This window comes from Streptomyces sp. NPDC001480, assembly GCF_042894725.1.
Lineage (GTDB): Bacteria > Actinomycetota > Actinomycetes > Streptomycetales > Streptomycetaceae > Streptomyces.
In genome coordinates this window covers 1-111349 of sequence record NZ_JBIAVX010000009.1, presented here as the reverse complement: position 1 = coordinate 111349, position 111349 = coordinate 1, and the positions used below count along the sequence as shown (strand labels likewise).

107 protein-coding genes and 13 pseudogenes (1 of these 120 cut by a window edge) are annotated in these 111349 nt (G+C 69.6%); 57 read left to right on the top strand and 63 right to left on the bottom strand.

What is annotated here, in order from left to right; all coding sequences use genetic code 11:
- On the bottom strand, positions 1-180 hold the start of the coding sequence (locus ACFY01_RS23130; protein ID WP_390737616.1) for a serpin family protein. 975 nt of this gene lie to the left of the window's left edge; the window shows 180 of its 1155 coding nt (coding positions 1-180); it begins with the start codon at positions 178-180; its stop codon lies beyond the left edge, outside the window.
- A 301-nt stretch (positions 181-481) separates the two neighbouring features.
- Between ACFY01_RS23130 and ACFY01_RS23125 the strand changes: the two are divergent.
- Positions 482-893, top strand: a pseudogene (locus tag ACFY01_RS23125) (site-specific integrase); the annotation flags it as partial.
- 8 nt (positions 894-901) lie between these two features.
- Here the strand turns inward: ACFY01_RS23125 and ACFY01_RS23120 are convergent.
- Positions 902-2122 carry an MFS transporter gene (locus ACFY01_RS23120; protein WP_390737615.1) on the bottom strand — a complete coding sequence of 407 codons (1221 nt, stop codon included), beginning with the start codon at positions 2120-2122 and terminating at the stop codon, positions 902-904.
- A 100-nt stretch (positions 2123-2222) separates the two neighbouring features.
- Between ACFY01_RS23120 and ACFY01_RS23115 the strand changes: the two genes are divergently transcribed.
- Positions 2223-3308 (top strand): DUF5937 family protein, encoded by a 1086-nt coding sequence (locus tag ACFY01_RS23115; RefSeq protein WP_390737614.1) that lies wholly within the window; start codon positions 2223-2225, stop codon positions 3306-3308.
- A gap of 122 nt (positions 3309-3430) precedes the next feature.
- Here the strand turns inward: ACFY01_RS23115 and ACFY01_RS23110 are convergent.
- From ACFY01_RS23110 to ACFY01_RS23095, 4 pseudogenes are all read right to left on the bottom strand, one after another.
- Positions 3431-4510 (bottom strand): annotated as a pseudogene (locus tag ACFY01_RS23110) (transposase); the annotation flags it as partial.
- A pseudogene (locus ACFY01_RS23105) lies at positions 4495-4834 on the bottom strand (MFS transporter); the annotation flags it as partial. The pseudogenes ACFY01_RS23110 and ACFY01_RS23105, both read right to left, overlap by 16 nt.
- Positions 4835-4877: 43 nt before the next feature.
- Positions 4878-5717: pseudogene (locus ACFY01_RS23100) on the bottom strand (FAD-dependent oxidoreductase); the annotation flags it as partial.
- 43 nt (positions 5718-5760) lie between these two features.
- Positions 5761-6009, bottom strand: a pseudogene (locus tag ACFY01_RS23095) (transposase); the annotation flags it as partial.
- 279 nt (positions 6010-6288) lie between these two features.
- On the opposite strand from ACFY01_RS23095, the gene ACFY01_RS23090 reads away from it, so the two are divergent.
- On the top strand, positions 6289-6555 hold the full coding sequence (locus ACFY01_RS23090; RefSeq protein WP_390737613.1) for a hypothetical protein: 267 nt from the start codon (positions 6289-6291) through the stop codon (positions 6553-6555).
- Positions 6556-6571: 16 nt separating this feature from the next.
- Here ACFY01_RS23090 and ACFY01_RS23085 read toward each other — a convergent pair whose 3' ends face one another.
- Positions 6572-7144 (bottom strand): TniQ family protein, encoded by a 573-nt coding sequence (locus ACFY01_RS23085; protein ID WP_390737612.1) that lies wholly within the window; start codon positions 7142-7144, stop codon positions 6572-6574.
- Positions 7145-7399: 255 nt separating this feature from the next.
- On the opposite strand from ACFY01_RS23085, the gene ACFY01_RS23080 reads away from it, so the two are divergent.
- Complete coding sequence (locus tag ACFY01_RS23080; RefSeq protein WP_390737611.1) at positions 7400-8512, top strand: catalase family protein; 1113 nt, start codon at positions 7400-7402, stop codon at positions 8510-8512.
- 709 nt (positions 8513-9221) lie between these two features.
- Here the strand turns inward: ACFY01_RS23080 and ACFY01_RS23075 are convergent.
- Together ACFY01_RS23075 and ACFY01_RS23070 are read right to left on the bottom strand one after the other, a co-directional pair.
- Positions 9222-10274: an alcohol dehydrogenase catalytic domain-containing protein gene (locus ACFY01_RS23075; RefSeq protein WP_390737610.1), complete on the bottom strand. Its 1053-nt coding sequence runs from the start codon at positions 10272-10274 to the stop codon at positions 9222-9224.
- 14 nt (positions 10275-10288) lie between these two features.
- The gene (locus ACFY01_RS23070) at positions 10289-10447 is read right to left on the bottom strand and encodes a hypothetical protein (protein ID WP_390737609.1); all 159 of its coding nucleotides are present in this window, start codon (positions 10445-10447) and stop codon (positions 10289-10291) included.
- A gap of 227 nt (positions 10448-10674) precedes the next feature.
- Here ACFY01_RS23070 and ACFY01_RS23065 point away from each other — a divergent pair, with 227 nt between their 5' ends.
- Entirely contained in the window at positions 10675-11781 is a 1107-nt protein-coding gene (locus ACFY01_RS23065) for an IS630 family transposase (protein WP_390737608.1), read from the top strand.
- Between the two features lie 205 nt (positions 11782-11986).
- Here ACFY01_RS23065 and ACFY01_RS23060 read toward each other — a convergent pair whose 3' ends face one another.
- Both ACFY01_RS23060 and ACFY01_RS23055 read right to left on the bottom strand, forming a co-directional pair.
- Positions 11987-12967, bottom strand: coding sequence for a phage tail tip lysozyme (locus tag ACFY01_RS23060; RefSeq protein WP_390737607.1), 981 nt, complete (start codon positions 12965-12967; stop codon positions 11987-11989).
- A 549-nt stretch (positions 12968-13516) separates the two neighbouring features.
- On the bottom strand, positions 13517-15178 hold the full coding sequence (locus tag ACFY01_RS23055) for an alkaline phosphatase D family protein (RefSeq protein WP_390737606.1): 1662 nt from the start codon (positions 15176-15178) through the stop codon (positions 13517-13519).
- Between the two features lie 136 nt (positions 15179-15314).
- Here ACFY01_RS23055 and ppk2 point away from each other — a divergent pair, with 136 nt between their 5' ends.
- Positions 15315-16310, top strand: a complete 996-nt coding sequence (gene ppk2 / locus ACFY01_RS23050) for a polyphosphate kinase 2 (RefSeq protein ID WP_390737605.1) — start codon at positions 15315-15317, stop codon at positions 16308-16310.
- A gap of 38 nt (positions 16311-16348) precedes the next feature.
- Positions 16349-17311 carry a YihY/virulence factor BrkB family protein gene (locus ACFY01_RS23045; RefSeq protein ID WP_390737604.1) on the top strand — a complete coding sequence of 321 codons (963 nt, stop codon included), beginning with the start codon at positions 16349-16351 and terminating at the stop codon, positions 17309-17311.
- A 634-nt stretch (positions 17312-17945) separates the two neighbouring features.
- Here the strand turns inward: ACFY01_RS23045 and ACFY01_RS23040 are convergent.
- Entirely contained in the window at positions 17946-18782 is an 837-nt protein-coding gene (locus ACFY01_RS23040) for an enoyl-CoA hydratase/isomerase family protein (RefSeq protein WP_390737603.1), read from the bottom strand.
- A gap of 85 nt (positions 18783-18867) precedes the next feature.
- Positions 18868-19032 carry a hypothetical protein gene (locus tag ACFY01_RS23035; protein ID WP_390737602.1) on the bottom strand — a complete coding sequence of 55 codons (165 nt, stop codon included), beginning with the start codon at positions 19030-19032 and terminating at the stop codon, positions 18868-18870.
- 159 nt (positions 19033-19191) lie between these two features.
- On the opposite strand from ACFY01_RS23035, the pseudogene ACFY01_RS23030 reads away from it, so the two are divergent.
- Positions 19192-20013: pseudogene (locus ACFY01_RS23030) on the top strand (alpha/beta fold hydrolase); the annotation flags it as partial.
- 424 nt (positions 20014-20437) lie between these two features.
- On the opposite strand, the gene ACFY01_RS23025 reads toward ACFY01_RS23030, so the two are convergent.
- The 7 genes from ACFY01_RS23025 to ACFY01_RS22995 form a co-directional block, all read right to left on the bottom strand.
- Positions 20438-21061: an isochorismatase family cysteine hydrolase gene (locus ACFY01_RS23025; protein WP_390737601.1), complete on the bottom strand. Its 624-nt coding sequence runs from the start codon at positions 21059-21061 to the stop codon at positions 20438-20440.
- A 260-nt stretch (positions 21062-21321) separates the two neighbouring features.
- Positions 21322-21477 (bottom strand): DUF6131 family protein, encoded by a 156-nt coding sequence (locus ACFY01_RS23020; RefSeq protein ID WP_390737600.1) that lies wholly within the window; start codon positions 21475-21477, stop codon positions 21322-21324.
- An 86-nt stretch (positions 21478-21563) separates the two neighbouring features.
- Complete coding sequence (locus ACFY01_RS23015) at positions 21564-22172, bottom strand: alkaline shock response membrane anchor protein AmaP (RefSeq protein WP_390737599.1); 609 nt, start codon at positions 22170-22172, stop codon at positions 21564-21566.
- Between the two features lie 30 nt (positions 22173-22202).
- Entirely contained in the window at positions 22203-22889 is a 687-nt protein-coding gene (locus tag ACFY01_RS23010; RefSeq protein ID WP_390737598.1) for a DUF6286 domain-containing protein, read from the bottom strand.
- A 52-nt stretch (positions 22890-22941) separates the two neighbouring features.
- Positions 22942-23346, bottom strand: a complete 405-nt coding sequence (locus ACFY01_RS23005) for an Asp23/Gls24 family envelope stress response protein (RefSeq protein WP_390737597.1) — start codon at positions 23344-23346, stop codon at positions 22942-22944.
- Complete coding sequence (locus ACFY01_RS23000; RefSeq protein WP_390737596.1) at positions 23343-23513, bottom strand: hypothetical protein; 171 nt, start codon at positions 23511-23513, stop codon at positions 23343-23345. The genes ACFY01_RS23005 and ACFY01_RS23000 overlap by 4 nt, the downstream gene beginning before the upstream one ends.
- 73 nt (positions 23514-23586) lie before the next feature.
- Complete coding sequence (locus tag ACFY01_RS22995; RefSeq protein WP_390737595.1) at positions 23587-24072, bottom strand: Asp23/Gls24 family envelope stress response protein; 486 nt, start codon at positions 24070-24072, stop codon at positions 23587-23589.
- Between the two features lie 155 nt (positions 24073-24227).
- On the opposite strand from ACFY01_RS22995, the gene ACFY01_RS22990 reads away from it, so the two are divergent.
- The 8 genes from ACFY01_RS22990 (at position 24228) to ACFY01_RS22955 (ending at position 31494) form a co-directional block, all read left to right on the top strand.
- Entirely contained in the window at positions 24228-24818 is a 591-nt protein-coding gene (locus tag ACFY01_RS22990; RefSeq protein WP_390737594.1) for an RNA polymerase sigma factor, read from the top strand.
- A gap of 218 nt (positions 24819-25036) precedes the next feature.
- The gene (locus ACFY01_RS22985) at positions 25037-25468 is read left to right on the top strand and encodes a hypothetical protein (protein ID WP_390737593.1); all 432 of its coding nucleotides are present in this window, start codon (positions 25037-25039) and stop codon (positions 25466-25468) included.
- Positions 25465-25842: a hypothetical protein gene (locus ACFY01_RS22980; protein ID WP_390737592.1), complete on the top strand. Its 378-nt coding sequence runs from the start codon at positions 25465-25467 to the stop codon at positions 25840-25842. The genes ACFY01_RS22985 and ACFY01_RS22980 overlap by 4 nt, the downstream gene beginning before the upstream one ends.
- A gap of 76 nt (positions 25843-25918) precedes the next feature.
- On the top strand, positions 25919-26059 hold the full coding sequence (locus ACFY01_RS22975; RefSeq protein WP_390737591.1) for an oxidoreductase: 141 nt from the start codon (positions 25919-25921) through the stop codon (positions 26057-26059).
- A 467-nt stretch (positions 26060-26526) separates the two neighbouring features.
- Positions 26527-28224 carry an alpha-keto acid decarboxylase family protein gene (locus tag ACFY01_RS22970; protein ID WP_390737590.1) on the top strand — a complete coding sequence of 566 codons (1698 nt, stop codon included), beginning with the start codon at positions 26527-26529 and terminating at the stop codon, positions 28222-28224.
- A gap of 410 nt (positions 28225-28634) precedes the next feature.
- On the top strand, positions 28635-28862 hold the full coding sequence (locus ACFY01_RS22965; protein WP_390737589.1) for a ferredoxin: 228 nt from the start codon (positions 28635-28637) through the stop codon (positions 28860-28862).
- The gene (locus ACFY01_RS22960) at positions 28852-30246 is read left to right on the top strand and encodes an NAD(P)/FAD-dependent oxidoreductase (RefSeq protein ID WP_390737588.1); all 1395 of its coding nucleotides are present in this window, start codon (positions 28852-28854) and stop codon (positions 30244-30246) included. The genes ACFY01_RS22965 and ACFY01_RS22960 overlap by 11 nt, the downstream gene beginning before the upstream one ends.
- 39 nt (positions 30247-30285) lie before the next feature.
- A complete protein-coding gene (locus ACFY01_RS22955) occupies positions 30286-31494 on the top strand; it encodes a cytochrome P450 (protein WP_390737587.1) in 1209 nt (402 codons plus the stop codon).
- Positions 31495-31538: 44 nt separating this feature from the next.
- On the opposite strand, the gene ACFY01_RS22950 is transcribed toward ACFY01_RS22955, so the two are convergent.
- Entirely contained in the window at positions 31539-31733 is a 195-nt protein-coding gene (locus tag ACFY01_RS22950) for a hypothetical protein (RefSeq protein WP_390737586.1), read from the bottom strand.
- Positions 31734-31971: 238 nt separating this feature from the next.
- Entirely contained in the window at positions 31972-32178 is a 207-nt protein-coding gene (locus ACFY01_RS22945; protein ID WP_390737585.1) for a hypothetical protein, read from the bottom strand.
- A 191-nt stretch (positions 32179-32369) separates the two neighbouring features.
- Here ACFY01_RS22945 and ACFY01_RS22940 point away from each other — a divergent pair, with 191 nt between their 5' ends.
- Both ACFY01_RS22940 and ACFY01_RS22935 read left to right on the top strand, forming a co-directional pair.
- Positions 32370-32867, top strand: coding sequence for a DUF1003 domain-containing protein (locus tag ACFY01_RS22940; RefSeq protein WP_390737584.1), 498 nt, complete (start codon positions 32370-32372; stop codon positions 32865-32867).
- Between the two features lie 147 nt (positions 32868-33014).
- Entirely contained in the window at positions 33015-35528 is a 2514-nt protein-coding gene (locus ACFY01_RS22935; RefSeq protein ID WP_390737583.1) for a flippase-like domain-containing protein, read from the top strand.
- A 25-nt stretch (positions 35529-35553) separates the two neighbouring features.
- Here ACFY01_RS22935 and ACFY01_RS22930 read toward each other — a convergent pair.
- Positions 35554-35784 (bottom strand): annotated as a pseudogene (locus ACFY01_RS22930) (DUF664 domain-containing protein); the annotation flags it as partial.
- A 205-nt stretch (positions 35785-35989) separates the two neighbouring features.
- Here ACFY01_RS22930 and ACFY01_RS22925 point away from each other — a divergent pair.
- Positions 35990-36343 (top strand): LexA family protein, encoded by a 354-nt coding sequence (locus tag ACFY01_RS22925; protein WP_390737582.1) that lies wholly within the window; start codon positions 35990-35992, stop codon positions 36341-36343.
- Positions 36344-36523: 180 nt separating this feature from the next.
- Here the strand turns inward: ACFY01_RS22925 and ACFY01_RS22920 are convergent, their stop codons facing one another.
- Positions 36524-37189, bottom strand: coding sequence for a TetR/AcrR family transcriptional regulator (locus ACFY01_RS22920; protein ID WP_390737581.1), 666 nt, complete (start codon positions 37187-37189; stop codon positions 36524-36526).
- Between the two features lie 84 nt (positions 37190-37273).
- Here ACFY01_RS22920 and ACFY01_RS22915 point away from each other — a divergent pair, with 84 nt between their 5' ends.
- Complete coding sequence (locus ACFY01_RS22915; protein ID WP_390737580.1) at positions 37274-38011, top strand: SDR family NAD(P)-dependent oxidoreductase; 738 nt, start codon at positions 37274-37276, stop codon at positions 38009-38011.
- Positions 38012-38476: 465 nt separating this feature from the next.
- Here the strand turns inward: ACFY01_RS22915 and ACFY01_RS22910 are convergent, their stop codons facing one another.
- Positions 38477-39334 carry an alpha/beta hydrolase gene (locus ACFY01_RS22910; protein WP_390737579.1) on the bottom strand — a complete coding sequence of 286 codons (858 nt, stop codon included), beginning with the start codon at positions 39332-39334 and terminating at the stop codon, positions 38477-38479.
- 278 nt (positions 39335-39612) lie between these two features.
- On the opposite strand from ACFY01_RS22910, the pseudogene ACFY01_RS22905 reads away from it, so the two are divergent.
- Positions 39613-39735 (top strand): annotated as a pseudogene (locus ACFY01_RS22905) (IS630 family transposase); the annotation flags it as partial.
- 140 nt (positions 39736-39875) lie between these two features.
- Positions 39876-40562, top strand: a complete 687-nt coding sequence (locus ACFY01_RS22900) for an alpha/beta fold hydrolase (protein WP_390737578.1) — start codon at positions 39876-39878, stop codon at positions 40560-40562.
- Between the two features lie 161 nt (positions 40563-40723).
- On the opposite strand, the gene ACFY01_RS22895 is transcribed toward ACFY01_RS22900, so the two are convergent.
- Entirely contained in the window at positions 40724-42328 is a 1605-nt protein-coding gene (locus tag ACFY01_RS22895; protein WP_390737577.1) for a GMC family oxidoreductase, read from the bottom strand.
- A gap of 65 nt (positions 42329-42393) precedes the next feature.
- Positions 42394-43830, bottom strand: coding sequence for an aldehyde dehydrogenase (locus ACFY01_RS22890; protein ID WP_390737576.1), 1437 nt, complete (start codon positions 43828-43830; stop codon positions 42394-42396).
- A 436-nt stretch (positions 43831-44266) separates the two neighbouring features.
- Between ACFY01_RS22890 and ACFY01_RS22885 the strand changes: the two genes are divergently transcribed.
- Positions 44267-44884, top strand: a complete 618-nt coding sequence (locus tag ACFY01_RS22885; RefSeq protein WP_390737575.1) for a TetR/AcrR family transcriptional regulator — start codon at positions 44267-44269, stop codon at positions 44882-44884.
- Between the two features lie 176 nt (positions 44885-45060).
- Here the strand turns inward: ACFY01_RS22885 and ACFY01_RS22880 are convergent, their stop codons facing one another.
- A complete protein-coding gene (locus tag ACFY01_RS22880) occupies positions 45061-46023 on the bottom strand; it encodes an NAD(P)H-dependent flavin oxidoreductase (RefSeq protein ID WP_390737574.1) in 963 nt (320 codons plus the stop codon).
- Positions 46024-46404: 381 nt separating this feature from the next.
- Positions 46405-46872, bottom strand: coding sequence for a VOC family protein (locus ACFY01_RS22875; RefSeq protein WP_390737573.1), 468 nt, complete (start codon positions 46870-46872; stop codon positions 46405-46407).
- Positions 46873-47384: 512 nt separating this feature from the next.
- Between ACFY01_RS22875 and ACFY01_RS22870 the strand changes: the two genes are divergently transcribed.
- The 3 genes from ACFY01_RS22870 to ACFY01_RS22860 all read left to right on the top strand — a co-directional run bounded on the left by ACFY01_RS22870 (position 47385) and on the right by ACFY01_RS22860 (position 49113).
- Entirely contained in the window at positions 47385-47582 is a 198-nt protein-coding gene (locus ACFY01_RS22870) for a hypothetical protein (RefSeq protein ID WP_390737572.1), read from the top strand.
- Positions 47583-47649: 67 nt separating this feature from the next.
- Positions 47650-48633, top strand: coding sequence for a zinc-dependent alcohol dehydrogenase family protein (locus tag ACFY01_RS22865; protein WP_390737571.1), 984 nt, complete (start codon positions 47650-47652; stop codon positions 48631-48633).
- A gap of 108 nt (positions 48634-48741) precedes the next feature.
- A complete protein-coding gene (locus tag ACFY01_RS22860) occupies positions 48742-49113 on the top strand; it encodes an ankyrin repeat domain-containing protein (RefSeq protein WP_390737570.1) in 372 nt (123 codons plus the stop codon).
- Here ACFY01_RS22860 and ACFY01_RS22855 read toward each other — a convergent pair.
- Both ACFY01_RS22855 and ACFY01_RS22850 read right to left on the bottom strand, forming a co-directional pair.
- A pseudogene (locus ACFY01_RS22855) lies at positions 49083-49477 on the bottom strand (transposase); the annotation flags it as partial. The gene ACFY01_RS22860 and the pseudogene ACFY01_RS22855 overlap by 31 nt on opposite strands.
- Positions 49478-49962: 485 nt before the next feature.
- A complete protein-coding gene (locus ACFY01_RS22850) occupies positions 49963-50481 on the bottom strand; it encodes a winged helix-turn-helix transcriptional regulator (RefSeq protein ID WP_390737569.1) in 519 nt (172 codons plus the stop codon).
- A gap of 99 nt (positions 50482-50580) precedes the next feature.
- On the opposite strand from ACFY01_RS22850, the gene ACFY01_RS22845 reads away from it, so the two are divergent.
- The 3 genes from ACFY01_RS22845 to ACFY01_RS22835 all read left to right on the top strand — a co-directional run bounded on the left by ACFY01_RS22845 (position 50581) and on the right by ACFY01_RS22835 (position 52371).
- Positions 50581-51366: an SDR family oxidoreductase gene (locus ACFY01_RS22845; protein WP_390737568.1), complete on the top strand. Its 786-nt coding sequence runs from the start codon at positions 50581-50583 to the stop codon at positions 51364-51366.
- A 25-nt stretch (positions 51367-51391) separates the two neighbouring features.
- Complete coding sequence (locus ACFY01_RS22840; RefSeq protein WP_390737567.1) at positions 51392-51751, top strand: nuclear transport factor 2 family protein; 360 nt, start codon at positions 51392-51394, stop codon at positions 51749-51751.
- 494 nt (positions 51752-52245) lie between these two features.
- The gene (locus tag ACFY01_RS22835; protein WP_390737566.1) at positions 52246-52371 is read left to right on the top strand and encodes a hypothetical protein; all 126 of its coding nucleotides are present in this window, start codon (positions 52246-52248) and stop codon (positions 52369-52371) included.
- Between the two features lie 235 nt (positions 52372-52606).
- Here the strand turns inward: ACFY01_RS22835 and ACFY01_RS22830 are convergent.
- Positions 52607-53036: pseudogene (locus tag ACFY01_RS22830) on the bottom strand (hypothetical protein).
- A 301-nt stretch (positions 53037-53337) separates the two neighbouring features.
- Here ACFY01_RS22830 and ACFY01_RS22825 point away from each other — a divergent pair.
- A complete protein-coding gene (locus tag ACFY01_RS22825) occupies positions 53338-53790 on the top strand; it encodes an SRPBCC family protein (RefSeq protein WP_390737565.1) in 453 nt (150 codons plus the stop codon).
- A 737-nt stretch (positions 53791-54527) separates the two neighbouring features.
- Here the strand turns inward: ACFY01_RS22825 and ACFY01_RS22820 are convergent.
- The 4 genes from ACFY01_RS22820 to ACFY01_RS22805 form a co-directional block, all read right to left on the bottom strand.
- A complete protein-coding gene (locus ACFY01_RS22820; protein ID WP_390737564.1) occupies positions 54528-54944 on the bottom strand; it encodes a MarR family winged helix-turn-helix transcriptional regulator in 417 nt (138 codons plus the stop codon).
- A 521-nt stretch (positions 54945-55465) separates the two neighbouring features.
- The gene (locus tag ACFY01_RS22815; RefSeq protein ID WP_390737563.1) at positions 55466-57067 is read right to left on the bottom strand and encodes an FAD-dependent oxidoreductase; all 1602 of its coding nucleotides are present in this window, start codon (positions 57065-57067) and stop codon (positions 55466-55468) included.
- Positions 57064-57795, bottom strand: coding sequence for a methyltransferase domain-containing protein (locus ACFY01_RS22810; RefSeq protein ID WP_390737562.1), 732 nt, complete (start codon positions 57793-57795; stop codon positions 57064-57066). Before ACFY01_RS22810 ends, ACFY01_RS22815 begins: the two co-directional genes overlap by 4 nt.
- Positions 57792-59039 carry a lycopene cyclase family protein gene (locus ACFY01_RS22805; RefSeq protein WP_390737561.1) on the bottom strand — a complete coding sequence of 416 codons (1248 nt, stop codon included), beginning with the start codon at positions 59037-59039 and terminating at the stop codon, positions 57792-57794. Before ACFY01_RS22805 ends, ACFY01_RS22810 begins: the two co-directional genes overlap by 4 nt.
- Positions 59040-59713: 674 nt before the next feature.
- Between ACFY01_RS22805 and ACFY01_RS22800 the strand changes: the two genes are divergently transcribed.
- The 6 genes from ACFY01_RS22800 to ACFY01_RS22775 all read left to right on the top strand — a co-directional run bounded on the left by ACFY01_RS22800 (position 59714) and on the right by ACFY01_RS22775 (position 66551).
- Complete coding sequence (locus tag ACFY01_RS22800; protein WP_390737560.1) at positions 59714-60835, top strand: polyprenyl synthetase family protein; 1122 nt, start codon at positions 59714-59716, stop codon at positions 60833-60835.
- A complete protein-coding gene (gene crtI / locus ACFY01_RS22795) occupies positions 60832-62364 on the top strand; it encodes a phytoene desaturase family protein (protein ID WP_390737559.1) in 1533 nt (510 codons plus the stop codon). Before ACFY01_RS22800 ends, crtI begins: the two co-directional genes overlap by 4 nt.
- Positions 62361-63365 carry a phytoene/squalene synthase family protein gene (locus ACFY01_RS22790; RefSeq protein WP_390737558.1) on the top strand — a complete coding sequence of 335 codons (1005 nt, stop codon included), beginning with the start codon at positions 62361-62363 and terminating at the stop codon, positions 63363-63365. The genes crtI and ACFY01_RS22790 overlap by 4 nt, the downstream gene beginning before the upstream one ends.
- Positions 63362-64381 carry a DUF5914 domain-containing protein gene (locus ACFY01_RS22785; protein WP_390737557.1) on the top strand — a complete coding sequence of 340 codons (1020 nt, stop codon included), beginning with the start codon at positions 63362-63364 and terminating at the stop codon, positions 64379-64381. Before ACFY01_RS22790 ends, ACFY01_RS22785 begins: the two co-directional genes overlap by 4 nt.
- 489 nt (positions 64382-64870) lie before the next feature.
- Positions 64871-65809, top strand: a complete 939-nt coding sequence (locus ACFY01_RS22780; protein ID WP_390737556.1) for an endonuclease/exonuclease/phosphatase family protein — start codon at positions 64871-64873, stop codon at positions 65807-65809.
- Positions 65810-66053: 244 nt separating this feature from the next.
- Complete coding sequence (locus ACFY01_RS22775) at positions 66054-66551, top strand: DUF1877 family protein (RefSeq protein ID WP_390737555.1); 498 nt, start codon at positions 66054-66056, stop codon at positions 66549-66551.
- A gap of 60 nt (positions 66552-66611) precedes the next feature.
- Here the strand turns inward: ACFY01_RS22775 and ACFY01_RS22770 are convergent, their stop codons facing one another.
- Positions 66612-66929 carry a hypothetical protein gene (locus ACFY01_RS22770; RefSeq protein ID WP_390737554.1) on the bottom strand — a complete coding sequence of 106 codons (318 nt, stop codon included), beginning with the start codon at positions 66927-66929 and terminating at the stop codon, positions 66612-66614.
- A 528-nt stretch (positions 66930-67457) separates the two neighbouring features.
- Here ACFY01_RS22770 and ACFY01_RS22765 point away from each other — a divergent pair.
- Positions 67458-67832: an STAS domain-containing protein gene (locus ACFY01_RS22765; RefSeq protein ID WP_390737553.1), complete on the top strand. Its 375-nt coding sequence runs from the start codon at positions 67458-67460 to the stop codon at positions 67830-67832.
- A 142-nt stretch (positions 67833-67974) separates the two neighbouring features.
- On the opposite strand, the gene ACFY01_RS22760 is transcribed toward ACFY01_RS22765, so the two are convergent.
- The 5 genes from ACFY01_RS22760 to ACFY01_RS22740 all read right to left on the bottom strand — a co-directional run bounded on the left by ACFY01_RS22760 (position 67975) and on the right by ACFY01_RS22740 (position 73308).
- Positions 67975-68499: an SHOCT domain-containing protein gene (locus ACFY01_RS22760; RefSeq protein WP_390737552.1), complete on the bottom strand. Its 525-nt coding sequence runs from the start codon at positions 68497-68499 to the stop codon at positions 67975-67977.
- 1648 nt (positions 68500-70147) lie between these two features.
- Positions 70148-70627 carry a MarR family winged helix-turn-helix transcriptional regulator gene (locus ACFY01_RS22755; protein ID WP_390737551.1) on the bottom strand — a complete coding sequence of 160 codons (480 nt, stop codon included), beginning with the start codon at positions 70625-70627 and terminating at the stop codon, positions 70148-70150.
- 8 nt (positions 70628-70635) lie between these two features.
- On the bottom strand, positions 70636-71697 hold the full coding sequence (locus ACFY01_RS22750; protein WP_390737550.1) for an alkene reductase: 1062 nt from the start codon (positions 71695-71697) through the stop codon (positions 70636-70638).
- 76 nt (positions 71698-71773) lie between these two features.
- The gene (locus ACFY01_RS22745) at positions 71774-72679 is read right to left on the bottom strand and encodes an NADP-dependent oxidoreductase (RefSeq protein WP_390737549.1); all 906 of its coding nucleotides are present in this window, start codon (positions 72677-72679) and stop codon (positions 71774-71776) included.
- 230 nt (positions 72680-72909) lie between these two features.
- Positions 72910-73308, bottom strand: a complete 399-nt coding sequence (locus tag ACFY01_RS22740) for a hypothetical protein (protein WP_390737548.1) — start codon at positions 73306-73308, stop codon at positions 72910-72912.
- 78 nt (positions 73309-73386) lie between these two features.
- Between ACFY01_RS22740 and ACFY01_RS22735 the strand changes: the two genes are divergently transcribed.
- Both ACFY01_RS22735 and ACFY01_RS22730 read left to right on the top strand, forming a co-directional pair.
- Entirely contained in the window at positions 73387-73638 is a 252-nt protein-coding gene (locus ACFY01_RS22735) for a hypothetical protein (protein WP_390737547.1), read from the top strand.
- A gap of 527 nt (positions 73639-74165) precedes the next feature.
- The gene (locus ACFY01_RS22730; protein WP_390737546.1) at positions 74166-75440 is read left to right on the top strand and encodes an FG-GAP repeat protein; all 1275 of its coding nucleotides are present in this window, start codon (positions 74166-74168) and stop codon (positions 75438-75440) included.
- A gap of 216 nt (positions 75441-75656) precedes the next feature.
- Here the strand turns inward: ACFY01_RS22730 and ACFY01_RS22725 are convergent, their stop codons facing one another.
- Both ACFY01_RS22725 and ACFY01_RS22720 read right to left on the bottom strand, forming a co-directional pair.
- Complete coding sequence (locus tag ACFY01_RS22725) at positions 75657-75977, bottom strand: hypothetical protein (RefSeq protein WP_390737545.1); 321 nt, start codon at positions 75975-75977, stop codon at positions 75657-75659.
- Positions 75978-75994: 17 nt separating this feature from the next.
- Positions 75995-76126 carry a hypothetical protein gene (locus ACFY01_RS22720; protein WP_390737544.1) on the bottom strand — a complete coding sequence of 44 codons (132 nt, stop codon included), beginning with the start codon at positions 76124-76126 and terminating at the stop codon, positions 75995-75997.
- A gap of 234 nt (positions 76127-76360) precedes the next feature.
- On the opposite strand from ACFY01_RS22720, the gene ACFY01_RS22715 reads away from it, so the two are divergent.
- Positions 76361-76939: a hypothetical protein gene (locus ACFY01_RS22715; RefSeq protein ID WP_390737543.1), complete on the top strand. Its 579-nt coding sequence runs from the start codon at positions 76361-76363 to the stop codon at positions 76937-76939.
- A gap of 304 nt (positions 76940-77243) precedes the next feature.
- Here the strand turns inward: ACFY01_RS22715 and ACFY01_RS22710 are convergent, their stop codons facing one another.
- From ACFY01_RS22710 to ACFY01_RS22695, 4 genes are all read right to left on the bottom strand, one after another.
- Positions 77244-78053 carry a class I SAM-dependent methyltransferase gene (locus ACFY01_RS22710; RefSeq protein ID WP_390737542.1) on the bottom strand — a complete coding sequence of 270 codons (810 nt, stop codon included), beginning with the start codon at positions 78051-78053 and terminating at the stop codon, positions 77244-77246.
- Positions 78054-78438: 385 nt separating this feature from the next.
- Positions 78439-79251, bottom strand: a complete 813-nt coding sequence (locus ACFY01_RS22705; protein ID WP_390737541.1) for a hypothetical protein — start codon at positions 79249-79251, stop codon at positions 78439-78441.
- A 1312-nt stretch (positions 79252-80563) separates the two neighbouring features.
- Positions 80564-81514 (bottom strand): RimK family alpha-L-glutamate ligase, encoded by a 951-nt coding sequence (locus tag ACFY01_RS22700; protein WP_390737540.1) that lies wholly within the window; start codon positions 81512-81514, stop codon positions 80564-80566.
- Positions 81511-81762, bottom strand: coding sequence for a hypothetical protein (locus ACFY01_RS22695; RefSeq protein ID WP_390737539.1), 252 nt, complete (start codon positions 81760-81762; stop codon positions 81511-81513). The genes ACFY01_RS22700 and ACFY01_RS22695 overlap by 4 nt, the downstream gene beginning before the upstream one ends.
- A 700-nt stretch (positions 81763-82462) precedes the next feature.
- Here ACFY01_RS22695 and ACFY01_RS22690 point away from each other — a divergent pair.
- Complete coding sequence (locus ACFY01_RS22690) at positions 82463-83953, top strand: S8 family serine peptidase (protein WP_390737538.1); 1491 nt, start codon at positions 82463-82465, stop codon at positions 83951-83953.
- A gap of 498 nt (positions 83954-84451) precedes the next feature.
- On the opposite strand, the gene ACFY01_RS22685 is transcribed toward ACFY01_RS22690, so the two are convergent.
- From ACFY01_RS22685 to ACFY01_RS22675, 3 genes are all read right to left on the bottom strand, one after another.
- Positions 84452-84934, bottom strand: coding sequence for a transposase family protein (locus ACFY01_RS22685; RefSeq protein ID WP_390737537.1), 483 nt, complete (start codon positions 84932-84934; stop codon positions 84452-84454).
- A gap of 213 nt (positions 84935-85147) precedes the next feature.
- Positions 85148-85276 carry a DUF6207 family protein gene (locus ACFY01_RS22680; RefSeq protein WP_390737536.1) on the bottom strand — a complete coding sequence of 43 codons (129 nt, stop codon included), beginning with the start codon at positions 85274-85276 and terminating at the stop codon, positions 85148-85150.
- 496 nt (positions 85277-85772) lie between these two features.
- Positions 85773-86495, bottom strand: coding sequence for a TetR/AcrR family transcriptional regulator (locus ACFY01_RS22675; protein ID WP_390737535.1), 723 nt, complete (start codon positions 86493-86495; stop codon positions 85773-85775).
- A 120-nt stretch (positions 86496-86615) separates the two neighbouring features.
- Here ACFY01_RS22675 and ACFY01_RS22670 point away from each other — a divergent pair, with 120 nt between their 5' ends.
- The gene (locus tag ACFY01_RS22670; protein ID WP_390737534.1) at positions 86616-87587 is read left to right on the top strand and encodes an NAD(P)-dependent alcohol dehydrogenase; all 972 of its coding nucleotides are present in this window, start codon (positions 86616-86618) and stop codon (positions 87585-87587) included.
- Between the two features lie 327 nt (positions 87588-87914).
- Here the strand turns inward: ACFY01_RS22670 and ACFY01_RS22665 are convergent, their stop codons facing one another.
- Together ACFY01_RS22665 and ACFY01_RS22660 are read right to left on the bottom strand one after the other, a co-directional pair.
- Entirely contained in the window at positions 87915-88481 is a 567-nt protein-coding gene (locus ACFY01_RS22665; protein ID WP_390737533.1) for a hypothetical protein, read from the bottom strand.
- Complete coding sequence (locus ACFY01_RS22660; RefSeq protein WP_390737532.1) at positions 88439-89518, bottom strand: DUF2397 family protein; 1080 nt, start codon at positions 89516-89518, stop codon at positions 88439-88441. The genes ACFY01_RS22665 and ACFY01_RS22660 overlap by 43 nt, the downstream gene beginning before the upstream one ends.
- Positions 89519-90240: 722 nt before the next feature.
- Between ACFY01_RS22660 and ACFY01_RS22655 the strand changes: the two genes are divergently transcribed.
- Entirely contained in the window at positions 90241-90507 is a 267-nt protein-coding gene (locus ACFY01_RS22655; protein WP_390737926.1) for an STAS domain-containing protein, read from the top strand.
- Positions 90508-91028: 521 nt separating this feature from the next.
- On the opposite strand, the pseudogene ACFY01_RS22650 reads toward ACFY01_RS22655, so the two are convergent.
- Positions 91029-91262 (bottom strand): annotated as a pseudogene (locus ACFY01_RS22650) (WhiB family transcriptional regulator); the annotation flags it as partial.
- A gap of 525 nt (positions 91263-91787) precedes the next feature.
- On the opposite strand from ACFY01_RS22650, the gene ACFY01_RS22645 reads away from it, so the two are divergent.
- The 5 genes from ACFY01_RS22645 (at position 91788) to ACFY01_RS22625 (ending at position 95382) form a co-directional block, all read left to right on the top strand.
- The gene (locus tag ACFY01_RS22645) at positions 91788-92045 is read left to right on the top strand and encodes an integrase core domain-containing protein (protein WP_390737531.1); all 258 of its coding nucleotides are present in this window, start codon (positions 91788-91790) and stop codon (positions 92043-92045) included.
- A gap of 1092 nt (positions 92046-93137) precedes the next feature.
- Positions 93138-93623, top strand: coding sequence for a DoxX family membrane protein (locus ACFY01_RS22640; RefSeq protein ID WP_390737925.1), 486 nt, complete (start codon positions 93138-93140; stop codon positions 93621-93623).
- A gap of 181 nt (positions 93624-93804) precedes the next feature.
- A complete protein-coding gene (locus tag ACFY01_RS22635; protein WP_390737530.1) occupies positions 93805-93945 on the top strand; it encodes a hypothetical protein in 141 nt (46 codons plus the stop codon).
- A complete protein-coding gene (locus ACFY01_RS22630; protein ID WP_390737529.1) occupies positions 93945-94892 on the top strand; it encodes an anti-sigma factor RsbA family regulatory protein in 948 nt (315 codons plus the stop codon). Before ACFY01_RS22635 ends, ACFY01_RS22630 begins: the two co-directional genes overlap by 1 nt.
- A 337-nt stretch (positions 94893-95229) precedes the next feature.
- The gene (locus ACFY01_RS22625; RefSeq protein ID WP_390737946.1) at positions 95230-95382 is read left to right on the top strand and encodes a hypothetical protein; all 153 of its coding nucleotides are present in this window, start codon (positions 95230-95232) and stop codon (positions 95380-95382) included.
- 89 nt (positions 95383-95471) lie between these two features.
- On the opposite strand, the gene ACFY01_RS22620 is transcribed toward ACFY01_RS22625, so the two are convergent.
- The 3 genes from ACFY01_RS22620 to ACFY01_RS22610 form a co-directional block, all read right to left on the bottom strand.
- Positions 95472-95840 (bottom strand): STAS domain-containing protein, encoded by a 369-nt coding sequence (locus ACFY01_RS22620; protein WP_390737528.1) that lies wholly within the window; start codon positions 95838-95840, stop codon positions 95472-95474.
- A 5-nt stretch (positions 95841-95845) separates the two neighbouring features.
- Entirely contained in the window at positions 95846-97306 is a 1461-nt protein-coding gene (locus ACFY01_RS22615) for a PP2C family protein-serine/threonine phosphatase (RefSeq protein WP_390737527.1), read from the bottom strand.
- Between the two features lie 262 nt (positions 97307-97568).
- Positions 97569-97952 (bottom strand): hypothetical protein, encoded by a 384-nt coding sequence (locus tag ACFY01_RS22610; RefSeq protein WP_390737526.1) that lies wholly within the window; start codon positions 97950-97952, stop codon positions 97569-97571.
- A gap of 300 nt (positions 97953-98252) precedes the next feature.
- Here ACFY01_RS22610 and ACFY01_RS22605 point away from each other — a divergent pair, with 300 nt between their 5' ends.
- From ACFY01_RS22605 to ACFY01_RS22575, 7 genes and pseudogenes are all read left to right on the top strand, one after another.
- Positions 98253-99095, top strand: a complete 843-nt coding sequence (locus ACFY01_RS22605; RefSeq protein ID WP_390737525.1) for a CPBP family intramembrane glutamic endopeptidase — start codon at positions 98253-98255, stop codon at positions 99093-99095.
- The gene (locus ACFY01_RS22600; RefSeq protein WP_390737524.1) at positions 99092-100417 is read left to right on the top strand and encodes a sensor histidine kinase; all 1326 of its coding nucleotides are present in this window, start codon (positions 99092-99094) and stop codon (positions 100415-100417) included. The genes ACFY01_RS22605 and ACFY01_RS22600 overlap by 4 nt, the downstream gene beginning before the upstream one ends.
- Positions 100414-101094: a response regulator transcription factor gene (locus ACFY01_RS22595; RefSeq protein WP_161243327.1), complete on the top strand. Its 681-nt coding sequence runs from the start codon at positions 100414-100416 to the stop codon at positions 101092-101094. Before ACFY01_RS22600 ends, ACFY01_RS22595 begins: the two co-directional genes overlap by 4 nt.
- A gap of 155 nt (positions 101095-101249) precedes the next feature.
- Positions 101250-101540: pseudogene (locus ACFY01_RS22590) on the top strand (transposase family protein); the annotation flags it as partial.
- Between the two features lie 23 nt (positions 101541-101563).
- A pseudogene (locus tag ACFY01_RS22585) lies at positions 101564-101944 on the top strand (DUF5959 family protein); the annotation flags it as partial.
- A 96-nt stretch (positions 101945-102040) separates the two neighbouring features.
- The gene (locus ACFY01_RS22580; protein WP_390737924.1) at positions 102041-102172 is read left to right on the top strand and encodes a hypothetical protein; all 132 of its coding nucleotides are present in this window, start codon (positions 102041-102043) and stop codon (positions 102170-102172) included.
- A 316-nt stretch (positions 102173-102488) separates the two neighbouring features.
- Positions 102489-103934, top strand: coding sequence for an alpha/beta hydrolase (locus tag ACFY01_RS22575; protein WP_390737523.1), 1446 nt, complete (start codon positions 102489-102491; stop codon positions 103932-103934).
- A 115-nt stretch (positions 103935-104049) separates the two neighbouring features.
- On the opposite strand, the gene ACFY01_RS22570 is transcribed toward ACFY01_RS22575, so the two are convergent.
- From ACFY01_RS22570 to ACFY01_RS22550, 5 genes are all read right to left on the bottom strand, one after another.
- Positions 104050-104433 (bottom strand): phosphotransferase, encoded by a 384-nt coding sequence (locus ACFY01_RS22570; protein ID WP_390737522.1) that lies wholly within the window; start codon positions 104431-104433, stop codon positions 104050-104052.
- A gap of 154 nt (positions 104434-104587) precedes the next feature.
- Entirely contained in the window at positions 104588-105019 is a 432-nt protein-coding gene (locus tag ACFY01_RS22565) for an NUDIX domain-containing protein (RefSeq protein ID WP_390737521.1), read from the bottom strand.
- Between the two features lie 140 nt (positions 105020-105159).
- Positions 105160-106038: an NUDIX domain-containing protein gene (locus ACFY01_RS22560; protein WP_390737520.1), complete on the bottom strand. Its 879-nt coding sequence runs from the start codon at positions 106036-106038 to the stop codon at positions 105160-105162.
- Between the two features lie 75 nt (positions 106039-106113).
- A complete protein-coding gene (locus tag ACFY01_RS22555; protein WP_390737519.1) occupies positions 106114-108147 on the bottom strand; it encodes an ATP-binding cassette domain-containing protein in 2034 nt (677 codons plus the stop codon).
- 456 nt (positions 108148-108603) lie between these two features.
- The gene (locus tag ACFY01_RS22550) at positions 108604-108888 is read right to left on the bottom strand and encodes a hypothetical protein (RefSeq protein ID WP_390737945.1); all 285 of its coding nucleotides are present in this window, start codon (positions 108886-108888) and stop codon (positions 108604-108606) included.
- On the opposite strand from ACFY01_RS22550, the gene ACFY01_RS22545 reads away from it, so the two are divergent.
- Positions 108839-109552 (top strand): ParB/RepB/Spo0J family partition protein, encoded by a 714-nt coding sequence (locus ACFY01_RS22545; protein ID WP_390737518.1) that lies wholly within the window; start codon positions 108839-108841, stop codon positions 109550-109552. The genes ACFY01_RS22550 and ACFY01_RS22545 overlap by 50 nt on opposite strands.
- 257 nt (positions 109553-109809) lie before the next feature.
- Here the strand turns inward: ACFY01_RS22545 and ACFY01_RS22540 are convergent, their stop codons facing one another.
- Positions 109810-110190 carry a winged helix-turn-helix transcriptional regulator gene (locus ACFY01_RS22540; RefSeq protein ID WP_390737517.1) on the bottom strand — a complete coding sequence of 127 codons (381 nt, stop codon included), beginning with the start codon at positions 110188-110190 and terminating at the stop codon, positions 109810-109812.
- 90 nt (positions 110191-110280) lie between these two features.
- On the opposite strand from ACFY01_RS22540, the gene ACFY01_RS22535 reads away from it, so the two are divergent.
- A complete protein-coding gene (locus ACFY01_RS22535) occupies positions 110281-111210 on the top strand; it encodes an NADP-dependent oxidoreductase (RefSeq protein WP_390737516.1) in 930 nt (309 codons plus the stop codon).
- Positions 111211-111349 lie beyond the last annotated feature (139 nt).

Sequence of the window (111349 nt, the reverse complement as noted above, 5' to 3'; positions counted from 1 at the left end):
CTGAGCCGTCCCCGCCCGAGCACCCGTCGAGGCAGTAGTCAGCGCGAGCCACAACCCCGTCGGCGAACACACGAAGTTCCCGTCCTCGGCCCGCACTGCGGGATCGCCGGCAACCTCCGCCAACCAGCGTTCGGCTAGCCCTCGGATCGCGGAAACTTGCTGCATCAGCCCGGTCTTCATCGCGCCTTCCCCATAGGCTCCAGGCGTCCCCGCAGCACCGATCCGGCCAAATCTACCCGTCCCCCTGCCAAGGCCAAACATAGATCCCTCGCGCGATCGAGCAGTGGTGTTCCGCGACAACCCACGTATTGCCGCCGCCCTGGGGGCGCCCCGCTGAGCGTTGTCACCCAGGTTCAGATCCGGTCCTCCATGTGCCCGGCCCCGAGCAGGTTGCGTAGCAGCCGCAGAATCCGGCCATCGTGACTTCGTTGTGCCAGGTGCCGATGACGACTTGATGGTCGATCGAGCTGAGGCAGTGGGAGATGGCACCGGGCGCCGGGCCCCGGTGAAGGCGAAGGGCGCCCAGCCATGTACCCGGCGCTGTGGTGCCGCACGCGAGGAGTTCGTGCTGGAGACCGTGTCTGGGACGCCGGCACCGCCCGCATGCTGCGCCGGCTGATCAAGGGCCGTACGAGCGGGCCGGTATTCGTCACCCTCCGCCGCCCACCGCCCGCCCAGTGGGAAAGGTCGTCAGCTCGCGCGACGTCTGCCGGGACACTGGGCTCGTCCAGCTGTCGTACGGTCAGGCCCGCGCCCTGCTGGATGAGGACACCGCACTCAGTGGCGTGCCGGGTGCGGGCTGGGACCTGCACGGAGACCGGCACTCCGGGCTCACCCACCTCGGCCAGGCCGGGGTTAGCCTGCCGATGGTCATGGGGAAGTCGCGGCACAAGAATCATGCTCAGCGGGCCACGGCGGAGGCGGAGAGGAGCGTAGCGGCGGCGAGGCTCCCCCAGAGGGCGGCCGGGCCGTGGGGTGCGAGAGCGGTGATGACCGCTGGGGAGACGGCGAGGCCGAAGCCCGTGGAGAGCTGGAAGCGGGCGAGGGAGCGTCCCAGGGCGTGCGCTGGGGCGAGGGCGGTGACGAACGCGGTGGCGCTGCCTGCGTAGATGATCTCGCCGAGGGTGCAGACCACGGACACCGCGGCGACGGCCGGGGCACCCCAACCGTGCCCCAGACAGGTGGCCGCCAGGAAACCGACGTAGGACGCGGTGAGCACCACGCCCGCGATTGCCAGCACGGACCGGCGGGGGAAGCGGGACATCAGGACGGTGACCGGAACCTGCAGGGTGACCACCAGCACCGTGTTGGCCACAAAGATGGCCGCCGACCACACCGGGGAGGCGTGCATCTGCGTCACCAGGACCAGAGGGAGCGCGATTTCGGGGACGTTGAGGCAGAAGACGTAGATCACGTTGGCGGCCAGCAGCGCGCGCATCCTGGGTGCGGGCTCGTCGTCTCCATCCTCGTCCCCGTCCCCGTCCCCGTCCCCGTCCCCGTCCTTGACCGTGACAGCGGTCTGATGAGCGTGCACGTCGACCGACCACGCCAGGGCCGCCGCGGCGAGGTAGGCGAGCCCGGTGACGGCTGCCAGCGCCTGCAATGCGGTGGTGCCGCCCGTCAGGCATGCGGTGGCGAGGAGGGCACCGGCGCCCAGGCCGGCGTTGCGCAGGGCGCGGCCCCCTGCGAGGGCGGCGTCACGTTCCCGGCCTTGGGCGACCGTGGCCACGAGGGCGGCGTGGGCGGCCGGCCATGCCTGGTTGCCGATGCCGAGGAAGAGCGCCGCTGTGGCGAACAGCCAGACGTTCCCTGCCGGGGTGGCCAGCAGAAGCGTCACGCCCAACACCCGCACCAGCATCGACGCCGCCACGACCGTGCTGCGTGCGCCGCGGTCCAGCCATCGGCCCACCGCGGGCATGCACACGAGGCCCGCGACGACGCCGGCTGTCATGGCGGTGCCGGTGACCGGCGCGGACAGCCTGAGCACCGTCACCCCGAAGAGGAGCAGAAAGGGCCGCAGCAGGCCGGTACCGAGCGCGTCCACGGCCAGGGCGACGGCGTAGCGGGGGCCTCCGGAGGCGCGGAGGAGGGTGCGGGGCTGGATTCTGGTCGTGGTTGCCATGGCGCCAACGGTCGGGTCGGGTCGCCGGATGCCGCTCGTCGGTTGACGGACATCGTCAACCGATGCCGTCGCCGGCCGTCCGACCAGCGATGATGTGGGGATGACGCTGCGCATCGACATCACCGGGCTACCGGCCGAGCGGCTGCGGTTCGCCGCCTCCCCGCTGGCCGAACTGACCGCGATGTTGCACGTCCTGGCCGAACCCGGGCATCACCCGCGGCTGGCCGGCTGGGCCGGGGACGTCTGGTCCGGGATGCCGCCGGAGCTGGCCGAGCGGCTCAGGGAGGCGGAGTTCCTCTGGCGTTCCTCACGAGCCGATTTCCTGGTCCCCGCCCGACCTCGACCGACCCTCGCCGAGGAGTTGGACGATGTGGACCAGATCGACGACGAGACCTATGTGAGCGCCGCGCTCATCACCACGTGCGGCAGCAATCGGGTCCACTTCGCTGCGCCGTCGCCGCTCGCCGACCGGGCCGCGCGCGAGCGGGCTCTGGACCTGGCCCAGGCCCGCGGCGCACTCCAAGAGGCATTCGCGGAGCGGCTGCTCGCGGACCCGGCCGCAGTGCGGGCGCGGGTGCGCCACACCCTCGAACAGTGCGCCGAGGCGTTCTTCGACGCCGCCTGGACAGGCGTCGCCGTGCAACTGGCCACCGACCTGCGACTTAAGAACGACCTGCTGAAGCGCCAGGGCATCGGGGCGGCACTCGCCTCGGTCTCCGGCGCGGTCACCCTGGCGCCGGACGGCGACTGCATCGTCGTGGACAAGCTGCAGGACAACGCGACCGCCGCCCACGGCACCGGGGTCACCTTCATCCCCAGTGACTTCGGCCGCCCGCACCTGGTGGTGGTCCACGCGCCTGGATGGCAGCCGGTGGTGCAGTACCCCGTGGCCGAACCCGATCCGTCAGAGCCGGTGTCGCTGGAAACGGTCACCCTCCGGCTGGAGGCACTCGCACATCCGGTACGACTACGGCTGCTGCGCACCCTGGCCCGCGGCCCGCACACCAATGGCGAGCTGGCCCACGCCTGGGAAATCACTCCCCCGGAGGTCTCCCGCCACCTCGCCGTCCTGCGCCGCGCGGGCCTGCTCACCACCCGTCGACACGGGCGCTACGTCCACTACGCCCTCAACCTGCCCGAGATGACGACGCTGGGAACAGACCTGCTGACGGCCCTCCTGCGCTGAGCAGCTGCGGTGTGCCGGAAGGCGGGCGACCGCCGCCTTCGCGCCATCGCCCGATTCCGCCCGGTGCTGGGAGTGTCAACTTAACGGCCCTGTCTCACTTTCGGTGGTGACGGAGGGTGGCGCTATTCGAGGAGGATGCGGTGGCGGAGGAGGGAGAAGCCTGCTCGGCCGTGCATCTGGCGCGCGATTCGCTTGGTCTTGGTGTTGACACCTTCGGTGGGGCCGTTGCCGTACGGAAGTGTGAGTGCGGCGTCCACCGCGTCGCGGTCTCGGTCCAGGCCCCGCGTGAAGGCGTGCAGATGAGGCAGATCGGCTGAGCGAACCTCGACGATCCAACGCGAGAGCCCGTCGGCATTTCCTGCGCAAGGCGTCAGGAGTTTGGCGAAGCTCCGGAGAGCGGCGGCTAGTTGGGTCATCTCGGGGCAGGCGGCGGTGAGCCGTGCCGGAAGATCGTGATGTTCGGCCTTGAGGTTGTCGGGCCTGGTGAGGATCATCCGGGCTAGCCGGCGCGGGGAGATGTGGCTGCGGTCGGCGTCCGCGCGTCGACGGTGTTCAGGGCCAACTGCAGTCGGCGGGCGCATTCGAGGCCCGGGCCCTTCTCGAGCAGGTTATGGACCTGGTGCCAGCGTTCCATGGTCGTCTGCGCGCGGGGCCCGTCGTAGATGGGCGCGTCCAGCACGGCGGCCCAGCAGGTGCTGTGTGCCTTCACCTCGCTCAGGGTGGCTTCGCAGAGGTTGTGCCACAGGTGCCACCGGTCGGCCTTGGACTGCGTCGGGCAGGGCGCGGCGGATGGCCTCGGCGTAGGTGGCCGAGCCGTCTCGGCACACGATCTCGATGCCCGGATGCCCGCGCAGCCATGCTTCCAGCGTGTCGGCGGTGCGGTCGGGAAGTACGTCGATCCGTTCATGGGTCTCGGCGTCGATCACCACGGTGGCGTAGCGGTGCCGCCGGCGCAGGGCGAAGTCGTCGACGCCGATCACGCGGGGCACCCGCCCGGTGGGCAACGGGATGCGTAGCAGGGTGCGCAGGGCCGTGTGACGCGACAGGCCCGCTGCGAGTATCGCCAGCAGACGCGATCCAGCCCGGCCCGTTACTGACGTTGTCGCCGTGATGTCGTCAAGGTGAGGCCGGTTTCGGCGAGGCATCCGTTGATGGGGTTGCTGCAGAGGTGCCCGCCGCGGTGGTCGGAGGTGATGACGGCAAGCGTGATCGGCATTTATCATCGCCGCGCCGATACCGCTGGCCACGCGCGAGGCGAGCATCACCTCCGCCGTCGGGGCCAGGCCCGCGACAACGGTGGCGATGCCGAAGACACCCAGTCCGGCGATGACCATGGGCTTGCGGCCCAGGCGGTCGCCGACGGCGCCGAGCGGCAGCAGCAGCGCGGCCAGGGCAAGGGTGTAGATGTTGATGATCCACAGGACCGTGCTCTGGGAGGCGCCGAGTTCTACGGCCATGTGGGTCTGCGTGACGTTCAGCCCGCTCGCCGAGTGAAGGGGTGGGCGGGGCCCGGGCGCCGCGCGCATCGCCGGGTGCGGTCGAGCGGTGGGCCGGTGCCGTGCCGGGACGTCAGTGGGCGGAGGTCTCTCCCTGGGCTGCGGCGAGGGCCGCGTCGGTGTCCGCGGTGGTCAGCACAGCATTGATGTGGGAGCCGGCCAGGGCGCCGGCCGCTGCGGAGGCGCCGACCTGGGCGGCAAGGTCGGTGGCGTTGCCGGCCACCCACACGCCCGGCACCTCGGTGGTGCCGGCCATGCCGGAGGCGAAGCGGCGGCCCATGTTGTCGGGCAGGTCTTCCATCGGCAGCTTCAGACCGTCCAGGCCCTCGATGCGGGCCTGGATCTGCGTGGCGACCGCAAGGACGCAACGGGGCACGACCTGGCCGTCCGTCAGGCGCACCCCGGCGAGGGTGCCGTTCTCGTCGCTGATGACTTCCCGCACCGGCGTGTCGACGATGCGGATGCTGCGGGGCTGCGAAGCGGGCGCGGGTGTCCTCATCCAGGTGAGAGCCGTGGCTGAAGTAGGCCAGGTCCTCGGTCAGCTGGCGGAACAGGAGTGCGTGGGCGATGGAGGCCGGGCCGATGGCAAGGATGCCGATGGGCTGATCGCGCACCTCCCAGCCGTGGCAGTACGGGCAGTGCACCACCTCGTGTCCCCAGCGCCCGGCGAGCCCGGGAACCTCGGGCAGCACGTCCCGCAGGCCGGTGGCCACCAGGACCCGGCGCGCACTCACGCTCCGGCCGTCGGCCAGGGTGAGGTGAACCGCAGGTCCCCGTCAGCCGACGGGGCGGCGGGCTCGGCCGAGGCCACCTCGCCGAAGACGATGCGCCCGCCGTACTGGCGCACCTGCTCCCGGCCCCGCCGAAGGATCTCAAGGGGCGGGGTGCCGTCCAGGACGATGAAGCCGTGCATGGGCCGGGTGAGCAGTCCGAACACGATGTCGCTATAACTGTCCCTAACAAAGCCGTTGGACGTGGCGGTGGGTGATGAGGCAGACGGCGAGTCCGAGGAACGCCTCGTGGATGTCGTCGCGTCGTTCCCAGCGGATGCGCAGGCGGCGGAAGCCGTGGAGCCAGGCGATCGTGCGCTCGACGACGTAGCGGAAGATACCCAGGCCGGCGCCGGCGCGGTCTTCCGACTCGGCCGGCGATCGCCGGGATCTTGCGAGCAGAGGGCACTGGTGCTCCTGGCCGCGCTGCATGTGACAGCACACGCTCACCAGGCAGCTGCTCCTGCCTCCGGTATCTGAAAGGAGCAGCGGCGACGCGATGCCGCAGGTGCGGCCGATGCTTTCACCGAGTTACTCAAGGACCATCTGCGCGTACTCGGCCCAGACCACCCCGACACCCTCACCACCAGGCATAACTGGTCAGACGTCGGCCCACGCCAGCCCCCGTGACCGGGCTGCCTCTTTTGCCGCCTCTCGGTGCGATGTCTAAGGGGTGGCAGCCGCCGCTTTGGGGCGGCCGCGTGGACGTGCACGGTGACCCCGGAGGCCGCGAGGTTCTGGACGCCGACGAGGCTGACGACCGGCGCGCCCAGGACGTTGATGGTCGTCGCCGTCGCCGTCGCCGTCGCCGTCGCGCTGTTCGCGGTGATCGTGTGTGACCGGAACCCCACGGCCCCCTGGAGCGCGACCGTCACGATCGGCGGCACAGAGAACGTCCCGGCAGGCCAGTTGACGGTGAAGTTGCCGTTCGCGTCGGTCACGCGGGACGCGCGCTCTTCGCGGCCGGCCGTGGGCGTTTAGCCGCCTCTGGCCGCCATCAGCTACCGGTTCCCTCGGATCCGATCTCGCGGGTGGACATAGCGGGAATGTCGGTCAGCGCTTGGCGGCACAGGCCCGCACGGCCCCTCGGGCCGTGCGGTGGCCGGTTGGCGCATTCCCCCACCGCTGGAAGCGGCTCACGGGTCAGCACTCCGCGCGGGACCCGCTCGCTCCCGCGCAGCAGCCGCACACCACAACGCGGACACACATCGACCAGCAGGCACCGATGCAGTGGACAGACCGCGGCGATACCCAGCCGCCACCACAGCGGCCGCACTCCGTCCCGCCTGAGACAAGGCGGACAGGCCCTGCTCCAGGTCGGCATCATCCATTCCCGCGTGGCAACTGCCGTCGGCGACGCCTCCCGGACCAACTCCACACCGGACAGGTCCAGTACGGTGCCCGCGTGTCGGTCCAGCTGCATCTGCTGCAGCTCCGCAACCCGCAACCCTGTCGCATCCCGCAACCCGCCGAGGCTGGCGGGGGTGAGCGTGACCACGACAAGGGACGCCACCCGGCCCGGCTCCGTGTCCAGCGCGAGCGTTCCCGTGGTGGCGATGGCGAGGGCCATGGTCGTCACCACCGCTGAAGTTCGGTCAAGTTCGGCGACGGTCAGGCAGGTGGGCGTCCGTCAGCACCCGCTCGGGGTGCAAGGTCGGCCGCCCGGTCCGCCTTCGCGCACCGTATGCATCGACCCTGGGGTGTGGTGTGCCCCCGACGTGGTTGCGCTCGCCAACGTGTGATTCACCACAGTCAGTTATGTTGTGCACAATTTAATTGCTGGCTAGCGTCTGAAGTCGACACCACAGCACAGGGAGGCAACACCATGGATCCCGTCCGCTACGAGGATTACCGCCCGGCCGAACGTCAGAGTTACCAGCAGGAGTTGGATGCGGTGGTGGCACAGGTGGCGCAGCGCACCCGCACCTCGGTCGAGCGCGAGGTCGTCGGCCGCGCCGTCCGCACGGCCCACGGAAAGACCTACGGCCTTCTCAAGGCCACGGTCACGGTCGGTGACAACCTCGGCTTCTACGGTCAGGGCATCTTCGCCCGACCCACCGTGTACGACGCCGTCGTCCGCTACTCCAACGGCCTTGGTCATCAGCGCCCCGACCATCAGCTGGGCGCGGCGTGTGGGATGGGCATCAAGCTGTTCGGGGTCCCCGGCCCCTCGCTACTGGACGACGAACCGGACAGCGGCACTTTTGACCTCAACTTGATCAACAACGATGTCTTCTTCGCGAACACCGCCTACGACTACATGGTCATCGAGGACCTGTTCGCGGAGCTGCCGGAGGCCCTGGTGAACCCAGCCCGCCGCAAAACCTGGATGGCGGAGTTCCTGACCCGCCGGGGCACGCTCACCGATCCCGACAGCTGGCTGTGGGACGAACTGTTCGCCATGCTCTCGTTCACCACCGTCCCGCGCAGGAACCTGCTGTCGTACACCTACAACAGCATGGGCGCCTTCCGGTACGGCGACCACATCGCCAAGATCCGGACCGTGCCCACGACCGAGTCCCTGGCCTCCCTGACGCACGAGATCGTGGACGTGCGCGCGGACAACGAGGCGTTCCGCAACACACTCGTTGCCGAAGCCGCGGAACGGGACCACTCCTTCGAACTCCAGGTGCAGCTCAACACCGATCTGGCCCACATGCCGGTGGACAACACCTCCGTGAAGTGGCCCCAGGAACTGTCCCCATGGGTGACCGTCGCCCGTGTGGCCCTCCCGCGCCAGGACATCGGCGGGGACGAGAACGTGGCGGCCGCCGACGCCACGTCGATCACACCGTGGCGCTCACGCGAAGAGCACCGGCCTGTCGGCGAGATCCAGCGGGTGCGGCAGGAGGTGTACCGGCGTTCGTCCATCGAACGGCACCGCATCAATGGACAGCAGCGGCGCGAACCGGTCAGCAGCGCGCAACTACTCGGATGAGCCGGCTCAGCCGCGTCCCGTCGCCTGCGCCGACCGCGCTGGGACTGCGGCAGGGCGACGAGCGACCCGGCAACGGATTGTCGACGCCGCTCACGTGTTCTTCCCGGAGCGTGACGACGTGTGGCGGCGGGCCCTCCCAAGTGGCGTGACCCGCCCGCACGGTGGGGCCCTGGGAGCGGCTGTGGGCGGCGTCGGCTCGGCTCGGTCGACGGCCTGCCTCCTTCAGGGGCGCGGCGGAGTCGTGCCATCGCCGTCGCATGACCGCAGCTGCGCCGCCCGCACATGCCAGACGGACTACTGCAACCACGCCAGTCGTTGTGGGGGAGTGCGCCCTACCCCCTGCTCGGGAACGGCCATCTCGCCCAGCGGCGACCAGTCGTCCTGCGGAACGTTCGCGCTCATGATGCGGGGTGTTTCGACCGGATGGCGCCGGCAGCGTCTGCTGCACGGTCTTGAAGGTGCGCCCAGCTCACGCTCGTAAGCGGGAAGGCCGCAGGTGCCCTGGCCACGTCCACGCCGGAACGGCGCACCCGTGCCAGGTCCTGCCTCGGCGCGGTGGGCGGAGCCGCTCGGTTTCGGCGGCGGAACCTGTTCCCCCGGAACCGGCTACCCGAGGTCCTGCGGGGCGACGCGGCGGGATTCCCCGGGCCGCGCAAGAGGCGCAGGGCCTGCCGCGCAGGATCGGACGAGGCGGCCCTGCGCAGGAGGGTCAGCGGGTGGGGTCGAGAAGGATCTTGCGGACGCCGTCGGAGCGGCCTGCGAACAGTTCGTACGCCGCCGACCCTTCGGAGAGGGCGAAGTGGTGGGAGACCACGACCTCTGGCTTGATCCGGCCGGCACGGGTGAGGGCGATCAGAGCAGGGAGTTCGTAGTGCACAGAGCACAGCCCGATGGCGAACTCCAGTTCCTTGATCTGCGCAAGTCCCATATGGAAGGGGAAGGCCTTGCTCTGGCTGACCCCGATGACGCTGACCCGGCCGGCCTGCCGGACGGCCTTGAGGGCGAGCTCGATGGTGGCGTCCGACCCCACGGCCTCCACCACGGCGTCCGGCCCGCGTCCGTCGGTCATGTCCCGTACGGCCGTCCGCGCGTGCTCGCCCTCGACCGGCTCGACACCCAGGGTGGCGGCGAAGGCGCGGCGCTCCGCGACCAGGTCTGCGCCCAGCACCCGCGCGGCGCCCATCGCGAAGGCGGACTGGGCGGCCATGAGGCCGACCGGGCCGAGGCCGATGACCAGGACGGTCTCGCCGGGCTGGATGCGGGCTCGGCGGCAGCCGTACCAGGCCGTGGGGGCGTTGTCCGTCAGGACGACGGCGGCCTCGTCGGAGATGCCCTCGGGCAAGTGCACCAGATTGACGTCGGCGTATGGCACCACCAGGGCCTGGGCCTGGCTGCCCGGGAGCTGCGGGCTCACTCCGTAGCAGAGGTCCGTGCTGGACGTGGCGCGCTCGCACCGGGCGGTGAACCCGGCCGCGCACGACCGGCACTGGTCACAGCCGACAGAGGCGGGCACCAGAACCCGGTCGCCGGGCCTGAAGCGGGTCACCTGGCCGCCGGTGTCGACAACTACGCCGACGCACTCGTGCCCCGGCGTGTAGCCCAGTTCCGGGCTGAACGGGTTGCCGCGGTAGATGTGCAGGTCGCTGCCGCAGATGCCGGCCGCTGTCACCCGCACCACCGCGTCGGTAGGGCTGGTGACGGCCGGGTCGGAGACGTCCCCGTAGCGGATGTCGTGACGGCCATGGTAGGTCAGTGCTTTCATCGTGTTTCTCCCCCTCAGGCCGGTCGGTCCGCGATCTTCAGCACCAGCTTGCCGTGGCTATCACCACGGAACAGTCGCATCAGGATCGCCTCCTCGACGTGCTGCCAGTCGGTGGGCCGCGGCTCTCCCACGGCACATGCGGCCAGGCGCACCTGGCCGTTGATTCTGCTCAACTCCGGCGGCTCCTTCGACGGTCGCGTTGGATCGACGGCCGGCACGGTCGGCAGGCCGGCATCGGCGCGCACTGACGCTTGAACAGAGCATACCGGCCAGTCGGTACGGATGGTGAGCCTATGGGTGCCGTGCCGTCGGAGACAAGAGGGAGCCCGGCGCGACATACGATTTATGCGCTCGGCCGCCTAGGGTACGCCTAGTCTTCTGAGTCAGGATTTATGTTCAGATGTGTAGGTTTGCGGGGGTGGCGCGTACTGGGCGGCCGAAGGCCGAGTTGATCCTGTCGGACGAGGAACGGGCTGCGCTGGAGGGATGGGTGCGGCGCCGTTCCACGCCGCAGGCGTGGGCGCTGCGGTGCCGGATCGTCCTGGCGTGCGCGAGCGGGGCGTCGAACAAGGACGTGGCCGCTCAGCTCGGTTCGACGCCGCATGCGGTGGGCCGGTGGCGGGCGCGGTTCGTCGAGCACCGGATCGCCGGCCTGGGTGACATGCCGCGGCCGGGCGGGCCCAGGACGGTCACCGACGAGCAGGTGGCCGCCGTGGTGAAGCGGACGCTGGAGTCGACGCCGAAGAACGCCACGCATTGGTCGACGAGGGCGATGGCCAAGGAGATGGGTCTGTCGCAGTCGAGCGTGTCGCGGATCTGGCGGGCCTTCGGTCTGCAGCCGCATCGCTCGGAGACATTCAAGCTGTCGACGGACCCGTATTTCGTCGACAAGGTCCACGACGTCGTCGGTCTGTATCTGGACCCGCCCGAGCGGGCTTTGGCGTTCTGTGTCGACGAGAAGTCGCAGATCCGGCTGCTGGACCGCTCCCAGACGGTGCTGCCGATGATGTCAGGTGTCCCGCAGCGGGTCGCTCACGACTACGTGCGGGCGGGCACCATCACACTGTTCGCCGCGCTGGAGGTGGCCACCGGCAAGGTGATCGGCTCCCTGCACCGCCGGCACCGGGCCGAGGAGTTCAAGAAGTTCCTGGTCAAGCTCGACCAGGAGGTCCCGCAGGGCCTGGACATCCACCTGGTCCTGGACAACTACGCCACCCACAAGACCCCGGCCATCAAGACCTGGCTGCTGACCCACTCCCGCTTCCACCTGCACTTCACCCCCACCGGGTCATCCTGGCTCAACCTGGTGGAACGCTGGTTCGCGGAGCTGACCAACAAGCAGATACGACGAGGCGTCCACCGATCCGTGCAGGCCCTGGAACAGGACACCCGCAGCTGGATCGCGGCATGGAACACCGACCCCAAGCCGTACGTCTTGACGAAGACCGCAGACGAGATCCTCGAACGCCTCGCCGATCGGCCGATCACGGATCTGTCGCCGATGTGATCGCGGAACTCATGTCCGAAGCAGGTCCGTTGTGGCAGGAACAGCATCAGGCCAGGCTGGCCTCCCGGCCGCGGAAGCGAGCCGTGGGCGCCGGTGCGACGCACCGGCTGGTGTCCGTCGACCGGCTCCTGGCCACGCTCGTCCATCCGGCAAGAGACCCGGCGCCTCCCGAACTCCTGCTCGATAAAGCCATCAGCGAGGACGGTCAGACGTTAGGGACGCGCAGCTCGTCCCAACTGGTCTTGCCGGGGATGCCGTTGGCATCGTCACCTGCGAAGCCGAGCTTCTGCTGCCAGGCGGCGTAGGACTTCACATCGCCCGGGCCCCATACGTCGGCGTTGGCGCTCGACTGGTACCGATTGCAGTCTTCGGCGACGAGCCGCTGGTGCATTGCGGCGATGATCGGCGATTTCTGTCCGGTGTGGAAGAACGACGCACCAGGGAACGGCTCGAAGGTGGCGGGGCCGCCACCTGACTGGTAGGCGGTCAGTGCCCTGTTCGATGGTGAGCGGCGTTGCTTGAAGACCGTCTGCACGCGGGCGTCGGCGCGTGGCAGTTTGCTGTGGCCGCTGAGAATGGCCCCCGGAATTTCGTAGTTGTAAACGACTTCGTCGCTTGCAGCCTCAACCGAAACCCCCTGGCTGGAAAGAACCTGGTGGACTCCGGAGTATCTCGTACGCAATTCGTGGTCGAAATAGTCCAGTTGGGCATCCATGTTGAACAGGACATCCGCCCCGAGCGCAGCTCCGTTATAAACGTGCCTGAAAAGCCCCGACCTCCGAGAGGGCGAAGTCCACTGGGCGAGACCGACGCCGGGTAGATTGGGCCCCTGATTAGGTGATTTCCGATCCATGATTTGGGCGGCTGTGAAGTTCGTGCTCACTCCGGCGAAGTTCTTCGCTCGCATCGGGGTGGACGGCGAGCTACCCTCGATGCGATTCGGCAGAATAGTCGACTCTGCCCACAAGTTCCCGACGATCCCGGCGGCGCCTGCGGGCGGATAACCGTACCGGTCGACGAGTTGTCTCATGCAGTAAAGCATGCGGTCGTCGGTTCCGACCTTTGTCCAGTCGCCAGCCGACGGAAGCACCGCGACCGCGGCGGGCGCGTTTCCCGGTCCGTGACCGGGGCAGGCGGCATCGGCTGGAAGATGTCCTGCTTCAATGTTCGCAAATTGGCCGTTCATTTCAGGCTCCTCACGCGAAGCCCGCTTCGCCCGTCGCGAGGGCGCACGGCGTCCACCACGGCTGGAGAAGCCGGGTAAGGGGAGGACAGAGACATGCTTGTCTAGTTGTGAACTGGTGCCGCCAATAGCGATCGCCCCGGCCCTGTGCAAATCCCAACCCAAGCTCATTGTACTGCGAAGCATCGCAGCCCGCCCTGGATCACATCACGCGGCCATCAGGTAACCGAACGCGGCGGCCCGGCAGGCTGTCACGCGGGGGCACACGTCTGTGACGCGCGCTACCGGACAACTTCGGTGGGGCTCGGTGTTCACATTTTCCGTGCCGATGCCCCCCTCTGCTGATGAGACAGCAGGCCAGCGACAGCTTGGGCGGTGTCGCTCCGTCCAAGACAGGCCCCCGTTCATGAGCCCGTCCTCCACAGCGCGGATCGTGTTCAGGCGTCTCACAACCGGGCAGTCACGGGGCGAGGCATGGCCCCAACGCCCCTGACGCCGCGGCGTACGCGCCGTGCCCGCCTGTCAGATGGTTCGCGGCCCCGGGCAGCCGGATCAGCGACGTCCCCGAGCCCGGGGCTCGCTGGGCTGGGCGGCGGTCAGGACGCTCTCGTGCAGGGTCTGCAACGTCGCGTCCGGAGTGGTGCGTTCCAGGCGAAGGTGGACCGAGTGGTCGCGCAACGTCAGGGTCATCAGCTGGTTGCCGAACCAGGGGCCGCCCACTTTGCGCCAGCTGACCGGCGGACGGGCGCAGCGGCCGTGCCGGGCGAGCAGGCGTCCCAGCAGGCGGGCCGTCGTGCTCCAGCCGAAGTGGAAGCCGACCCGCATCATCAGGGGCACCGAGTTGTGCACGGGTGAGCAGGTGAGCTGGACGACGGGGAGGTGGGGGCCGCCGGACGGCCAGGACGCCTTGGCGACGTAGCCGTGGTGGACGTCCCCGGAGAGCACGCACACGGTCGCGGGGGCGGCCGGAGCGGTACCGGCCTCGGCGATGAGGTCGGCGAGGCCGGCGAAGGAGCGGGGGAAGGCCGCCCAGTGTTCCAGGTCGGCTCCGCGACGCAGCCGCTCGCTGAAACGGGCCCAGCGCTTCCCCCGTTCTCCCGCACACAGGGCCGCGTTCCAGGCCTCGGCGTCGTGCACCAACTGCGGCAGCAGCCAGGGCAGCGAGGTGCCGATCAGAAGGTGGTCGTAGGATCCCTGGTCGGCCAGCACCTGTTCACGCAGCCAGGCGGTCTCGCCCGGGTCGAGCATGGCGCGGCGGTCTTCGGCGAGGACCCGCGCCGCCCGTGAGTCCACCATCACGACCCGGACCCGGCCGAAGTCACGCCGGTAGCTGAAGCGGACCGAGGAAGAATCGGCGTCGGCCTGCTCGGCCAGGGCGCGCAGTGCGGCGGTGCCGTCCGGCGTGGCGTGAACGGCGGCCCAGGTGGGGTCGTCGGCCAGTTCGGCGGGGGAGAGGTTGCCCAGGTGCTGGTGGACCCAGTAGGACATCAGGCCGCTCAGCAGCCGTTCCTGCCACCAGTCGGTGGCCCGCATGTCGGCGAGCCAGGAGGCGGAGGTGTTCCAGTCGTCCACGACGTCGTGGTCGTCGAAGATCATGAAGCTGGGCACGGTGGACAACAGCCAGCGGACCTCGGGATCGAGCCAGGATTCGTAGTAGAGGTGGCAGTACTCCTCGTAGTCGCTGACCTGGCCGCCGGGCGGCTTGTCGAGGCCACGACGGTCGGCGAGCCAGCGACGGGTCTGCTCGGAGGTCTCGTCCGCGTAGATCTGGTCGCCCAGCAGGAGCAGGACGTCGGGGCGCTCGGTGCCTGGGTCGGCCGCGAGACGGGTGGCGAGCGTGTCGAGGGCGTCCGGGCCGACCGGATCCTTGCCGTCGGCGGGCGGCGCGGCCCAGCGGCACGATCCGAAGGTGACCCGGACGGTGTTGCCGGTGCCGGACGGAGCGATGACGGAGGGCGGGAAGGGGGAATCGGGAAGGGGCCACACCGGGGTGTCGTCCAGGAACACCGTGTAGAAAGGGGACGTGTCGGGCCGAAGGCCGGTCACCGTGACGAGCGCGTAATGGTGCCCGGCCACCTGGAACGTGGAGGCCGTGCCGCCCGCGCCGTCGGAGCAGCGTACTTGTGCCGTGCAGGGCTCGCTGGTCTCGACCCACACGGTCGCGCACGAACCGTCGGTGTACCTCAGCAATGGTCCCAGACGTAGTTCGGGCATGTGACCACCTCTGTCTCATGTCGTACGCACGGGGCAACAACCGTAGGGACCGTACCTGGCCGGGCAGTCGTGCGTCTGGGTCCGGCCTGCGCGGGCACGTGGAGGGGAGCAGACGGCGAGGCGGGAGAGCGGTGGCGTGACCGAGCAGGAACAGCGGACGCAGGCACAGGGGAGCCAGAGCACGAGGAGAGAGGACGACCTGTTGCGGGGCCTGGCCGTGGACGACCGGCAGCCGGAGCGGCCAGTGCTTCTGGACGGTGACGGCCGGCCGATCGAGACCTGGCGGGAGAACCATCCGTACGACCACCGGGTCGGGCGGCACGAGTACGAGCGGACCAAGCGGAGGCTGCAGATAGAACTGCTCAAACTGCAGCGGTGGGTGAAGGAGACGGGGCAGCGGATCGTCGTGGTCTGCGAGGGGCGGGACGCCGCCGGCAAGGGCGGCACCATCAAGCGGTTCACCGAACGGCTGAACCCCCGCGGAGCCAACGTGGTGGCACTGGACAAACCGACCGAGCGGGAGGCGGGGCAGTGGTACTTCCAGCGGTACGTGACCCATCTGCCGGCCCCCGGCGAGATCGTGTTCTTCGACCGGTCCTGGTACAACAGGGCAGGTGTCGAACGGGTCATGGGGTTCTGCACGAAGGCCGAGTACCAGCAGTTCCTGCGGCAGGCCCCGCTGTTCGAGCAGCTGCTCACCGAAGACGGCATCCTGCTGGTGAAGTTCTGGTTCTCGGTGTCGCGTGCCGAGCAGCGCACCCGGTTCGCCATCCGGCAGGTCGACCCGGTGCGCCGCTGGAAGCTGTCGCCCACCGATCTGGCGTCGCTCGACCGCTGGGACGACTACACCGCGGCCAAGGTCGACATGTTCCGGGCGACCGACACCGTGCACGCCCCCTGGACGGTCGTGAAGAACAACGACAAGCGGCGGGGCCGGCTGGAGGCGATGCGCAGCCTTCTGGACCGTTTCGACTACCCGGCCAAGGAGCAGACGGCGGTGGGCACACCTGATCCGCTGATCGTCGGCGCGGCGGACACCCTGCTGGAGCCGGGCGAGGAACCCACGGACCTGTCGCCGACACCGCTCGCCGGAACGGGCGGCGGACCCGGGCACCACCCGGACCCGAGATGACAGACGGCCGCTGCCACAGGTGAGAGGAGCCGCAGACGATGGGGACGGTGGTCCATGTCCCGCAGACACGGGACATGATCGGGGACGAACTCTCCGGCGACGAGGCGTTCACCGCGCTACGACGCTACGGGGGCGTGCGGCTGTTGCTCGACGCGTTCTCCCGGTTCCGCTACGCCGACGGTTTCACCAACGCGCGCGCCCTCGGTTTCCAGATCGTGCTGGGCATGGTGCCGTTCGCCATCGCGCTCGTCGGCCTGGCCACGGCCGCGCACACGGAGAGCGTGGGACGGATCGTCGAGCTGACCCTGGGCAGGATCGTGCCGGGCGCCAGCGCGGACGTGATCGAGGACGTTCTGCGCGGCACCCGCCGCACCGCCGGCTCCGGCACCTGGAGCAGGGTCGCGCTGTGCCTGGGCCTGGTCTTCTCCGTCGTCAACCTGGCCTCGGCCATGGGCCAGGTCGAACGTGGCGCCAACCGCATCTACGGTATCGAACGTGACCGGCCCTTCCCCCGGAAGTACGGCAGGGCCGTCCTGCTCGCCTTCGCCGCCGGCGTCCCGATGGTCCTGGGTTTTCTCGTGCTCGTCGCCGGCGAGGCCGTGACCGCCGCGACGACCGACGCGCTGGACTGGTCGCGACCGCCGGAGTGGTGGGGCGCCCTCGATGTGCCCGTGGGCACGGCCCTCGCCTGGGTCGCCTCAGCCGTCATCTTCCGCTGGTCACCGCGACGGGACCAGCCCGGGTACACGTGGCTGGCGTTCGGATCCGCCGTCCACCTGGTGTTGTGGGTCACTGCGACCTGGCTGCTGACGCTCTACGTCTCCCGCAGCGGCTCCTTCGGCGCCGTGTACGGCCCCCTCACCGCGTTCGTAGCCCTACTGCTGTGGGCCAATCTGACGGGGATCGCCCTGTTCCTGGGCATCGCGTTCGCCGCGCAGCTGGAGGCGGCGCGCGCCGGGCTGGGCCGGGCCGTGCAGCCGGACCCGGGGCCGGGGCCCTGACCCAGGCCGTACCGCTGTCGGTCCCCACCACGACGCCGCCGGCGTCGACGTAGCTCACCGAGACCGGCTGTGCTCCCGAGCCGACGGCCGTGAACGTCGCCGGGCCGGCGACGCCGGCGACCACCGGCAGCGTCTGGGGGTGGCGCCGTCGTAGGTGAAGCGCGAGCATGACCGCTCCCGCGCACAGTGGTCGGAGCGCTTTCCTCCTGGTGGCCGGCGTGACGGACCCCGCAGCACAGCGGCGCGGTGCGGCATCGACGCACCGACGAGGCCGGTGCGGACACTGCTGCCCGGCGGTGCACCAGGGCTCGGCCGAACCCCGCCCGTGCACTTGAGCTCATCAAGGACCGCACGCTGACCTGCGAGGTCCGCGACAGCAAATCCCTCGCGCCGCGAGTGCGCCGCGCGAAGACCGTCGACGAAGGCGGGCGCGGCTTGTCCGTCATCGCCCAGCTCACACAGATCTGGGGCGTCCGTTACTCCCCCTCCGATCGGGGGTGCCCTCGGTGTCGCTATGGCCGCTGTGGAGGGCGGAGCAAGGGTGCGGCCGGGAGAGTCTGCTCGGCCCAGACGGCTCTGTCCTTGGCCAGGGCAATCGTCTGGGTCCAGCAACGGCGTAGCGCGGCTGGTGCCATCAACTGGGGAACTCCGCCACTGCCTTGCCGAGGTTGCGTTCCAGTTCACCGGGCGTCTGGAGGCCCCGGTTCGTGAGGTAGTCCAGGCGCTCACGGCTTTCGGGCAGTGCAACCAGCCCGAGGAACATGGCCGAGTCAGATCGGACGTTCGCCGGCTGCGGCAGGGCCAGGTCATTGATCGCGCGCTTCGCGGCCTTGACTCCTGCGGGTGGGAAGCCAGCGATGCGCTTGGCCAGGCGCTCGACGAAGCCGTCCAGTTCGGCGTCAGGCAGGGCGCGGTTGATCCAGCCGTAGCGCTCTGCGAGGTCGGCGTCGAAGTCGTCGGCGCCGGTGATGGCTTCGATGGCGCGTGTTCGGCCGAGCCGCCGGGTCAGGTGCTGGATTCCGCCGGCGCCGGGCAGCGCGCCGGTGCCGGACTCGAACTGCCCGAAGACCGCGTTCTCACGCGCGGCGAAGATCATGTCGCAGGCGAGGGCGAGTTCGTTGGCGCCGCCGCGGGCCCTGCCGCGCACCTTGGCGATGGTGATCACCGGGACGTGCGCCAGCTTGTACAGGAACATACCGAGCGAGGCGTCACCAGGGCCGCCGGCCTTAGCGGCTTCTGCGGTGTACTGCGGGATCGCCGTGAGGTCCACGTGCGCCGAGAAGAATTCGGGTGAGGCGCTGTCGATGACGACGACCCGCACGTCGCCCGGGTCCGTGTGCAGCGTGCCGACAAGTGAGACGAGGTCACGGACGAGGTCGACACCGATGAGGTTGAGGGGGCCGGCATCGAGGGTGGCGAACAGGACACCGGCCTCGTCTCTGGTCCGAATCGACGAGTACGCGAAGCTCATGATCTTTCCTTTGAGTGAGGGGTGTTGCAAGGCGGAGGTTCTACAGAACCACTCCAGGGCCGTACGGGGTATGTCTCGAACTGCCCTATTGCGGCTTGAAGCGCCTGCCTGCCGGAGCACGAGACGTCCTGATCTGCAGCGCCCCTGCTTGGAACTCAGCAGCGTCCGCACCGGTGGTGCCCTGATGCTCGGCGATGAGCATCAGCAGCGAGGGTGTGAGTGAGCGCTCGTCGGCACTGACGTCGGCCATCGAGTGCTTGTGTGACATTCGAGTGCCTGCCAAGCCTCTCGCAGAAGCGGTTACACCGACTGCCGTACCGATTTCACCCGATTGCACTGGGTGAGCTGGCTCGGTGCCATGGACGCGTGAAGCTGATTGCGGTACAGCCTGACGGAAGGCGAGAACAGAATGAGTGCGGTCCATGGCATACGACGCCACAGACGGCGTCTCCACGGTGCGGCAGCTGGATTCGCCGTCGCCGTCCTGTGCGCGGCACCGGCTTCAGCGGAAGGCGGGGCAGGCAGCGTCAAGCCCACCATCGTGCTGGTACACGGTGCCTTCGCCGACGGGTCCAGCTGGAACGGGGTGATTACGCGCCTGCAGCAAGCGGGGTATCCGGTCATCGCTCCGGCGAACCCGCTGCGTGGACTGGCCAGCGACGCGGAGTACATCCACAGTGTGCTGAAGAGCGTGCACGGACCGGTCGTCCTCGTCGGTCACTCCTACGGCGGCGCTGTGATCAGCGAAGCTGCTGTCGGTGATGCCCATGTCAAAGCGTTGGTCTACGTCGCCGCCTTCGCCCCCGCGGAGGGGGAGAGTTCTCTGGAGCTGTCCAACAAGTTCCCCGGGAGCACTCTCGGCCCCACCCTCAAGAACGTACCCTTCCCCCTTCCGGGCGGGGGCACCGGCATCGACCAGTACATCAAGGCCGACAAGTTCCACGACCAGTTCGCCGCCGACGTGCCCAGATCGGTCACCGACCTGATGGCCGCCACCCAGCGTCCCGTGGCCGCCTCGGCCCTGCAGGAGAAGGCCACCAAGGCCGCCTGGAAGACCATCCCTTCCTGGACTCTGATAACGACCCAGGACCGCAACATCCCGCTGGCCTCACAACGCTTCATGGCCCAGCGCGCCCATGCACACACCGTCGAGGTCAAAGCGTCCCACGCCGTCGCGGTATCCCGGCCGGGCGCGGTCACCCGCCTGATCGAGCAGGCCTCCCAGGCCACCGGCACCACGACGACCGCGGCCGATCCTTCCGGCCCGACCCTCGCGAACACCGGCTCAGGACGGCAGACCACGCACGCCATCACCCTTGGCAGCGTAGCCGCCGTGTCGGTGGCCGCAGGTTCGGTCATCGTCCTCCTGGGTCGCCGGTGGCGATCGGAGAACAGCGGTCGCTGAGGCTTGTCCCGCAACCGCAGAGATGCAGTTCGCCGCATTCCGTCATCTCGAGAGCCGCCGCCGAGTACGCCCGGTCAGCAGCCGCGTCGTCCGCACGGCGCCGGTGTGGTCACGGGGAGGCGCAAGGTCACCGGCCTCCTTCGTCAGCAGGTGGTGTGGCGAGTGAAGCACCTTCTGACAGGGCTGCGGGGAGTTACCCCAGTACAGCCTTGACGACGTCGTCGTTCGACATGGGGGTCTCCGGCGGTGATCACCGTGGGCCGAGTGCGGCGGTGAGTTGGTCTGTGGTGACGATGGCCTGGGCGTAGGTGGGGCCGTTGAGTCGGTGAGCGGCGTGCATCATCTCGGGGCTGAGGGCCGCGGTGGCGTCGGTGACCAGCGTGACGTGGTAGCCAAGTTCCATGGCGTAGCGCGCGGTTGCTTCGATGCAGGTGTTGGCCAGGACGCCGACAAGAACGACATGGGTCACGCCGTGCTGCTTGAGCTGCATGTCCAGGTCCGTGTTGGCGAACCCGCTCGATCCCCAGTGTTCCAGCACGACGACCTCACCCGGCTGCGGACCAAGGTCGGGGTGGAACTCCCCGCCCCAGGAGCCCCGGGCGAAATGGTGGAGCTCCTGGATCTTCCGCTGTGAGGGGGTCGGGTGGTCCCACGTCTCGTAGTCGCCCGGCTCCCAGCGGCGGTGCGGTACGAACACCACGAGCACACCGTTTTCGCGGGCGGCGGTGATCACGGACCGGAGATGGTCCAGAAGATCGACGCTACGGGCCACGGGCTCCAGACGGGGCCAGACCTTGCCGCCCTCCGAGAGGAAGTCGTTGTAGGGGTCGACCAGCAGGACGGCCGTGTGGCGAGGATCGTAGGTTTCGGCCATGGTTCCTCCTCGTGCCGGCCCTATTCGGGGGGTTCGGTATGCAGCCGGCGGCGTGAGGCGGTCATCTGCAGCGTCCGGTGCAGAAGGCGGTCGCTCGCGGCCGCTCATCTGCTGGCCGCCGCCTCAGGGCCGCAGCCTGTCGCGCGCTGCAGGACGATGACGTAGTTGGTGCGCTCCCCGGCCGCTTGCTTCCGTGGGGTAGCAGCCCGATAGGGCGTCGACCGCCGCCGGGGTCACTGACCTTCAGGGCCTGACTGCCATTACCAGTAGTGGTGTCGACCGGCGACGGCGTGTCCCGTCGTGCCGAGGACCCACAGGATGGCTCCGACGACCGCCAGGATGATCCCGATGGTCCACAGGATGGATATGCCGGTGACGAAGCCGATGACGAGCAGAATGATGCCCAGGATGATCATGGTCATTCCTTTGGGGAGAGGTGCCGGTCCCTGCGGACTGTGAAAGTCTGCAAGGGGAGTTGAGGCGGGAACGGTCTGTCTCCTCCTTACTCCGCGCGGTGTGGTTTGTGGCGGGTGACGTGTAGGCGGACCTCGGTGGGTATGTCAGGCAGGCCGGTGGACCGGCGAGCGGTGCGGAGCGGGCCTTCGCAGAGGGCGCCGAGGGTGGCGATGGGCGCGCCCTCGGGGGTGAGGGTGAGCCTGATGTGGGTGCGGGAGTGGGCGGGTCGGCCGGTGATGTGGACGGCCGCATGCTCGACTCCCGGCAGGGCACCGGCTTCGGCCGCGATCGCGTCGCTGAGTGCGCGGTCGCGCAGTTCGACGCCGTCTTGCGGTGGTGGGCCGCCGACGGGCAGCACTCCGGGGCGGCGTCGCCTCAGCTGGGCGAGCAGCCACCACAGAGCGAGCAGGACGGCGAGGGCGAGAGCGGCGATGACCGCGGGCCACCACCACCAGCCCTGGCTGCTCCAGCGGGCCCGGTCGGCGGAGCCGAGCAGGACGTCATCCGGGGTGATCAGGGGCCAGCCTGTGGGCGGGGTCAGATCCCGTCGGCGGTAGAGGTCGAGCCCGGCGAAGAGGACCAGCAGCCCGCCGCCGAGCAGGACCAGTCCCGCGAGGGCCAGCAGACTGCGGTTGAGGGCGGATCGCGGTGTCATGGTGCGGGCTCCGGTCTGCGGATTTTTCGGTCAGTTGGTGCGTTGCCGCACCCGTACGACGATGCGGGCAGGGCGGGCGAGGGCCAGCTGGTTGCGTTCCTCGCAGAGGGCGGTGGTGAGGTCGTCCTTCACCTGTCGGGGGTCACGGAAGCGGACGTCCGCGCGCGCTGTGATGCGGTGCCGGCGCGCCCGGATGTGCGCAGTGCCGACTCCGGGGACCCGCATTGCGGCGTCACGCAGCAGGCGGGCGGCGCCGTCGCGGTCCAGCAAGGCCCGCAGCCGCGGGCAGCCGGTGGGGGAGCGCTGGGGCAGCCAGTGCCGTAGGCCGGGGGTGAGCGCCAGGACGATCAGCCAGAGGCCGGCGGCGGCGGCCACGGCGGCTCCTGTCAGCATCCACACGTCGTTCACGGAGCGGGTGGCAAGTTCGTCGGCCAGGTGCCGTCGCCAGGCCGCCGCCGGGCGTCCCGCCCGTACGGCGATGACGTCGCCCAGCGCCGCGACCGCAGCCACGAGGATCACTGCGGCGACCAGCGCCGCCGGCAAACGGCGCGCGGACCACGGCCGGCGGGTTCGGTGCCATCCGTCGCGGTTGCCGGCCGTGAGGTTCGGGGTGGTTACGCCGCGTTCGGGCGGATCGGGCTCCTTCGCCAGCGGCACGGTGGCACGCTGCGCGGACAGCGCGGAGCTGCGGCCGGGAGGAGAGGGGGCGGCTGTCATCGCCGGACTCCTTCCTGCACGGGAGGCCCGGCACCCCGGGCCGCGTGGCCGCTCAGCGGACCCGCCCCCGGCTCGCGTCGGCGGCGGTCACCAGCCGCCGGCCGGTCAGGGCCACCTCTCCGACCCGCAAGCCGGTCAGCTGAGCCACCCGTTGGGCGACGTCCTGCTGGATCCGCTCGCAGACATGGGGGATGTCGGTGGGGTAGGGCAGGTCCATGGTCAGATGCACCCGCACCGAACCGGTACGGACGGCGGCGGAGGCGCTCGGCGCCACTGGCGCGCTCCGGTCGGGCGGTACGGCGGCGCGCCGTGACTGGGCCGTGAGTGCGGCCTGGGCGGCGATGCGGGCTACCACCCTGTCCGGGATGACGGTGGCACCTCGCTCGGCAGGGGGCGGCAAGCCGGTGGCCCGCGCCGGTGGATCGGGCCCCTCGCCCGAGGGGCCGGGGGTCTTCACCGCTGCCTCCGGGCCCGGAAGTCGAGATCGCCCTGCACGGCGAGGCCGCCGATCAGCCCAGCCATGCCCAGGACCAGCACCAGCAGGAAGGCCCAGAAGCCGCCGAAGTAACCGGCGAAGCCCAGGGCCATGCCGGCCGCGAGGCCCGTCGTTGCTGCGTTCATCATGCACTCACCCGTCTCGCGAACGTACGTCACCGTCCACGTGATCACCCGCACGCCCCGACGACGCGGTGGTGGATCACCTCACGCGGCCCTCGTCCGGTCCCGGTTCTTCCTCCTCGTCGGGAAGGCGGACGTCGTCGACGGCGATGTTCACCTCGACGACCTCCAGTCCCGTCATCCGCTCCACGGCGCTGATGACGTTGATGCGTACTCCGCCGGCCACGTCGACGATGGAGACGCCGTACTCGACGACGACGTCCAGGTCGACCGCGGCCTGACGCTCGCCGACCTCGACCTTCACCCCTCGCGTGACGGCTCCTCCGCCCCCGCCGGGGACGCGCTCCCGCACGGCACCGAAGGCACGGGCCATCCCCGCTCCCAGGCTGTAGATGCCGGGTACCTCGCGGGCGGCCATGCCTGCGATCTTGGCCACCACCCCGTCGGCGATTGTGGTCTTGCCCCGTGTCTCGGCCGGAGCGTCGGCTCCGGTGCGGCCTTTCAATGCGCTCGCGCTCGCATCGGACCCGTTGCCCCCGCCGACGCTGGTGATGTTGTCCGTCATGGCGGTCGCCTCGATCGGTCGGTCGGGCACCGGTACGGCGCCCGTCGGAAGGTTGGACACACAGGGCGGCGCATTTCTCACACGCACCGAGTGTGATGTGCATCACATTCAATCTGTCGGGTACGCGGACGATCCGAGTCTTGTGCGGGAACGCCATGATCGAAAGTACTGCTTCCCCACCGCTGGGCCGCGACCTGCTGGAACGCGACCTGCCGGACGGACTGTTGGCCGCGCGGGCGGCCGAGGGGGACGAGGACTCCTTCGCCGCTCTCGTCCACCGGCACGGCTCGTCCCTCCTTGCCCTGGCCCGCTGCATGCTCGGCAACCATCAGGACGCCGAAGAGGCCGTTCAGGACGCGTTCGTCAGCGCCTGGCGACGACTGCCGGAATACCGCCACAGCGCGGAGTTCCGCACCTGGATGTACCGGATCACCGTCAACCGCTGCCTGACCATGCGCCGGCGCCGACCACCACCCCTCTCCCTCGACACCGTCGCCGAGCCCGCGGCGCAAGATGCCTGGAGCCAGCCCGCCCGGTCCGCCGAGCAGCACGCGGCCACCGCCGCCCTCTCCCACGCGCTCGCCGAACTGGACGCCGGGCAGCGGCTCTGCTGGATCCTGAGAGAAGTACAGGGCCTGCCCTACAAAGAGATCGCCCACGTCACGCGGACCAGCGAACAGACGGTGCGCGGCAGACTGTTCAGGGCACGCCGATCCCTGCAGGAGGCGATGGGCCCATGGCGCTAGACGACCCGCACACGCGGCCTCCCCAACCCCCCGGAGCCCACGGGCCCCCTCCCGGCCCAGCCGCCGCCGACCTTCCCCCGATCGCAGGTGATGAGGTACTACCCTGCGGCCGACTGCTCAGCCAAGTCTGGGAACAGGCCCAGGACGCGGCGCCGGCAACGAACCCGCACACCGCCTCCTGCCCGCACTGCCGCGAGGCCACCGAGCAACTGGCCACGGTGAACGCGGCCACCCGGGCGCTGCGCGCCGAGACTTTCGGCCTCCACGCACTCGCCGACCGCGTCATGAACATCGTCAGAGCAGAGGCACGGCTCGGGCGGCTGCTGCCCCTGGCCGACCCGGACCGTAACCTGCGAATCGCCGAGAGCGCCGCGGCAAAAATACTGCGGCAGGCCGCCGACACGGTCCCCGGCGCCAGAGCCGCGACCTGCCGGCTCGCACCCGAGGGCGAAGGCACCGACATACGGGTGACTATGACCCTGGCCGCCGCTCTCGACGGCCCGCTGCCCGACCGGGTCCACCAGGTACGCAGAGCGGTCCTCCACTCGGCCGTACACGACCTGGGTCTTGCCGTGACAGCCGTGGACATCACCGTGGTCGACGTCCTCGAGCCCGAGCCGCCCCTCCCGCCCGGCGGTGGTCCACCATGACCCTCATCCGCACGACCACCCTCCTCGGCGTAGCGGCCGAGGCGGCCCTCGCCGTTCCCGGCGTAACGGGCCTGCAACCCCGCCTCTCCCGTCGCCTCGCGGCAGCCGCCGCATCCCCCCTGAGGAACGCCACACCGTACGACACATCGCCCAAGGCGGGCATCCGCGCCGAACGAGCGCCAGGCAGTTCGGGATGGCACATCGAAGTGCGCTGCGTCCTGGCCGGGGGCCGGCGGACGCTGGACGTCGCCCAGAACGTCCATGACCGAGTAGCGGCCGCCGTCATCTCCCACCTCGCCGCCCTCGACGCCGTGGAGGAGGTCACCGTCGAGGTCACCGTGACCCGTATCGCCACCAGACGCGACGGGGGGTGAGTCCGGCTGCGCGTTCCCCGCCACAGGGCTGGCATAGGACGCCAGGTCCTTCTCCGCAACGTACCCGGACATGTCCATGCGCGAGCGTTCCGCCCGCCGCCTTCCGGTCGTCGAGGAGGGCCACCCGGTGGGGATCAACTCCATCGGCGACCTGGCGATCGAACGCGACGCACGCTCGGCACTCGGCGACATCAGCGCCGCCGAACCCAATCAGTAGGACACTCCATCCCCTACAGCGAGGAACGCCGGCAACTGCCCGCGGCTTCTCCTCGCGCGTGAAGCCAGGCCCGGTCCAGCTGCCAGGCCTGAGCAGTGACCATGCGGCACGGTTTGTCCAGCCCTGGTCTAGGAGCTTGCCCGCAGGCGCGCGGTGGACGGCCAGGCGGGCCGCCACCTCCTCGTCACCGATCGACCAGGCGGACATCGCTTCACCGGGAGGCGCCCCTGAACGTCAGGAGCGTGAGCACGGGCTCAGCCACTCGACAACACGGTCCAGCAACCGGCACCCGACCACCACACAAGCCGGTTCACTCGGCCGGATTGGTCCGCGCGCGTCGATTTGGCACGGCGGGGAGTATGGGCGGGTCGGCTGTTTGAAGGACACGTCACGGAGTAGTACCCGTTTGTCGAGAACCAGGGCCTGCCCAGCCTCAACATGGCCTTTTTGATCAGGAGAACACTGCGATGTCTTCGTCTCGGACCAAACGGATGACGATCGGTGACTTCCTGCTCCGCCGCATGGCGGAGGCCGGGATCGGCCACGTGTTCGGCGTCCCGGGTGACTACAACCTCGAACTGCTCCAGCAGATGCACGATGGCGGCGCGGTGGAGTGGGTCGGCAACTGCAACGAGCTCAACGCGGCCTACGCGGCTGACGGATACGCGCGGCTCAAGGGCATGGGTGCGTTCCTGGTCACCAACGCCGTGGGTGCGATGAGCGCGATCAACGGCGTCGCCGGCTGCTACGCCGAGCACGTCCCGGTCATCGCCGTCTGCGGATCGATTCCGCTCAGGTCGATCGAGCGGAATCTGGGCATGCACCACACGATGGCCGACGGCACCTGGGACCGTTTCCTCAGCGCCTTCGCGCAGGTTACGGTGGCCCAGGTCAGACTTACTCCGCGTAACGCGGCGATGGAGATCGACCGGTTGATCCTGACCGCGTGGCGGGAGAAGCTCCCGGTCTACATGGAGGTGCCCTCCGACATCGCCTACCTGGAGATCGAGGTCCCGGCCGAACCGCTGGTCCTCGAGCAGCCGCCGAGCGATCCTGAGCGGCTGCGCTCCTGTGTCGCCGCGGTCGCGAGCTTCCTGTCCGAGGCGAAGTCGGCGGCGATCCTGGTGGACCTGGACGTCAACCGGTTCGGCGTCGCGGCTGAGGTGATGGAGCTGGCCGAGAAGCTGGGGCTGCCGATCGCGACGTGCAGCACCGCCAAGGCAGTGATCACCGAGACCTTGCCCAACTACGTGGGCATCTACAACGGCAAGGCGAGCGCACCGGAGACGATCGAGGCGGTCGAGGGCAGCGAGCGCCTGCTGACCATCGGCTATCGTCCGATCGAGGTGACCACCGGCGACTTCTCGGCCAAGCTGCCGCCCGAGACCATTCACCTGCGCAGCCACTCGGCCGACGTCGGGGTCGCGAACTTCCAGGCAGTGAACCTCAAGGACGTGCTGCGCGGTGTCATCGACGCCGTCTCGCCGGCCGCCGAGCACACCATCCGCAAGCCCGCGGCGCCCAAGCCGCCCGCGGTAGACGGCTCCGCGAAGCTCACCCAGATGGCCTACTGGAAGGCGGTGCAGGAGTACGTCAAGCCCGGCGACGTGCTCCTGGTCGACAACGGCACCTCGTACGCGCTGTTCGGCATCGACCTGCCGCAGGGGTGCACCTTCGTCGGCTCGGTCAACTGGGGTTCGATCGGATTCTCGGTCGGGGCGCTGCTCGGCACGCTGACCGCTGCACCGGAGCGCCGCCACCTGCTGTTCGTGGGCGACGGCTCCTTCCAGGAGGCCGCGCAGGAGCTGTCGACCATCATGCGGCACGACCACAAGCCGGTGGTTCTGCTGATCAACAACGGCGGATACACCATCGAGCGCGGCTACCTCGGCCGGGACGAGCGTTACAACGACATCGCCACCTGGGCCTACGCGGAACTGCCCAAGGTGCTGTGTCCGAACACCACGGCGCGCTCCTTCGTCGTCAAGACCCCCGACGACCTGCAGAAGGCCATGAGCGCACCCAACGACAAGATGATCTTCATCGAGGCGGTCATGGACCCCCACGACATCCCCGCCCCGATCGCCGCCAGCAGCAACCACGGCGCCGACATCGACTACGGCCCCCGCGGCCCCCATCACCGCGACGGCGCCCAGCTCCTGTAACCCACAAGAAGCAGTGCGCTCACCCGTGAAGCGGGATCTGGGCGACCTCGCAGTGGCCCACCTGGCTTCAGATCACCCGAGCCGTCGAACGCAAGCTCACATCATGCATGCGAGTCAGTAGCCATTTACGCACGGCATTGGCCCCGCGTAGCAACTCCATGCGGGTGCCCCTTCGCACCTGCCGTCGCCCGTGTGAGTGGCTGCTGCGTACGGCCCTGACTCCGTCCACTGGCGATGGCCGAAAAGATGGTGGCTTTCCAAGCCGCCGTGTTCCGGTTTGCGAGCCCCTCCGAGGGAGTCGATCCTGAAGGTGAGGCATGCCAACCGATCGAGTGGACCATACGCAAGGCGCCGCGGAGCTTGCGGCACAGGCCGCCGGGACCGCGGCCCGCGCAGGGAGCGGGTTCCTGATGAGGCTTGTCGTCGATCTCAACCGGTGCCAGGGATTCGCACAGTGCGTCTTTCTCGCCCCGGACGTCTTCTCCCTCCACGGGGAAGAAGCGCTGCTGTTCTCCCCTCGCTTCGACGAGGCACAACGCGACCGGGTGGAGAAGGCCGCGGCCGCCTGCCCGGTCCAGGCCATCCTGGCCGACTACTCCGACGAGCCGACGAGGCGGGTCGAGCCCCATGTCGGCTGACACGGACGTCCAGGTCCTGCGGGGTCAGGGCCGCATCGTCGTGGTCGGTGCCTCGCTGGCGGGTCTGCGCGCGGCGGAGACCTTGCGCGAGCAGGGCTTCACCGGATCACTCACCATGATCGGCGACGAGCCGTACGAGCCCTACGACCGGCCGCCGCTGTCCAAGCAGGCACTGCTGGGGCGGGCACGGCCCGAGGACACCGCGCTGCCGCGGCGGCGCGACGTCGACGCCGAATGGCGTCTGGGTGTCGCCGCCGCAAGCCTGGACCGGGACGCCAAGCAGGTACGTCTGACGAACGGCGACACCGTCCCCTACGACCGCCTGCTGATCACGACCGGGACCAGGGCGCGGCCCTGGTTCCACCCGGAAGAGGCCGCGTTGGACGGGGTGTTCGTGCTGCGTACGCGCGACGACTCCGCGCGCCTGTTCCGGAAGCTGACCGGGGGCGTGTCCCGGGTGCTGGTGATCGGCGCCGGTTTCACGGGTTCGGAGGTCGCCTCCGCCTGCCGGGAGCTGGGCCTTGCGGTCACGGTCGCCGAGCGCGGTCCGGCGCCGCTGGTGGGCGCGCTCGGTGGGGTGATCGGCGCGGTCGCGGACCGGCTGCAACGCAAGCACGGGGTCGACCTGCGGTGCGGGGTCAGCGTCACCGCCCTGGAGGGCGACGATGTGGGACGGCTCAGGCGTGCGCATCTGTCGGACGGTGCGGCGATCGACGTGGACGTGGCCGTTGTCTCGCTCGGGGCCATGCGGAACACCGAATGGCTCGCCGGATCGGGGGTGGCCGCGGGTCCCCGGGGTATCGCGTGCGACGCCGGGTGCCGGGTGTTCGACGTCAACGGCATCGTCACCGACGACATCTACGCCGCCGGTGACGTCGCCCGCAGCCCCCACCCGCTCTTCGACTACCAGTTCCTGGCGCTGGAGCACTGGGGCAACGCGGTCGAACAGGCCGAGATCGCCGCCCACAACATGATCTGTGCGGGTCCGGACCGCCGTCCGCACCTGTGGCTGCCGATGTTCTGGTCCACCCAGTTCGGTGTCAACATCAAGTCGGTCGGTGTTCCCTCCCTGGGCGACCAACTGGTCGTCGCCCAAGGGGCGCTCGCCGAGGAGCGGTTCGTCGCGGTGTACGGCTACCGCGGCCGTGTCATCGCCGCGGCGTCCTTCGACGGAGCCAAGTGGCTGGGGTTCTACGAGCAGCAGATCGCGTCCGGCGCGCCGTTCCCGCCGGAGTACCGCACGGTCGACCGCCGGACCGAGACGCTGCATCCGGTCGACCCGGCCTTCCCCGATCCCCATCTGCCCACCCATGGGGCCACGGTCACGCTGACGGGTCACTCGCCGAGCGAGCGGCGTGTCGCGTTCGTTCCGGCACATGCCTGATCACCGGCCCTGCACCGCCCGGAGCCCTCAGGAGTCACCATGACGTCCGGCACCCTCCTCGCGCAGATCACCGACTACGCCAACCGGGCCGATCCGTACCCGCTCTACGCGGAACTGCGCAAGCAACCGGTCAGGCGGGAGGACGACGGCTCCTACCTGGTCAGCACCTATTACGAGGTGCGGAGCCTGGCCAACGACCCGCGGCTGAGCAACGACACGAGCAACCGCCCGTCCGGCTACGCCCGCGTCGGGCAACCGGACCCGCAGACCGGTTTGCCGCCCAGCTTCATCTTCACCGACCCGCCCGTGCACGACCGGCTGCGCGACACCATCAACCGGCCGTTCGGCCCCCCGCACAGCCCCAGATTCCTCGACGGCCTGCGCGGAGAGCTGGCCAAGGCGGTCACCGAGCTGCTCGACGCCTTCGAAGGCAAGGACCAGGTCGACATCGTCGAGGACTTCGCCTACCCCGTTCCCGTCACCGCCATCTGTAAGGTCCTCGGCGTCCCGCGCGAGGACGAACCGCGCTTCCACGGCTGGGCCGATGCCCTGGCGTCGTCAATCGATCCCCACTCCGGCGACGACGGCGGCCCGGAAAAGGCACAGCGGGCCCGCCAGGAGATGGGCGCCTACCTGACCGGTCTGATCGAGACCAAACGCCGTCACCCCGGCCCCGGGATACTCAGCGCGCTCGCCCCCGACATGACACCGGCCGACCTGGAGGCCACCGCGGTGCTGCTCCTGGTCGCCGGCCACGAGACCACGGTCAACGCGATCACCAACACGACCCTCACCCTGCTGCGCCACCCCGACCTCCTCCAGCGGTTCCAGAAGGACCCGGACCTGGCCGTCCCGCTCATCGAGGAAGTGCTGCGCTACGAGCCTCCGGTCCAGTTCGTCCCGTGGACCACCGCCCTGGCCGACATCGACGTCGCCAGCACCACGATCCCCAAGGGCTCGCCGGTCTGGCTCATGCTGGCCGCGGCCAACCGCGACCCCAAACGCTTCGATGACCCGGACCGGTTCGATCCCGACCGCAAGGACAACGAGCACCTGGGCTTCTACACCGGCATCCACTACTGCTTCGGCGCCCCTCTCGCCCGGATAGAACTTCACGTGGCCGTGCCCGAACTGTTCCGCCGGGTCAAGTTCGCCGGGCTGATCGAGGACCCGCCGCCCTACCGGGCCAACGCCGTGCTGCGCGGCCCCCGCCACCTCCCCGTGGCGATCGAGAGCCTTACGGCCTGAGCGCCGTAGAAGCCCTCGGACGAAGAGTGCGATGGTGCCGGTGTTCAGCGGCTGATGAGACCTGCGATCCCCGTCAGCGGATGGGGAAGGAACGCGATGTCATGTTCTCCGAACTTTTGGGCCGCCGGGTCGCCGGGCAACGGGACGCCACGAATGTGTCCGCCCAGATCGGACACGTAGGCGACGCCGGCGGCAGGGTCGACGCCCAGCCCGATCGCCTCGGCGAAGCCACTCGCCAAGATCTGAGGAGACCTGCCCGGCGCTCCCGGTGCCGGGATCGCCGCCCGGTTGAACGTGTTCCCGCCCGGCGGTGCGCCGCGGTCGGTCCAGTAGAGCCAGTCGCCGTCGAGGTGCAGGTCGATCGGCCAGGGCAGGTCGGACCAGAGCAGTTCGATGTCCGTGCGCCGCTCCGGGCTCTGCCCGGACGGGAGCTCCAGGCCGGCGCAAAAGGGGGCCCACGGCCACGCCCACGCATTCCTAGGAGATGTCGCCGGGCGGGTTGACCACCAGGTCGGTCAGGCCGCTGCCGTCCAACCGCACCCGGCTGATCCGGCGGCCCTCGCGGTCGCTCCAGTACAGGCACCCGGCGCCGTCCGAGGCCAGTTGCTTGCCGGTGGTGATCACACCGGGCGGTACCACGTCCCGCTGGCCACTGCCGTCGAGGCGCATGGCGCACTGCGCCACCCGACGCGATCCTGGCCAGCAACTCCTCCTCCTACGCGTCCAGCGAGTTCATCGACCGGGTTCAGCACCCCGAGCGGGTGCCCCCTGCGCGATCGGAACGCTGACCGGACCCCGTGCCGCACCGGGGATCGGACCCGTCCGCCACGTAGGCTCACGGCTGTTCCCCGTGGACGGTCGGTCGAGGAGGGGCCATGAGCGGCGAGGTGAGCGGTCCGGGTCGTCCCGGCAGGCCGGGCGGTCCGGGGCTGCGGCTGCGGCACGAGCAGGACGTCCTCGCGCGGATGCGAGGGACCGAGGACAAGATCGCGGACGCGATCACCGCCTTCGCCGGAACCATGCTGTTCGTCTACCTGCACGGCCTCTGGTTCACGGTCTGGATCCTGTGCAACGAGGGCGCGTTCGGCCAGGCGGCGATCTGGGACCCCTTCCCCTTCGGACTGCTCACCATGATCGTCAGCCTGGAGGCGATCTTCCTGTCGACCTTCGTGATGGTGAGCCAGAACCGCCAGGCCGCCCGCGAGAACGTCCGCGCCGACCTGGACTTCGAGACCAACGTGCGCTCGGAAGTGTGGTCGATCCACATGGGCCGCGCCCTGGGAGTCGACCCCGGGGAGGTCGAACGCAGCGTGCAGGAACTCCTCGCGGAGAACCGCGCCCGGATGAGCGGCTCCGGCCATTCTCCAAAGTGACGGCGCGGCGTTCCTGGCAGGACAGCCGCACGCACGCCGGGCCCGCCACGCGGTGGGACGATGAGGACGGGTGTCCGGGCCGGCCGGACGACATCCCCAGGGAAGTGAGCGCATGCGCCGTCCTCGCGTCCCCGCCGGTGGCCGGAGGTGACCGGGCACCGCGACACGATCCTGTCCTCCGACATCGTCGGCAAGGCGGACGGCCGGACGGCGCCGGTGATCGACGCACCCCCGCCGCGCGATGTGCGCCGGGCGGCCGATCTGTCGCGGCTGCTGGTGTCCCTGGCAATGCTCGGGCTGGCGGTGCTGGTGGCGGTCGTCACCCGTGAGTTCGCCCGCAGGGTGCAGCAGGGGCTGCTGTCCGCGGCGGCCGCGCTGCCTCCGGGCCTGCGCGACGGCCTGGTCGGCACGGTGCAGGTCGTCGCCCTGGCGGCGCCGGCCGCGGCGCTGGTCGTCCTCGTCGTACGCCGACGGAGCGACGCGGCGTTCAGGGTCCTGCCCGCAGCGGCACTGGGCGCGGCGACCGCCTGGGCGCTCACCCGCCTGGCGCTGGCACGCGGCCGGCCCGAGCTGTGGCCCGAGGTGCTGCTCGGCCGGGGCGGACTGGTCCGGGCGGGCTGGCCGTCCGCGGTGTACCTGGCGGCGTGCGCCGCTGCCGTGGTCGCCGCGGGGCCCTGGCTCGCGCGGCCGTGGCGGCGGGCGCTGTGGTCCCTGACCGCCGCGTGCGTGGTGGTGAGCGCCGTGGCCGCCGCCCTCGTGCCCCTGGAGGCCCTCGCCGCGCCGGCCGCGGGCGGCGCAGCAGGCGCGGCGGTCCTGCTCATCGCGGGCGGCCCGCCGGACCGCCCGCCGGCCCAGGCGGTCGCCGACGCGCTGGTCGCCTGCGGGATCCCGCTCGCCACCCTGCGCGAGCTGCCCACGCACGAGCAGCTGCCCGGCGAGGGGATCCGGTACAGCGCCGAGACCACCGCCGACGCCCGGCTGACCGTACGGGTCGTCGCCGCCGAGGACCAGGGCCGCGATCTGTTCCACCGGCTCGCCCGGCGTACGCTGCTGCGCCACCCGGCCGACCCCGGCGCGCAGACGCCGCTCACCGCCGTCGAGCACGAACTGCTCATGCTGGTCTTCGCCGCCCGCACCGGCGCCCAGGTCGACGAACCCGTGATCGCCTACCCGGTGGACGGCGAGGGCGCGCTCCTGGTGACCGTCGGTCAGGACGCCCGCCCGCTGTCCGCCCTGGAGGCCGAGGAGCTGACCGACCGGCTGCTGGGCGAGGTGTGGCAGTCCGTGGCCCGCCTGCAGGAGCACCGCCTCGCGCACCGGGCGCTGCGCACCGAACACGTCCTCGTAGATCCGCGCGGAGAGCCCCGGCTCACCGCGTTCGCCCGGGCCCGGCTCAACGCGCCGCCCGAGGTGCTCGGCAGCGACATCGCCGAACTGCTGGCCACGACCGCCGTACGCGTCGGCCCGCACCGCGCCACCGCGTGCGCGCTGACCGGCCTCGGCCCCGGCCTGCTGGCGAGCGCACTGCCGTATCTGCAACCGCTCGCGCTGATCGGCCCCGCACGGCGCGAGGTAGCACGTTTCGACCAGAACCGGGCCCGCGCCGCCGGCGGAGACGTCCGGCGCCGTGCGCGGCGCCCCGGCGGCCGGCCCAACCTGATGCACGACCTCGCCGGCGAGGTCCGTACGGCGTGCGAGGCGCCGTCCGTCCCGCCGGCCCGCCTGGCGCGCTTCACCTGGAAGAGCGTCCTGGGCCTGCTCGGCGCCTTCCTGGTGCTGCACCTCGTGCTGCCGCAGTTCGCCAACGCCCCGGCCGCCCTCCACGCGCTGCGCGACGCGAACTGGTGGTGGCTGCTCGCCGTCGTGCCCGTCACCTTCGTCTCGCAGGCGTTCTCGACCTGTCTGCAACTGGGCACGATCCCCGACCGGCTGCCGTTCTGGCCCACGTACCAGGTGCAGTTCGCCAGCTCGTTCCTGAACCGGATCACCCCGAACAATGTCGGCGGCATGGCGCTGAACCTGCGCTATCTGCAGAAGACGGGCATCGAGACCGGTGCGGCCACGGCCTCCGTCGGACTGCAGAGCCTGGCCGGAGCCGTGTCCAACGCCCTGGTCGCCGCGGTGTTCCTCGCCTGGGCCGGAGGGCACCACGCCGGAGTGCGTCTGGACGTGCCCGTCGGCCGGTACGTCCTGCCCGCCGTCGCGCTCACGCTCGCCGCCGGAGGGCTGATCGGCCTCACCCCGCCGGGGCGGCGCTTCCTGCACGAGAAGGTGTGGCCGTTCCTGAGCTCGGCCGGGTCGACCGTCAAGGGCATCGCCACCGACCCCGCGAAGATCGCCGTCGGCACCGTGGGCGCGCTCGGCCTGCCCCTCGTCCAGGTCGTGGGCCTCGCCCTGAGCGTCCACGCGCTCGGCGGCGACCTCCCCTTCGTCCAGGTGGGCGCCGCCTACATGGCGGCCCGACTGCTCGCCAACGCGGCCCCCGTCCCCGGCGGCCTGGGCGCGCTCGAAGCCGGACTCATCGCCGGCCTGACCGCGCTCGGCGTGCCCGCGGGCCCCGCCACCTCGGCCGTCCTGGTCTACCGGCTGCTCACGTTCTGGCTCAACGTCCCCCTGGGCGCGCTCGCGCTCGGTGTCGTGCGGCGACGCGGGTACGTGTGAAGCCGGCTCACAGCCAGGCGTCGGGCCGCTGGCCCACGGCGCCGTCGAGGACTTCGCGGACGACGTCGGTGTGTCCGGCGTGCCGATGGGGCTCGGCGATCATGTGGGTGAGGATCCGGTGGAGTGTCGTCCCGCTCGGCGTGCCCGGTATACGGCCGAGCGCGTCCAGGGGCAGCGACTCGATCGTCTCGTCGGAGTGCGCGCAGGCCCGCCCGTACAGGCCGACGATCTCCTCCCGCGTCTCGTCGGCCCGCGCTCATTCTCAGCCCCGTCCGCTCCATTCGCGCCAACGACTACCGCAGCGGTGTCGTACGAGCCATGGCCCTCTGGCGCCGCGACCCGAGAGCCAATGACCCTCCCACCAGGCTCGCCAGGCCATCGCCCTCAGCAGGACCGCCTAGCCCCAGCGGCGCAGGCGTCACTGGGCACCCGGCCTGCGAGGCAGGAACGAGGGGCCGGTTGTGGTCGGCGACTCCATGATCGATGCGGCGATTTGTGACGACGACACCGTCACCGCAAGCAAGATGGACAGCGCCGATCACGGCGACATCGTCGCTGCGCTCCTGGGCGACGAAGCCACGGTGCAAGTGCTGCGTCAGCAGGACGGGCGGGTGTGGCTCGAGCCGCGTAATCCGTCGTACGACCCGGCCCCAGGCGATGACACCCGCGCCCTCCGGTCCTCCGCAGCGGCGTCGGTGTCCTGTGCCTTCTGTTTGGTCGCGCGGCCGGCGTCGGTGAAGTGGCCGTCGGTGTCGATGAGTCCGCGTTCGCGCATGCCGTCCATGACCGCGGCCAGGCGCTCTTTCGGAAGGTGATGGATGCGTCCGAACGACTCTGGGGCCGACGGGTCGACCTGCACCTCACCGCCAGGATGATCCACCGTTTTGAGAGCGACCTGATCGACCGCGATCCGGCTCGTGCCGGGCTCGCACTGGGTGACCATACGTCTGGAATGCGACGCGGACATCGATCTGCTCATGGCATTGTCCGGCGGATCATGTGGCCGTGATGGCACCAAGTTCGTCCTCGTGGGCCGGACTGCGCCCTGTTGTGAGACGTTTCTGCCCCTCGGGCATGGGCAGGACGGCCAGTGCGGTGTCTGCAATGTTCCGCAGCGTCTCCGGGTCCAGGCCGGCCTTGCCTACCGCCTCGATACCGCGGACCACCGTCAGCAGCAGTGCCGCCAACCGCTCCGGATCCGCAGCGCTATCGATGTCGCCGTGGCGCTGGGCGGCGCTGATCTCCGTCCGCAGCAGGGCCAGCAGTGCCGTCATGGTCTCGGCCGACCGTCCGGCGACCGTCGGGTCGTGCTGGGCCAGTTCCGCCGCGCCCTTGGCCAACAGGCACCCGCGGCGTTCGGTGTCGGAGGCGGTGTTCTCCGCCATCAGGTGCACGTATCCCGACAGCCGGGCCAAGGCCCCTGCGTCCGGGCCACCTGCCAGGCGCCCTTCGGCCACCTCAACGACTGCGGTGCACCAGTCGCCAAACACACGGTGGAACAGCTTGGCCTTGTCGCCGAATGCGCCGTACAGGCTGCCCTTGCCCAGGCCGGTCGCCTGGGCGATGTCGTCCATCCGGGTTCCTGCATAGCCGGTCGCCCAGAACTGTTCCCTGGCCCGCTCCAGGACTTGGCGTTCGTCGAATGCGCGTGGTCTTGGCATGGTCTCAGCCTAGCCATTCTTGACTCAATCGTCCATTACTGCATACGTTATGGACGATCCATTCCACAACTGAAGGGGTTCGACATGTCAGGCGTGCTGCAGGAGAAGGTGGCCGTGATCACCGGAGGGACCAGCGGGATCGGGCTGGCCATCGCTCACCGCTTCGTCCGGGAGGGTGCACGGGTCTTCGTGACCGGCCGGGACATCGACCGCCTCGAAGCGGCAGTCAAGGAGATGGGCCCTGCGGCCACCGGCGTACGATCCGACGTCTCTGTCCTGGCCGACCTGGACGCGCTCTACGCGCGAGTCCGCGAGGAGGCCGGCCGCATCGACGTGCTGGTGGCCAACGCGGGGATCGTCGCGGACGCCGCGCTCGGCGCCCACACCGAGGCGAACGTCGACCTGACGCTCGCCGTCAACGTCAAGGGCCCACTGTTCACCGTTCAGAAGGCGCTTCCGCTGCTGGCGGAGAACGCCTCCATCCTGGTCGTCGGCTCGAGCAACAGCGTGCGGCCCAATGAGCATCTCGAGGTCTACAGCGCCTCGAAGGCGGCGGTGAGCAACCTCGTGCACAACTGGGCCCGGCAATCGCGGGAGCGCCGATTCCGGGTCAACGTCCTCAGCCCGGGACCCACGCGGACCCCTGCCCTGTTGCGCGCCGCGGGGCCGGACGTCGACCGGTTCGCCGAGGCCGTCGTGCCACTGGGGCGGCTGGCCGACGCCGAGGAAATCGCCGAGGCCGCCCTCTTCCTGGCTTCGGACGCCTCGTCGTTCGTCACCGGTGCCGAACTCTTCGCCGACGGCGGCTACACCCGGGCCTGAACGACGGCCGCGCGTGTGCGTCGTACGAGGCCCAGTGCGCCGGGAGCAACGAGATCGTGGCCGTGGCCTCTTTGGATGACGTCGGCCGCCACCCCGACTGCCGCTCCGGCAACGTCTACCCTCGCTCTCGAGTCATAGTGGCCGGAGCCGTACGCAGGTCCTCAACCGTTACGCCCATCGCATGCCGATGGGTTGGTCGATCCGTTCGGGGGAGAGCGTGGTGGCGAGGGTGCGTTGGTTGCCGATCCAGGCCCCGAGCTTGATGTCCCGCGAGCCCGCCGTAGACCCGGTTGGTGAGCATGTTGGCGGGTGTCTCGCCGGGTTCGAGCAGGACGGGTACGACGAGGGAGGCTGTCTTGCCCTCGCAGGGCTGTATGCGCAGCGCGCGGCCGACGGCCTGGACCAGATCGGGCATGGAGTATTAGGCACAGTGCCCGCGCCCTGGATTCCGGGGGTTCGGTTCCCCTATTTCCACATGTAGTCCTCTGCGGCGGCGACGATCAGGTTCTTGACCGCCTGCGGGTGGGAGATGAGGGACACGTGCGAGGAGTCGATCTCCACTGTCTTTCGGGCGTTCGCCCGCTTCGCCTCGAATCGCTCCAGGCTCGGGTTGATCGCCCGGTCCTGCTTGCCGACGAGAACGTACGCGGGTTTGTTCCGCCACGCGGCGCCGGTGAGCTTGTCCGCGAACGCCGACAACGCGATCGGGCGCTGTGTCGCTCCCAGGATGTCGGTCTGACTCGTGGGCAGGTCCGCGGCGAAATCCTGGTGCAGTCTGTCCGGCTGCACGTACACGTCCGTGCCGGTGGTGCCGTCACCGTCGCGGAAGGGCACCTGCTTCAGAGCCTTGCTTAGTTCGGCGGGAGCGTACTTCGCGGAGAGGCTGGAGAACGACTCTCCCGCGTCGGGCATGATCGCGTTGATGTACACGAGAGCCTTGACGTTGGCGTTTCCTACGGCGGCTTGCGAGATCACCTCTCCGCCGTAGGAATGACCGGCCAGCACGATCGGTCCCTCGATGGACTTCAGGAAGCTCGCGAGGTAGGCCGAGTCCTGGGGTATGCCGCGGAGCGGGATGGCCGGTGCGGCCACCGTGTAGCCGTTCTTCCGGAGGCGTTCCACGACACCGTTCCGGCTCGACGCGTCGGCGAAGGCGCCGTGCACGAGCACGATGGTGGGCTTCTCCCGGCCGGGGTCACCGCTCGGACCACCAGCCCGTGCCGTTACGGGTGCCAGGACGGAGGTGGTTCCCAATACCGCCAGAAGTGCCGCACCCCCACGGATGATGTTCAGGTGCTGGCGCGACTTGCAGGGTATTCGCATGCCACTCCTTCGGAGCGAGGGCGTCGAGCGACACCCGGGATTTCAGCTTCGAGGACATCTGCCGGTATGTCCCCGCGCACGGGCCAGCAGAGTGAACGCACTCCCGCTCGCTGCCGGGATGCCGTGACGCTGCAGAAGACCAGGCAGATGCGGAGAAGAAGCCGGCTGCGAAGAAGACGATGGCGCCACGTCCTGGCGCAGCCCGCAGCAGCACCGGCAGGGTGAAGATGGTGGTGCGGGTCTCCGTTCTGGGATCCCCCGAGTTGGAGGGAGAGAGACTGGCGTTCAGCACGCCAGAACACCTCATCCAGTGCATCCGACGCGGCCTGCGCCAGATCCAGTACCGCGGCGACCCCATAGACGGCTGCCTCGCCGAAACGGGTCTGATCATCAACACATGACCACCACGACAACACGTTCAACCTCATAGGCCCACCGATTGAGATGGGGTGACACGCCTGACCATCACGCAAAGACAGGCACTAAAACGTGCAATGTGGTGCAATATTGCATATTTGATCTCTCCGTAGGAGGAAATGCCATGGCGGGCAAGCCCAGCGTTGTCTTCGCCCACGGACTCTGGGCGGACGGGTCGTGCTTCAACAAGCTCATCCCCACACTCCAGGCCGAAGGGCACGAGGTTTTCGCCTCACAGCACGGCCTCGACTCGCTCGAAAGCGACGTCGCGTGCGTCAACTTCACGCTCAACCACGTCCCCGGGCCGATCGTGCTGGTCGGTCACTCCTACGGCGGGACCCTGATCACCAAAGCGGGCACCCACGACCGCGTCGGCGCTCTGGTGTACATCGCCGCGCTCGCCCCAGACGAGGACGAGACGTCGCAGGAACAGCTGGACAAATTCCCCCGCACGCCCATCTTCGAGCACGTGGACGTTGCTGACGGCCGTGTGTGGCTCAAGCCCTCGGGCGTCCCGCACTTCTGCGGCGACCTCCCGGAAGCGGAGCAGAAGCTCGTCCTGGCGACGGGCGCTGTGCCAGTGGCGGACCTGTTCAACCAGCAGGTCCCCGGCACCGCCTGGCGGACGAAGCCAAGCTGGTTCATCGTCGCCAACAACGACCGTACCGTGCCCCCCAACCTGGAGCGGTCCGCCGCCGAGCGCATGGGCGCCACTATCCGTCCCGTGGACAGCAGCCACGTTCCCATGCTCTCCCATCCTGACTTCGTCCTCGATGTGATCCGTGAGGCAGCGGAGTCCCTCGACGCCTAGGCCAAGCCGACCACGACCGGCAGCAGCGCAACACGCAAGGAGGCGGCCCCGGACCGACCGGGCCACCTCCTGGCAACGACATCACGCTTTCAAGCTCAGTAGTAGTGCTTTGTTGGCTGGTCAGGCAGCCTGCGCGAGACAGGGTTTCAGAAACGTCGAGTTCAGCGAGGCCGCTCCCCGATCCGCTCGGCAGCCTTTTCGGCGATCATGATCGTGGGTGCGTTGGTGTTTCCACTGATGACAGTCGGCATGACCGAGGCGTCGACGACACGCAGTCGCTCGACTCCGTAGACCTCCAGATCCGAATTGACGACGGAGTCGTGTCCGGTTCCCATGGCGCAGGTTCCCACTGGGTGATACGCCGTGGCACTCCATTTGCGGGCGTGCTCTTCTAGAGCGGCGTCGTCCAGACCGTCCAGGTCGTCACTGGCCGGCAGGTACGACCGCGCGAGGTATTCGGCGAACGGTGCGCGGTGGGCGATGTCCATGACCGCTCTGAGTCCGGCGACCATGACCGATGCATCCGCGGGCACGTCGAAGTACTTGGGATCGATCAGCGGTGGCGCCTGCGGATCAGGCGACGCGAGACGGACGGTGCCGCGAGTCTGCGGGTGCAGGGGGACGCAGTTCATCGTGAACACTGGCCGGTCAGGTTCCTTCTCACCGCTGAGAATGAGTGCTGTGGCCCCTCCCACCAGTTGGACGTCAGGACGGCTTTGGCCGTCGGTGACGTTGAGGAACGCGCCGACCTCGCCGTAGTTGGAGGCGAAGGGCCCGTCGCCGTGTGTGCGCCACCGTTCGAGGTTGTCCGGGGTGAGCAGGTCCCGGACGATATCAGTGGAGTTCCGGGTCTCCCACACGACGGGAGCCATCAAGTGGTCCTGCAGGTTACGCCCGACGCCGGGCAGGGGGACTCGGACGTCTATGCCCGCATCGTGCAGCTCGTCGGGATCGCCTATGCCCGACAGGAGCAGCAGCTGGGGGGAGTTGATGGATCCGCCGCAGAGCAGGATCTCCCTGTCGGCGTGGGCCGTCCATTCCTGTCCGTCCCGGAGATAGGTGATGCTGGCCGCGCGTGATCCGTCGAGTGTGATCTTTGTTGCCAGGGCGCTGGTGCGTACCGTGAGATTGGGCCGGCCGAGGGCCGGGCGCAGATAGGCGTCGGCCGTGGACCACCGTCGCCCGTGATGGCATGTCACCTGGTACAGGCCGGCGCCGGTAGGGGACGCACCCGCGAAGTCGTCGTTGCGCTCCAGTCCCCATTCCACGGCGGCGTCCATCCAGGATTGTGAGAGTTCGTGGGTGTAGGCGCGGTCCTCGACGTGCAGGGGTCCGTCCGAACCGTGGTAGGGCTCGCCGAGGCGGCGGTTGGACTCGGACTTCATGAAATAGGGCAGGACGTCGTCGTAGCCCCAGCCTTTCGCACCGTGCTCGTCACGCCAGCTGTCGTAGTCGTTCCGGTTGCCCCGGGTGTAGATCATGACGTTGGTGGATGATGAGCCGCCCAGTGTCCTTCCCCGGGGCCAGGAGAAGGTGCGGCCCGGCTGCGGCTGCTCGACCGTACGGTAGCTCCAGTCGGTATGCGATCCGAAGAGCATTCCGAGCGCGGCTGGGATGTGGATGAGTTCGTCGGTGTCGGGGCCGCCCGCTTCGAGGAGCAGCACCCGAGCGCGGTCGTCGCGGCTCAGGCGGTCTGCGAGTACGCAACCGGCGCTGCCGGCGCCCACGATGACGTAGTCGAATCCTTCGATTCCGGTGGAAGTCATGCTGGTTCCCTCGCCCGGCGAGCGGCCGTCGCTCGGACTCGCCGAGCCGGGCGACGGCTGTCGCATCAGGGGTGGTAGATCGATTGGAGTTGCTGGTATGCGTGAAGCCCCTCGGGCCCCAGTTCGCTGCCGAGTCCGCTGGCCTTTCTGCCCCCGTAGGGGGAGGTGAGGTCGGGCAGATAGCCGTTGAGCCCGACGGTGCCGGTCCTCAAACGTCGGGCCACCTGGGCACCATGGTCCAGGTCTGTGGTCCAGACGGTGCCGGCGAGGCCGTAGGCCGACTCGTTCGCCAGGCGCACTGCCTCGTCCTCGCCGTCGTAGGGCGTGATCGTGAGGACCGGGCCGAAGATTTCTTCCTGCGCGATGGTCGATGAGTTCTCGACGTCGGCGAATACGGTGGGTTCGACGAACCAGCCTCGATCGAGGCCGGTTGGCCGGCCTCCTCCGGTGGTGAGCCGGGCCCCTTCGTTGAGGCCGGTCTTGATGTATCCCAGGACCCGTTCGCGCTGGCGCTGGCTGACGAGCGGGCCGATCTGAGTGTCGGGGTCGAGCGCGTCACCGACGACGGCGTCACGGGTCATCGCCGTACAGAACTCGACCACTTCCCGATACCTGCTGCGGGGGGCCAGGATCCTGGTACTCGCGTAACAGGTCTGACCGTTGTTCAGCAGACTGGCCATGAAGAACTGCTCTGCGTTCGCGGCGAGGTCGGCGTCGTCGAGGACGACGGCGGCGGACTTGCCTCCCAGTTCCAGGGTCACCGGCCGCAGCAAGTCGGCGCATGCGGCAGCTACTTGGCGTCCCGCTCTGGTGGATCCGGTGAACGACACCTTGTCGATGTCAGGATGGGAGACCAGATAGGCGCCGGTGTCGCGGCCGCCCGGAACGATGTTGATCACGCCGTCGGGGATGCCCGCTTCCTCGACGGCCTCCGCCAGCAGCACCGAGTCGAGGACCGTCTCCGGAGCCGGTTTGAGGACGAGCGCGCAACCGGCCGCCAGAGCCGGGGCCACCTTGAAGAAGGCGATGGTCTGAGGGAAGTTCCAGGTCATGATGGCAGCTACGACGCCTGCGGGTTCCCGTCGGACCAGGGTGGTGCCACGGGGCAGTCCGGTACGCAGTTCCTCGGACGTCATGCTGTCGGCAAGACCCGCGTAGTAGCGCAGCAGGGCTGACGGCACCACACCTTCGAAGGACCGGGCGACAGTGATCGGCATGCCGTTCTGCGCGCTGACGGCGGCGGAGGTTGCCCCCGACCTGGCATCGAGTGCATCCGCGAGACGGATCATGGCTGCCGCGCGATGTTCAGGGCTCCAGAAGGACCAGCCGGTCGGTGCGTCGAATGCGGCACGAGCGGCTCCGACCGCCCGGTCGATGTCGTCCTGGGAACCGTCCGGCACGGCACCGAGATGATCGCCGGTACTCGCGGATGCGACGTTGATGACACGGGCACCGGACGTGTGCACCCAGCGTCCGCCGATGAACAGATGGTTGGGATACATGGTGAACTCTCCCCACGGCATGGCCTTGGGACCACGACATTCCGTGGTGTTCGATACGTGGATGACCAGCGGGCACGAGGGTGCTCAGCGCGGTACGCAGGCCGCTGCCGGTCATGACTTTCCTGCGCAGTGGCCCGGCGCGTCGAACCTGCGGGTGGGCCACATCTGCGATGCCCCTTGCGGCTGGTCCCGGCCCTGGGGGAGCGCTTTCATGATTCACAACTGAATGAATCCGACATTACACCCATCTGGGGTAACATGTCACCAGATGGGTGAAATACGTGAGTAAATGCTGTGGCCGTCGCCCGACGAGGGAGGGCCGGACCGGCGGCTCAAGACCTCACACGAGGCCACTGAGCATCGCGGTCGGCAGGCCGGCCCCCGGGTGCGTGACATCGCACCATGAGCAGCACGCCTCAAGGAGAGGTGGCACATCGTGAGGACATATGGCGGAGCCACGGCGGAACAGCGCGCTTCGCTCCGCCGTCGGCGCCTCATGGAAAGCGGACTCGAACTTTTCTCCACTCAGGGATATGCCCGCACATCGATCAGTGCGGTTCTCCGCCACGCCGGACTCAAAGACAGGTACTTCGCGGAGAGCTTCGCATCCCTCGACGATCTTATGGCAGCGCTCATGAGAGACATCTACGAGGAACAGATCACCCGGTGCAGCGAGGCGATCGCCACAGACCAGCCGCTGCGCGACCGGGCTCGAAACATGATCGACGTCATCACCGGGCTTCCTCTGGAAGACCCCAGAAAAGGGCGCGTCAAACTCGCAGAATCCCTGGGGGCCGGTCCCCTCACAGCACGCGAACGGCGTCTGGGCCTGCAGCGCATGAGCGGCCTCGTGGACTCCCTCCTGAGAGAAGAGCTTCATGATCCCCGGATCGACACCGCCACCCTGTCCGTGGCCGTCGTGGGCGCGGTCAGCGAGATGCTGCTGAGCTGGTTCAACGGAGATCTGGGCATCTCAAGGGAGGAACTGGTGGATCAGGGCCTCCTCCTCTTCGAGGCCATCACCGAGCACGCCTCGGCAACACCACGAGAATGACAGGGCAGCCACCGTCAACAGCTCCGAGAGACCACCCGGAGTCATGCGTTCACCACGCTCAGTCGACCGCATCCACCGGCATCCGCCTCCCCACCCGGCTTCCCGTCGGGTGGTCACTCAGGCGTTCACGACCGGGTCGTCGAGCCTCGTCGTCCCCGCGCGAGCTGGGTTGCTCGTCAGCTCAGCAGCGATCGAGGCCGTGCGGCCAGGATTGCCTCGGCCTCGTCACTGATCGTCCGGACCACTTCCGCGGCGGGACGGACGGCATCGACGAAGATCGCCGACTGGCCATAGAGAATCGCGCTCGTGTCAGGGTCGGGCGGGTCCTCAACGGGACTGATGTCCTTGGGGGGCGCGAATTCCTCTTTGCGGTCCCGCAGCGTCGCCTCGCGCTCTGACCACTCATTGGTGAACCGATTGCGGCGGACTCGTTCACCGATGGTCGCCGGCCACGGCAGCCCCGACACAATGTCGTAGGTCCGCGTCCATACGGTGTCGCTGCCATCACTCTCGACGATCAGGCGCTTGTGGACATCGTTTACCTCGATCGCTTCGGGCGTGGCGAGAAACGCCGTGCCCAGCCATGCGCCGTCCGCCCCGGCGGTGAGGACGGCCGCGAGTGTGCGGCCATCGCCAATGCCTCCTGCGGCCAGCACCGGAACATCGGGGTAGCGCCTCACGATCCCGGCCAGAAACGGCAGGAGGCCTATCGTCCCGGTATGGCCGCCGGCCTCGGTACCCTGCGCCACGAGGACATCGGCACCCGCGGCGACGGCCGTCTTTGCGTCATCGTAGTTCTGTACCTGGCACATCACCCGGGCTCCTGCGGCCTTGGCTCGAGCAAGCCACGGCTGCGGGTCGGCGAACGACAGCGCGATGACCTCTGGTCGCTCTTCCAGAGCGGCCTCGAAATGCGGTTCGGTGAAGGGGAGGAGCGGCGTGATGAAGCCGACTCCGAACGGGAGGCGAGTCGTGGCGCGAATGGTCGCGATCTCCGCACGGATCCAGTCAGGCCCTTTCCAGGGATGTGTTCCCCCGAAGGAGCCGAGCCCGCCGGCCGCGGAGACCGCGGCGGCGAGTGTTCCGCCGCTGTGCAAGCTCATCGGGGCTGCCATCACCGGGTAGGTGATACCGAACATTTCGGTGAATCTCGTATGCAACATGGGTAGACGCTAGCGAACACGGCGAGTCCGGCCCACCAGAAGCGCCGTCTCGCCCACGTGAATCTACTCGATCGCACAATGGAACCGCGGAGCGCCTGACCCGTCAGTCGGAGTGTTGGGTGGTGTCGTAAAGCGTGTAACACGATCTTGTTGAAGTGCTCTGGTGGGGCGTGAACGATGTGATGATTCGGCCGTTCGGGCGGCTGCGAGTACTCGGCCGTGGATCGTGGACGACGATTTGTGGTTCGACTGAGTCGCAACACACGGCAGGGGAAGGCCCGCGCTATTCTTCGCGGACGGTGCGGTGGACAAGCAAAAGTCTGCGCAACCGAGCGCACGGTGATGTTGTGAGGCTGATCAAGAACCAGCTCCGGGCAGCATCTGCGACAATTCGATCATGTTGCCCCACGGGTCGCGGAAGAACGCCAGTCGCCGGCTGATGTCCTCGATCTCGAAAGGTTCACCGATAAGGTCGACACCACGGCCAGCGAGCTCCGCACGTGCTTCGTCGACATCGTCGACATGGAAGCACATGTGCTGGTAGCCGCCGTGCTGCAGGCTGACTCCGAGGTCGTCGAGGACCTCGTTCGGGAGGGGTACCGGTCCGGCCAGCAGTTCTACGTGGAAGTTGTCATCGTTGGGCGGGCAGAGGTACGCGAGCTTCAGCTCACCGTAGGGCCACTCCTGGAGCACTCGGAAATCCAGTTTCTCCGTGTACCAGGCCTTCGCCGCGTCGTAGTCGGGAACGCGGATACCAACATGGTGACCACTGAAGGATGAAAAGGGGCTTGATGGGTTTTTCGGCGGGTGGGCCGGCATGGGCATCGCAATCACTCCTACCCTGCTGAACCATCAGGGGATGACGGGACGAACGAGACGGTTCAGCTTATCGCCCAGTTCGCTGCGGAATAACAAAGGTCGGGATATTCGTGATCAGGCTTGATGGCTCGCCGTGTAGAGCTTGTAACACGATTATGATCGGTGCTTCTTCAGTCGCATCCAGCAGATGAGGCTGCATGCCAAGGAAACGAAGGCGACGACTGCAGGCGGGATTCCGTCGCGCACCGCGAGCTCACTCATCCGCTCGGGATCGCACCTCACGGCGGGAGAGGTACCGCGTCGCTGAGCTCATCGCCGCGCATCTGCGAAGGACCGACGACTCCTGGACGACGCAGCTACAAGACGCCGCCGCACGGGCCGGGGGCGGCCCTGGTGAGCAACTCGTCGGACACTTTGACGCGCTGACGGACGCCTTCGAACGGCACGGCTTCTTCGGACGCCCGTTCGTCAGCGCGGCGGTCGAACCGGACCTGGACTCGGAGGGCCGGGCCGTCACCATGCAGCACACTCGACGGCGTCAGGCGAGGCTGACTGAGCTGTGCGAGAAGGCCGGCGCGGACGACGCCAGCGCGCTGGCCCGGCAGATCAGACTCCTGATTGACGGCGCCTTGGCCTCGGGACGCCTGCTGCAGGACCGCGCCGTCGTGGAGGAGGCGAAGTCGACGGCACGCCTGCTCATCGGCGGTCACCTCTGATCGCGGCCGGTGCACCACCGTGCCGGCCGCATACCCACACCAACGAAGACAGGAAAGAGGTGCAGTCGTGCGCGCAGCGGTTCTCCGAGAGTTCGGCACGCCGTTGGTCCTCGCTGAGATCGACAAGCCCGACGTCGGCCCGGGGCAGGTGCTGGTCAAGGTCGAGGCCAGCGGCGTCAACCCGTTGGACACCAAGATCCGGGCCGGCAAGGCGGCTCATGCCAGGCGCACGCTCCCGGCCGTTCTCGGCCTGGACCTGGCCGGCGTGGTCGAGGAGGTCGGCCCAGGTGTCCACGGCTTCACACCGGGCGACGAAGTCTTCGGCATGACCGGCGGTGTCGGTGACGTGCAGGGCTCGCTTGCCGAGTTCGCTGCCGTGGACGCGCGTCTGCTCGCGCGCAAGCCGGCCTCGCTCACAGCACGCGAGGCCGCGGCCCTGCCCCTGGTCGTCATCACGGCCTGGGAGGGACTGGTGGACCGGGCGCAGGTCCACGCGGGGCAGAGGGTCCTCATTCATGGCGGAGCCGGCGGCATCGGCCATGTGGCTGTGCAGATCACCCGTGCTAGCGGTGCCGAGGCCTTTGCCACCGCGTCGCCTCCGCGACTGGAGGTCGTCGAGCGCCTGGGGGCCATCCCGATCGACTACACCGCCGCCACCGTGGACGAATACGTCGCCGAGCACACCGGCGGCGAGGGCTTCGACGTCGTCTTCGACACCGTCGGTGGTTCTGTGCTCGACGACTCCTTCACCGCGGTACGCATTTACACGGGTCATGTCGTGAGCGCCTTGGGGTGGGGAACCCACAGCCTCGCGCCACTGTCGTTCCGCGGAGCGACCTACTCCGGTGTCTTCACCCTGCTGCCCCTGCTGACCGGGCGCGGGCGTGAACATCACGGAGAGATCATGCGCGAGGCAGCCGCACTGGCCGACGCCGGGGCACTCAAGCCGCTTCTCGACCCCCGGCATTTCACGCTCGCTGACGTCGCCGCCGCCCACGCCGCCGTGGAGAGCGGCACCGCCCAGGGCAAGGTCGTGATCGACATCGGCTGACACCCATCCGGACGATGACCGACCGAGCGAGGCAGGTCGCCGGACGTACATTCGTGCGCCGGGGGGTGCCCCTATGCCCTTCGTCAAGCTGTCGTGATGATGGCTGGCATGACGGATGAGGTTCAGGGCTCGGGCCGTGAAAGCCGCCGAGGATGGACGCCGCTGCATTTCGCGGCGGATGAGCAGGATGCCGCGGCGGTCAGCGCTCTCCTGGCGGCGGGTGTGGGAGTGGATGTCCCCGACGAGCAGGGCAATACGCCTTTGCGGGCAGCGGTGTTCACGTGTCGAGGTGATGGTGCGGTGCTGTTGCTGCTGGTCAGTGCCGGTGCCGATCCGGACATAAACCACCTTCATGGTGTGAGTCCGCGGTGCCTTGCCGACTGGCGTATTGGTTCAGATGCTGTGGTGCATCTCGGGATCGTCCCGTCTCGTAGTGCTGTTTATGCAGGTCAGGCGGCTTTGGCGGGCTGTGGCTCATAGAAGGTTCCGTCGCGGAGCATGGCGAAGAGGACATCGGCTCGGCGTCGGGCGAGGCAGAGCAGGGCCTGGGTGTGGTGCTTGCCCTGGCTGATCTTCCTGTCGTAGTAGACCCGCGAAGCCGGGTCGCTCAGGGCGGCGAACGCGGAAAGGAAGAAGGCCCGTTTGAGCTGCTTGTTTCCACGCCGGGAAGGTCGTTCGCCGCGGATCGAGGAGCCCGAGTTCCGGGTCCCCGGGCGAGACCGGCGTAAGCGGCGAGGTGGCCGGTGGTCGGGAAGGTGCTGCCGTCGCCGACCTCGATGAGGATCCTGGCCCCGGTCCTGACGCCGACTCCCGGCATGGACGTCAGGACCTTCAAAAGAGGGTGCCTTGATGGCCTTGGTGCAGGCGCTGGCGCGGTCCCGGCAGATGATCTCGGCGCCGGGATGCTCGGTGAGTCAGGCCGCGAACGTCTCCGAGGTGCGGTCGGGCAGTACGTCCACGACCCGGCCGGCCTCGACGTCGACCAGCACGTGCCGTAGGTGCAGCCCTTGCGGAAGGCGAACTCGTCCACCCCCAGCACCCGCGGCGCACGGTCCGGCACCGCCGGCGCCGTCAGTAGCCTGAGAAGCCGGGTCCGGCCCGCGGTCAGCCGCAGCCGGTGGCACAGCCGGGCGGCGGGACGGCCGCCGAGCTCGATTGCAGAGCCTTGGAAACGACCGGTGTTGCTCCTCGCCTCACTTGATCCAGTTCTCAATGACTGGGGAGGGTTGGCAGGTATCACGCCGGCGACAAGCCGGTGCCGCAAGGCTGGTCAGGTGCAGCCCGTGCTTGCGGCCCTGCTGAAGGCTGTACGAGGCTCTTCCGGGGGGCTTAGGCCTCTTCTGCTGGAATGGCCGGCCGTGCCGCGTAGCGGGTGCGCATCGCGTCGCTGGCTGCGGGGCCTGCGGTGAAGACGTAGGCGGCGCTGTCGTCGAGTCGGCGGCCGGTCTTGGCGTCGACGACGACGGGCTCGACTTCCTCGCCGGTGTGCGCGTTGACGAGGATCATGCTGCGCTCCGTCGGTGTGAGGCGGGAGTTGCCCCACGCGGCGAGGGCGACGATCACCGGGCGCAGGGAGCGCCCGAGTTCGGTCAGGACGTACTCGTGCCGGACGGGGCTGGTCTGGTAGGGCCGGCGCTCCAGCAGACCGTCGGCGACCAGGGTCTTCAGCCGGGTGGTGAGCATGCTGGAGGAGATGCCCAGGCTCTCCTGGAACTGGTCGAAGCGGGTGTAGCCGTCGAAGGCGTCGTGGAGGATCAGCAGTGTCCACCACTCGCCGACGTGTTCCACCGTCGTGGACAGCGGGCACTCCCGGTCCTCCAGCCTGATGCGGCTCGCCACGGCGACCATCCCCTCAGTTACTGCTAATGTCGAAGTTAATAGCTTCTATTTTAGCAGTCGAGACGGGAGCGGCTCCTCGTATACCCGCGCCCGGGAACGGAGCACAACGTGACCGCATCCATCAGCGAATCCCTCGAAGGCCGACGCGCTCTGGTCACCGGCGGCACCAAGGGCACCGGAGCCGCGATCGCCCGACGGCTCGCCGAGGCCGGCGCGACCGTGCTGGTCACCGCCCGCAGCCGCCCCGACGACGTCGAGGAGAAGACGTTCATCACCGCCGACCTGTCCACCGCCCAGGGCGCCGCCCACGTCGCCTCCGAGGTGGACGCCCGCATGGGAGGCGTCGACATCCTGGTCAACACCCTCGGCGGCTCCGAGGCACCGGCAGGAGGATTCGCCGCGCTCGGCGAGGACGACTGGGCCAGGGAGCTGAACACGAACCTGCTGGCCGCCGTCCGCCTGGACCGCGCACTCCTCCCGCACATGATCGCCACGGGCAAGGGCGCGGTCGTGCACGTCACCTCGATCCAGCGCCGCATGCCGCTGTGGAACGGCACCCTGGCCTACGCCGCCGCCAAGGCCGCCCTGACCACCTACAGCAAGGGTCTGGCCAACCAGGTCGCCCCGCACGGCGTCCGCGTCAACACCGTCTCGCCCGGCTTCGTCCAGACCTCGGCCGCCGACAACCTCGTCACCCGGATCGCCCACGACGCCGGCATCAGCCAGGAAGCGGCGCTGGGCCGGCTCATGGACTCCCTGGGAGGCATCCCGCTCGGCCGTCCCAACCGGCCCGAGGAGGTCGCCGAGCTCGTCGCCTTCCTCGTTTCCGACCGCGCCTCGGCCATCGTCGGCGCCGAACACGTCATCGACGGCGGCACCACCCCCACCGTCTGAACCCGCCCCCACCTTCAGGAGCGTCATGCACGACAACCAGCCCCGGACCATCACCCCGGACGACCTGCCCGCGGTGATCACCCGCTACCTCACAGCGCACCGCGCCCACGACACCGCCACCGCGGTCACGACGTTCACCGACGACGCCACAGTGATCGACGACGGCAACACCTACCAGGGAAGCGCCGCGATCGAGCGGTGGCTGGACCGATCCGCCACCGAATTCGCCTACACCGTCCACCTCACGAACGCCCAGCAGACCGACGCGGCCCACTACATCGCCACACACCACCTCGAAGGCAACTTCCCCGGCGGCACCATCGATCTCCGCTATCGGTTCACGCTGCGCGACGACCTCATCGAACACCTCGCCATCGAACCCTGAGTACCTGGCACCGAACCCGCTCCCACGCCACCTGTTCCCGCACACGAGAGAGACCCCACCCACCCCCGGACCGCCCCGTCCCAGCCCTCGTGCCCACCCAGCCACCCGGCCAAGAGCCAGCCCTCATCCCCCCAGGCCGCTCTGTGGGCTCTGATGCTGGAGGACGACGGCCGGCCGCGGAAGCTGACCAGCCACGGGGTACGCTGGCGCGGCCGTGACTACGTCGGTGCGGACCCGGCCAGGCAGGCCGCAGTGTCCGTATCCGCTACCTGCCCCATCACGACCACGAGATCGAGGTCTTCGACCCTGCCGGGCGCCATCTCGAGCCTGCCCACCTCCCCGACGCCGCCACGCCCGAGCAGCTCGACGCCCTGCGGCGTACCCGTACAGCCCGGGCCCGCCGCCTGCGTGAGGAAGCCAAGAAGGCTCAGGCTCTGCGCCGGCAGCGTTTCGCCCCTGCCACCACACCCACGGCCCCGCAGCGCCTGGGCGCCATGGCGGCAGCCGAAGCCGACCACGACCTCGAAGCCGCGGCCCACAGCGACATATCCACCCTCGCTCTGCCCGACCCGATCCCGCCCGCGCCACCGCCCGCGGACTGGAACACCCCGGGCGTGTAAGCGTTCCTTCGACGTTGTCCGGAGTGCCGGACGCCGGGCCGGACCTAGTGCTGGAATGGGTGCCCGCCGCTCTGTGGCCTGGCCAGCGCCTGCGGCCTGTCGGCGATGAGCTCGGCTCGGCGGGCTCTGGCGCCCGACGTATACATGCATGCCGCACCCCGGCGCGCTCCAGTGCGGCGTGCGCTCCCCATTCTTTTCCGCCGCAGCCCGTTGTAGCAGTGCTGCTTGCTGGTGGTCAGTGCATGAGCGGGACGGTGGAGCGGGCGTGTTCCCACATGCCGTGGAGTTGTTCGAGGGGCCGCTGTTGTTCGCCCTGCAGTGCGTTGAGCACCACCAGGCATCCGGTGAGAGCGGGCACTGCCCACTGCACGCAGGCGAGCTGGCGCTGGGCCTTGTCGGTGTCGAAGGGGTGCCGGGCCGCCTCCTCAAGGTCGTGGGGGTCGACGCAGGCCGCTGCCACCGTAGAGATGGGCGCCGATCGCGGCGGCACTGACCGGCATCCACTTCGTCCAGCCGGCCGACGCGATCCGCGCCTTGGCCGCATCCGTGGCGCCCTCCTGACGTGCCGCGCCGTTGAGACCGGCCGTGCCCATCAGGGAGCCGCCGAACCATGCCGCCAGTCCCAGGTCGTGCAGGCTGCGGAGGGCGATATGGCGTCCGGACATGGGGGTGCTCCTTCGGCGGCGCAAGCGGCAGAGAAGTCGAGACTCTGTCCCCCCTCACCCGGCCACGGGCCGGCCGCTATCCCTGGTGGCCCGGACGGGGGCATCCACGGGCCGTTGAGTCATCGCTTCACTTCAATGCGAATGAGCTGCTGCGTTGTCCCCCCTTGGCAGGAGCCGACACTGCTGGCCTTTCCCGCGTCGGCGGCCGCTGCGGCCCGGATGCTCGCAAGCATGACTGCTGACGGAACTGGAAACCCGGCTGCTTGGCGAAAGCCGTCACGGTTCGTAGAGAGGATCGGCCATGTCACAGGTTGAGGAATCCATCGAGGTCCACGTCCCGGTCAGCGCCGCCTACAACCAGTGGACGCAGTTTGAGGACTTTCCGCAGTTCATGGACGGTGTCGAGCGGATCGAGCAGCGCACGGACACGCTCACGCACTGGAAGACGAAGATCGGTGGGGTGGAGCGGGAGTTCGACGCGGAGATCACTGAGCAGATCCCGGACGAGCGGGTGGCCTGGAGCTCGGTCGGCGGGGAGGCCCACCAGGCCGGTGTCGTCACCTTCCACTACATCGACGACCAGACGACCAAGGTCATGCTGCAGCTCGACTTCGAGCCCGAGGGCCTGGCGGAGACCGTCGGGGACAAGCTCGGCTTCGTCAAGCGACAGGCCACCGGTGACCTGAAGCGGTTCAAGGGGTTCATCGAGTCCCGCGGCGGCACGGAGACCGGCGCGTGGCGCGGTGAGGTCTGAGTCCTGCCGGACAGCGATGAGCAGTGCAGAGAGCAGGGGCTGGCTGTCTCGGCCCTACGGGCTCCCGCGCCGCCTGCCAATGTGCTGCCGGTGGCCGTCACCAGGTCTAGCGGCTGGTGATGTCAGTGGGTGTCGTGAGGTGGTCGGCGCATGCCTCTTGGCCGGGGAGCCGTACGAGCGCGGGCTTGCCGCACGGAAAGCCGTGCACCCAGACTCGCCGGCCGTCGGCAAGATCTATCTCGCAAGCCACCAGACGCTGACAGCTGTCACTGTTGTCCATCGGAACCCCTGCTACTTCTGGCCCGGGACGTGGCGCGCCGGGAACTGGTCCGTTCAGCTGACCGACTCTACCTAGATGCACGTAGAACGGACATAAGGCTGTTCTGCTGGCGGACCGAGGGCGAGTGGTGGTGCACATCGTCATCATCCCGGCCGGGTGACTGCGGACGTATTTGGCGTCGCTTTCCGTGGCGCTTTCGTTCCGGTCGTGCACTGCCGGTGGGCGGCCGGTCAGGATGCGGCGCGCCCTCAGCGCGGCGGCGGTCCTCGCCACCCCCACCGCAGGCGCCCCGACTCCGCAAGCGCCTGCGGCGGACGGCCGGGCCGAAATCCTCGCCACCGGCCACCGGCACTGACTGCCCCGTAGCGTGTACCGGCATGCCACGTCGCGGCCGACGCGGTGGCCAGCGCTGCAAGGGCGCAGATCGCGAGGGTCCCGCAGATCCGTGCCGGCGGGATCAGCCGGCGCTCGTCGCTGATTCCAGGTTGTGGCTCATGCGTTCCAGGACACGGACGGCAGTGCGGTACTCGTCCAGGGAGATGCCTGTTGTGGACAGGTCGCGAAACGCGTCGACGCGTGCAGCGACGTCGGTCAGGCGCTGGTTGCCACCAGGGGTGAGGGTGAGCCGGCCCGGTGTTGAACGGTCCGCCCAGCCGTCGGCGAGAACGGTGTCGATGGCGGCGGTCAGCGTGGCGCTGTCGGCGTTGGCGGCGAGATGCGACAGGACTTCGGTGTCGGCGACCTCGGTGGTGTCGTGAATGACGTTGAGGGCCTGCCACGCGATGCGTGTGAGGCCGGACTCCTCCAGCATGTCGTTCATGTAGCGGGTGAGGGCCTTGTCGGTGCGGTTGAGCCAGTAGCCGATCGGTTTCATTGGCGTGTTCCTTCGCGTGTTACGTGTGGCTGGTGCCGGCGTCGCAGTTGCGCCGGAGGATGTCACTGATGCGCCGGCGTCGTGGACAGGACTGTGGGCCAGTCCTGGGCGACGGCCCAGTCGGTGAAGGTGTGCCAGCCGACTTCGGGGTAGTTGCGTCGCAGCCGTCTGCCACCTCCACGACGTCTCACTCGGCAACAAACCGAGGCTCCCGCAGCAATAGCTACTTCAAGCCTGACCAGCGAAGATTCCACATGAGGTTCGGATAGAGAACGGCCTCTAAGCCCATGGTCTGCTGGGGCGGGCGACGCGCAAGAACGGCTGGCAGTTCGCGGAATGGGCTGGGCGCGGCACTCCGGACGGCTTCCAGCGGCTGCTGAACAGCAGTGCGCCGAGGTGATCCACGGCTCACTTAGGTCCACGGCGCCGCGCCGGACGGGCCGACCGCCGGATACTGCGGCGAACACCGCAGGCGGCACTTGATGTCCGGGTCGGGTCCCTGACGTCGCCGTCGCCCTGCCTTACCCGAGTCCCGGGTGCTTCCGCTCTGCGCCGCCCCCACGGTCCCGCCGTCCGGGCCGGCGGCGGGACGCCAGGGCGCGCAGCAGCGCGTACCGGCCGCGGTCTGGGACCGTCCAGACAATCTCCCCGCGCACTCCCCACCGCTCCAGCAGGGCGTTGGCGGCGAGGAAGCCCGAGGTGGCTGCACGTTCCATCAGGGCCACGGGGAGGTCGGTGCGGACCAGGTCGCCGGCGACGACGACGGCCGGGTCGGGGGTGCGCACCGTGGGGCGGTGGGTGTACCCGCCGACGGGGAACAGGGGGCAGTCCGCCCGCCACTCGTGCCGCGCGGCGACGACTCGAGCCCGGCGCGTCTCCGGGTACACCCGGTGCATCTGCTCGACGAGATGTCGTTCGGTCGTGTCGCGGTCGGTGGTCGGCGGCACGGCGTAGGCGTGGAGTTCGACGACCGAACCTCCGGTGCGCGCGGCCCAGCGCGTCGCCTCGCACTCCCACCGGGACAGGATGCTGACGTTGTCCAGCGTCCCGTAGCCGCTGGTGCCCAGGAAGTGGGGCCGGGTGGGTTCGGGAGGGCTGTCCAGCCACAGCCGGGACACCAGGAACGGCGAGGCCGTGCGCAGCCGCGCGACCCGATCGCGCCACGGGCTGTCGCCGAGCCCCGGGGAGCGGCTCACCACCGCCTGCAGACCACCGGTGTCCATGGCCAGCACCACGGCGTCGAAGCGCCGACTCCCGGTCGCGTCCGCCACGAGGTGGCCGCCGTCCGGGCCGGGATGGACGGCCTCGACGGGCGTGGCGGTGCGCACCTCGGTGCCGTACCGCGCCAGGTGGCACGCCAGCGGTTCCCAAAGGGCCGTGGGGAACGGCTCGCGGGGCACGTCGAACAGCAGGCCCTCGCTCGAGCCGAGGAAGTAGATGTGGAACATCAGCGCCATCTCGGCTGCCGAGAGCTGCCGCGGGTCGGCGAAGAAGCTGCGGGAGAAGACCTCGAAAGCCAGATGCCGCGCGGCCCGCGGGAAGCGCACAGCGTCCAGGAAGGCGTCGGCGCTGACCTGGTCGAGGTCCTCGTGGACCCGGCGTGTGCGGACGTCCAACAGGGGGAGCGCGGAGCCGGGGCGCATGGCCAGCAGGTCCCTGAGTCGGAACGTAGGGCTGAGCGCGGCGAAGGCGAGCGCGTTCCACGGTGGCGTGCGTGGCACGTGGCGGAAGCTGTCGCACAGACCGCTGCTGTGCTGGAGGGGGTAGTCGGGCAGGCTGGTCAGCATGCCCAGCGCGGGATCCACCCGGCGCAACAGAGCCCGCAGGCTGTAGTACTGCCGGAAGAAGGCGTGGAAGCCCCGGCTCATCGTGGCGCGGCTGCCGTCGGGCAGGGTGATCGGCCATCCCGCCACCCGACCGCCCAGAAAAGGCTCGCGCTCGTACAGCACCACGCGAACGCCCCGCTCCGCAAGAACCGTGGCCGCGGCGAGACCGGCGATGCCGCCGCCGATCACCGCGGTGACTGGCGGATCATCCCGGACCCGGTCCGTTCCCGGCCGGACAGGCACGGCCTGCGCCCGCCGGTCCCGCCCGGGCGGCCGGCCGTCGACGCGGCCGTTCACCGAGCACCGCCGGGACGCTCGGGCGGCCGCCGGGCGACGAACGTGTACGTGATGCCCGTCTGCCAGCCCGGCAGCGGCAGCACGCGCACCTGGTCAAATCCGGCCCGGCTCATCCGGTCGCTGAACGCCGACGCGGTGTCGAACCGCGCGACACTGCGCCGCAGATGGCGGTAGAGCTCGCCGTTGCCGGTGGCTGCCCCGAGCGGCAGGATGACGCCCCCGCAGACAGCGGCCCACACCGCGCGGTCCACGCGTCGGCCGCTGAGCGCGTACTCGTGCACCGTGAGTCGGCCCCCCGGCGTCAGCAGCTCCAGCACCGTGCGCAGGACCGCGTCGGGATCAGCCAGGTTGCGGAACAGGTAGGCGGCGAAGACCGCGTCGAACGGGGCGCCCACGCCGGTCGTGCCCAGGTCCTCCGCCGGGGCGTGGACGAAACTCACCCGGGCTGGCCAGGCTTTGGCGGCGGCCCGGCGCAGTATGCCCGCCGAGGCGTCCACCCCGACGATCTCCGCGTGCGGCAGGGCGGCGGCCAGGGCCGCGGTCGAGGCACCTGTGCCGCAGCCGAGGTCGAGCACCCGGTGCCCGGCCGCGCCGACTGCCAGGGCGAGGCGCCGGGCGGAGCGGCGCAACTGAGCGTGGTAACCCGGGTTCAGTGTCACCAAGCGGTCGTAACTGCCGGCGCCCCGGTCGAACGCTGCGGCGAGCTCCGCGTCGTGCAGCAAGGTCATGACGAACTCCTCGGCGCCGGGCCGTCCGCCCCGGCCGATCGGTCGGGGGCGGGGGCGGGGGAGGGGCGGCGGGGCAGCCACAGCAGTTCCGCGGCCGTGCGCAGCATCGGGGCCACGGGGGCGCGTACACCGACCGCGAGGTCTTCGTGCAGCCGGGTGCGCCCGTCCAGAAACCGCAGCAGCCGCACCGTGGGGACGCGCTCGAACAGCCGGTAGAAGAAGTCGGGGCCGTCGATGCGGCCGGTGTCCAGGGCGCGCAGGAGAACGGCATCCATCATCCGGGCGCGTCTTCCGTGGGGTGGCGGTGGCACGGGACGGCGGCCCGCGCGGACGGCCCGGGCGACGGCCTCCGCCTGCCGTTGGATCGCGGCGAAGGTGTAGCCGGTGGACGCACGCGTGCAGCCGCCGGCGACTCCGATGGGGAACACCGTGCGTGCGGCGCAGTCGGTGAGCATGGCGTCGGTCATCGGAATCACCCCCTGTTCCGTCGCCTGGACCTGCACCGGGCCGGTGTCCAGCACGCGGCGGGTGTAGTGCTCCAGTGCGGCGTCGTAGGCGTCAACGGTCAGCGGTGCCGGGCCGAACTCGGTGTACTCGACCAGTGCGGTGTGCCGGCTGGTGGGCAGGACGTAACCGAACGACAGTCCACGCGTCGGCTGCGGCGTGCGGAAGTCCATCAGGTCGGCCACGTCCGGGTCGAACGTCGGCCGCCGGGTGCGGACGAACCAGCCGCGGAAGTGCTGAAGCAGGTGGGTGCGGGCGGCGGGCAGGCGGTGCGGGGGGCGGGAGTCGAACACCCAACGGGCGGCCAGATCGACGCGGGCACCGGAGGCGTCCGTAGCCGTCACGCGCGCCGTCCCGTCGGGGCAGGCGGCCACGTCGTGGACGATGGCGTGCAGTCGCCGGATCCGCGGCCGCTGCGCCAGGTCTTGGCCCACCAGCGCCTCGAAGTCAGCGGAGCGGATCATCTTGTAGCTCAGCGGTGCGATGTGGCGTCGTACGGCGGTTCCGTGCCGGCTGTGGACGCGCAGCCACTCCCAGGAGGCCGTCACCGCTGGGTCGTAGCGGCCAGGGCTTGTTTCCCAGAAGCACCACGTACGCCGCGGCGCCCGCAGGGGCCCCGCCGGCGCGTCGACCAGGACGACGGACACCGCCGGCCGCTGGGCCGTGTCCGTCGGCAACCAGTGCGCCAGGGAAAGACCCGCGGCACCGCCACCGACGATGACGAAGTCCCACTCGACCACGCCCTCCTCCTCGACTCCTCCTCGGCTTCTCCTCCACCCTCTGCGGGCGCGGCTGCTGCGGCGAGTATCCCGGCCCGGTCCGGCCGACGGATGCGCGCCACGCTGGTCCGGCCCGCGACGTTGCCCGTCGGCCAAGTGGCCGGCCGGGCAGGCCGTGATGCCGGGTGCAGGTCAGTTCCGCCACGGCGTAGTGTTCCGGCCCGGTCCCGCTGACGGATGCACGCCGGACTGGTCCGCCCTGCGACGCTGCCCGCCGAACGGGTGGCCGGCGGGGGCATTCTGTGCCCGGCCCGCGGCAGACCGGCCAGGGCGGGGAATGCATCGGCGCATGGTTCGCAGGCTTTCGGCGCGGGCGGACGGGGCGCGGGCGAGCTTCGGCGTCCGGCAGCGCGGCAAGGGGCGATCCCGAGTGCCCCGGGGTTGCCCAAGCGCGGTGTCGGGCGTCTTCGGATGCCCCGCGCGCCGCGGTCTTCCGCGCGCGGGGTCCCGGCAGTACATCCGCACCGGCATGCGCGGCCGGAGAAGCCCAGAACGCCCCTTTGAGCCGATTCCTATCGACGAGAGGAACCGGGATGCGCACCAGCAGGGCCCATGGCGTTTCGAATGGGATCCGGCGAGTACCGCTAAGCCCTGCCGAGGGCCAGCTCGCTCCGCCCGCTCCGCACCCGGCGGCCGTGGACGCCGACGTGCCGGCTGCCGTCAGGCGCTGTCTGGAGCAGATCATCGACGAGCGCCTCGCCCACTGCACGTCGCTCGACACCGTCTTCGGTGACGACCTGGCCACCCGGCTCGCCGGCTTCACCCTGCACGGAGGCAAGCGGAACCGGCCGCAGCTGCTGTGGTGGTCCTTCCGCGCCGCAGGGGGCGACGCCCGGCACACCGCGGTCGCACTGCGGATCGCGGCGGCCCTCGAACTGCTCCAGACCTGCGCGCTGGTGCACGACGACGTGATGGACGACTCCGCCCTACGCCGGGGCCGTCCCGCGCTGCACACCGACATCGGCCACCAGTACCCCACGGCAGGCCCCGACTTCGCCAAGGCCGCCGCGATCCTCGTCGGCGACCTCGCTCTGGCCTGGGCGGACGACATCGTCGCCGGTGCGGCCCTGCCGGCACCGGCCGCCGACGCCGTACGGGAGATCTGGCGGGTCATGCGCACCGAGATGGTGGCGGGGCAGTACCTGGACCTGCACGGCCAGGCGACCGCGGTGTCCTCTCCGGCCCGCGCCGTGCGGATCGCCTGCCTCAAGAGCGCGCTGTACTCGGTGGAACGGCCGATGGTGCTCGGTGCCGCGCTCGCCGGAGCCGACGCGCGGACCACCCGGATCCTGTCGGCGGCCGGACGCTGCGCGGGCATCGCCTTCCAGCTCCGTGACGACCTCCACGGAGTCTTCGGCGCACCGCACGCCACCGGCAAGCCCTCGGGCGACGACATCCGGCAGGGCAAACCGACCTACCTGGTCGCCGTGGCCCGGGCCAGGGCCGGGGCGAGCGGCGACACCGAGGCGCTGGTCGTGCTGGACGGGTGTGTGGGCGCCGACAGGCTGACCGAGAGCCGGCTCGCCGAGGTACAGCGGGTGCTGGAGCGCACCGGAGCCCGCCAGGTGGTGGAACGCCGGGCGGAGCGGCTCGGCGGAGGCAGCGTGCGGCGGCTGGCGGACGCCGCCCTGCGCGAGCCCGCCGCCGAGCGGCTGCGGGAGCTGCTGCGGGCGGCGGCGGGCTGCCGGTCCGGTCCGCATACCTGCGCAGCGGACAACGGTTGGATGCTCCTCGGAACCGGGCGGGGACAACGATGAGGACGGTGCGCGGTCGAACGGACCACGTCGTGGTCGTGGGCGCCGGCCTGTCGGGCCTGTCGGCGGCCCTGCACCTGCTGGGCTCCGGCCGGCGCGTGACCGTCGTCGAGCGCGATGCACTGCCCGGAGGCCGGGCCGGACGACGGGACCTCGGCGGCTACCTCATCGACACCGGACCGACCGTGCTGACGATGCCGCAGCTGGCCGACGAAGCGTTCGCGGCGGTCGGCGAGCGACTCGCCGACCGCGTCGACCTCATCCCCCTGCACCCCGCCTACCGGGCCTGCTTCGCGGACGGAAGCACCCTGGACGTGCACACCGACGCCGCCGCGATGGAGGCGGAGGTCGAGCGGTTCGCCGGAACCCGCGAAGCGGCGGGCTACCGGCGGCTGCGAACATGGCTCGAGCGGCTGTACGCGGTGCAGATGCGGCGGTTCATCGACGTCAACTTCGACTCCCCGCTGGGCCTGCTGACGCCCGACCTGGCGCGGCTCGCCGCCCTCGGCGGCTTCGGCCGGCTGGACGGACGCATCGCACGGTTCCTCACCGACGAGCGCCTGCGGCGGGTGTTCTCCTTCCAGGCCCTCTACGCAGGTGTCGCCCCGGCCCGTGCCCTGGCCGCCTACGCCGTCATCGCGTACATGGACACCGTGGCCGGCGTGTACTTCCCGCGGGGCGGGATGCACGCACTGCCCCGTGCCATGGCCGCCGCCGCTGCCGACGCCGGCGCCGAGCTGTGCTTCGGCCATGAGGTCACGCACCTGGAAAGGCGGGGGGAGCGGGTCACCGCGGTCCGCACGGCGCATGAACGCATCCCCTGCGACGCCGTCGTCCTCACCCCCGACCTGCCGGTCGCTCACCGGCTCCTGGGCCGCCGTCCGCGCCGCCCGGTCCCCCTGCGCTACGCCCCGTCGGCCGTCGTCCTGCATATCGGCACCACCCGCACCTGGTCGCACCTCGCCCACCACACGCTGTCTTTCGGCGCCGCTTGGGAGCGCACCTTCGAGGAACTGACCAGGACCGGCTCGCTGATGACCGATCCCTCCCTGCTCATCACCCGGCCCACCGCCGGCGACCCCGGCCTGGCACCCGAGGGACGGCACCTGCACTACGTCTTGGCCCCCTGCCCCAACACCGAGGTCGGGATGCCCGCCGCGTCCTGGGCCGGGCTCGCTCCGCGGTACCGCGACGACCTCCTGGCCACCCTGGAGCGCCGGGGAATGACCGGTATCGCCTCCGCCATCGAAGAGGAGTGCCTGCTGACACCCGCCGACTGGACTGAGCAGGGCCACGCCGCAGGCACACCCTTCTCGGCCGCCCACACCTTCGCCCAGACCGGTCCCTTCCGCCCCCGCAACCTGGTGCGCGGCGTCGACAACGTCGTGTTGGCCGGCTGCGGCACCACCCCCGGCGTCGGGGTACCGACCGTGCTGGTCTCCGGCAGACTGGCCGCGGCACGGATCACCGGATCTCCACCTCCGCGCCGCCGGCCGGCGCGCGCCGCGGCCGTGCGAGGCGAGGCCCGGTGAGCCGCCGTGAACTCGACGCCGCCGGCATCACCGACCCGGCCCTGCGCGCCGCCTACGAGCGGTGCCGTCGGCTCAACGCCCGTCACGGCCGCACCTACTTCCTGGCCACCCGGCTGCTGCCCGCGGCACGCAGGCCGGCCGTGCACGCGTTGTACGGCTTCGCGCGGTGGGCCGACGACATCGTCGACGACCTCGGCCGTGCGGCCACGCCCGCGCAGCGCGCGGCAGCCCTGGACCGGCTCGAGGGACGGCTGCGGCGAGCGCTCGACGGCTTCCCGCCGGCCGGTGAACCGGTGGTGCTCGCCGTTGCCGACACCGCTGCCCGCTACGCCATCGACCCGGCCCACTTCACCGACTTCATGGCGTCGATGCGCACTGATCTCAACGTGGGCGCGTACGCCACCTACGACAGCCTGTGTCAGTACATGCATGGTTCCGCCGCGGTCATCGGACTGCAGATGCTGCCCGTGCTCGGCACCGTCGTGCCCCGGGCCGAGGCGGCGCCGCACGCGGCAGCGTTGGGTGTGGCCTTCCAGCTGACCAACTTCCTGCGTGACGTCGGTGAGGACCTGGACCGGGGCCGCGTCTACCTGCCCGAGGACCTGCTCGCCGCGCACGGCGTCGACCGGGACCTGCTGCTCTGGAGCAGGAGCACCGGGCGAGGGGACCGGCGCATCGAGGCCGCGCTGCGAGCCGGGGAGGAGCTGACCCGGGCCGTCTACCGGCAGGCCGCACCAGGCCTTGCCATGCTGGACCCGGTGGCGCGCCCCTGCATCCGGGCCGCCTATGTGCTCTACGGAAGCATCCTCGACGCCATCGCCGACGACGGGTACGCGGTACTGCACCGGCGCGCGGTGGTCTCCCGGCGCCGGCGCGCAGCCGTCGCCGCGGACGGACTCACCCGGCTTGCGGCCGCCCGGTTCGCCGCGCGCCACCGCGCCAGGTCCGCCTCCACCGGTACGGCCAGTGCCTGCCCGGTCACCGCGCAGAAGCCCGCATGAGCCCCGACCCGCGCCCGGGCAGAGCCTTGTCCCTGCTGCGTCTGCGGCACCGCCCGGTGCGCTGGGAGCACCAGGCGCCCACATGGCGGCAGGCACGGCCCGCCGTCATCGCGGGAGCACTCCGGCGCGCCCTGGCCCGCCCGTCGGGCAACTGGTACGTGGTGGGCGCCACCGCGGACGTCACGCCCACCCGCCCGCTGTCGGGCACCATCGCGGGTACGGAGGTCGTCGTCTGGCGCGACGCACGCGGACGCCTGGTGGGCGGCCCGGGACAGTGCCCCCATCTGGGCGCGCCGCTGGCGGACAGCCCTGTGCACTGCGGCACCCTGGTGTGCCACTGGCACGGTCTGTCCCTCGACGGATCGGCGTACGCCGGCTGGGAGCCGTTGCCCGTCCACGACGACGGCGTGCTGACGTGGGTGAGGCTGGACGCGGTCGGCGGCGAAGAGCCCACGCGCGCTCCGGTGGTGCCGTTCAGGCCCGCGCTCACGGCATCCGTGCACGCGGTCTGGACGGGCGTGGGGACCTGTGAGCCGAGGGATGTGGTGGCAAACCGCCTCGACCCGTGGCACGGCGCGTGGTTGCACCCGTACTCGTTCGTGGACCTCAGCGTTGTGAGGGCGCCTGGCGACCCCGAGGACGACGAAGCCTTCGTCGTCGACGTCTCCTTCCGCCTCGCCCGGCGCATCGTGGTGCCGGTGAGGGCGGAGTTCACCGCTCCCGAGCCGCGTACGGTGCTCATGCGGATCACCGACGGTGAGGGGCTCGGATCCGTGGTGGAGACGCACGCCACCCCTCTGGGTCCGGACGAACTCGGCCGGCCGCGTACCGCCGTGGTGGAAGCCGTCGTCGCTACCTCGAAGCGGCCTGGCTTCGCCCTGGCCCGCGCCCTGGCCCCGGTCCTGCGCCCGCTGATGCGCACGGCGGCGGGCCGCCTCTGGCGCGACGACCTCGCCTACTCCGAACGCCGTCGGCACCTGCGCGAGACCGGCCGGTCACCCGACCGACCGGGATGAATCTGCCTCGGAGTCCCTACGGCCGGTCAACCGCCGACGCCGGGCCACGTCCACGTGTGGGTACTGAACCACCAAGCGACGACATCGACGAAGACCAGAACGAAGAGGCCCACGAACACTATGCAGCCGCACACAGCAGGCAGCACCCACGCCCGCAGCCCCCGGCCATCGAGGTCCGGTCGGCGCGACGCCGCTTCTGCGGTCGGTCCTGGCCCGGACGGTAGAGATGAGTCCGGCATGACTTCATGGTCTGCCCCCAGCCTGCGTGCCGCACCTCGGGCAGCGCATCGCCGGGCTGCACCCCTCGACGGAGGCACGGCGAGGCAGTGACATGTTCGGCGCACGCAAGACGCCCGGTGTGCCGACAGCGTTCGCTGCCGACGAGTGCTCGTCCCGTTCACCGATGTCGGCCGGATCCGGGCCGGGCGGGTCTGACGCTTCGGGGCGGGCCATCTCGGTTGGGGGGCCGGTCCGCAAGAGCGGTACAGCGTGCTCTTCTGCCGGCCGCTGCCGCCGGGCAGCCCGCATTCGAGCACCCGGTGCGCGGCCAGCGACGAGGCCGCTTACGAGGCCAAGGTCGAGGCGTTGGCGGGTGTGATCAACGAGATCGGGCCCGATCTGCTGGGTGCGCAGGAGGTCGGCGGCCAGGAGGCGTTGGGCGACCTGGTGGCCAAGCTGCCGGGAACCTGGCACGCCACGGTTTCGGAGCACCCCGACGCCCGCGGCATCCGGGTGGGCGTGATCAGCCGCTGGCCGCTGCTGGACATCCAGCAGCGCATCAACTTCCCCGGTCACGTGGGCCCGGTCCAGGTCGAGGACGATGGCACCACCATCGCCGAGATGGGCCGCGGCGGTCTGGCCGTCCGCGTGGAGCCGGCCCCCGGCAAGAGCCTTCATGTGGCCGTCTGTCACCTCAAATCCAAACTGCTGGCCTCCGGAAACCAGCACAGCACCCACGACGAAGGCCTGCGCGCCCGCTACGCCGCCTACGCCCTCTTCCGCCGCGGCGCCGAGGCCGTCACCATGCGCGACCTGGCCGACGAACTCCTCCAGGGCGACGGCATCAACCGTGACGTGATCGTGCTGGGCGACTTCAACGACGACTGGCAGGCCGCCACCACCCAGATCCTCTACGGCCCGCCCGGCTCCCAGATCGACACCGGCGGCTTCGACCACCCCGACCAGGGCGACGCCAAGCGGTTGTGGAACCTCGCCCCGCGCATCCTCAAAGAGGGCGGCTACTCCTGCACCTTCGAAGGCCAGCCCGAGCTGATCGACCACATCCTCATCAGCCACTCGCTGCTGGCCAAGCTCCAGGAAGTCCACACCGCAACCAACAAGCTGCCCACCGTCACAGGCACACAGCCGGCCGCGCCGCACGACCAGCCCTCCGACCACTCACCCGTCGTGGCCACATTCAACTTCTAGATCGGCACGTGAGGACGGCCCGCTGCGCAGATTCGCAGAGGTCTGCTTGTGGCACGAATGATCTGCGGGCCATCGCGTCCTGCTGCGCTGCGTGATGCCGCGAGGCGAAACGGGTGCCAGTCGGCTTTGCGGAGAGCCGGGGATCCCGGCGTTAAGGGACGGGCATTGCGTAGTCAGTGCCGTCGAGTAGTTTCTCTCCGTTCGGCCCGACAGGCGGGCCGCCGAACTGGGAGGACTCGTCGCCGTGAGCATCCACATGCACATGCGCGCCGTCGCGGAATCCGAGATCCGGGACGACCACACCTGGCTTGCAGCGTTCATGTGGGAGGCTTGGGAGAACCATCCCGACGAGTACGCAGCGGGCATCGCCGAGTCGATCGACAAGTTCTGGGGCTCTGTCAATGACCTCTACGCCGCTGCCGATGTCCTCGATGCGGATGCCGACGACTCTTGGGAACTACCGATTTACGGCGGGCGGTCAGTGGCACACAGCGCCGATGCGGACCCTTCCAACCCGCCCCTGGGGATTCTGGAGCCGCCTGGGGTGTCACAGGCCGCAGGCTTCCTCGCACGTGCCTCGTTCGACGAGCTGTGGAACGTCGCCGGTGCCAAGCTCGTCTGGACCGGCTGGGACGAGGAGCAGGTCAGGCAGGAGTTCCTCGACGGTCACAGGGGCCTGCAAGGGTTCTATGGGCGGGCGGCAGCAGCGGGCCACGCCGTGGTCAGGGCGGTGTGGGCTTGAGACGTGGTCGCGTGCCGGTCACAGCCATTCGTTGATGGCGGCGACCAGCAATGTTGCTTCCTAGCGGACAGCAAGTTTGATGCCCCTATGGATGTCAAGTTGCCAGGGCTTCTTGGACGTGATCTCGATCCAGGTCTGCGGGCCGTCGCAGTAGTGAGGATTCACCACACTGGTGGCCTCGCCGTCCTCCCAGTCGGCACGGTCGTTGATGTCAGCACCGTCCTGGTCTGCTACATCGTCGGTGGCTACGGGCTGCTCCGTGTCACTTGCCGACGACGTCGGAAGCTCCTCATCCGCGATTGCGGTGCCCATGGTGCCCAGGCAGAGCAACAGCGCGGCACCGGACGCGATGGCAGTTCGGCGCATGCCGAGGGTCATTCGTATTCCCCCATGGTTCCCATCCGCCCTGGTCACAGGCGGAGGCGGTGCTCTGGACACTACGGTCCGGTCATGCCCGCATCAAGTAGATGATCTTTTTCTGAGCTGAACTTGAGGTGAGCCGCCAAGCTGCGCAGTGCCCACCCGCTGCTGCCCGCCGGATGCAGCCGTCCCGGCTCGGCACACCTCGCCTCGCCTCAGGGCAGGTATGAGCGACAGGAAGCAGTCCGGAGTCGACAGGCCCGGGGCACCGTGCCGTTGGCAACGCCGCGCGCACCAGTCTGCCGACATGTCACCGCTGTGTGGGCGATGCGGGGACGACAAGGCCGCCATCCTCACGGACGGCCAGTGGCGCGGCACCGGCAGCGAGAAGAGACCCCGAGGGGCACCGATGGTTGTGCTGCACCTCGGGACCGCTCGTCGGCCGGCTCCCTGCGTAGATTTGAGTTGCCGCTTCCAGCAACCGGCCCGTAGCGGCGTTCCGGGAACAGACTCTTGGCCAGAGGTCGGGCCGACATAATGAGATCTATGACCGGTGGGGTTGAGCGGCGGCGTGAGCCGTTGGATTCCTCGCCCGGCATGGGCGGGGATGCGGTGGTGGCGGAGTTTGCTCAGGGTGAGGCCTGGGTGGTCGTTGTCCGCGGGGAGTTCGATCTGAACACTTCGGGTGCGTTGGCTGAAGCGCTGGGGGCTGCCGCGCGGGCGCGTCCCCGGGTGGTGGTGGATGCTGCGGGGGTGTCGTTTGCGGATTCGGTGTTCTTGACGCTGCTGCTGCGCGTTCACGGTCAGACGGATCTGCGGGTGGCTGCGCCGTCGCCGCAGCTGGTGCGTGTGCTGGAGCTGACCGGGGCTGACAGGGTTCTGGATGTGCGTGTGACGGTCGAGGACGCCGTTGTGGAGTGAGCGGTCCCCTCTGTGCTGATGAGTTGGCGGTCGCTGGCTGCGCCGGCATCGGCTGCGGCCCCTTGCCACATCAAGAGGGCCGCAGCCGTGCCGACGGCCCGGGCAGGACTGGTTGGTCGGTTGTTGGTTGGGGCGATGCGGCTTACATCCGGGCGAGGATCTCGGCCTTCTTTGCGGCGAATTCATCCTCCGTCAGGATGCCGGCGTCGCGCAGCTGGGCGAGCTGCTTGAGCTGTTCGACGGCGCCGCCCGCCTGCGGGCTGGGGGCCGCGGGTTGAGCGGGCGGGGGAGGAGTCTGTCCGGGGGCGGGGACCTTGCCGAGTACCAGGTCGGTCAGAAGGGACTTGATGCGGGGTGCCGAGTCGTGGGGCACGCGGAAGTCGATGGTGTTGCCCGAGGCGACCACCACCACCTTGGTGTACATGAACCCGTCCCGTTTGGTGACCACGCTGGAGATGTTCTTCACCGGGATCATCTCGGTACCCGCGTCGGAGCCCCGGACTCCGGTGGCCAGGAGCGACATCCCGCCGGTCAGGAATCCCGCCGTGAGCTTCTTGCCGCTCACGCCACGGTTGCGTGCCCACTCGATCCGGTCGTGGTAGACGGACACATCGGCGTTCTTGCCCTCGATGTGGCTCTTGAAGGTCATCAGCGCAGTGCTGTTCATGTGGTGCTCCTGTGTGTGCAAGCGGAATGATGCTTCCCGCTTGCGGTTGGACACGCGGAGCTGGGTGAAGGTTGTACGACCTGAACGACGTTCGGCCCCTGACCTGGGCGTTGACGTGTTCGTGCGCGTGAGCCCGGTCGGCGACCGTCTCCTATGGCGCGTTAGAAGGCTCATGACGAGGTGGCGTCCTCGCCGAACAGCTGTACCTGCGCCACGTCGACGTCCGTGCGGATGCGGTGGGGCCGGGCCGGGTGCCGCCCGCGTCCCGCGCTGTCCCCGGGCGATGTCGATGGCCACCTCCATCACGACCTCGGGCTGCACCAGGTGGGCCTCGAGGGTGCGTGGTGTTCCCCAGCGTGCTGAGAACGTCTGCCTCCTGGCATCACTTTGCACCTCTTCACCCTGAGTTCGGATCGGTACGCCCGGCACTCGTCAGAGCACGGGGATAAGGGAGGCGGCTCGCTGCTGAGCTTCTCCACGGCGGGGCGCGAACACGTCGCGGAGCCGGGGCTGTCGTAATCGGTGTGGCGGCCGCGGACGATGACACCGTCCTCGCCTGACAAGCGATGCGGGCCAGGATGCGGGCCACCGTGCAAGCAGACCGGACTGCCGGACGCCCGGCGATTCGGGTGTTGCTCCTGGGCCTGCGCGGCGACAGTACCGCTCGTTCACCCTATGTGACGATCCGATCGATTAGTTGTCGCAGGGCGGGGCAGAGGGCCCTGTGAAAGGCGGTGATTTTGTGGACGAGAGGATTCGCAGGTATTTCATCCGTGCCTCGCTGATGGGGCTGCTGACCGGAGCTGTGTTCGGCTTCGCCTCGGGAGGCATCTTCGGTGCTGTGGTGGGCGCGGGAATCGGCTTTGCCCTGGCAGCAGGCAGCGTCCTGTACTGGGGTGAACATGGTGGTGCGCGCCGCCGTCAGCCGGCAGGTGAGGTGCCACCAGGTCGTTCGGACGGTCGGCACCTCAGGAGGGCTCGCCGGGTACCCAACCAGAGGACGGGCACGTCGACTGGTTGGCCGCACCTGAACCACTGACCTCGCCAGCGAGGCTCGTCGTCGTGCTGCAGCTGCTCGCGGGCACCGGCCTGACCGCCGCCATCGTGGTCGGCCTGATCACCGGGTCCGCCAGCTGATGGATGCGGGCCGTTCTCCGGGCCCTGCTCGCCCCGGCTGCGTGAGGGGACGGTCGTGTGCCGTCCCGAGAAGCCGCTCACCATCAGCAACAAGGCGCTGCGCGAACTGCAGGAGTGGCTGCGAGAACAACGATCCGGTACCCGCCAGGGCTACGGCGCCCTGGCGGGTACGGGCCGGCTGCCACCCCCACGACCCTCCAGCGGGCCGCCTCCGGCGACACTGTGCCCAAGCTGCAGACCGTGCTCAACTACGCCCGGGCATGCGACGCTCCTCCTGAGGAAGCCCGGCTCGCTTGCCCCTGGCCCCGCTCAGCCCGTTCTGCCTGACGTCCAGGGGGTGAGCGGGGGCCCGCCACATCGGCCGGCTTGACTCACCGGGCTTCCGACAGTTGGGGAGCCTGGCTCCGTTCAGCACCGGCCGTCGTGAGCCAACTACGCTGCAGCAGCTGTCCACTTCGCAGGAACGCCGGAAGCGATTCGCACTTCAGGCCGAAGCCGGCGTGCAAGCCAGTTACTCAGACTGTTCCCGCGGAAGAGCACGGCTGTTGATCGCGTCGGCGATGGCGTAGGCGGTGCGGACGAAGGACTCTGCCTGCTGCGCCGACAGGTTCAGCGCGGAGGTCTCCTCCAGGGCCCGCCACATGGCTGCCAGGGGCTCGCGCATGGCACGGCCCCTGTCGGTGAGGTGGACGACCATGACGCGCCGGTCGTGTTCGGCCGGCTCGCGGACGAGCAGGCCGGCGTCCTGCATGCGGCGCAGGGACTTTGAGACCGTGGAGTGGTCCAGGCCGACGCTTTCGAGCAGCTCGGACTGGGTCTGGCCGTCCCGGTCCAGCAGTTGCATCAGCAGCAGTTCCTGTCCGGGATGCAGGTCCATCTCGCGGAGCATGGCGGCGGCGCGGGCCCGGTGAGCACGGGCGAGCTGAAAGATCGCGTAGCTCATCGGCCCCTCGCTGGCCGTGCTGGGGATGCGGGGTGTGGGGACGGACATGCGGTTCCTCAGACGGTGTAGGTGGGGTAATCCGTGTAGCCGGCCACTCCGCCGCCGTAGAAGGTCGCCGGGTCGGGGGTGTTCAGCGGCGCGTCAGAGCGTAGCCGCTCGACCAGGTCCGGGTTGGCCAGCGCGAGGGCGCCGACGGAGACGAGGTCGGCCGTGCCGTCGTCGATGTCCTTGGCGCGGGTGGGCATATCGGTGCCGGCCCGGTTGAGGATCAGCGTGGTCGGCCACAGCTCACGCAGGGTGCCCAGCAGCTCCTCGTCGCCCGCGTGCATCACGTGGAGATAGGCCAGACCGAGCGGGCTGAGGGCGCGCAGGAGCGCCGGATACAGCTCGGCGGTGTCGGACTCGGCCATGTCGTTGTAGGGGTTGCCAGGAGAGATACGGATACCGGTGCGGTCGGCGCCGATCTCCTCGGCCACCGCGGCGGCTACCTCGACGGCGAAGCGGATTCGGCCCTCGAGCGAGCCGCCGTAGTGGTCGGTGCGCTGGTTGGTGTTGTCGGACAGGAACTGGTGCACCAGGTAGCCGTTGGCGCCGTGGATCTCCACGCCGTCGGCGCCTGCCGCGACGGCGGCCGCTGCGGCGCGGCGGAAGTCCTCCACGGTCGCCGCGACCTCCTGCGTCGACAGAGCACGGGGTGTCGGCATCTCCTGGGGCCCGGACGCGGTGAACATCGCGCCCTGCGGCCGGATCGCCGAAGGGGCGACCGGCTGGCGCCCGTGGGGGGTGTTGTCGGGGTGGGCGATGCGTCCGGTGTGCATCAGCTGGATGACGATCCGGCCGTCCGCCGCGTGCACGGCGTCGGTGACCTTGCGCCACCCGGCGATCTGCTCGTCATTGTGGATGCCGGGAGTGAGGAGATAGCCCTGGCCGTCGGCGTTCGGCTGGGTGCCCTCGGTGATGATGAGCGCGTGCGAGGCCCGCTGGGCGTAGTACTCGGCGTTCAGCTCGGTGGGGACGCCTTCAGGGGTGGAGCGGTCACGGGTCATGGGGGCCATGACCAGGCGGTGCGGCAGGGAGAGGGCACCGACGGTGGTCGGTGTCCACAGGGCGTTCAGCATGAATGGTCCTTCGATGCGGTGATGAAGAGGTGATGATCGGGAAAGCGGGGCGTGGCGGAGGGAGAGGCGGGCGTGATCAGTCGACGGTGAGGACGAGCTTGCCCCGGACATGACCGGCGTCGCTGACCTGCTGGGCCGTGGCGGCCTGGTCGAGCGGGTATGCGGTGACGGTCGTGACGACCTTGCCGGTAGCGGCATCCTGCGCCAGGGCGGCCAGGCGGGCGGCCGAGCGTTCCTGGGGACCGTTGGAGAAGGTGATGCCGAGCTGGTGTGCGCGGAAGTCGGCGATGGTGACGATGCGCTCGGTGCCGCCGCGCAGGGCGATGGAGTCCTCGAGGGCTCCCTTCCCGGCCAGGTCGAACACCGCGTCCACGCCGTCGGGGGCGAGGGCACGGACCCGCTCGACCAGGCCCTCGCCGTACACGGTCGCGGTGGCGCCGAGCGAGGCGAGGTAGTCCTGGTTGGCGGGGCCGGCGGTGCCGATGACACGCGCTCCGCGGGCCGTGGCGAGCTGGACCGCCAGGGTTCCGACCGCTCCGGCCGCGCCGTGCATCAGCACCGTCTCACCGGCGGTGACGCCGAGCAGGTTCAGGACCCGCTCGGCCGTCTCGCCCGCCACCGGCAGCGAGACCGCGTGCTGCCAGTCGAGGCCGGTGGGCTTGGGGGCCACGGTGGTGGCCAGCGCGTACTCGGCGTACGAGCCGGTGTCCGACCAGCCCAGCACCTCGTCACCCACCTGCACTTCCCGCACGCCCTCACCCAGGGCGTCCACCACGCCGGCGAGCTCGTGACCGGGGACGGAGGGGAGCGACGTGGGGAACACGGCCTCCAGCGCCCCGGAGCGGATCTTGCCGTCCAGCGCGTTCAGCCCGGCGGCCCTGACGCGGACGCGGACCTGCCCGGGGCCGGGCCGCGGAACCTCGATGTCCGCCTCGCGCAGCACTTCCGTGCCTCCGAAACGGTCGAACAGGATGGCTTTCATGACGACTCCTCTCGTGCCCCACCCATTTAGGTGGCTGGCCACATAATTAGGGTAACAGCAACATGTGGCTAGCCAAGTATTTACTGCCGCTCGAGCTGCACAAGATCGGTGGCGGCCGCGTCGGTCTCCTCAGGACGGGCGGTCGAGGCGGGAGGCGCCCCGCCGGAGCGCGCCTTGCGCGGCCAAGGGCTTACCTCGACCGGAAGCTGGACGACCGGGCCGGCCAGACCCTAGCGGTCCGCGGTTCCCTTCTGGTTCAGGGCCCGGGTCAGCTCTCGGTTGGCCGCCCGGGCAGCCTCCAGCTCCGCGTCCCTCTCTTCCAGCCGCGCCAACAGCTCGGTGTTCGCCTGCTCCATGCGGGAGACCCGACGCTGCAGCTCTTCCTGGCCGGCGGGGGCACCGAGGCCCGACTCCCGCCACGCCTGCTCACCCAGCAGCTCGGACAGCCGTCGCTCCAGACGCCGGGTCTGAGTGACGAGCCGGGAGTTGCGGGCGCGTGCGTTGGCGAGGTCGGCCTGGAGCGAGGCGAGGCTGACCGGGGTGCCAGCTCCGGGGTCCGAGGCCGCCGTTCGGCCGCCGTTCGGGCTTCCTTCAGCTGCCCCGTGAGCCGCTCTTGCACCGCGTGCCACCCGGACCAGCCGTCGAATGTCTCGGCAAGGTCCTTCTGCGCCTCCACCCATGCACGCTGCGCTGGTGCTTCGGACGCTGTGGACGCGCAGCGGGCTGTCAAGGGCGAACTCGCACGGCGCTCCTGCCCGGTGGTGGTTGTAAGCGGTGCCCATCTGCTGCGGACCGAGGCTCTGCAGTACGTGTATGCGCTGTGGAGCTTGTTCCAGGAGCGTGAACGCCGGATGCCTGTCGTCCTGGTGGGACCCGAGCGGATCCGGTCCGTGCTGTGCCGGCCGTCACTCGCGAGCCTGGAGAGTTGCATCTTCATCTGGCACCGCCTCACCCTCTGACGGCACGAGACCCCGGACCGCGGCGAGCTGGGGGACCGCGTCCGTCGCCTGTACAGCTCGGCTAATCGGGTGGGGCCTGGTGCTGTCCTCGATGCGGAGGTCGGTGGCCGATCGGCCAGATGCTCCAGGCCATGGCCCGGAGCCGACTATGAGGTGTTGTTCGCCGCCGTGGTTCCGGTGCAGCCGAAAGGGCGAGTGTGATGCGGCCCTCCGTTGCGTCACACTTCGGGCGGCTCGGGGGGCTGGCTCACCGCTCTCTGATCATCGTATGCGAGGTCCTTCGGGGGCGGCTCCGCGTGCTTCGCGGGGCGGCCTTTACGATGCCCTGACTGCGGCGCACGCCAGGTGCGTCGAGGGGGAGGGAATCCAGTCTGATGGTGAACAGACGTACCTTGCACGGTGGTTGGAAAGCGGGAGCGCTTCTGGTCGCGGTCGTGGTGGGTGCTCCGCTGCTGTCGGCTACGCCTGCGGCGGCTGTCCACGGGGCGGTGCCGGGCGACTTCAACGGTGATGGTTACCGTGACGCCGTGCTCCCTGCGCCGGGGGCGAACGTGGCCGGCAAACATGGAGCCGGTGCGGTGGTCGTGCTCTACGGATCGAATGCGGGGCTGTCGACGTCCCGGCGGGCGACGATCACGCAGAACACCGCGGGGGTGCCGGGCACGGCCGAGGCGGACGACGGCTTCGGCGCCGCCACCGCGACAGCGGACCTGAACCGGGACGGCTATGCGGATCTGGTGGTCTCCGCCCCGTACGAGGACACCGCGCGGGGCAAGGACGCCGGCACGGTGACCATCTTGTGGGGCAGCAGGAACGGACTGACGTCCGGCACCGACCTGCCGGCGACGACTCCCGGCGCGTACTACGGCCTTGACGTGGCAGCGCTCAGCACCGGCCCGGGCGCGAAGACCAAGGTGCTCGTCGCCGGGTATGAGGGGACGATGCGCTTCACGGGGCCGTTCAGCCGCCGCGGCACCTACGGCGAGGCCGTGGAGAACCGGGACACCGCTTCGGTTGGAAGCGTCGCGCTGGGTGACTTCGCCAGGACCGGCTCTCCAGACGATGTTTCCCTCACCGTCCGGCTGAGCGGGCTGAGCGGCGGCGAGGTGTACATCGACCCCGTCATCGGCGGCGCACAGCAGACGGGCAACGGCCTGATCGCGGCCACCGGGGACGTCAACGGCGACGGATACGCCGATCTCGTGGTCGGAGACCCCGACGAGCCGGACAGGGCCGGAGTGGACGGCGCGCTCGGCGGCCGGGTGCTCCTGTGGTACGGCTCGGCGCACGGCATCGCGCGGGACGCGAAACCGGTGCAGCTGACCCAGAACACCCCTGGTGTTCCTGGTGCGAGCGAGAAGGAGGACAGATTCGGCGGTGCCCTCACGGTGGCCGACCTCAACCGTGACGGGCTGGCGGACATCGTGGTCGGCTCACCGATGGAGGACACGGGCCGCAGGAACGCCGGTCAGGTGACGGTCATCCCCGGCCGCCGCGCCGGGGCCCTGGGCGGCGGCGCCTACGCCTTCACTGAGGACACCGCCCACCTCCCCGGAGTCGGCGAGGGCGAGGACGCGTTCGGCACCACCGTCGCCGTCGGCGACATCAACAAGGACGGCAAACCGGAACTCTTCATCAGCGCCGCGGAGAAGAACAGCTCCACCGGCGCCGTCTGGGTCCTCCCCGGCGGCACCAACGGCCCCACCACCGAGGGCAGCCGTATGATCACCGCGCCGTCCGTCGGCTTCCCGCAGAGGGACAGCACCCTCCTGGGCGGGTACGGCCTCCTCGGAGTCATCTGAAGCGGGACGCGTTCACGCGGTGCCGGCCGCTCGCCCCTTGCGCACGGGCTCACCGCGTGCCCTTGCGGTGCTGTACCGGAGAGCCGCGGCGGCGGACAGGCTGCGCCGGCTACCGCGGCGGGCACCGCCACTGAACCCTCGGTCGGCACCCGGCGCCGACCGGTGAATGAGCATGCGCTTCAGGCCAGGACCCCGCCCCGGGGTCCTGGCCGTCTCTCAGCCGGACGCGGGCCAGAACTGCACGAGGTAGTGCTCGACGCCCTCCGGCACCCCTTCCTGCGCCAGACGCCGCACCTCACGGCGGCCTTCGCAGTACACCCGCACCCGCCACATGCCGTCCTTGTCGGACAAGCGCAGGTAGGTCTCCCGCGGACCGGCCGTGACCCCCCATACCGCCAGCTCACCCGACGGGCAGTGCAGCACGGCCTCCCCCCGCTCCTCCCACTCCCCGCGGTCATCAGCGGCCGGCGGCTCGACGTCCCACACCTCGGCAGCCAGGGTGGCGGTGTGGGTGTGCCCGGCACTCTCAACGTCCAAGCGCCCCTCAAACACGGTCAGGAACGCACCCCGGTTTCACGGCCCTCGGGGTACTCGAGCGGCACCTGCGTGTCATCGACGTCCTGCAGAGCAAAGCCATAGAAGTCGACCTCCACATCCAGCTCCTGCTGCCGGATCAACTCAGCCACCACTGCTCCCAGAGCCCGATCACCATGCTGGACACTGGCAATGATCGTATCGGCCCAGCAGCTTGCTGGGCAGGCAGTCACCGGCCACCCCTACGACCGCCGCTCAGCCCTGACCGCCCACCTTGGCGAACTGGGCCAGCCCACGAGACCGGCGCACACTCGCCGCCAGGCAGGGTGCCCCGCACTCCCGCACAACCAGGGGGGCGGGGCCCTCTTCCGCTGAAAGAGGGCCCCATGCTGCTGCGTGAAGTGACATTCACCGTCGACCTCGGCGAACACGGCTACCTCATCGGCTTCGACGACGACTACAAATTCCCGCCCGAAATGCCGTTCGGCTGGCGCTGCGGCCCGGCCGGCGAAGCCACCGCCGTCGTGCTCCCCACCACCGACACCGGCTCGCTCCAGATGACCGTCCAAGTGCACGACAGCCGGCCCGCTCCCGAAGCGGATGACCGGTGGGAGGCGGCGGAGGAGATGAGCCTGCGCACCGACCTCCCCACCCTCTGCCTGGCCACCATCGGACAGGGCGACTTCTGGGACGCCTGGCCCGAAGACGAACCCGCACTGGAGATGCCACCCCGCGCCATCGCTGGCGAGTGGGTGCGCATGCGCCTGTACTGCCACGCCGACGACCCCGAACCCGGCATCGGCGACCACGGCGAACACCACCTCATCCAGCTCTGGCACGCCCCAGCAACCCCCGCCCTGCACCCTCCACTCAGCGAGGAAGACCGCAAGGCACGCGAAGAGTACGCCGCGCACCAGCTGGGCACCGTGGAGGAATACACCATCGAGTATCCCCCGGGACGCTGAACTGACCGGCCCGTGTCCGAGTCCCCGCAGCCGGCTCACACGCGTTCTGTTTACGCGTGGCCACACCTTTCCGTGGACCGCGCAGCGGCAACTGCTGCCTGCACCCGTGATCGGCCGCCGCGGCACGCGTCGCTCGTGCGGACCTGCCACATGCCCGTCCTGCGGCCGAGTGCGCGCCTCTCGTCCGGAGGGCGCGCCGCCGGTCCGCCGGGCGGGGCGGACGAAAGGCCTGCCTCGAGGGCTCCTGCCGGGCATCCAGACTGCCGTGCATGCGCGCCCCCGTCTGCCCGTTGCTACCGCACGATCACCTGCGGGATCGGGCGTCCGCCGGGCGGCGGCCCCATGCCGAGATGGTCATTTGAGGAATGTCAATGACCCGTGGATCCTTCAATAGACTGGCGAATTCGCTGAGGTCAGTGTCGGTGATGAGGCCACTGGCCAGGAGAGCGGGGGCAGCTCGGTCGATGAGTGGAGCCCAGCGGTCTTTTTCGAGCCCACCCATGCAGCCTAGGTTTCCGGAGTAGCTCACCTCGTTGAGTGCGTTGCGGGCGAGGAGGGAGGGCAGGCTGCGGGCCCAGGACATGTCGGCGCCGTGTTCTCGGTAGGTGTGTTGGTAGGCGGAGAGAATGCGCTGGATAAGGGGAAAGGGGGAGTGGGCGGCCGGCAGGTCGTAGGGCTCTTCGACGATGAGCCAGCCGCCGGGAGAAAGCCAACTGGCGGCCCGTGTGACCATGTCGTCGCGGTTGCGAAGGTGGCAGAACAGGTAGCGGGCGTGGATGAGATCGAAGGTGCCGGGCGTGTAGTCCTCTTGTGTGATATCGGCTTCCTGGATTTCCAGGTTCGCGGCACGGTCGGCGTCGAGGTGGCGGGTGTCCAGATCGACCGCGACGACTCGGCCGTCCGGGCAGCGTGCGGCGAGCCAGTAGGCGATGGAGCCGGCGCCTGCACCAAGTTCCAGGCAATTCCAGGATGGCTGGATGCCAAGGTGATCGAGGATGCCGGTGGTGAAGGTGTCGACGCTGCCTTGGATGGACTCTAAGCGGTCACGTTCGCGGGGGGCGTCGTTGCTCAGAATGCCAGTGCGGTAGGGAGTGGTGGCGGGGCGCTGTGTCACGGGTGTCGCCTATTCGTGGAAGTCGTGGGGGATAGTCGGGACTTGCTGATCACTGCCGTCGTCATGGCGGAATCGGCGGTGGGCTGCGCGTCGAAGGAGCGTACGGCGGGAAGGGCGCGGCTCGGAGAACGGCGAGCAGGAAGTTGGACTCAGCTGTCGCCCGTCGCGCCGGCCGCGCCCCCGCCGAGGACACCGCGCTCCTCCACGACGACCTCCGCCTGAGTATCGACCGCATCGCTTCCATCACTGGCACTGATCCTGCCTGGGTTACCGTGCTCCTGGCCGCCGTCCGCCGCATCCACCAACAGCCGACCCCAGACCCGTGCCTGCGCACTGAGTCTCCGCAGGATCCCGTCAGGGACTGGGAAGCGGTCCGAGCGGGTCGTCAGCGCCGGTGGCGCCAGTGCTGGTGCGTTTTCAAGACCTCGTAGCTCCACGTGGTGCGGTGCTGGGAAGCCGAGTGTCCCGTAGGGAGGCCGAGCTGTTCGGCGATCGCCGGGAAGCGGGGGTGCATCTGTCGGTCGCCGACCGTGACCAGCGCCGACAGCAGCGGTTCGCCTCCCTGACGATCCTCATCGACCAGCCAGAGGATCACGCTTTCATCGTCACGGTGGAGACGGGGCAGCTCCGGCAGGCGCTTGCGGATCGCGGGCCAGCTGGTGGTGGCGCCGGCGCGGGCGGTCTGCTCGAGCAGCGGCCGCAGTTCGGTCGCAATCTCCCACAACTGCCCGGCCTCCAGCAGCGCAGGCTCCGCCGTACGCGATGACGGCCGTGAACCAACGACCGCAGGCGCTGCCTGTGTGCCCGGGCGGCGTGCAGGCAAAGTCGCCGCCGGAACCTCGGGGCTGGCATCCGGCGACCACACTTCAGCGGAAGGCGCAGGCGCGGGCTCCACTACCGGCCGGGGCCGGGGCACCACGCGCCGCTGCGGACGCGGTGAGGACTTCGGCGATGGGCTTGCTGCCTGGCCCCGCTCCTCCTCCTGCCAGCGACGGGAGCCCAGGACCTCCTTGTACGACGCCAGCCGTGCGCGCTGCTCCCTGGTTTCGCTTGGCGGCGCCTGCGCTGCCTGCTGCCAGGTCAGGGCATACAGGTCGGCCGCCTCCGCCACCCTGTGATTGTCGATGGCCCGCTGAAGCTCGGTCAGGGTGTGGTTCAGCGTGCGGCGGACTGTGGCTATTTCCATGGCCGTGCGCACCGGACGGCCTGTGGTCCGGCGCCGAAAATCCGTCTGCCAGTCAGAGCCGCCACTGAGCCGTACCCGAGCCTTCGACAACAGCGTTCCCCTCTCAAACCGGGCCGTGAGCCTCTGGGGTGCCACGGCGCAAAAACCAGGTTGGGCACCGCCCGGGCATGGCACAAGAGCACCGGACAACAAAGGACTTGGTGCCTTGTACGGGGCAGCGGCCTGCGGCGCAGAAATCAGCCCTGGGAGATCGAAACGACACCACCTCGGACTCGTGTGCATCGCCCGAGACGGCGATCCTCAACCTCGGTGTCCGTAGACGTCAGTTGTCCGTAGCCGACGGAGGCTCAGTTCACTGGCCGCAGATGCACCTGTCCGCCCTCCGGAGTCAACACCTCCAGATGCCACGCGGCTGTGATGCCGGCCGGCCGCGGCCGCCGTAGTGTGGCTGTGCTGTGCAGACGCAGCTGCCCTGGCACGGAGGCCGCCTAGTGGATCTTCAGGTCCGCTTCCTTCACCCGCCGGCCGACCGGACACTTCATGCTCTCTCTGTCATGAATACCGGCCCCTGTGCCAGGGCGCGCACGCTGGTTCCTGTCGGCCGTTTTCCGCGTGCCGACGTCATGAAGCTGAAGGTCGGGGCTTGGACCAGCCGAGGGGTGCTGGACCGGCTGCATGTGTGATCACCGGCTCGGCTCCGTGTGCTGGTATGCCGATCCGGCAATCACACCATGTGTGCTGGGGTGAGTTTCTCCGACTTGGCGCCCCGGCTGTGGGTGGTGCCGTAACCGATTGCCGAGCCAGCTGCGGCACCACCAGGATCCCGCTCTTGTGCTCGAGCCGAGGATCGTTTCTACAAGTGTCGTCCTGGCAGAGGGCCGGACTGCCGCTCCGCGCCGCTGGTAGCGGCCTGCACCCGTCCACGGCCCGGAGCATGGCCCTGGCCGAGCTGCGCTCACCCCCGACCATGAGGCCGACCACAGGTCCGGCCGCGCCGTGCCCAGCCCCGACCATGGCTGGTCAGCGCGTTACGTCTGCCGGTACGCACGCCCGATCCAAGGGGCTCGCTGGTCGGGGTCGTGGACGGGACGCCACACGGGTGCGGAGGGGCCATGCTGGAGTAGGTCGGCCAGCGGCGCCGCGAGGACGGGGACGTCGTACGGGAAGCGGGACGGTGCCAGCAGCCCGGCCCCCGCGCGCAGGGCGCTGATCCGGTTCTCGTCAGGAACTGGGTGACGACAACGGTCGGTTCAGCGGCTGAGTGCTTTCCGCACCGGGGAACCGGGCGAGCCGCTGCTCTTCCACCGGGAGCGCCTCACCCGGCTCACGGCACAGTGAGCGGCGCCCTCGCCGTGGAGAGCAGGAAGTCCACGAAGTACTGCGCGAGCGGCAGGCGCAGCAGCGGCTCCAGGAACAGGAACTGGCCCTGGGGGTTCACCTCGAGCCAGACCGGTTCCCCGTCCGGGGTCAGCTTGATGTCGATGGCACCCATGCGCAGACCGAGCGCGCGGAGCACCGCGGTGACCCCCTCGGCCAGTTCGTCGGGCACCGGCCACGACGAGATCGGGATGGTGAGGTCCGCACGCCAGTCGAGCGTCTCGGTCTTCAGGAGCGCCGCGTACATGCGCTCGCCGAAGCAGTTCAGCCTGATGTGTTCGTCCCCTTCGATGTACTCCTGGTACATGGCGGGGCAGGCTTCGTACGAGGGGGCCGGGATTGAATCTGGCTGATCGAGGTACTGCGTGAAGAGCAACGGCCCGGACGTGCCGACCACCGGCTTGACGATCACCCGTCCGACTTCCCCCAGGAACGACATGACCTCCTCGCGCGACTGCGTGACGAGGGTTCTGGGCACCCGGAAGCCGTTCCGCCGTGCGACGGCCAGTTGGTACAGCTTGTCCGACGCGCGGTCCGTCGCCTCGGGATGGGAGACCCATTCCCCCTGGAACGCCGCGCAGAGAATACCGGTGAGGGCCCCGCGGCAGTCGTTGTTGATGAGGTTCCGCTCCGAGGTGCTGTCTCTGGACTCTGCGTCCCTCTGGGCGGCCCGCACGCGTCGCCACCAGACCAGCGAGGCGTCCTCCAGCCTCACTCGCTGCCCGTCGGAGGCGCGCAGTACGGTAGGGGAGCTTCCGTGCGAGTCCCACGACAGACTCTGCCGCCCGCTCAGTTCGTCGCACTCGATGATGTGGAAGTCCCGGTGTCCGCGTCTGCGCGCCTCGTTCCGGACCGCGAGGGCGTGAATGTCGTCCCGCAGCGAGATGGTGAGGATCATTGCGCCTCGGGGCAGACGTCACTCTTGTCGGAGCATCCGCACGAACAGCCCTCGGTACCGGTGGCTCTCAGGTCGCTGGCCGACATATCCAGGCCCGTCGTCTGCTTGACGAGGGATTCCCAGACGCGCAGTTCCTCCGGGGTCTCCAGCCGGACGAAGGAGTCGGGCTGGCATTCCATGACGACGGGAGGAGGCTGCTTCTCGAGGAGTCTGTCTTCGACGGGCTTGCCGAGCCGTATTTCCGCCATTGCCCTCAACTCCAATGACACGGATACAATTACATTTCATGCTAATCCGCCATACCTGATGCGCAACTGGAGAATATGAGGGCGTGCGGAGTTGACGCCTCGTCATGGCCGACGGCGGCCAGGCTCCAGGAGGTCGGGGAGGGTGCTGGGGATTCGGCCTTCGCTCAGGCTCTCGCGGCCCTACGGCGCCACGACCGGTAGGTGTTCGTCCCGGCCGGCCGAGGGCATGACCCGCTGCAGCCAAAGTCATCGGCCGCACACAGGCCAAGGGACGCCGCCAGCCGTCAGGACAGAGATCCGCCGCCAGCGGCCGGGCGAGGCGGAGCCGGTGCCGGGTGCCGAAGACGATCAGGATGTCGCGGTCGCCCGGCCCCCCGGATGGCCCCTGTCGATGAGGTCCTCGACCACTCAGCGGACCTGGGCAGCGGGGACCTCGGCGACATCGTTGGGCTGCCCCAGCCGCAGCGCGTCGCCCCTGCGGCTGCGTGCAGTTGGCTGTTCCGAGTGGTAAGCCGCGGAAGCGTGCCGCACCATGGGAAGTGCAGGTGCGTCTGCGCAAACCCAAGGGTCGCGTGCATCGCCGTCTCTAAGGGCCGCGCGCCTTGACTTCTTCATTTCCTCTCCGCCCGTCCCGCGCAGCCGCACGCCCTGAGGACGTGACGACCGGGCCGGAGAAGCGTGATGAACCCCGGGATAGAAAATGGGCATCCTTCCGCACATCAAGCATGTTTCGCAACCAGTCCCCGAGACCATCTACGGGTACGTGTCGGCGCAGTCGCAGGGCGGTGTGCCCGTGACCGAGGCGGAGGACATCGACCGTCAGTCCCCCAAGGCCTTCCATGCCGCCCCTTCGGCACTTGACCGCGCCAAGGAGCAGGCGGAGCGGGCCGGACTGAGCGTGATCGCCGAGAGCCGGCTCGGCTTCGCCGTGTCCGGCCCGAAGGAGGCGTACGAGGAACTGACGGGCGGCCGGATCGAGCCGTTCGAGGCCCTGCAAAGGGTGCAGGGCGGGCGCGCCCGCTATGTCACCCATCTGGACATCGTCGGGGAGGGGCAGCCCGAAGAGCCGGGCGTCGGTGCGACAGGCAGTGGCAGTCCGATCGAGGCGGTGGTGCTCGACCAGCCGCGTACACCCATGCGGTTGTCACCCACCGCGCAACCACCCAACGTGGCCAAGTACCACCTCCGGCTTCCCGGAGACGTCGCCATGCTCCTGGGGGCCAGCCTCGCCCATCGGCAGGGCCAGGTGGGTGGGGGGGTGCGCGTCGCCATGGTCGACACCGGCCAGTACGCGCACACCTACTTCATGCTGCACGACTATCAGGTGGAGCCGACCGTCGCCGTCGTGCCGGGGACGAATCCCGCGGAGGACCCGGTCGGTCATGGTACGGGCGAGTCCGCGAACATCTTCGCCGTCGCCCCGGGCGCCGTTCTGTTTCCGTACCGCGCCAGCAGCACCAATGGGCTGCTGACCAGTGCGATGCCCGGGTTTCTGCGAGCGAAGCAGGACCGGCCCCAGATCATCACCAACTCCTGGGGAGGTGACCTGCCGTATCCGCCGCACGGCCCGCTGCCCGCCGCGTTCCGGCCGTGGGCGGCCGAGATTCTGGACGCGGTGGAGCAGGGCATCGTCGTGGTCTTCTCGGCCGGCAACGGTCACTTCTCAACCGAACCCCAAGTCCCGGGCGTGATCGCAGCCGGAGGGGTGTTCGCCGGGCCCGAGCTGGAACTGCGTGCCTCCGACTATGCGAGCGGCTACGCCAGTCCCTGGTTCCCGGACGTCATCGTACCCACCGTCAGCGGCCTGGTCGGCATGATGCCCCGAGCGCAGTACCTGATGCTGCCCATTCCGCCTGGCTGCGAGATCGACATCAGCGAAAGCCAGGCCAGCGACGGCGAGTTCCCCGATCCGCCGGACGGCACCCTGCGGGACGACGGGTGGGCTCTGTTCTCCGGCACGTCCGCAGCTGCACCCCAGATCGCCGGGGCAGCCGCAGTGCTGCTGGGCTTCCGGCCCGAGCTCACCCCAGAGCAGGTGACGGAGGCACTGTGCATGACCGCCACGGACATCACCAGCGGCCACAACAGTCCCCGGTTCAACGCTCAGGCCAGGCCGGGACGGGACGAGGCCACCGGGTACGGTCTGGTGAACGTCGGCGCTGCGCTGGCTTACGTGCGGGACCGGTTCTGATCCGACAGTCGTCGGTGACCGCGACGCGGACGGCCCGGGCGGGGGCCCGGACCGTCGTATGGGCGCGCCGGGGACGGCACCAAACCGGAGGATGTGCCACCGTGCTTGGTCACGGCGTCGGTGCCCGTGCGGGGCCGTTGAAGCTGACGCTGACGAAGGCATCGTTGCCAGGGCCAGGACGGCGTTGCTCGCGGCCGTCGGTCTCGTTGTCGTCGCCGATCAGGCGGACGGAGAACCGGTTGTCGCCAGATCCACAACCGCGATCACCCTGGCCAGCGGACTCATCTGGCTCGACACATGATCGGCGAGACGTTCCCTAACGAGCTCGTGCACGGTAGGCGGTGAGGTGTCGAGGGTGGCGTGGGGCTCGGTGTTCACATCTGCCGTGCCGACGTCAGGTCCGCGGTCTGCTGATGGGACAGCAGGCCGGCGACGGCTTGGACGATGTCGCTCATGTGCTCGCGGCGGCCGAGATGGCGAGCCAGGCACGCCAGTTCTTCATGTGCGCAATGCCGTGCTCGACCCGGATGCGTCGTGAGGAGTGCGCGCCTTACGCTGTCGCTCGTGCATTTCCTCGTACCAGTCCGGGGCGTTCTTCTTGAACTTGCGGTGCGGAGGGGTGACCGCACGACCGCCGGTCTGGGCACCCAGGCCCTGGTAGCCGGCATCGGCGAGGATCTCCAAGGCGGGACCGTCGGCCAGGAGCTTGACCAGCCCTAACTGGCGGGCGTGGGTGATGTCCGCGCAGTTTCCGGGCCTGGTCGGACTGCAGAACAGCATCCGGCCGTCCGCGTCGGTGAGCACCATGGTCTTGACGGCGTTCTGCTTGCTCTTGCCAGAGATGAACTTGTCTCGGTCCTTGCGTCCGGCGGCCGGCCGCCGGACCCGGATCTCAGTGCCGTCGATGATCCCGGTCTTCCTGCTGGTACCGAGATGGTCGACGACCTCGGTCAGAGTCCGCAGCCGCACGCCGGGGCTCACAGTGCATCCTCGCTCGGCGAGCAGCGGCCGTACCTCGCCGATGGCGCGGGTGATGGTGGAGCGGTCCACGTTGAACGGCGAGGCTCGGGATGAGCTGCGCGGTGCGCGGCGGCTTGGGCGGCGGGCGCGATGAGCGGGCCGGCGGCGAACGTGATCACGCACAGGGTGAAGGCAGCACGGCGGGCAGCGTCTCCACCCAGATGACGGCCGCGTCTACGTGGCCGACTGCGCCGGCTCCGCCGAGGGGTCCTCCTCGAGGACCTGCAGCAGATCGGTGTACATCCGCAGCCGCACACCGGACTGGCCGGCGTGTTGGGTCGTGCGCTCGGCAATCGACGTCACCGGAGGCTGCAACCGGTACCACGCGAGCGCCGACGCTGACGTATGGGGCCCGGATGATGCGAAGTCCTACGCCGTCTGCCAGCGGAAGACCGAAGGTGACGATGCCAACGGCCTCCCCGGCAAGGTCAGTCATCGGGGACAAGCCACCATGAAGGCGGCTCCTGGCAGGTGCGTCTCGGCATCCGGGGCCTCGGCGCGTGCAACTGGCGCAGGCACGGCCTCACTCAGCTCCACAGCCCAAGCGTCGTCGGGCAGGGCGTAGTGCAACTGGACGGCGTAGTGACGCCCTGCGTGTTGATCGTGTCCCATGAAGTGGTGTAGCCGGCAGGGTCCCGGAACGCGCGGGTGTCTGCCCGGGGCGTGCATCCGCTGGCGGTGCATGCTCTCTGAGCAAGGGCAGGCCATCGCGCAAGTCTCCCTGGTGAACGGGTACGACGCCGGCGGCATCCACCTTAGCCGCCCCGCTCACGGCTCGGTGGCTGTGCGGTTGGAGAGATCAGGTCCGCGAGTCGCGTCGTGGAGCCGGTGCGGCGGTCAGGTCGTCCGTGGGCCACGGCAGGTGGTAGAGGCTGAGCGGGGCCGGAGGCGGCAAGGGACGGGTCGGGTCGGCGAGATCGGCTCGGAAGGAGTGAAGCAGAAAGGCAACCAGTCGGCGGGATGCCGCCAATGCGGCATCGGTGGACGCGGCGGTGATGCCGCTGTTGGCCATGAAGGCGAGCGAGAGATCCATCCGGTCGAAGTCACTGCGCAGGCGCCCCGCGTCCTTGGCGCGCTGCGTGAGCACGGCGAATCCTTCCTCGGCACGGATGCGCGCCGCCTCGAACTCCGTCGCGTCCGGAAACTCCGTCAGGAAAGCAGCGGTGAATCCGCGGTCGATCACATTCATCGCGCACACCTTCTCTATCACCGAGCAGAAGCCTTCCCACGGGTCGGGTCCGGCGAGTGCGTCATCGATGGTTCCCGCGCATACCGCGAACTGGTCGGCGAACACCGTCGTGATCAGTGACTCTCGTGTGGGAAAGCGCCGGTAGAGCGTGGCGACTCCGACACCCGCGTGGCGGGCGACCGCGGCCATGGGTACGTTGAGACCGCGTGTGGCGAACAAGGTGCGGGCTGCTTCGAGAATGCGGCCGCGGTTGAGTCGTGCGTCCGCGCGCAGGTCGGGAGCCTCGGACACCGTGGCCTGAGGGGGCGTCATCCGAGAGGAAGCGGCAGGCATGTTTCTCACATTAACTCAAGTGGACGGTCCCATCCGTTTATGGCGTTAGCGTGACGGTCCGTGGCGGCTCGGCGTCGATCCGGCGTCCGGCCTCGGATGACGGATGGGGCAGTGGGAACAGTGAGTGAGATGCGTGCGGCGCTGTACGACAGCTATGGCCCGCCGGAAGTGCTGTACGAAGGCAGCGTGCCGAAGCCGGTCGCCGACCCGGGTGAGGTCGTCGTGCGGGTCCACGCCGCCAGTGTCAATGGAGGTGAGCTGGCGGGGCGGGCAGGAAAGGTCCGGCTGGTGACCGAGATCGTGGGACGGGGATTTCCCAAGCGGACCGGCATGGACTTCGCTGGCGAAATCGCCGACCCGGGGTCGCCCGATTCCGGTCTTGCGGTGGGAGACCGGGTATGGGGGCTTCTGCCGCGCAGTCGGATGTTCGGCAGCGCCGCGGAGTTCGTGGCTGTGCCCCCGCATCGGTTGGCCCTGGCGCCGAGCGGCCTCGATCTGGTCCAGGCGGCGGCGCTGCCCGCCGTCGGCACGACGGCGATCACCGCCCTGCGGGACAAGGCCCGTGTCACCGCAGGCGACCGGTTGCTCGTCCGTGGGGCAAGCGGAGGCGTCGGCAGCGTCGCCGTCCAACTCGGCAAGGTCTACGGTGCCCACGTCACCGCTCTCGCCGGTGGCAGGAACCTCGACTTCGTCCGCAGCCTGGGCGCCGACGACGCCTTCGACTACGCCACCACCAGCGCGGCCGACCTCGGCCCCTTCGACGTGGTCCTCGACACCGTCGGCACCCAACTGCGCACCTATCGCCGCCTTCTGGCCCCCGAAGGGCGCATGGTGGCGATTGCCTTCGACGCCAGGAACCCCGCCGCCTCGGTCTCCTACCTGCTCGCCTCGACGGTGTTCGGTTCCCGTCGCGTACGGTTCTTCAGCGGCAATCCCACCCGCAGGCTGTTCGCCGAGCTGACGCGTCTGACCGAGAGCGGAGCCGTTCGCCCCGTGGTGGACACCGTGTATCCCCTGGCCGACATCGCTGCCGCACACCGCGCACTGGAACAAGGAGGCAGCCGCGGCAAACACGTCATCCAGATCCTGTGAGCCCCGCCGCCCCAGAACGACGGATCCGGCCGTGGGCGTCCCGCCAGGCGGGCTCGTGGTCGGCCGACCAGGGCGCCGGCCACGACGCTGCTGGGGTCAGCGCAGCCGCCGGTCGCGGCCTCCACGAGATCGGGGTCGATGTCCACGCTCGTCACGAGCTTGTCGCCGAGCCGGCGGCAGGCCAAGGCGGTGCCGTATCCGGTCCCCGTGGTCGCCAGCATGCAGGAGCCCTGACCGAGCATCGCGTGCCGGTACATCGTCATGATCAGGATGACACGACGCGCCAGTGCGCTGAGCCGTTGTGCTAGGGCCTGTGTGAGGTCGTGATCATTTGGTCCGCAGGGTGTCATTGAGAGCCGCGACCAGGTGCGCCGCGGTGATGACCTGGGCGGAGAGGTGGTCGCCGAGCTCGCCGGTCAGGAACCGCTGGAACACCTCACGTTCGCGCTCGGTGAGCCGTTCCCGGGCCTCTGCCGCCTGGACGGCGATCCGCTCGCCCACGGCCGCGACGTCGTGGGAACCGTGGTCGTCGATCAGGCGGCATACCTTGATCCCGGCGCGTTCCTCCAGTTGCGCGTCGTAACCGCCGGCCAGCTGGTCGCGCAGGTCGGTGTGCCGGTTGAGCAGGGTGCTGTCCGACACCTCGCCTTTCGGGCGGCCGAGGGCCTGCTGTACCGCATCGGCCAGTGCCTGTAGCGCGCGCAGACGGCTGCGGACGTCCGAGCCGGGATCGTCCACCACGTCCTCGGGCAGTGAGGACCGGTCCAGCCCGGCGCCGCGCACCACCTCCAGTCGGCCGAGTGCGTTGCGAAGGGCGCCGCCGGCTGCGATAACTGCCGTCTCCTGGGCGGTCAGGTCCTCGCGCAGGCGCTTCTCCTCCTCTTCCGCGCGCACGCGCCGGTCGTGCAGATCGTTCCGGATACGTTGTGTTGCCGGGACGGCCTGGACGGCGTGCGCGATGCGCTGTCTGGTTTCCTGCTCGCGGGTGAGGATCTCTTCTTCGGTCGCCCCGATGGCTTCCTCGCGGGTGCGCAGGTCCTGTTGCGCGGTACGCAGCCCGGTGAGGCGAAGCCGGTAGTCTCCTCCGCAGCCAGGCGTTCTGTACGGGCGCGTTCGTACCGCTCGGCATCGGCGTGATGGGTGCCGAGCCGCTCGCCCGTGCTGCCGATCGCTCGGCGAAGATGCCCGATGCCGGTGAGAAGGGCAGCCAGCGCGGTGCGTACGCGTTCCAGCTCGGCGGGGTCGCTGGGCAGGTCATGGGCGGTGGCGGTGGCGTCTGCCTCGGCGCGTGCGGTTACGGCGAGAGCGCGGGCTTCCTCGGCCAGCCGTGCCGTGAACTGCACGAACAGCGTGCTGACCCGTTCCAGCCCGTCCTGCGGTTCGATGCCGCCGGGCGCGGTCACGAACTCGGCCAGCTCCCTGAGCCCGCGCTCGACCAGGGCGAGCAGCTCGTTGCTCACCTCCCGGGCGGCGTCCGCCTCGGCCAGGACGCCATCGGCGTCCCGCTGGATGCGCTCGCCCAACTTCGACAGCTGGTAGCGGGCACGGGACCGCTGGTACTCGCTGATGCTGGACGCCTTCACCGTGTGGCTGCTGCGCAGCAGGTTGCCCCACTTCACCAGCTCTTCGAGCCGGACGGTGAGGGCGTCGGCGTCGAGCCCGGCGGCAGGGCCCCCGGCCTGGCGCAGCTTTGCCAGGACGTCCGGGACGGCCAGGTCCGCCAGCAGGGTCCCGCAGAAGACCCGCATGATCGCCAGGTGCTCCAGCCGCTCGGGGGCGCTGAGGTAGGTGTAGGCGTCCAGCCGGCGGCGCGCTTCGTACTGGACATCCTGCGTTGCGGCGTTTTGCGCTGCGCCGGGCGCGGGTGCCTCTATGCCTGCGAGATTACGCGGCGCATCCTGCCGCCGCCGGTGTGTGGCCGAAAATGCCACGGACACCGTCACGCAACGGCTCGGCTCACGCTCACGAACCGGATTCGGCTGCTCCCGTCGGCGATCGGCCATGTCAGGCACTGTGGGTCGCGGTCTGGGGCTGGGGGAGGCCCCTGGTGCTGAGCTGGCCGGGCCCGGTCTCCAGTGGTTGGGGGAGTCAGAAGCTGTTGTCTTTCCGGGCGTGATCGCCGGGTTTCCGCTGGTAGGAGCGGCATCGGATCTGTGTTCTCCCATCTGCCGAGGCGATCATGCCTGGCTTCAGGGCCGCTACAAAATCCGGTTCAGCTCACTGCTTCGACAGGACAGCAGTGCCTCGGGCGGCCCTCAACCATGCGCCTTGGCCGGGGGCCGCCCGCCGCCTGGCCGACCGCCATGGCTGGCCTCCGCATGATTAGGCGATCGCGAAGCCAGATCACGGCGTAGCGAAGATCGCGTATGTGGATGGGCGCTGACCTGGCAAAGCTGGGGGCTGGGGATTTCCTGGGTGTTTGCCGGTGCTCCCCCTTGCTCCCCGCTGCGCGCCACCTGACCGGGCACGTGGGGGACACGCGCATCCTTCACTTCATCGTTGAGCCTGAGGTGCTGGATGATGTCGCTAGCCGGGGGATGAGCTCCACTTGGACACCGCCGATGGTCGAAGCCCATGCTTGACCGCTCTCCAGCGCTTTCGCGCCCTCATCCAGCATTTGGATCTTCATGGCATCGGCCGATGTCTTCAGCTCATGCCACGGTCGGTCGGAGTCGAAGGCACGTCGGGACCGTGCCACCGAGATGTCCAGTGCTCGAGTGCCGTTCAGCTCCAGGAAGCCGCTGATCAGGTCCTCGCCGACGTAAGTCGCTCGGTGCTCGTCGTGGACTGCGCGGCACTGGAGTTCTGCGACTCGTCCGGGATCGGCTGCCTCATGCGGTTGTACCAGCCTCTTTCCGCACGAGGCGGAGTACTGCGGCTCCCGCCGTGCCTGCGCCTGTTGCGCGGGTCTTCGCGTTGACCGTTCCCGGAAGCGATCAGCGTGACCTGTGGCCCTCGTTGAATGGCGGCATCTACGGCCACCGGTCTGCACCGCCGGGGCCGTAGCCAGTCCCAGCTTCGGGAGGTGGTGCTCCGCGGACTCGTTCGCCAGCTCGCGGTCATCCGGCCATTGCTGGTGGCCGAAGTGCCGGTTATGGCGTGAGGAGACCCGCGAGAACATCCGACTATGGTGTCCAGACCGGTGGCGATGTGCTGAGTGGTGCCGCCCTGGCAAGGTCTTGCCGATGAAGTAGTCGGTAACTGGCCGGGCGGGAGCCACCCCGTGGTGGTCGCCGTCGCCCCCTCCCTTTGGTCAGCACGGTGATCCAAACTAAAGTCCCTAGGCGGGGCTGGTACCGGCCGCTCTCGCCTCTGCGACGGTACGCGGCGCACGAGTGCGGTGTCCGTCGGCACCAATAATTCACGAACGTCCATCGTCTCCTCGTTGTGGCGTCTGGCCCGAAGCACTGGCTCTGTCGTCGCTCGCCGGATGGCGCGGCGCTGAGCGGCTGTGGTGGCGCCCCAGATGCCGTCGTCCTCGCCGTGGTCGAGCGCCCACGTGCGGCAGTCGATGATCACAGGACAGCGGCGACATATCGCTCGGGCCCGGGCGGCTTCCTCGCCGGACACCGAAAGGCCCGAGAGAGGGAAGAAGATGTCGGGATCTTCTCCGACGCATGCTGCTTGATGGCGCCAGTCGGGTGCTGGCGGGTCTCCGTTTGACGCGCGGGTCATGATCAACCCCTCACCCCATCCAGGGGCTGTCTGCGAGCATGGCGAACTGAGGTCACGACGCAATAGCGTCGCAGTTCCGGCAAGGGTTTGGAGAATATTAAACAGTTATGTCCTGATTGTGGTAGAGGGTGCTGGCCCACCACCCCGACCGACCGTCGGACCCGCCTGGCCGCAGGACAGTGCTGATGCCTTCTGGCGACACAGCCGATAGGCCACTACGACCAGGCTGCCGGGTGCGGAAGGCCGACCAGAAGATTGACCATGCGCACCGGCCAGTGCCGGGGGTGCATCAGAGCCTGGCTCAGGCCGGCGCCTCCAGCTGGCGGAGGGTATCTGCGAGGCCCTTCTTAGCCCTCGGTGGGGATTTGCACGACGAAGTCGTGACCGCGCGGGCGGGGCGAGGCCTTTGCCGCGTTCGGCCCGGCCTGCGCCCAGGGCACAAGGAGGTACGCGCGCGGGGGCTGCCAGGACTCCTCACTGGGTTCGCCTGTCCGGGCGGCCCGCGCGGCTGCCCAGCACGCGCCGGTGTGCACGGCGTCTATGAGCGTGATCGGCTCCAGCGCGGACAACGCACTCGCCGAGTCCTTCAACGCGACGTCCAAACGCGAGACGCTCCAAGGCCGCAAGACCTGGTGCAGCGAACGCGAGGCCCGCCTCGACGTTTTCGGCTGGCTCAACCGCTGCAACTCCCGACGCCGTCACTCCCGCCTCGGACAACGCAGCCCCATCGTCTACGAGACAGCACTCGACACAACATCAACAACCCGTGCCCAAGCCGCATAGCCCGTGTCCAAGATTCCGGGTCAAGGCCCGGTTCGCATCCCGCGGATCGGGCCGGGCAGGCCGCGCAAGAAGCATGACAGCCGCGCGGCGTTATAAGGCTTCCAGCAACGGCCTCTGCCGCAATTGTCTGCGGAGCCTGGGTATCCGGCACACGATTCCGGAGAAGACCGACAGCCAGGCCGCCCGCCGGCTGAGGGCGAAGGTGAAGACGGGGACGGTGGTGATTAGGGCGCGCAGGATCGCGGTGGTGCCGGTGCTGGCGACGGCGCAGACGGCAAGGGGCAGCACAGCCGCCGGAATAGCGGGCCGACTCCGCACGTCGCGGCCGACGGCCGCCTCGCCCCCCGCCGAGCCGCGCCGTCCACACATCGGGGTCTCCGCCGCACCAGGTGATCAGCGGGGGGTCCTCACAGTCGACGTCATCCGCCTCGATGCCGGCCCTGTGGCTTCGGCGTGCGCGGTGATGGCCGCCTGTACCGTCTCGGAGGCCTCGCGCCAGCGTCGCCACTGGGCGTCGTACTCGTCACCGGTGAGGCCCGCGAGCTTCGCGCGTTCTTCCTCGGCGGATCAGCCTCGATGACGCTCGTGAGGACCGGCTGTTGGCCGAAGCGGCCATTGACCGCGTTCTGGACAAGTTCGGCCCCCGCGTCATCGGCCCGCCGCCGCTTTCCGCCGCGCCTCGTGACCCGATCTGCTGCTGTCCGTTAAGGGCAGGCCCGTGTGAGGTGCAGGCCGTCTTGGCCCCCGAGCCGGGGGAGTGCCGCGTGCGTCTGGGCTCGAGCGACACCGATTGTGATGACGGCCTGGCACAGGACCGCTGAGGCGACGCTGGCCGCCCGCCCGCGCGGGCCGCCGCCAAGGTGCACGACGCTGCCCCGAGCGGAAGCATCGTGCAGGGGGAAACGCGCTGTGATGCCGCACGGGGCTCACCCATTACCGGTTGCTCGGGATCCGTCCGAGCTGGGGGAAACGCCCGTTCTGGCGTTCAACCGGAGTATTGCCATGTTGACCAAGCACATCCTCAACCATCCCGTTCGATCCACGGAACCGGTGGCGCATCCCGCCGACACCGCCACCGAGAGCACGACTGCCATGACGAGCGCCGCCGACGGGGGCCTGCTGCTCCTCAGGCTGACCTTCGGCCTGTTGATGGCCGCCCACGGTGCTCAGAAACTCTTCGGGCTCTTCGGGGGCCACGGCCTGACCGCGACCGGCAAGGGGTTCGCGGCCCTGGGCTATCACCCGGGCAAGCTCTTCGCCACGATCGGGGGGCTGTCCGAGTTCCTCGGCGGCCTCGGCCTGGCCGTCGGCCTGCTGACCCCGCTGGCGGCTGCCGCCCTGATCGGCGTCATGGTCAATGCCATGGTCACCGTCACCGGCGCCCATGGCCTGTGGGACACCGACGGTGGCGTGGAGTACAGCGTCTGCATCGCCGTCGTCGCCCTCGCGGTTGCTGCCATCGGCCCTGGCCGGCTGGCCGTCGACCGCTACTTCGCCTGGGGTGCGGGCGGCTGGAAACAAGCAGCCTTCGCCCTCGGCCTCGGCGGTCTAGGCGCCGCGATCACCCTGAGTATTTGATCGGCGGCCCCGCCGGCGCCCCTTCGACGTCCCGGGTAGGTACTCGTACGGCCTTGGGGACGTCGAGGAGAAACGTGTAAGCGCGGCGGCTGCGGAGGGGAGTAGCCCTGCGATACCGGTCGTCCAGAGCCCAGCGTCGGATTCCCGCTGACCGGGCCCGCATCGTGATGCGGGCGTCGACGTGGCCGGGGTAACCGCGCTGGCGGTCACCGCCATGAACCTGCCCGAGGGGAGGGTTGTGGTCGAGAATCCCCCGCCGCAGCTGCCGCGGGTCTTGGAGATGTTCTGGCCGGGCCTGGACCGGATCGAGGTGGCTCTGTGATGAGCACGGTGACCACCCACGAGGCGTTCGTGCACCCTGCCCTGTTCTACCGCACCGAGTTCTACCGCACCGAGCAGGAGTACACGCAGCAGACGGCGGCGTTCCTGCGCGAGGGACTGACCAACGGCGAGCCGATGGCCGTGGCGGTCCCCGGCCCCAACCTGGAGCTGATCAAGGCAGGTCTGGGCGGGGACGCCGAGGGCATCCTGTTCCTGGACATGACCCAGGTCGGCCGCAACCCGGGGCGGATCATCCCCCAGGTGCTGCGCGGATTCGCCGACGCCCACCCGAACGGGCGCGTGCGGATCATCGGCGAGCCGATCTGGGCCGGGCGCAGCGCGGTGGAGTACCCGGCGTGCGCGCAGCACGAGGCGCTGATCAACGCCGCGTTCGAGGGCCGGGCGGTGACGATCCTGTGCCCCTACGACGAGGTGCGGCTGGACCCGGAGGTGATCGCCGATGCGCGGGTTACCCACCCGGCCCTCATCAGCGGGGATGGACGTGAGTCGGTCAGCGACACCTACGACTGGCAGGCGGTCGTCGACCGGTACAACCAGGCGCTGGCGCCTGCACCGGACGCCGCAGCCTTCTCCTACGGTGCTGAGGACCTTCCGGCGATCCGCCAGTTCGCTCTCGCTCAGGCGACGCGGCTGGGCCTGGCCGGTGAGCGGCTGATGGATGTGGAGCTGGCGGTCGCGGAGCTGACCACCAACAGCGTGGTCCACGGCGGAGGCCGCGGGACACTCGCGGTCTGGGCCGAGCAGGGGCAGCTGGTGTGTGAGGTCCGCGATGCGGGTCGACTGACCGACCCACTGGCCGGCCGCCGCCCGCCGGAGCGCGACCAGTTGGGCGGCCGGGGCCTGATGCTGGTCCACTACGTAGCCGACCTTGTGCGGCTGCACACCGGCGACGACGGCACGACTGTGCGCTTCTACCTCAGCTTGTGACGGCGCGGGCGGCCACCCTGGGCGCTGACGGTGGCCCAGTGGTGCCGTCAGAGGTGGCGCAGCGGGTCGGTGCGGCCCGGTGTGTGATGTTCGCGCGGGAGTGGCCAACCGCCTGCCGCCGCTGCCAGGTGGACGGGGTTCCGGAGTTCCTGGACGGGACGGGAGGCGTGGACGGGGCCCGCTTGCCGTCGGCGAAGGCAATGCGCGGCGGGGAGCTCGTGCCGAACGTGCCTGGCAGCTCCTCGGACAAGGCTACCCGTGCTCCCTACGCGTTGACCGGGGCTGGTCGCCGGGAGGCGAGGTAGGCGTTCCAGTCGCGGGCTGCGCGGCGGGTCGATTGCAGGGCGGAGGTGATGCTGCCCGGCTCTCCCCGCTCAAGCACGCCAACCTCAACGTGCTGGGCCGCTACAGCGTCCGCGCTTCGGTCCCGGCCGATGGCGGCCTGTGCCCGCTGCGCGACCTGGACGCCGGCGAGCACGCCGAAGACTGAACCGCCCCGAGGCGCCTGGCCGTTCGTTGTACCACCGCGCAGGCCGGGCTTTGCCGGGGAGCGACGCGAGAGGCTGGCGAAGGAGCGGTTCAGACGGCGTCGGGGGCGTCCTGGTGGGCGCTGAGCGCGTCGGCGGTGCTCGGGTAGTGGGGCAGGAGGCTGTCCACTCCGGTGAGGGTGAGCATGCGCATCAGCCGGTCGGGGACGGCTGCCAGCGTCAGGGAGCCGCCGGCGTCCTGGGCGCCGTGCCAGATGCCGATCAGTGCGCTGAGGCCGGCGGAGTCACAGAAGCCCACACCGGACAGGTCCAGGATCAAGTGGTGGTGGCCCTGGTCGATCAATTCCAGCGCGCGGGTACGCAAGCCGGGTGCGGTGTGCTGGTCGATCTCGCCGGTGACGGTGGCGACCGCTGCGGGACCGGGGGTGGCGGTCAGGGTCAGCTCGATGTCGTCGGTCATGGCGGTCAGTGCTCCTCGCCGGCGGGCGCGGCGGTGGTGTGGGCGGTGGATCTGGCCCCCGTCGCGGCGGTGGCCTGGTCGGGAGCGGGAACCGACAGAGCCAGCAGGGCGACGTCGTCACTCGCTCCCTCGGGCAGGGCGTGCAGCAGACCGACGGTGTCCTGGACCAACTGCGCCGCCCCGCACGAGGCGGGACGAGCGGTGAGGAAGGCCGTCAGGCCCTCGTCGCCGAGCATGGTGCCGGTGCTGGTGTGTGCCTCGGTCAGGCCGTCGGTGTAGAGGAGCAGGGCCTGGCCAGGGGCGAGGTGGAGGGTGGTGGAGGAGAAGCGGGCGCCGGGGAAGGCCCCGATGAGCATGCCGCCCTTGGGATGAACCGCTTCCACCCGCGTGTGCGTGGCGGGCCCGGCTTCGGGCGGGGCGGGGCTGAGGTGGTAGGCCGGGGGGTGGCCACCGGTGGCCAGCTCCACGGTGAAGCCCCCGGCCGCATCAGGGGTGAGGGTGGCGAAGAAAGCTGTGCAGAACCGGCTGCCCGCCCACACGTCGGCCAGCAGGGCGCTGTTCAGGGCCTCAAGTACCGCGACGGGGTCGTCTGTGTGCTGGGCGGAGGCGCGCAGGGTGTAGCGGGCCAGGGAGGTGATAGTGGCCGCCTCGGCGCCCTTGCCGCACACGTCCCCCAGGAACATTCCCCACTTTCCGGCGGGCAGGGGGAAGACGTCGTAGAAGTCGCCGCCCACGTCGTGCACGGACGCGGTGTGGTAGTGACAGGCCAGCTCCAGGCCGGGCACTGTCGGCAGTGCCGGCGGCAGCAGAGTGCGCTGCAAGGTGGAGGCGAAGGAGGCGATCGCCGCCTTGTCCCTCTCCGCCTGTTCCCGGGCCGCCCGCTCAGCCTCGGCGGACTGCTGCTCCTGGCGCACGGTGCGCAGCGCGGACAGGCGCAGCTCCATCTCGTCCATCACGATCGCGGCCAGATCGGTCAGGGTGGCAGTCTGTTCGGAGGTGATGGAGCGGGGCTTGGTGTCCAGGACGTTGAGGGTGCCGAGCTTGTGCCCGTCCGTCGTGGTGATCGGCGCGGCGGCATAGAAGCGCACGCCGAGCGGCCCGGTGACCAGCGGGTTGCCGCAGGCGACGTCGTCGAGCAGAGTGTCGGCAATCACCAGCGCATCGTCCCGCAGGACCGCAGAGCCGCACAGGCCCGGGTCCCGGCCGATCTCGCTAACCCCGTCCAGGCCGTGCGCGGCCTTGAACCAGATCCGGTCCTCGTCCACGATCGTCACCGTCGCCACGGGGACGTCGAACAGGCGGGCTGCCAGCGCAGCCACCCGGTCGAACGCGCCGTCGGGCGGGGTGTCGAGGATGTCGTAGCGGCGCACCGCCTCCATCCGGCCGGCCTCGACGACCTCGTCGGGCACCAGATGCAGGCGCTTGTCAGTAGCGCCGTCCTCGGATGCCGAAGCCTGCTCGGGCATCGGCCTTCCACCTCCTTGACCTCCCACAGCCACCGGGCGCGGCGCGGGCCAGCGGCAAGCCTAAGCGCAACGAGTGGGCGAAGGGCCATCGGGTGGAACCTCACAGGATCACCACCGATATCGACGCGCGATGCTGCCCGGTGAAACCCGGCGACGGCACCGCGCTGGACTGCGCTCCCCCTCCTCCGGGAGCCCCCGCGCTGGGTGCCCCGCCCTTCCATGCGATGCATTGAATGCATCATCGATGCGCCATGCCGAGTGATCAGGCAGAAGGCCACCCTGATGCCGTATCGCTACGTCTCAGATCGCCCTGACCAGGGCTTCCACCGGGTTCCTCGAACTTCGGCACTTGCATCGGATGCATCTCCGCCCGGAAACGGTGCCAGCGTGCCGGGTGGCGCCAGCGGCCGGAGGCGTCGCGGGCGACGTCGACGCCGACTTCCACCACCAGCTTGGGTTCGACCAGCGTGACGTTCAACTTTTCCTGGCTGCCCCACCCGGCGGAGAACGACCAGCCTGCCCACGGATGTCCCCGCCGTCCCTGAGCGAGCAGATCGGCGAACGCCGCACCTGCTGCCTGGGCGAGGGTGGTGGTGCGGCCGACGTACTGAAAGCCCAGGCGCGTGGCCGCATCGGAGGACGACATGCTCCTCAACGTGACGGATACCGGGAGCGGCCCCCGGGTTCCTGAGCCGCCGGGGTGGTTATGGAGACGTGATCCCGCAATCGCCCCTTTCAAGGCCCCAACTGGAGTCCCTCAGCGGCCGGTGGGGCCTCTTCTGGGTGACGTCCCGCCCCTCTGTCCCCCGTGCGAGCTACAAGCGAGTGTCCACTGCACGGTGACGATTCCCCAACATCGAATCCGTAGTGTTCGAATCACCGCGGAACGCCGGGCCGCGGACCGGAGAAGGAACCGGAGTCGGAACCGGCAAGGGGAGCCCACGTCATGAAAGCCTGGAAGATAGTCCTGCAGGTAGTCGTCGTCTTCGCGGTCTATGCGGTGTGCGGCGGTCTCACCAACGGGGTGAAGGACAACCCCTGGCTTTCGCTCCTGGTGGGCGCCCTCACCGTGGCCGTGATGACCTTCGTCTACCGGTGGGCCGTGCGGCGCACCGAGAACCGCGAGGTGACCGAACTGCGGGGGAAGGAAGCGACGGGCGCCACCTTCTGGGGCCTGGTCTTCGGCACGCTGATGTTCCTCTGCGTCATCGGCAACATCTACTTCCTCGGTGACTACAAGGTCCACGGCATCGACTCGGTGAGCGGGGCCATCGGGCTGATCGGCTTCATGGCGGCCGCCGCCTCGACGGAGGAGATCATCTTTCGCGGACTGCTGTTCCGGCTGCTGGAACGCGGCACGGGCACGTACATCGCCCTGGTACTGTCCGGCCTCGTGTTCGGCGCCATGCACCTCCTCAACGAGGACGCCACCGGCGCCGGCGCCCTGGCCATCGCCATCGAGGCCGGCGCCATGCTCGCCGCCGGTTACGCCGCCACCCGCAACCTGTGGCTGCCGATGGGCGTGCACTTCGCCTGGAACTTCATGGAGTCCGGCGTCTTCAGCACCCAGGTCTCGGGCAACGGCGACACTCACGGTTTGCTGGACGCCACCCTGTCAGGCAACCATCTGGTCACGGGCGGCGAGTTCGGTCCCGAGGCGAGCATCTACTCGGTGGTCTTCGGCACGCTGCTGACGGTCTGCTTCCTGGTCGTGGCCCACCGCCGCGGCAACATCGTCCCCCGGTGCCGCGCCGAGCGCGTCGACACCCTCGCGGCGCTCGCCCGATGATGGAACAGCGATCCGCCGGTTCGCCGGAGCACTGGACGGACGGAGCCGGACACCGCGAGAGCGGTGCCGGGCACCGGCCGACCGGGCTCCGGCTCCGGCCGTTGGTGAACCGGGCCTGCCTGGACGGCATCCGACACCGTCTGGACAGCACCCGGAAGCGGCTCGGTGGAGTCTGGTACCGGCTGGACGTCGTCGTCCGGGACCTTCCCTTCGGGCTCCTCCTCCTGATCGGTTCCTTCCTCCCGGCGCTCCGCAGCAACGGAACGGTCATCGGGGGTGTCCCCGACCGCCCGCACGACGCGGTGGCCGTCGTGGTGATCCTCCTCGAGACCCTGCCCCTGGCGGTGCGCCGGCGGTGGCCGGCCCTCTCCCTGGCCCTGGTGTCCGGCGGGTTCGCCGTCGACCAGCTCCTCGGCTACCACACCTTCGCGGCCACCGCGATGGGCGTCGTGCTGGTGAGCACCGGCTCGCACCTGGAACGGCACCGCCGGAGCTTCGTGGCCGGCCTCACCGTGGCGTACGTGGCGCTGTCGATGGGTCTCTCCCACCTCGGCACGGGCGAGACCACCACGGAGTTCACGACCTTCTACATGGCGCTGGGCCTGGCCTGGGGCGCCGGAAGCTGGCTGCGCACCACCCGGCAGGCGGAGGCCGAACGTCGCAAGCGGGTCGCGGTGGAGACACGGAACGCCGAACGCACCCGGATAGCGAGGGAGTTGCACGACGTCGTGACCCACCACGTGACGGCGATGGTGGTGCAGGCGGAGGCCGCCCGCTATCTGACCGCCGCGCCCGAGCGGCTGGAGCAGTCCCTGAGCGCCGTCTCCGACACCGGGCGCCGGGCGATCACTGATCTGCGGCACCTGCTGGACCTGCTCAACCCCGATCACGGCACCGGGAACGGCGGCGATGCCGCGGCCGAGCCGAGGACACCGGCCGTCGGCCGCGTCCTGACCCTCGTGGAGCAGACCCGCCGGGCGGGCCAGCCGGTGGAGTTCACCGAGGAGGGCGCCCCGCCGGAGTCCACCGGCAGTTCCGACCTCGTGGCCTACCGGGTGGTGCAGGAAGCACTCACCAACGCCCTCAAGTACGCTCACGGCAGCCGCACTTCGGTCACCGTGCGGCACGGCGAGAGGGAGATCACCGTGGAGGTCAGCACGGACGGCACCGGCTCACGGGCCGCCGCCGTAGGTGGCAGCGGACGGGGGCTGGCCGGTCTGCGCGAGCGGGTCGACATGCTCGGCGGGGACTTCAGCGCGGGTGCCGTCGCGGGCGGCGGCTTCGTCGTCCGGGCGCGGATACCGGCCGGGGGCCGCTCGTGAACACACCTCCGCCGTCCGGGTCCGCGCCGACCCGGGTGCTCGTCTGCGACGACCAGGCGCTGATCCGCATGGGCCTGGTCACCATCATCGACGCCCAGCCCGACATGGAGGTGGTGGGCGAGTGCGGTGACGGCCGGAAAGGCGTCGACCTCGCCCGCGAGCTCGACCCGGACGTCGTGGTCATGGACATCCGCATGCCGGTCCTCGACGGCCTCGAAGCCACCCGCCTGCTGGCGGGGGCCGGGGTCGCCCACCCCGTCAAGGTCCTCGTGGTCACCACGTTCAACCTCGACGAGTACGTCTACGAGGCGCTGCGCGCCGGCGCGAGCGGCTTCCTCCTCAAGGACGCCCCGCCCGACCACCTGCTGCACGGCATCCGCACGGTCGCCATGGGCGCGGCGCTCCTCGACCCCGAGGTCACCCGCCAGCTCGTCGGCCGGTACGCGACCCGCATCCGCCCCACCGACGGCGCCCCCGAGGACATTCCGCTCACCCCCCGCGAGCTGGAGGTGCTGCGGCTGATCGCGGACGGCCTGTCCAACAGCGAGATCGCCGCCGCCCTCGTCATCAGCCAGGAGACGGTGAAGACGTTCGTCTCCCGCATACTCACCAAGCTGAACCTGCGCGACCGCGTCCAGGCGGTCGTCTACGCGTTCCGTCACGGCCTGGCGAGCTGAGCCCCCACGGGCCTGGACGGCCGGGGGCCAGGGTCTTTCGTCCGGATCAGGCCTGATCAGGGCGCGGTGCCAGACCCCGCGAGCCCGGCATGATCCGAACGAGAGGCCCTAAACGACGTCCCGTAAGCCCTGATCAGGCATGTGATGATCTTGGCGTGGGTGCGGTGGTGACGGCGGCAGAGCCGCAGTGGGTGGGCCTGTTCGCCGGACTGAACGGACGTCAGTTCCGCAGGCTCGTGGGACTCGTACGGCGCCGGGGCGGCGGCAAGCCCACCGGCGGACGGCCGTGGGCCTTGTCATGGGAAGACCGCATACTGCTGGTGGCGGCTTACTGGCGGACGAACCTCACGACGCGGCAGCTCGGCCCCTTGTTCGGGATCTCAGAATCCGCCGCTGACCGGGTCATCGACGACATCGCCCCGCTTCTCGCGCTGTCCCCCGTCCGGGGCCGGCACCCGGCGGGCGCAATAGCGTCATTCTCCGGATCGCAGGGAAGGAGGAGCGAACGCGTCCCAGCGAGGCCGATGCCCTGGTCGGAGAGTTCCTGGTCAACACGCCCTTCGTGCGTGGCGCCCTCAAGACCTGGGTCTTCCCCGAGGACCTGCGGCAGTGGCAGCAGGCCCTGGACTCGCTCGACGCGGGACAGAACATCGCCTGGTGCGAGGGGAAACGCAGCCCGTGGCTGTTCATCGAACTCAACGAGGACGATGACCGGTGCCAGGTCACGATCAAGGACCACTCAATGTCCCTGACGACGGTGACGACCACTGTCCCACTGGTCGATGCCTGGTTCGACGACGCATGCCGACGCCTCGGCTTCGTCTGCGAGACCTGGCTCATGACCGGCTGAGCCACGGCTATCGATGGGTTGATCCACAGGTCTTGACTATTACTCGTCACCGAGACCCGCGACCGCTCCGGCGCCTTCTACACCCTCGCCGAATGCATCCGCTCCTGGGGCGGCGAAACGTCCCACCAGCTCCTCGAGCGTCTCCACCGCGACCTGATCGCCTACAGCGGCGGTGAACTCGACGACGACATCGCCGCCCTCGTCGCCCGGCGGCGCACGAGCCACTGAGCCTGCGATGAGGCTCTGACCTGGGCAGACGCCCTGGAACTCGTTCGAGACGCGTGTGGCCGGGCACCCCGAGGTGCCGCCAACCGGCCCCGAACGCCTGCTGCTTGGCGCCCTCGCGACCCGCGTCTGCAAGGACGGGCGGCCCCGGCGATGCACCGAAGTGGTCAACCGGAGAAGGCCTGTTCAGGAACAACGCTGTGCGGAAGAAACCCTTTGGCTCTCTGTCTCGTCTTGCTTTCCGGCCGCAGCGAAACTGACCGGAAAGCAGGGACACTTGCCCAGACGGATTTCTCCCCTCATAGGACGTGGTACGGCCGTGGCTGCCGCTTTCGGGCTCGTTGCGTTCGCCGGGTCGCAGACGGCCGGCGCGGCGCCGGCCGTCGCGGTCACCGGGCCCGCCGCCCTCCACTGGTCCACCTGCCCTGCGGGCTCCGACGCGCCCCGCGGTACGTACTGCTCCACCATCAAGGTGCCCCTCGACCACGGCAGGCCGGACGGCCGGCAGATCAAGCTCACCCTGTCGATCGCCGGCGATCTGAACGCCCCGCGCACCCTCGTGGTCAACCCGGGCGGGCCGGGCGAGTCGGGTATCGGCACGGCCAAGCTGGTGTGGAGCTCGATGCCCGGCGACGTCGGGGCGAAGTACAACGTGGTCAGCTTCGACCCGCGCGGCGTCGGTGCAAGCACCCCGGTCTCCTGTGGGGACACGAAGAAACTGATCAAGCATCCCGCCGCGCCGTACACGCCCGCGACCGATGCGCAGGAGCAGGCGCGGCGCACCGTGGCCCGCAAGGTCGCCGAGCAGTGCGACGCGAACGCCAAGGCGCTGTTGCCGTACATCACCACTGAGAACGCCGCCCGCGACATGGACCGGATCCGTACCGCTTTCCACCGCGACAAGCTGGACTACCTCGGCTATTCGTACGGGACGAGGCTCGGCGCCACGTACGCGACGCTGTTCCCGTCGCACACCGGCCGCATGATCCTCGACAGCGTCGTCGATCCGAGCGTCACCACCTACGCCTCGCAGTTCGACCAGAATCCGGCGCTCCAGCACCGGGCGGACCAGTTCTTCGCGTGGGCCGCCAGGAAGGACGGGACGTATCACCTGGGCGCCAGCGGAGCGGAGGTGTCGGCCGCGTGGGACGCCGTCCGCAAGAAGCTGGACGCTCACCCTGCCGGCGGCAGAGCGGGCAGCGCCGAGCTGGACGATCTGCTTGCCTCCGCCATGTACACGGATCTGACCTGGGCAGACGTGGCCCAGGACGTCTCCGCATACCGGCGCGGGGATGCGAGCGCGCTGCTCGACGCCACCGACCAGCTCGCCTTCGGCGGCGTCAACCCGGCCCAACTCGCCTACAACTGCGTGGACGACGCGTGGCCCCGCGACTGGTCGGCCTGGCACCGGGACACGACGGCGTCGGCCCCCAAGGCTCCGCTGTTCGCCTGGCTGAACACCTGGTACAGCGCGCCCTGCGCGTTCTGGAAAGCCCCGACGGCCCGGCCCGTGAAGATCGGCTCGGTGCAGGTGCCGCCGGTCCTGCTGCTCCAGGCGAAGGACGACCCCGCGACTCCGGTCCAGGGCGCACGGCGCATGCACCAGGCGCTGGCCGGTTCCCGCCTCGTCGTCGCGGGCGGCGGCAACCACGGCCAGTACCTGTTCGACGGCAACACCTGCATGGACCGGCACGGCAGCCAGTACCTGCTCACCGGGCGTCTGCCGGCCGCCGACGCCACATGCCCGGCGACCCCGGCACCGTGAGGACCCACACCCGAACCCTGGGGCGCATTCGGACGGTCGGCGGCTGAGCCGCGACGCGGCGGTGGTTCGGCTGGAGAGCCGTACCACCGCCGCGTCCGCAGGCACGAGTTCCGCCCTACGGCACGGGCAGGTCCTCGGCCTGCCGGACGAGCTCGCGGACGAACCCTTCATCACCCGGCAGCAGATGCGACCGCGCCCCAGACAGGTGCCGATCGGTCTTTGCCACAGCGGGGCCGCTGCCGGCGGGAGCGGGCCGTGGGGGAGAGGACTGGTGGAGGCAGCGGGCCAGCGCGCCGATCCGTCGAAAGATCGCCCTCTCCCGCCCCGGTGCCAAAACGGTGCCGTGCAGCGGTGGGCCCGGCACCGCGGTGAGGACCACCGCCCGCAGGGTCTCGTCGGCGGCGACCAGCCGGGGCGCGGCCGCCCCCAGCTCCGGCGCCCACGTCCGTAGCCCTCGCACCTCCATGTGGTGGAAGCGCTCGTTTTGGTGCACCTTCACGTATCAGGTGCAGCCCTGGACACCGTGGACCCGCCACACGCGGCTCTCCTCGTGCGCCCATTTGGACTCGGAACTCATCCCGGCACCTCCGACGGTGCCGGCTTGCGAACGGACCGGACTCGGTGCCCGTTCCCGGTCGATGTGCGCACGCCGTTCACCAGCCCAACTGGGAGTAGACACGGCCCTCGGCGATGCCGGCCAGAGCCGTCCGGGTATAGGGGACGAGCCGCTCCGGGAGCTCATGCAGCGGCCACCACTGCCAGGCCAGGCACTTGTCGGTCTCCAGGACCTTCGGCTCTCCCCTCCAGCGGCGCGCGCGGAACACGAGCTGCAGCAACGGCTGGCCGCCCGGGGTGTCGACGACGTGCATGACGTGCGCGAGATCCACATCCGCAGGCTCGATGACCAGTCCCGCCTCCTCCCGAGCCTCCCGCACCAGGCACGCGACCGCGGGCTCCTGCTCGCACCTGTCGGCCAGGTAGTGCCACGTGTTTCCCGCGTACGCCGAGTCGGGGTGGCGCAGGCCCAGGAGCACCCGCCCCTCGTCGTCCTCCAGGTGGAGGTGGACACCGACACCGTTCAGCACGGTCCGGCTGCCCCCGTCCCAGGGGGCAGGAACCGCAGCTGGCCCGCCGCCCGGCGCGTTCTCGGCCGCGTGCCGGCGAATGAGGTCGCGCGTCGCGAAGCTCAGGCGGAGCCGGTTCAGTACGTCGGGGGTGAACCACCTCAGCAGCACGCCCTCGTGCAGCTGGAGCCGATCGGGGTTCCCGCGCCACCGGCCCGTGAACACCTGGACCGGGACGCTGAGACCGTCGACGCTGGTGGCCGCCTCCACGGCGTACGGCTCCAGGCCCTCCTGGCGGAGGTCGGGGACCTCCTCGGACAGCTCCCGCAGCAGCGTGCCCTCAAGGCCCTGGTCGTCGTGCGTGCGGCCCCCGCCGAGAAGGGCGAACGCTCCCTACTCCAGATGACACCGGGCTTGTGGTCGTGCAGACGGAGCAGGTACCGCCCGTGCCCGTCGTGGATGAGCGCGGACGCGTTCACCGGCTCCGGCCGGCCGTCCAGCCGCGCCGCGAGGAGTTTCGCGCGCAGTGTCGGCGAGGTGACCTCCGGCTGCGGGAGCCACTGGGCGCCGGAGACTTCGTCGTCCTGCAGCGCGATCGCGGGCGGCTCCTCGCTGGTGAGGAAGAAGACGTAGCGGACGTCGTAGGCGTCGATGCCGTGGACGTCGATGCCGTGGACGTCGATGTCGATCGGAGAGCCGAGCAGTTGCCGGGTCAGACACAGGGCGCCCGGCGCGATCCCGGCCTCCTCCGCCGCCTCGCGCAGCGCCGCGGCAAGCAGCGTGCGGTCCCCGGGTTCGATGTGGCCGCCGGGAGTGAGTATCAGGTCGCCGGTGGCCCGGTGCCGGATGTGCAGGACCCGTCCCTGCCGGTCGACGACGACGGCGCTGCACGTGACGTGCCCGGGCAGCGTTGTCCGGGCGGTCGCGTCGATGGGCCGGTCCAGCGCGGCGAGGAGGCCGGCCAGGGCGTCATGCTCGCCGGGGTGCCGGCCGAGGTACGCCTCGACGGTGCTGCGGACAGCGGTGGAGCTGGGTGGCATGGGCGTCGTCTCGCTTTCGATGTCGTGGGGGCGGGGGGCGAGCGGGCTGGGGAAAGGGGAGGTCGCTCGGGTGGATCAGCTCGCCGTCTCGTGGCCGGACAGCTGGGCGCCGCGGGGGCCGGGAACGCCGTCGGGTGCCGGCGCGATCCCATACTGCGCGGCCTGGGCGGTGAACATCCCCTGGTACAGACCGCCCTTGCGGGACATCAGCACCTCGTGGGTGCCGTCCTCGACGACACATCCCTGATCGAGGACGTAGATGTGGTCGGCGTGCATGGTCGCGGCGAGCCGGTGGGTGACGAGCACGACCGCGTGCCCCTCCTCGGCCAGGGACCACAGCCCCTCGAACGCCGCGATCTCCGCATGAGGGTCAAGGGCGCTGGTCGGCTCGTCTACCAGCAGGAACGGCGCCTGCCGGTACCTAGTGCGAGCGGACCCCAGCTTCTGCCACTGTCCGCCCGAGAGCTGGACACCTCGCTCGTAGCCCTTGAACACGATCGAGTCCCAGCCGTGCGGCAGGCCCTCGATCAGCTCGAGCACGCCCGCCTCACCGGCGGCCTTGCGGATGCGGGCCATGTCCCGGGGACGGTCGCCGGCACCGATGGCCACGTTCGCGGCCGCCGTCATCTCCCAGCGCGGGAAGTCCTGCGACAACAACCCGACTTCGGCGAAGATCTGGGCGCGCGCCGCCTCACGCAGCTCGACCCGCTCGCCCGACTCGCCCACCCACCACACGTCCCCCTCGGCGGGGAGCAGCAGTCCGGCCAGCACCTTCGTGAGGGTGGTCTTACCCGAACCGTTCGCACCCACCAGGGCTGTCACCTTCCCCCGCGGAACGCGCACGCTCACGCCCTTCAGGGAGGGGCCGTCGGCACCCGGATAGGTGAACGAGACCGCCTCCGTCCTCACCTCCCGCACGGGCGCGGGCAGCGGGGTACCGGCGAGCGGGATCGCGTTCTCGCTCGCCACGTTGATGGCGTCCTCGGTGTCGGTGAGGAACAACAGTTCCTCGTACAGCCGGTTGACCTGCTGCACCAGCGATGTGAGGCGCGCCGTCGACGTGCGGATGGCGATGACCGCGGTCCCGCCGACGGCGAGCGGCAGACCTCCGGTCGACAGTAGCCACCACAGCACCCCGTAGCAGGCCAGCGATGCCATACCGGCGAACGCGCCCGCGACCAGGTCCGTGGATGCCTGCGCCCGGGCCAGGCGCCGCTGCTCGGCCTCCGTCTGCCTCGACATCTCCTCGTAGCTGGAGAGCAGCTTCGTGCCGGCGGCGTGCACGCGGAGCTCACCGGCGGCGTGCGGGCGGGTCAGGTAGGCGAGCAGGGAGGCGATCGCCCTACGGTGGTCGACCCAGGTCATCCGGGAGAGGTAGTCACGGCGTGCGGAGCGGACTGCGCCCCACCCCTTGGGCAGGGCGATCGCCAGCAGCATCGGGAGCAGCGCCCAGTGCAGCGCGGCGAGCACGACCGCGGCCGCTGCCATGCCGATCACCACGTTGCCCACGCCGACCGACAGCCGCAGCATGCTGCGGGCCGAGTCTGTGCCGAACTTCCCCGCCTCCAGGATCCGCTGGACCTCAGGCCGCTCGGTCGCTTCCACCTCCACCCCGGTGACGGCCGTGTAGTAGCGGGCAGAGACCGCCCGCTCCACCTGGGGCTCCAGCCGGCCCGACATGGCCGTCGACCAGGCCGACAGCACGGCGCCGGCCACCGCCGCGACCGCGAGAACTACCAGGGACGGCAGAGCGTCGCTGAGCTTGTCCACGGTCGGACCGTCGGCGAACAGCTGCGTCAGGACGCCGTTGACCGCCACCAAACCCCACGCGGCCGTCACGCCCTGCCCGACTTCGGCCGCCACGACCCCCATCAGCGCGTGCCGGTCCGCCTTCCAGCCGGTGCGCAGCACCATGCCCACCATCCGCGGCAGCGCGGCCGCCATGTGCCCGAACTTCAGCCGGGTCAGCGGCCCTTCATGCCGGACGAAGGACTGGTCGTAGCGCAGCCGGCCCCCGTAAAGCTCCCGCTCGGCATCCGAGATGTTGTCCGCGGCTCCGGCCTGCGGATCGCTCGCGATCTTGCCGCTGTCTGGTTCGACTGGCGTCACTGCGTTCCCCCTCGTGGACGTGGTGGTGCTGCCGATGTGTTCAACGACGCCGCATGATTTCGAGCGCCTGTTCCTTTCGGACGGGTTGTGTGCCCTGTGATTTAGCGGTTTTCCGAGGGTGCGCAGTGCATCGACCCTTGCCGCGCAAGGGCCTGCGGTTCGGGGGCGATTGGCCGAAACGCCGACGTTCGGGCGCTGCAGCAGTTGCCGGTCAGTCGGAGCTCGTAGCTGGGCCTCACCCTGTTCGCCTGGGTGGAGGGCAGGCCCAGGCACAGCGTCATGACTGCGTCGTCGGTCAGCCCCGACGACCTGCTTCGGGTGGGTCAGCTCGGCAGATGATCGCCATGCTGTCCTCCGGGCCTTCGGCCGGCCCTGAGTGCCCTGCTGCTCAGCAGGCCCGGACAGTCGAGTTCGCTGTCCGGGCCTGCGGCTTGCGTGGCCATGAGGGTCATGAACTCAGCGAAGAGCGTCACGCAGGGCCTCCTCCAAGACAGGTAGCCGGTCAAGCAGCATCAGCGCTGCCTCGTGCCGCAGCCGTCCGTAGGCCTCAAGTGCGGCGTCGACGATGTGCGGTCGTTCCACTGGTACCGACAGCGGAGAGGCCGAGCAGAGCATGGCTGCACAGCCGACACGAAGCGAGGACAAGAGATCGTCCGCGGACGCCTTCGGGTTGGCCTCCTGGTAGGCCAGGGTGAGATCGGTGTATCCGGTGAGCCAGCTCTCCGCACTGTTGTCCAGCACGCTCTTGGGGGCACAGCCAAGACGCGCGATCTCCCAGGCGAGGTACGGGTGTGGGCGGTCGGAAGTCCACGATCGCACCGCGCCGCCTGCAAGCCCGACCACGGCTCACAACGAAACCCCACGCGTTCCCGTCAACCCCGTCAACCACCTGGCCCCAAACCCGTACAACCCGCGGGCCACCCTCGCGGCCATAGAGGAGATGGCGGACAGCCTCACAGGCAAGGGCATCATCCAGCCCCTTACCGTCGTCACCCGGGACGCCTTCCTTGCAGCCCATCCCGAGCACGCCTCGGACCTCACGAAGGCGCACTACGTCGTCGTCGACGGCAACCGTCGCCTCGCCGGCACCCAGCTCGCAGGCCTTGATGACGTCCCTGTCCACGTCGACGACTCCCTCGCCGGAGACGCCGACACCCTTCTGGAGACCGCGCTCACCGCGGCCGTCCAACACGAGGACCTCGAGCCCCTCGACGAAGCACGAGCCTTGCAGCGCCTGGTGCGAAGTGCACGGCTCTCAGCGGGCAGTCGCCCGGTCGCTCGGCAAGTCCAGCGGATGGGTCACCCAGAGACTTGCCCTCCTCAACCTGACCCCCGAGCTCAAGCAGGCCGTCTCCGAGAAGACGATTCCCCCGGATGTCGCCCGCACAGTCGGACAGCTTCCTGAACAGCAGCAGCGCAGCGCCGCGGGGGTGACCCGTCGCGGGTGCTTACGACGTAAGCACCCGCCTGTGGCCGGAGGCCCGACACCCATGGCCGGAGGCCCGATGTCCTGTCTCGCTCAATCGAGTCGTTTTCTCAGTGAACCGCGTCGTTCGGGCTTCTGTCTCAGCGAACCTAGTCGCGCGACTGAGGGGGCTGGGGGGTGCTGGATGGCTGTACCGGCTGGGGTGGATTCTGGAGGGGCTGTCCCTAGTGGGGGCCTCAGTCGCTTTGGGCGACCGGCTCGGGGTCGGCGTCGAGCGCATCGAGCACTGCGTCGCCGTTCGCCCTCGCCCACTCGGTCAGCATGTGGATCGGATCGATCAGTGTCGTCCCGAGCGGGGTGAGCTCGTACTCGACGCGGGGCGGCACCTCGGCGTAGGCGTGGCGGCGGATGAGTCCATGCGCCTCGAGCCGTCGAAGCGTCTGGGTGAGCATCTTGCGGGAGATGCCGCCGATCAGCTCGATCAGCTGGCCATGGCGCACCGGGCCCCTGCTGAGGCCGTAGAGCACGACCACCGTCCACTTGTCGGCGATCAGCTCGACCGCAAGACGCGCCGGACAGTCGGCGAGAAAGGAATCCCCGGGACCGAAACCGTTCATGGCGCCAAAGGTACCTGCGCCGAAGGTACCTGCTGGTTCCTATCAAATTCATAGCCTGGGTCCTCTCCCCCTTCCAAAGCCAGGAGAGTCATGCGAGTCATCACCCAGCAGACGCTCGGCGGTCCCGAGGTGCTCACCATCGTGGACGCGCCCGAGCCCCAGCCCCTTCCGACCGAGGTTCTCGTCCGCGTCAAGGCGATCGGGCTGAACCCGCTGGAGGCGCGCCTGCGCGCCGGCGAGTTCCCGTTGATCGGCCAGCCGCCGTTCATTCTGGGCTGGGACATCAGCGGCGTGGTAGAGGAGGCACCGGGGACGTGGCGGTTCAGGCCCGGCGACGAGGTGTTCGGGATGCCGCTGTTCCCGCGGGCGGCGAGCGCGTACGCCGAGGTCGTGTCGGCGCCGGCGTTGCACCTGGCACGCAAGCCGGCGTCGCTCTCGCACGTCGAGGCGTCGGCGCTGCCGGTCGTCGGGCTGACGGCGTGGCAGGGCCTCGTCGACCTCGGCGGCGTGAGGGAGGGCGACCGCGTCCTGGTCCACGGCGGTGGTGGCGGGGTCGGCCACGTCGCGATCCAGATCGCGAAAGCGCTCGGCGCGCACGTGATCACCACCGCCAGCGGAAGCAAGCGGAAGTTCGTCGAGGGGTTCGGCGCCGACGAGGTGATCGACTACACGGCGGTCGACTTCACCGAGGCGGTCCGCGACATCGACGTCGTGCTCGACACGATCGGCGGCGACACCGTCGAGCGGTCGCTCGAAGTGCTCCGCCCGGGCGGTCACCTGGTGACGGCGGTCGCCGAGGAGGATTCGGAGCTCATCGCCAGGTACGAGGCGGCCGGCATGCGCTTCAGCGGCATCGCGGTCGAACCCGATCCGGTCGCCCTGCGAGGTCTCGTCGAACTCGTCGACCAGGGCAGGCTCCGGGTCCACGTGCAGGAGACGTTCCCGTTCGAGCGCGTCGCCGACGCGCACCGGCTGCTCGACGGCGGTCACCTCCAGGGCAAGCTCGTCCTCACCGTCTGATCCCGTGGTGGGGGGGGGGGGGGCGCCCGGCCCCCCCCCGGGGGGGCCGGGGGGCCCCCCCCCCCGGGCCCCCCCTAGGGGACAACAAGACCAACCCCCACGCTCAAAACAAACACACCCCCCCCCGCACCCCCCGCCG

What these genes read in the sequence shown, in the direction of transcription:
- ACFY01_RS22920 (WP_390737581.1), bottom strand. Translation starts at nt 37,189, where the DNA reads ATGCCAAGACCACGCGCATTCGACGAACGCCAAGTCCTGGAGCGGGCC.
- ACFY01_RS23020 (WP_390737600.1), bottom strand. Translation starts at nt 21,477, where the DNA reads ATGATCATCCTGGGCATCATTCTGCTCGTCATCGGCTTCGTCACCGGC.
- ACFY01_RS22700 (WP_390737540.1), bottom strand. Translation starts at nt 81,514, where the DNA reads ATGATCCTCACCATCTCGCTGCGGGACGACATTCACGCCCTCGCGGTC.
- ACFY01_RS22895 (WP_390737577.1), bottom strand. Translation starts at nt 42,328, where the DNA reads ATGACTTCCACCGGAATCGAAGGATTCGACTACGTCATCGTGGGCGCC.
- ACFY01_RS22750 (WP_390737550.1), bottom strand. Translation starts at nt 71,697, where the DNA reads ATGCTGAACGCCCTGTGGACACCGACCACCGTCGGTGCCCTCTCCCTG.
- ACFY01_RS22540 (WP_390737517.1), bottom strand. Translation starts at nt 110,190, where the DNA reads ATGAACGGTTTCGGTCCCGGGGATTCCTTTCTCGCCGACTGTCCGGCG.
- ACFY01_RS22655 (WP_390737926.1), top strand. Translation starts at nt 90,241, where the DNA reads ATGCCACGGTCGGTCGGAGTCGAAGGCACGTCGGGACCGTGCCACCGA.
- ACFY01_RS22615 (WP_390737527.1), bottom strand. Translation starts at nt 97,306, where the DNA reads ATGCCCGAGCAGGCTTCGGCATCCGAGGACGGCGCTACTGACAAGCGC.
- ACFY01_RS22745 (WP_390737549.1), bottom strand. Translation starts at nt 72,679, where the DNA reads ATGAAAGCCATCCTGTTCGACCGTTTCGGAGGCACGGAAGTGCTGCGC.
- ACFY01_RS22765 (WP_390737553.1), top strand. Translation starts at nt 67,458, where the DNA reads ATGACCGGTGGGGTTGAGCGGCGGCGTGAGCCGTTGGATTCCTCGCCC.
- ACFY01_RS22810 (WP_390737562.1), bottom strand. Translation starts at nt 57,795, where the DNA reads ATGACCTTGCTGCACGACGCGGAGCTCGCCGCAGCGTTCGACCGGGGC.
- ACFY01_RS23120 (WP_390737615.1), bottom strand. Translation starts at nt 2,122, where the DNA reads ATGGCAACCACGACCAGAATCCAGCCCCGCACCCTCCTCCGCGCCTCC.
- ACFY01_RS23055 (WP_390737606.1), bottom strand. Translation starts at nt 15,178, where the DNA reads ATGCCCGAACTACGTCTGGGACCATTGCTGAGGTACACCGACGGTTCG.
- ACFY01_RS22835 (WP_390737566.1), top strand. Translation starts at nt 52,246, where the DNA reads ATGGCGGCAGCCGAAGCCGACCACGACCTCGAAGCCGCGGCCCACAGC.
- ACFY01_RS23035 (WP_390737602.1), bottom strand. Translation starts at nt 19,032, where the DNA reads ATGGCCGACGTCAGTGCCGACGAGCGCTCACTCACACCCTCGCTGCTG.
- ACFY01_RS22870 (WP_390737572.1), top strand. Translation starts at nt 47,385, where the DNA reads ATGCAGCACACTCGACGGCGTCAGGCGAGGCTGACTGAGCTGTGCGAG.
- ACFY01_RS22640 (WP_390737925.1), top strand. Translation starts at nt 93,138, where the DNA reads ATGACGAGCGCCGCCGACGGGGGCCTGCTGCTCCTCAGGCTGACCTTC.
- ACFY01_RS22695 (WP_390737539.1), bottom strand. Translation starts at nt 81,762, where the DNA reads ATGGCGGAAATACGGCTCGGCAAGCCCGTCGAAGACAGACTCCTCGAG.
- ACFY01_RS22605 (WP_390737525.1), top strand. Translation starts at nt 98,253, where the DNA reads ATGAAAGCCTGGAAGATAGTCCTGCAGGTAGTCGTCGTCTTCGCGGTC.
- ACFY01_RS23025 (WP_390737601.1), bottom strand. Translation starts at nt 21,061, where the DNA reads ATGGCCGAAACCTACGATCCTCGCCACACGGCCGTCCTGCTGGTCGAC.
- ACFY01_RS22675 (WP_390737535.1), bottom strand. Translation starts at nt 86,495, where the DNA reads ATGCCTGCCGCTTCCTCTCGGATGACGCCCCCTCAGGCCACGGTGTCC.
- ACFY01_RS22880 (WP_390737574.1), bottom strand. Translation starts at nt 46,023, where the DNA reads ATGTTCGGTATCACCTACCCGGTGATGGCAGCCCCGATGAGCTTGCAC.
- ACFY01_RS23085 (WP_390737612.1), bottom strand. Translation starts at nt 7,144, where the DNA reads ATGGCCCTCGCCATCGCCACCACGGGAACGCTCGCGCTGGACACGGAG.
- ACFY01_RS23045 (WP_390737604.1), top strand. Translation starts at nt 16,349, where the DNA reads ATGGGGACGGTGGTCCATGTCCCGCAGACACGGGACATGATCGGGGAC.
- ACFY01_RS22560 (WP_390737520.1), bottom strand. Translation starts at nt 106,038, where the DNA reads ATGCCACCCAGCTCCACCGCTGTCCGCAGCACCGTCGAGGCGTACCTC.
- ACFY01_RS22840 (WP_390737567.1), top strand. Translation starts at nt 51,392, where the DNA reads ATGCACGACAACCAGCCCCGGACCATCACCCCGGACGACCTGCCCGCG.
- ACFY01_RS22910 (WP_390737579.1), bottom strand. Translation starts at nt 39,334, where the DNA reads ATGCGAATACCCTGCAAGTCGCGCCAGCACCTGAACATCATCCGTGGG.
- ACFY01_RS23080 (WP_390737611.1), top strand. Translation starts at nt 7,400, where the DNA reads ATGGATCCCGTCCGCTACGAGGATTACCGCCCGGCCGAACGTCAGAGT.
- ACFY01_RS22785 (WP_390737557.1), top strand. Translation starts at nt 63,362, where the DNA reads ATGAGCCCCGACCCGCGCCCGGGCAGAGCCTTGTCCCTGCTGCGTCTG.
- ACFY01_RS22600 (WP_390737524.1), top strand. Translation starts at nt 99,092, where the DNA reads ATGATGGAACAGCGATCCGCCGGTTCGCCGGAGCACTGGACGGACGGA.
- ACFY01_RS23115 (WP_390737614.1), top strand. Translation starts at nt 2,223, where the DNA reads ATGACGCTGCGCATCGACATCACCGGGCTACCGGCCGAGCGGCTGCGG.
- crtI (WP_390737559.1), top strand. Translation starts at nt 60,832, where the DNA reads ATGAGGACGGTGCGCGGTCGAACGGACCACGTCGTGGTCGTGGGCGCC.
- ACFY01_RS23010 (WP_390737598.1), bottom strand. Translation starts at nt 22,889, where the DNA reads ATGACAGCCGCCCCCTCTCCTCCCGGCCGCAGCTCCGCGCTGTCCGCG.
- ACFY01_RS23065 (WP_390737608.1), top strand. Translation starts at nt 10,675, where the DNA reads ATGTGTAGGTTTGCGGGGGTGGCGCGTACTGGGCGGCCGAAGGCCGAG.
- ACFY01_RS22760 (WP_390737552.1), bottom strand. Translation starts at nt 68,499, where the DNA reads ATGAACAGCACTGCGCTGATGACCTTCAAGAGCCACATCGAGGGCAAG.
- ACFY01_RS23075 (WP_390737610.1), bottom strand. Translation starts at nt 10,274, where the DNA reads ATGAAAGCACTGACCTACCATGGCCGTCACGACATCCGCTACGGGGAC.
- ACFY01_RS23000 (WP_390737596.1), bottom strand. Translation starts at nt 23,513, where the DNA reads ATGATGAACGCAGCAACGACGGGCCTCGCGGCCGGCATGGCCCTGGGC.
- ACFY01_RS22955 (WP_390737587.1), top strand. Translation starts at nt 30,286, where the DNA reads ATGACGTCCGGCACCCTCCTCGCGCAGATCACCGACTACGCCAACCGG.
- ACFY01_RS22990 (WP_390737594.1), top strand. Translation starts at nt 24,228, where the DNA reads ATGATCGAAAGTACTGCTTCCCCACCGCTGGGCCGCGACCTGCTGGAA.
- ACFY01_RS23060 (WP_390737607.1), bottom strand. Translation starts at nt 12,967, where the DNA reads ATGAACGGCCAATTTGCGAACATTGAAGCAGGACATCTTCCAGCCGAT.
- ACFY01_RS22630 (WP_390737529.1), top strand. Translation starts at nt 93,945, where the DNA reads ATGAGCACGGTGACCACCCACGAGGCGTTCGTGCACCCTGCCCTGTTC.
- ACFY01_RS22890 (WP_390737576.1), bottom strand. Translation starts at nt 43,830, where the DNA reads ATGTATCCCAACCATCTGTTCATCGGCGGACGCTGGGTGCACACGTCC.
- ACFY01_RS22940 (WP_390737584.1), top strand. Translation starts at nt 32,370, where the DNA reads ATGAGCGGCGAGGTGAGCGGTCCGGGTCGTCCCGGCAGGCCGGGCGGT.
- ACFY01_RS22995 (WP_390737595.1), bottom strand. Translation starts at nt 24,072, where the DNA reads ATGACGGACAACATCACCAGCGTCGGCGGGGGCAACGGGTCCGATGCG.
- ACFY01_RS23040 (WP_390737603.1), bottom strand. Translation starts at nt 18,782, where the DNA reads ATGAGCTTCGCGTACTCGTCGATTCGGACCAGAGACGAGGCCGGTGTC.
- ACFY01_RS22715 (WP_390737543.1), top strand. Translation starts at nt 76,361, where the DNA reads ATGCTGCTGCGTGAAGTGACATTCACCGTCGACCTCGGCGAACACGGC.
- ACFY01_RS22825 (WP_390737565.1), top strand. Translation starts at nt 53,338, where the DNA reads ATGTCACAGGTTGAGGAATCCATCGAGGTCCACGTCCCGGTCAGCGCC.
- ACFY01_RS22980 (WP_390737592.1), top strand. Translation starts at nt 25,465, where the DNA reads ATGACCCTCATCCGCACGACCACCCTCCTCGGCGTAGCGGCCGAGGCG.
- ACFY01_RS22970 (WP_390737590.1), top strand. Translation starts at nt 26,527, where the DNA reads ATGTCTTCGTCTCGGACCAAACGGATGACGATCGGTGACTTCCTGCTC.
- ACFY01_RS22860 (WP_390737570.1), top strand. Translation starts at nt 48,742, where the DNA reads ATGACGGATGAGGTTCAGGGCTCGGGCCGTGAAAGCCGCCGAGGATGG.
- ACFY01_RS22770 (WP_390737554.1), bottom strand. Translation starts at nt 66,929, where the DNA reads ATGACCCTCGGCATGCGCCGAACTGCCATCGCGTCCGGTGCCGCGCTG.
- ACFY01_RS22960 (WP_390737588.1), top strand. Translation starts at nt 28,852, where the DNA reads ATGTCGGCTGACACGGACGTCCAGGTCCTGCGGGGTCAGGGCCGCATC.
- ACFY01_RS22875 (WP_390737573.1), bottom strand. Translation starts at nt 46,872, where the DNA reads ATGCCCATGCCGGCCCACCCGCCGAAAAACCCATCAAGCCCCTTTTCA.
- ACFY01_RS23015 (WP_390737599.1), bottom strand. Translation starts at nt 22,172, where the DNA reads ATGACACCGCGATCCGCCCTCAACCGCAGTCTGCTGGCCCTCGCGGGA.
- ACFY01_RS22535 (WP_390737516.1), top strand. Translation starts at nt 110,281, where the DNA reads ATGCGAGTCATCACCCAGCAGACGCTCGGCGGTCCCGAGGTGCTCACC.
- ACFY01_RS22610 (WP_390737526.1), bottom strand. Translation starts at nt 97,952, where the DNA reads ATGTCGTCCTCCGATGCGGCCACGCGCCTGGGCTTTCAGTACGTCGGC.
- ACFY01_RS22975 (WP_390737591.1), top strand. Translation starts at nt 25,919, where the DNA reads ATGCGCGAGCGTTCCGCCCGCCGCCTTCCGGTCGTCGAGGAGGGCCAC.
- ACFY01_RS22900 (WP_390737578.1), top strand. Translation starts at nt 39,876, where the DNA reads ATGGCGGGCAAGCCCAGCGTTGTCTTCGCCCACGGACTCTGGGCGGAC.
- ACFY01_RS22820 (WP_390737564.1), bottom strand. Translation starts at nt 54,944, where the DNA reads ATGAAACCGATCGGCTACTGGCTCAACCGCACCGACAAGGCCCTCACC.
- ACFY01_RS22965 (WP_390737589.1), top strand. Translation starts at nt 28,635, where the DNA reads ATGAGGCTTGTCGTCGATCTCAACCGGTGCCAGGGATTCGCACAGTGC.
- ACFY01_RS22755 (WP_390737551.1), bottom strand. Translation starts at nt 70,627, where the DNA reads ATGTCCGTCCCCACACCCCGCATCCCCAGCACGGCCAGCGAGGGGCCG.
- ACFY01_RS22620 (WP_390737528.1), bottom strand. Translation starts at nt 95,840, where the DNA reads ATGACCGACGACATCGAGCTGACCCTGACCGCCACCCCCGGTCCCGCA.
- ACFY01_RS22850 (WP_390737569.1), bottom strand. Translation starts at nt 50,481, where the DNA reads ATGGTCGCCGTGGCGAGCCGCATCAGGCTGGAGGACCGGGAGTGCCCG.
- ACFY01_RS22690 (WP_390737538.1), top strand. Translation starts at nt 82,463, where the DNA reads ATGGGCATCCTTCCGCACATCAAGCATGTTTCGCAACCAGTCCCCGAG.
- ACFY01_RS22915 (WP_390737580.1), top strand. Translation starts at nt 37,274, where the DNA reads ATGTCAGGCGTGCTGCAGGAGAAGGTGGCCGTGATCACCGGAGGGACC.